The following is a 115,343-nucleotide window of genomic DNA, read 5'->3' on the forward strand; positions in this document are numbered from 1 at the left end:
TGATTATATTTCTTCAAACATGCTCCGGAACAAGTTTGAAAAGCGTTCATCTGACGCTTGTCCAAGTAACTTGGTACACCTTTATTATAACAAAGAACGATTATTTTGCAAGCGCTTTCTTTCTTAAACTGAATAAAAAAGGACTAAGCCGATCATGACTCAGTCCAAATCGATTTTTTTAATTGTTCTTAAACGATAAATACGTGACGAAGTAAGAGATGAACTCCGAGTTTTTCGGGCTTCGCTCACGCTCCGGTCGTCCTTCAAACATTTCATGGTCCTGCATCCCGTTACCCCAGGCCGTCTTAATCGCGTGACGCATAGCCCGCTCCACACGCGACGAAGTCGTCTCATGTTCTTTCGCAACCATTGGATATAACTCTTTCGTGATTAGACCGAGCAAGTCTTGACGCTCCCTCACATAGATGACCGCTTGACGGATGTACTTGAATCCTTTGATTCGTGGAGAAATGCCCATTTGTTGCAGTAAGAGTGAAATCTCGATCTCTTCGGGTGTCATCCCTTCAAACTCCCGATTCGTCCCATCCGACAATTCTCGAATCTTCGTTAACAACTGTTGGATATTGAATGGCTTGACGAGAAAATAAGAGGCACCGAGTTGAACCGCTTGTTTCGTCACTTCATCTTTCCCGAACGCACTGAGCATGATCACTTCCGGCTTCTCGTCACCGAACTCTTCATTAAGACGTTGCAATACTCCAATTCCATCCAAATGCGGCATGATAATATCGAGTAAGAGTACATCCGGTTGGTGTGTCTTGACGACATCCAAGCACGTTTCACCATCGTGCGCCGTTCCCACGACACGAAGATCAGGCTCAGATTCTAGTTGTCGGCTCAACAAATCGACGATTTCTCGATTGTCGTCCGCAATACATAATGTAATCACTTATGACACTCCTTTGATGAACTTCTGTTTTACTTGCTGTGACATCTCAAGTAACTCTTCAACGTGTTGTTTCGTCAAGTTCGTCATTTGAGCTCCAGCAATCATTCGACCCAATTCGTCGATTCGGCTCTCATGATTGAGAGAGTCGACATTCGTTTTCGTTCGGTCATCCGTTTCTGTTTTCGTAATGTAAAGGTGTTGATCTGCCATCGCGGCGACTTGTGCCAAGTGAGTGATACACAGCACCTGTGACCCGACAGATAGACGGAAAATCTTCTCCCCCATCGCTTGGGCGACACGGCCGGATACACCAGTATCGACTTCATCAAAAATAATCGAGGCCACTCCGACGGTTCTCGAAAAGATGGACTTGAGTGCGAGCATGACGCGGGAAAGCTCACCGCCTGAAGCGACTTTCGCAAGCGGTTTAAACGGTTCACCGATATTTGTCATCATGTAAAACTCTACATCATCTAATCCGTCTTGTTTTAGAGACGTTGAGCGGAAACGAACTTCAAATGCTGTTTTTTCCATGTACAGTTCTTTTAATTCACGATGTATCGCCTGCTCCAGCGACTTTGCTGCAACTTTGCGGGCTGTAGATAGTTTTATTCCAGTCTCTTTTGCAGCCTTCTCTAATCGAACAAGCTCATCTGACAACGTCTGCAAATGTTCTTCTCGATTCGTCATCGATTTAAGTTCCTCGGAAACTCGTTCCCCATATGCGATGACTTCTTCGATTGTCGTTCCATACTTTCGTTTTAGCTGCTGGAAAAGGGCTAATCTCGACTCGATCTCATCCAATCGAATCGGATCAAACTCTAGCGAATCTAATTGATCGCGCAATTGAAATTTCGCGTCTTCTAGCAGATAGTATGCGTTGGAGATTGTCTCGGATACAGAAGCAAGAGAGGTGGAAAGCTGTGATGCCTCGCCCATTTCACGCATCGCAACGCCAATTTGGTCAAGTCCGTTCGAGTCCTCGGCAACCGCCTCATAAGAAAGACGGATATGTTGATGGATGCGCTCAAAGTTGGCTAATTCATCACGCTCTTCCGTCAGCGCCTGTTCTTCACCCGGCTTTAATTCTGCCGCCTCGATCTCTTTTGTTTGGAACGACAACAAATCCATCCGCTGCGCGAGTTCTTGCTCACTTTGGCTGAGGCGCTTCAGTTCATCGGCGATTTTTTTCCAAGCTGCATATGCTGCTTGATATTCCTCTAATAGAGGGCCTACTTCCTTCTCGGCAAAGTGATCGAGAATTCCTAAGTGAAATTCCGCTTCCATCAGATGTTGATGCTCATGTTGCCCATGAATATCGACGAGAAGTCGCCCGAATTCACGCAACGTCGAGAGCGTCATCATTTTCCCGTTCACCCGACAGACACTTTTTCCACTACTATGTAAGTCTCGACGTAGTATGACAGTCCCGTCCTCAACATCAATTCCATATTGATTGGCCGCTTCAATGACGGGATGATTTGGTTCAATCATGAACAACCCTTCGATTTCGGCCTTGTCCTGACCGTAGCGAACAAACTCACTCGAGCCTCGTCCTCCAACAAGCAACCCAATCGCATCTAACAAAATTGATTTACCGGCACCCGTTTCACCCGTGAGAACGGTCATACCTCGATTAAACGTAATGTTTAACTCGTCGATAATCGCAAACTGTTTGATTGATAGTTCTGCTAACATACGTACTTTCACCTCATAACATTCCGATTAATCGATCGATAATCTGCTTCGCTTTATCTTCATCGCGCGCAATCATTAAAATCGTATCGTCGCCACAAACCGTCCCAATCAATTCATCCCATGACAAATGGTCGATTAAGACGCCGATTGCATCAGCATTTCCCGGAAGCACTTTCATGACGACCAAATTTTGAGCAGAATCGACCGAGACGAAGCTGTCGCTAAGGATTCGCTTCATTTTACCGTATGGGTTAAAGCGCTGATCCGCAGGCAAGCTGTATTTATATCGTCCGTCGTTTAACGGCACTTTGACTAAATGTAACTCCTTAATATCCCGAGACACAGTTGCCTGTGTGACCGGATATCCGGAGCGACGTAGTTCATCTACCAGTTCATCTTGCGTTTCGATTTCACGATTCGTCACGATGTCTCGAATTTTAATCAATCGCTGTCCTTTGTTCATAAGCGCTGACACCTCATTTTTCGTTTCACATACACATTATCATTCTAAAGTATTGTCGAAAAAAGGTCTAGCATTCCAGTGGGTATTTCCACCATTCCCCATCTCTTCTTCATCGATAAGAAAAAGCTACAGACAAATCTGTCTGTAGCCATTGCTTATCCCTTTAGTTTGGTATGTGCCGCATCCACCACGTCTTCGACTCGTAGGGATGGTTCGACTCCACCTATCCCCGTATAACGGGCGAATAAGAGGAATTCAATATTTCCGTCTCCACCTGTGATTGGGGAGTAATCCAATCCTTCGACGAAGAACCCTTCCGATGCAAAATAGCGAACCATATCGCTCGCCACACGCTCATGTACGCCACGGTCTCGTACAATCCCTTTTTTCCCGACGTCGGCTTTACCGGCTTCAAATTGAGGTTTAACGAGTGCCATAACGACGCCGTCCTGCTTTAAAATAGTTTTGAGCGGCGGCACCATAAGGCGTAGTGAGATGAACGAGACATCAATCGTCGCAAAGTCTGGTTTGATCGGGAATTGATCGGCCGTCGCATGACGAAAATTCATCCGTTCCATGACGACAACGCGATCATCGCTCCGAAGTTTCCAGGCAAGCTGGTTGTACCCGACATCGACCGCATACATTTGGCTCGCACCGTTTTGAAGCGCACAGTCAGTAAACCCTCCCGTTGAAGACCCGATGTCGATTCCGACACGTCCGTTTACGTCAAGCGGGAATACTTCGAGCGCTTTCTCGAGCTTCAAGCCCCCCCGGCCGACATACGGTAGGGCTTGTCCCTTCACTTCGAGAGGGATATCATCAAACACTTTATCGCCCGCCTTGTCTAGGCGTTCGGTCCCACTATAGACGAGACCGGCCATGACAGACCGCTTCGCCTTTTCTCGTGTTTCAGCGAGTCCACGTTCGACGAGCAATACATCTAATCTAGTTTTCGTTCTTTTTTCCATAATCCCTCACACATTCTGTCGATTTGTTTCCATGACGAATCGTTCAATCGATTCCGCCATTTGGGTAGGTCGAAGTCCAATCTCTTCTAAGAGTTGGTTGACCCCTCCATGTTCGATATAGCGATCCGGAATACCGAGACGTTGAATCCGCGGGAAAGTTCCAGCTTCATTCGCATGCTCTAACACACTACTTCCAAAACCACCGGCAAGTGCCGCTTCTTCGAGTGTCACGAGCGGGATACCTTCTGCATATAATGAAGCAAGCATGGCCTCATCGAGCGGTTTAATCGTACGGCAGTTGATGACCCGAACGCTGAGCGTGCCTTCTAACAAAGACCGTACTTCAAGAGCGTCTTGAACTTGTGGACCGAACGTCAAAATCGCGACATCCGTTCCTTCCGCCTCGACTTCCCAATCATCAAGTGAAATCTCCTGAAGCGTGTCACTCATCGGAACACCGATTCCTTCACCACGTGGGAACCGAATCGCAATCGGCCCGCCATCGTAACGAAGAGCAGAATAAACGAGTCGTTGCAACTCTTCTTCGTCTTTCGCCATCAAGATGCGAATGTTTGGGACATGACGCATAAAGGCGATGTCAAACACACCTTGGTGCGTCTCTCCATCCGCCCCTACGAGTCCGGACCGGTCAATCGTGAACACGACGTTCAGGTTTTGACGACAAATGTCATGGACGAGTTGGTCATACGCACGTTGGAAGAACGTCGAATAAATCGAGACGACGGGTTTTAATCCTTGTGTCGCTTGTCCACCAGCGAGCGTGACCGCGTGCTGCTCAGCGATCCCGACATCAAACATGCGTTCCGGGAATTTTTTCGTGAAGCAGTCAAGTTTTGATCCGACGCTCATTGCCGGCGTGATCAACGTGACCCGTTCATCAGACTCCGCAACTTTCGTAATCGTTTCAGCGACCACTTTCGAATAACTTGGTCCTTTCGGCTTCCCTTTGATGACTTCACCAGACTCAATTTTATATGGCCCAAGCCCGTGCCACGTTCCGATACCATCTAGTTCTGCCGGACGGTAACCTTTGCCTTTTTTCGTGATGACATGAACGAGAACCGGACCGTCGATCTTCTTCGCATACTCGAGCGTCTCGAGCAAATCTTTCAAATCGTGTCCGTCTGTCGGGCCGAAGTAAGTAAACCCAAGTTCTTCAAAGAAAGTGCCCGGAATAAGTGCAGACTTCAATAAATCTTTCACCCGTTCCCCACTTCGTTCAAGCGAGTTGCCAACGAGAGGAATGTGCTTAATGATGGATTCCATTTCTTCACGCGCATGCTTCAGTTTTCGTGATGCACGAATACGTCCGAGCATGTTGTGCATGGCACCGACGTTCGGTGCAATCGACATCTCATTATCGTTCAGGATGACGATGACATTTTGCTTTTCGGCACCAATATGATTCAGCGCTTCAAGTGCCATTCCCCCAGTCAGCGCACCATCCCCGATGATGGCAATGGCACGATCGTTTGCGCGACCTTTCAACTCGTTTGCGATTGCAATCCCCATCGCTGCCGAAAGTGATGTCGAACTATGGCCTGTTTCCCAAACGTCATGTTCGCTCTCACAACGTTTCGGGAAACCGCATAATCCATTGTACTGTCGCAGGGTATCAAACTGATCCGTACGTCCTGTCAAAATTTTATGAACGTACGCCTGATGACCGACGTCCCATACAAGTTGGTCTTTCGGACTGTCAAATACACGGTGCAAGGCAAGCGTCAACTCTACAACACCTAAGTTTGGCGCCAAATGCCCTCCCGTCACTGCCAATTTTTCAATCAAGAACCGTCTAATGTCAGAACCGAGTGATTCGAGTTCGGTTACAGACAACCTTTTCAGGAATGACGGGTCTTGAATGGATGTCAAGTCCATAATGACCATCCTTTCTCCTCACATTTTACTGATTCGTACCTTACATTTTACAAGAATGTGACGGTAGATGCCACACATTCCCCAAAACAAAGGTGACACGATGTGCTCATCGTGTCACCGAGGTCAATAATTTCGTTTCACTACAAACGTCAACAGGTCAACAAGTAACGGTGCTTGAACCGAAAGTGACTGGATTGCAAAGGTCGCCGCATCTACCTCTGCATCAAGTGCACGCTTCGCCCCATCTAGTCCGAGTAATTTCGGATAAGTCGTTTTTTCATTCTCTTCATCCGAGCCGACGCGTTTCCCGATTGCCTGTTCGTCCCCGATGACATCTAAAATATCATCTTGAATCTGAAAGGCAATACCTAGATGGCGGCCGAACTGTTTGAGTTGAAGCCGGTCTTCTTTAGACACACCTGCAAGAATACTACCTGCTTCAAGCGCATAGACGAGCAGTGCTCCCGTCTTCCGTTCATGAATCGACTGAAGTTCCTGAAGGGTGACATCATCCCGCTTTTCAGCGAGCATATCATCTAATTGTCCACCGACCATGCCCGTACTTCCGGCGGCAAGTCCGAAAGCGCGAATAATCTCGACGATTGCTTCCGCAGGGAGGTTCGCTTCCGAAAGGATGCGAAACGCATCGGTTAATAGCGCGTCCCCCGCCAAAATGGCAGTCGCCTCATCAAACTGACGATGGTTCGTCAGACGGCCGCGCCGAAGGTCGTCATCATCCATTGCTGGCAAGTCGTCATGAATGAGTGAGTATGTATGAACCATCTCGAGTGTCGAAGCGACTTCCCGCCCGCGCTCGATTGCAATGCCATACGTTTCAAGAACTGCATAAACGAGCGCAGGACGGATTCGCTTCCCTCCCGCCTCTAATGAATACGACATCGCATCACGGAGTCTAGTCGGCATGTCACTTGATTCGATAAGTTCCTGCATCGTTTCTTCAACAGCCAACTTCCACTTCTTCAAATCATCGGTACGATTCATGAGGGGCCTCCTTTTTCACGAAGGGTACCATCGAGTTCCAGGATTTCGTCCATCTTTTTCTCGGCTGCCGAGAGTTTTGTCTGACACAAAGCAGACAAGCGGACACCTTCTTCATAGAGCGTCATGGCTTCCTCTAGCGGCACATCACCGGTTTCGAGCTGAGCGACGATCTGTTCGAGTCGCTCTAGCGCGGCTTCAAACGTCTGTTCTTTTTTTGTCACCGACAACCCTCTCCTTCACTTCAGCGACTGCATGACCGTCCCGAAAACGAATCGAGATGTCTCCATCGCGTAATTGTTTCACATTTTGCACATATGCACCGTCTTGCTCAATGAACGCATAGCCACGTGATAAGACAGCAAGCGGACTGACCGAATGCAATCGCCCCACCTGTTGAGCAAACTGTTGTTTTGGCTGTTCTAATGGTTTTGTACGACGGAGTCGAGCGGTCATTTGATTGACCTCTTCACCCTGCTGTGTCAACGTTTTTGAAAACCGTTTCAAATCAAGCTGTTGTGAGACTTGATGAAGTTGATGCGTGGCTTGGGTTAGATGACGTCTCATCCCTTGTTCGAGTCGGATTTCAGATTGCGCGAATCGTTCACGTTTTTGTGAAATGGTATAACGCGGCGATCTTAACCCATAGCTGTTGACCATTCGATTGACTCTGCTCCGCAGATCATCGAGTTGGTTCGAAACCGATTTGTGCAAATGCACGTGAAGGCGCTCCACATCTTTACGTTGCGCATCAATCATTGCTGTAGCGAGTTCTGCTGCAGCCGTTGGAGTAGCTGCTCTTACATCTGCGACAAAGTCGGAAAGTGTATAGTCCGTTTCATGACCGACAGCAGAAATGATCGGAATGGTGGACGAATAAATCGCCTCCACCACAACATCCTCATTAAATGCCCACAGTTCTTCGATGGAACCGCCACCTCGTCCGACAATCAGTACATCACAATCAGTGCGCTCATTCATCCATTGAATGGCAGATGCAACTTGCGGGGCTGCCATCTCACCTTGCACGGCAACCGGGGCGAACGTAATGGCCACATGAGGCGCACGACGTCGAAGGGTTGTCGCGATATCGTGGAGTGCTGCACCTTTAGGAGACGTCACAATCCCGATTCGTTCTGGAAATGTGGGTAGTGCTTGCTTGCTTTCCGAATCGAACCAACCCTTTTCCTCGAGTTCACGCTTTCTCGCCTCATACCGCTCAAACAACAGACCAACGCCATCTTGACGCATCAATTCGACATACAGCTGAACATCACCCGTCGCCTCATACATTGTCACTCTCGAGACAGCGATGACTTTCATCCCGTCTTTCGGTTCAAATTGAAGTTGTTTGGCATCGCGAGAAAATATGACGGCTTTCATACGAGACGCGTCATCCTTCAACGTGAAATAACAATGACCCGAGGAATATCGTTTGAAATTTGAGATTTCACCGATGACTGCGACTTGTCGAAGCAGTATATCATCATCGAGTTGTCGCTTCACATACCGAACGACCTCTGAAACCGGAAGGGGGTTAGCCACGTGATGCAACCTCGATCGTATTATGCATGAGCATCGTAATGGTCATCGGGCCGACACCACCCGGAACAGGCGTGATCGCACTCGCCTTTTCTTTCACGGCCGCGTAATCCACGTCCCCGACGAGGCGACCTTCCACCCGGTTGACACCGACATCGATGACGACTGCCCCTGGTTTGACCATATCTGCAGTGACGAGACTTGCGCGCCCTACCGCGACAATCAAAATATCGGCCTGCCGCGTCATCGCACCGAGATCAGCCGTTTTTGAATGACAATACGTGACCGTAGCAGATTCATTCAAGAACAACATCCCGACCGGTTTGCCGACGATTTGACTGCGACCTACGACGACAACGTGTTTTCCGGAAATCTCGGTTTGTGTCTTCGCGAGATGTAAGATGCCGTGAGGCGTACATGGGAGCAATGTGTCTAGACCGAGCATCATCTTCCCGACGTTCTCGGGATGGAATCCGTCTACATCCTTTTTAGGAGAGATGCGCATGATGACTCGCGACTCGTCGATGTGTTTCGGTAAAGGGAGCTGCACGAGAATACCATGGACTTCCTCATCCTCATTCATCAAGTCAATCAAGTCGAGCAATTCTGTTTCGCTAATTGTTTCATCAAAACGGAGCACTTGAGAATCGATTCCGATTTCCTCTGCCGCCCGTTCCTTCCCGCGTACATAGCTATGACTTGCTGGGTCATCCCCAATCAACACTACTTTCAATTTCGGTACGATGCCGCGTGCACGAAGTTCCGTTACACGCTCTTTTAACGTTGCTCGATATGATGCTGCCACTTGTTTCCCGTCGATCACTACTGCCATCTCTCTCATCCCCCGTTGTCTTTAGGTTTTTCTGTAGTTGGTCTGGTGTCTTATCTCTATTTTTTAGTCTTCTTTAATGATATTGCCGAGTACGCCATTCACAAGTTTACCGGCCTCTTCATCCGCGAACGATTTCGCGAGTTCGACCGCTTCGTTAATTGTGACGTTCTCTGGAATCGTTTCGACATATAACAATTCATACGTTGCCATTCGTAGAATCGTACGCTCGACGTTACCGAGGCGATCTAAGCGCCAGTTTTTTAAGTTCTCAACGAGCAATACGTCGATATCTTCAATATGTTCTAGCGTCCCTGTGACGAGTTGTTCGTAAAACGGATCAGATTCTTCTCCATCTAATGCGAATTCGATTGCTTCATCTACCTCTAATTTTGATACTTCGATTTGAAAAAGCGTTTGAATCGCTTTCTCTCGTGCTTCATGACGTTTCATTCAGTTACTCTCCTTTTACATGCTTTCATTGTGATAGTTTAGCATAAAGCACTCATAAATTCAGTACAAAAAACCAGGAAGCCGAAATAATGTTCGGGCTTCCTGGTTGTTGTTATTTCGCCAATGACATTTCTTTTTCGACAAATTTCGTATCAAATGTACCGATTCGGAATTGTTCATGGGCCATGACTTGCTGATGGAACGGAATCGTCGTTTTGACCCCTGAAACCGTGAACTCATCCAATGCACGCAACATCTTCAAAATTGCCTCGTCACGTGTTGGCGCATGAACAATTAATTTAGCTACCATCGAGTCGTAGAATGGCGGGATCATCGCACCAGCGTATAGCCCGCTATCGACACGGACACCCATGCCTCCCGGGACGATGTATTGGTCAATCTTCCCTGCCATCGGACGGAAGTCCATAAACGGATCTTCTGCATTGATTCGGCATTCGATTGAATGTCCTGAGAAGGTGATGTCTTCTTGGGAGATGGCTAACGGATGTCCGAGCGCCACTTCTAGTTGCGCTTGGACGAGGTCGAATCCTGTAATCATCTCCGTGACCGGGTGCTCGACTTGAATCCGTGTGTTCATCTCCATGAAGTAGAACTCGTTCGATTCAGGGACATAGATGAACTCGATTGTTCCCGCTCCTGAATACTGAATGGCTTTTGCCGCTTTGACGGCCGCATCTCCCATCATTTGCCGGGTCGTTTCATCAATCGCAGGTGATGGTGCCTCTTCGACTAGTTTTTGCATACGTCGTTGAATCGTACAGTCGCGTTCACCTAAGTGGATGACGTTACCGAATTGGTCGGCAAGGACTTGCACTTCAACATGACGGAACGACTCGATGAACTTCTCGAGATAAACGTCTCCGTTACCGAAAGCCTGCTTCGCTTCTTTACGTGTCGCAATCAACCCTTGAGTCAGTTCTTCTTCGTCACGGGCGACACGAATACCGCGTCCCCCTCCACCTGCCGTCGCTTTGATAATGACCGGATAGCCCATCTCACTTGCGAGTTCGGTGGCTTCTTCGTCGGTGACGACACCACTCGAACCTGGAACGACCGGGACACCGGACTCGATCATTGTTCGTTTTGCCTCGTCTTTGATCCCCATCTTCCGAATCGCATAGCTACTCGGTCCAACGAATTGAATGCCACACGCCTCACACATCTCGGCGAACTCTGCATTTTCAGCTAAAAAACCGTATCCCGGGTGCACCATCGTCGCATCAACAGCACATGCGACAGATAAAATATTCGGGATGTTCAAATAGGAGTCCTTCGAAGGATTCGGACCGATACAATAGGCTTCATCGGCCAAATGAACATGTAATGCCTCACGATCCGCCTCAGAAAAGACGGCGACCGTCGGGATATTCAATTCTTTTGCAGCACGTATGATTCGAACCGCGATTTCACCACGGTTAGCGATTAATAATTTCATAACGACCTCACTTCACGCTGAAGAGCGGTTGACCGAACTCGACGAGATCGCCATCGGTGACTAGCACTTCTACGATTTCGCCACTGATTTCCGCTTCGACATCGTTAAACAATTTCATCGCTTCTAAAATACAGACAACTTGCCCAGACTCTATGCGTTCTCCAACGTTGACAAAAGCCTCTTTATCCGGGGCCGGACGCGAATAAAATGTTCCGACCATCGGTGATGTGATTGTACGATAAGACGCTTTTTCTGGCGCCAATTGTTCTATATTTTCTTCTACTTGAGGCGCAGGTGATGCAATTGCTTGTGTCTGCATGACTGGCACGCTTCCAGTTTGTTGCGTTTCTTTCTTCAATGACAGTTTGAAATCAGATGTCTCAAGCTCCATTTCATGGACAGATGATTGATCTAATAATTGAATGAGCTCTTTAATTTGATCGATTTGCATCTTTCTTACCCCCTGTTTATACCTGGTACTAATCTCTACTTCACTATAACTGGTCAGACCAATGAATGCAACGAGAAAAAAGAGCGTTCATTCATTCGAATGAACACTCTCTTTGATTAACCGTTGTAACGACCCATGAAATCTCCAGTACGTGTATCAACCGTTACTTTTTCACCTGGTTCGATGAAAAGTGGTACTTGGATCACATGTCCTGTTTCCACTGTCGCATTTTTCTTCACGTTTGATGCCGTGTCCCCTTTAACGCCCGGGTCCGCTTCGACAATTGTCAAGACGACGCTTGTAGGAAGTTCGATTCCAAGAATCTCACCCTCATAGTCTGCGATGCTAACTTCCATGTTTTCAAGCATGTAAGGAAGAGCCGCTTTAACTTGTTCGCTTGTCAATTCAAGTTGCTCGTATGATTCGTTGTCCATGAATACATACGTGTCACCCATTGGATAGAGATATTGCATACGTTTACGTTCGATATGCGCTCGTTCGATTTTTTCTCCACCACGGAACGTTGTTTCCTGAATCGCACCGTTACGCAAGTTGCGCATCTTCGTACGTACGAACGCCGCACCTTTGCCCGGTTTTACATGTTGGAATTCGATGACTTGCCAAATCGAACCGTCAGACGTTTTGACTGTCAATCCTGTTTTTAAATCGTTAACTGATACCATGTTAATTTCCTCCTAAATTCAGACGAGACTCACGCCTCAATCGTAATTAACTCTTTTGGCGACTGCGTTAGACGGTAGCATCCATCTTCCGTAATGACGACATCGTCTTCAATTCGGCAACCGCCGACACCGTTAATGTAAATACCCGGTTCGATTGTGACGACCATCCCAGGTTCTAGCACCGTTTCAGAACGGAATGATAATCCTGGTGCCTCGTGCACTTCCATGCCGAGACCATGGCCCGTCGAGTGACCGAAGTATTCACCGTATCCAGCTTCTTTAATGATGTCTCGTGTCAACGCGTCAGCTTCAATACCTGTGATACCGGCACGAGTACCTTCTACACCAGCGAGTTGAGCGCGAAGAACCGTATCGTAAATTTGATGTAATTCATCTGAGATTTCTCCGACCGCGAGTGTACGCGTGATATCAGAGCAGTACCCTTTATAGTATGCTCCAAAATCAAGTGTGACAAGTTCACCTGATTCGATGACTTTATCGCTTGCGACTCCGTGCGGAAGTGCCGAACGGAGACCTGAAGCGACAATCATATCAAATGATGACGAGTCAGCGCCTTTTGAACGCATAAACATCTCGAGTTCGTTCGCAACTTCTCTTTCGGTACGACCAGGACGGATGAACGTCTGGATATGGGCATAAGCTGCATCAGCGATTGCCGCAGCTTCCTTCATAATCTTAATCTCTGATTCATCCTTAATCAAGCGCAGTTTTTCTACGATTCCTGCCGTCTCGATGAGATGTGCATCTACTTCTTTTTCATATGTCCGATACTGACCGATCGTCATTGCGTCTTGCTCGATTCCAAGACGTGTGATCGAGTCACGTGATACAACGTCAGCGACCGATTTAATAAGCGATGTATCCAATTCAACGATGTCGTATCCTTTTACTTGATCGTTCGCTTGTTCCGTATATCGGAAATCCGTGATAAAGCTTGCGGTTTTCGACGTGATGACGATAACGCCACTCGATCCGGTGAAACCAGATAAGTAGCGAATGTTTTCACGTTTTGTGACGAGCAATGCGTCAATCTCGTTTGCTTCTAACTGTGCTTGCAGTTTGTTTACGCGTTCAATCATGTCGATTCCTCCAATGTTCGATTAGTGCATGCAATGCTAACGTATAGCTAGTGAGCCCAAATCCGGTGATTACTCCTAAGCAAACGCCTGCGAGTTTTGACTCGTGACGAAACACATCACGGGCATGCACGTTCGAGATATGTACTTCAACGACCGGGGCAGCGATAGCGGAGATGGCATCTCGAATCGCGATTGACGTATGCGTGTAGGCTCCCGCATTCAATACAACACCTTCGAAATCGTAGGCGTCGTGAAGGGCGTCAATCAACTCTCCCTCGTGATTCGATTGTTTGAACGTGAGTTCGACGCCCTCCGGTGCGACGAGCATTAATTCGGCAGCTAAGCCTTTTAACGACACGTTCCCATACACGTCTGGTTCACGGCGACCTAACAAGTTTAAATTTGGCCCATTCAACACTAAAATTCGCAATCTTCTTCCCCCTCGTTCGTCAAGTCTTATCTATTGTAACAAATTTATCGAAAGAACGTGAATCGAGCCTTCTACCCTTTCGTTTTTTTGATAAATCACGGTATAATTCAAGTACAACACTGTAAGAATCGAGGAAAGTGAATGAATTCTAAACAAACTATCCCTGTCGGGGGACAGGCACTTGTGGAAGGGGTCATGTTTCAAGGCCGTTCCGAGAGCGCATCTGCCATTCGACGAAAAGATGGGTCCATCGAAACGTTCGAGCAAGCACGCATCCTCGTCCCATGGGTTCAGTCCTTAAAAAAAGTACCGTTTCTAAGAGGAATCGTCGCACTCTATGAGTCGTTAAAGAATGGGTCTGCCCATATGAATTTTGCGAGTGATCGGTATGACGTTGACCCAAGTGAAGACGCGAGCCCGAACGATGAACAAAAGCAGAGCATTTGGATGATTGCCTTCGTCGCCATCATCGGCGTCATTTCATACGTCTTCGGCAAGTTGATTTTTAACGTGACACCAGCACTGCTCGCCGCAATGTTTCAAGACGTACCGATATTTTCTGGACACGTGATTCAAAACCTCCTTGAAGGGGGAATAAAATTAGTATTGTTGCTTAGTTACCTCTACTTGATTTCATTGACGCCACTCATCAAACGTGTCTTTCAATATCATGGGGCTGAGCATAAGGTCATCAACTGTTATGAGTCCGGACGACAGGTCACAGTCGAACATGTTCGTCAAAGCTCACGTCTTCATTATCGCTGTGGATCAAGCTTTATTTTGTTCACTGTCTTCGTGGGGATTGGCGTGTATATGATTGTGCCAATCGATCCGCTTTGGCTGCGACTCGTCAGCCGAATCGCACTCTTGCCAGTCGTCATCGGAATCTCGTTTGAAGTCCTTCAATTCACCAATCGCTTCCGCGATCATCGCTTTTTGTCATTCCTCGGAAAACCAGGTCTTTCGCTTCAGTTATTGACGACCCGGGAACCAAATGATGAACAGATTCAAGTTGCGATTGAAGCATTCGAAACGTGGGAACGAAAAGAGTTAGGAGAATCGGTCGTTCAGAGAGAGGGATAAGAGGAGGAAGCACCATGATCAGACAAAGAATTGGTTCGACCGCAGCAACCATCGTGTTTATCCTTGGCTTCATCGGGGTCGGACATATGCTCGCCACCGATCCAGGTCGCTTGTTTAGACAGTTGTTGTTCATCGGAATATTCGGGTTAGTCTTTTATGTGATCTATCGTTTCTTCATCGGTCGACGTATGTCTCCAGAGGATATGCGTTACCGTAAAACCGCACAAGCCTCTAAGAAACGGATGCAAGGAAACCGCGGCCCTCAAGTCAAACCTTCCGCATCTGCAAAAATCAAAAAAAGCAAAAAACCAGGTTCGAACGTTACAAAGTTGTCGAAACGCCCGAACGTACATCGAAGCAATCCTCCACATTTGACGGTAATCGAAGGGAAGAAAGGCAAGAAGAAAAAGAAAGCGAACATGTAAAAGGAGCGCCGCGGCGCTCCTTTTTAGGTTGTTTCTACATACCCGATATAAGGTAAGTTGCGATACTGCTCCGCATAATCGATGCCATAACCGATGACAAATTCATCCGGAATCTCAAAGCCAACATAGTCTGCGTCTAATTGCACGAGACGGCGAGCCGGTTTATCGAGAAGCGTACAGATTTTCAACTGTTTCGGTTGATGGAGTTCCATATGTTTGCACAGAAATTTCAACGTCTGCCCCGTATCGATGATATCTTCGATGATGACGACATACTTTCCTTCGACATCTAAATCAAGATCTTTCCGAAGTTGTACACTGCCACTCGAAACGGTCTTTTTCCCGTATGAAGATGTTGCGACTGTATCGAGTTGCACACTGCCTTTCATGTAGCGCATCAAATCGGCAGCAAAGACCATCGACCCTTTCAACACGGCAACGATGACAATCGGTGTCCCATTGGCATCTTTCTCAATTTCTTCTGCCAATTCTTTTACCCGGTCTCGAATTTGTTGTTCGTCAAATAACTTCCCTTTAATTTGAATCTCCATAACATCAGCGAATGTTCGCCGCCACCCCCTCAATATTCAATCCACGATTTATCTTAACATATTCCTAACCAAAATATATACATTCATTCGCAACTAACAATAATTCGTTCGTGTTTTGAAGAAACGAAGCGATAAAAAAACGCCAATCGATTAAAATTGGCGTTTTTTTAAATTATTCTTCCGCAGCCCTCTCTTGTTCACGAAACTCTTTAAATTGATTCATGAGCTCCGGTTTATCCTCAAAGAATTCCACAAACTGAGTCATGCAATCGAGTGTATTTGAACTGAGGTGGTGTTCGATTCCTTCAACATCTTCATAGACGTCTGCCTCATCCACTCCGATGAGACGTAAAAAAGACTCGAGCATCGCATGACGCTCGACCAATCGCTTCCCTACTTTTTGACCTTTTTTCGTAAGCATAAGTCCACGATATTTTTCGTATACGAGATACTCTTCACGATCCAACTTTTGAACCATTTTCGTGACAGAGGAGGGATGTACTCCTAAATGTTCGGCAATGTCAGATACTCGCGCATATCCTTTTTCTGACATCAATAAGTAAATACGTTCTAAATAATCTTCCATACTCGGTGTCGGCATGGGCACGACCTCCCCTAATGTTCCGGTTTCCACTTTTTATTTTATCCTAACTAGAATGAAATCGAAAGGGAAAGCATTGATTGATTGAGTCAATCATTGTCTCATGACCTCAAATTCATTATAATGAGAGATGGTAACTTTGAAAGAGAAGGGAAGAACATCTATGGGACTCGAAACAATCCTCGTCATCCTCCTATGGGTTGCCTTGATCGCCTACATCGTATGGCGCTTCATGCCAGCTCGCGGGTTGAAAAAAATGAAACAAGAAGAATTCCGCGCTTCACTCCGTAAAGGACAATTGATCGACGTACGTGAACCGAAAGAATATAAAGCTGGTCATATCGTCGGCGCACGAAACATCCCGGTCGGACAAATGAAAATGCGTATGAAAGAATTGCGTAAAGATCAACCGATCCTTATTTATTGTCAAGGAAGCTCACGGTCTAACCAAGCAGCCAAGCTTCTCATGAAGAACGGATACAACAACATCTACATGCTCGAAGGTGGATTCAAAAACTGGAAAGGCAAAATTAAAAAAGCATAAAAATGAGCGGGACGACTGAGTCGACCCGCTCATTTTTATTTAACTGACGATGCTTCGCGACGTTCGTATTTTAAAATCGGTTTCCGAGCAGCGAGCGTCTCATCCATACGTTTGACGACCGTCGTATGCGGAGCCGTCTGAACGATTTCCGGATTTTCTTCCGCTTCTTTTGCAATTTGAAGCATCGCATCACAGAAAGCATCGAGTGTCTCTTTTGATTCGGTTTCAGTCGGTTCCACCATGATACACTCTTCGACATTCAACGGGAAATAGATGGTTGGTGGGTGATAGCCGAAATCAAGAAGACGTTTTGCGATATCGAGCGTACGAACTCCGAGTGCTTTTTGTCGTTTACCTGACAAAACGAACTCGTGTTTGCAATACGTATCGTACGGTACGTCAAACGCATCTTTTAATCGAGCGAACATATAGTTGGCGTTGAGTACAGCTTCTCGCGAAACACGCGTCAACCCTTCGGCACCCATCGTCTTGATATAGCTGTAAGCCCGAACATTGATTCCAAAGTTCCCATAGAACGGTTTGATTCGACCGATCGATTGTGGACGGTCGTAATCTAGACCATATCCATTTTCCGTCTTAGTTACGATCGGGGTTGGCAAGAATGGAATCAAATCGCGTTTGACACCGACAGGACCTGAACCTGGTCCACCTCCACCGTGTGGACCTGTGAACGTCTTATGCAAGTTTAAGTGGACGACGTCAAAGCCCATGTCTCCCGGACGCGCGATACCTAGGATTGCGTTCGAGTTCGCGCCGTCATAATACAATTTTCCACCAGCTTCATGGACCACTTTTGAAATCTCAAGGATGTCTGCTTCAAATAGTCCAAGTGTGTTCGGATTCGTAAGCATGAGCGCCGCTGTATCCGCTCCGACCTTCGCTTTTAAATCATCCAAATCAACGAGTCCACGATTGTCCGATTTGACCGTCACTGTCTCGAATCCAGCAACTACTGCAGAGGCCGGATTCGTTCCATGGGCAGAATCTGGGACGAGAACTTTCGTACGAGCCGTATCCCCGTTGCGCTCGTGGAATGCTTTAATCAACATGAGACCCGTCCATTCACCATGCGCTCCAGCTGCGGGTTGCAACGTGACCTCGTCCATACCTGTGATTTCAGCGAGTTGCTCCTGTAAGTCCACCATGAGTTCAAGTGCACCTTGAATCGTTTCCGCCGGTTGTAACGGATGAATATGCGCAAATCCAGGAAGACGAGCCATATCTTCGTTCACCTTTGGATTATATTTCATCGTACACGAACCGAGCGGGTAAAACCCTGAATCTACCCCGTGGTTTCGTGTCGAGAGCGCTGTGTAGTGACGGACGACATCAAGCTCAGACACTTCCGGAAGTTCCGCTGCCTCTTTTCGAATCATCGTAGCCGGTAACAGTGTCTCGAGGTCAACCTCAGGGACAGTTGGTGTCGGTAAGTTATATCCTGTCCGTCCTTCACGTGACACTTCAAAAATTAGCGTTTGTTCGTGTTGCATCATTTCATCCCCCTAACCACTTCGACAAACTGATCAATCTCTTCTTTTGTACGTAATTCCGTCGCGCAAACCAACATTTGTGTCTGACGTTCCGCTTCGTACGTACCAAGCGGTAGACCGCCAATCATTCCATGTTCGAGAAGATGACGTGACACTTCCTCCGCGTCATGTCCGAAGTCAACAACAAACTCATTGAACATTGGACCTTCATCAACGATTTTGAATCCAGAAGCTTTTAATGCTTCTTTCATGTAATGGGCTGTTTGGATGTTTCGAACGGCCATGTCACGAATTCCGTATTTTCCTAAAGCCGACATTGTGATCGAAGCAGCTAATGCATTGAGCGCTTGGTTCGAACAGATGTTTGACGTTGCCTTATCTCGCCGAATGTGCTGTTCGCGTGCCTGTAACGTTAAGACAAATCCACGTTTTCCATCCTCGTCCACTGTTTGTCCAACAAGTCGACCAGGTAGTTTACGCATCAACGATTTTTTCACCGCGAAGTAACCACATGACGGACCACCAAAACTTTGCGGAATCCCGAACGGTTGTGCATCTCCGACTGTAATATCCGCACCAAGTGCACCTGGTGACTCTAAAATCCCAAGGGCAAGCGGGTTACTTGATACGACAAAGAGTGCGCCGGCGTCATGCGCTTGTTTCGCCAATTGCTCCAGGTCTTCAATTCGACCGTAGAAGTTTGGGTATTGCACGACGAGACATGACGCATCCGTCAAATCGAAATCAGATAGATCCGTTACACCATTCACTACGTCTGTGTATTCAACTGAAAGACCAGGCCCATCAGCGTACGTGCGAATAACATCTTTGGCTTCAGGATGAACTGCTCCTGAAACGACGACACGTTTTTTCTTCGTTTGAGCACTAGCTAAATACGTAGCCTCGGCAAGCGCAGTGATTCCGTCATACATCGATGAGTTTGCGACATCCATACCTGTCAATTCACAAATCATCGTCTGAAACTCAAACATTGCTTGCAGTTCACCTTGTGAAATCTCAGGTTGGTATGGTGTATATGCCGTATAGAATTCAGAACGCAAAAGCATATGGTTCATTACGGTCGGCGAAAGGTGATCATACATCCCTGCTCCAAGGAAGCTCGGGTATGATTTCGTATGCTTGTTTTTGTCAGCCAATTTCGTCATATGACGTACGAGATCAACCTCGGGAAGTGGTGAGCCGATTGCCGCAAGTGATGCTTTTTCACGAAGCGATTCTGGGATATCTGCGAGTAGCCCCTCAATCGAATCCACTCCGATTGTCTGCAACATGTCTCGCTCGTCTTGTTCAGTCATCGGTAAATAACGAAATTCCATTCTATTCATTCTGAATCCCCCTGTTTCATTTCGTCCGTTTATAGAAAGGTGTCGGTACGCGTTCCGCTTCAATCTTTTTGCCCCGAATGTCGATGACGAATCGTTCTTCATCTTTATAGCGTGCATCGACTCGTGCCCAAGCAATGGATTCATTAACCGTCGGAGGCATCGTACCGGTCGTGACGACACCTACCACATCACCATCGACTTCGACTTGCGCTCCTTGACGAGCGATCCCTCGCCCGAGTAATCTCAAGCCTACTAATCGAGTCGGAATGTTCTCTTTTTGAGAGACAAGCGCATCTTTCCCGATAAAATCCGTGTCTAACTTAACAGCAAAGTTGAGATTCGCCTCAAACGGTGTAACCGACTCATCTAGCTCATGTCCATAGAGCGGTAAGCACGCCTCAAAACGAAGTGTATCTCGTGAACCTAGTCCACAAGGGATAACGCCTTCTGATTCAAGAGCTTCCCAAACGGCAGAGATTCCTTCAGCCCGAGCATAGATTTCGAAACCATCCTCCCCTGTATATCCACTACGTGAGATAACAGACGGGACGCCTGCCACATCACCGTTTATAAACTTGAAGAACCCGATTTCCTTGAGTGTTACATTTGTGATTTTTTGAAGAATTGTTTCTGCGTTCGGTCCTTGGATGGCAATTTGACCGTACTCGTCAGACTCATTTGTCACAGTCACGTCACCATTGACGTACCTGCGAATATGCGCTTCATCTTTTTCGATATTCGAGGCGTTGACGACGAGCCAATAGGCGTCCTCATCTAAGCGATAGACAAGCAAATCATCCACCACTCCACCATCTTCAAGGCACAGAAGGTTGTACTGAGCTTGACCAACTTTAATTTTCGAGACGTCATTCGTCACGAGGTTCTGTACTTGTTCAAGTGCGTCTGGTCCCTCAATCCGAATCTCTCCCATGTGAGATACATCAAACATCCCCACGTTTTGACGCACAGCCAGATGTTCTTCTTTAATCGAAGAGAACAAAATCGGCATTTCGAATCCCGCAAAATCAACCATCTTCGCCTTCGGTTCAATCAATTCAAATAAAGGCGTACGTTTCAAAGTAACCCTTTCCATAATATCCCCCAATCCCGAACATAAATGATATTTTATTTGAAATCTTTCGCTTTCCATTTCACTTTAACAATTTTTAATCTTTCTGCATAGTTAAAAAAGAGAAAAAGAAAAAGGATGAAAAACGAAAACGTTTTCATCCTCATTATTTCATATTTTTGTCTCGGTGGAAACGTCAGAGCGTTCGATTCCCGCCGTTCGTTTGATTTCATGCGTCAGCCCAACCGCCGCCTGCTTCAACTCGATTGATTCGTCTTTTGCCTTAACTCCGAAGTCCTTTATTTGAGTAATAGATCGGTTGACCGCATCCACATGTCCTTTAATCTCATTGACTTGCTGTCCGATCACGTCTGCTCGAATGTTAAACCGTTCCGTCAATCGATTCAACCGACCGATTTCTGACTTCATCTGCTTTTTGAACAAGAGATAACCATAGATGCCAAGACCGATTAATGACAGTACAATAATTGCGAGATTGATCCAAATCATGCCTTTCCCTCCTTCAAACGGATAATGTGTTCAGCGATGTCTTGAGGTGTACGTGACGCATCGACCGACTCGTCCGCTTCCCGATACAACGCGTCACGTCGTTTATATAATGATTGAACTTCTACTTGTCCTTTTTTCACGAGTGGTCGATTAGAATCCTTGATGCGTTCCCAGCAGTCTTCAAACGGCAGATTCAAATGAATAATCGTGCCACGTTCGCGCATCCAACTTATGTTTTCAGGACGTTCAACTACTCCGCCACCTGTCAAAACGTAATCAGCATCAACTCGTTGCAGTGCCTCTGTTTCGACATCACGAAACGCCTTCTCACCATATCGGTCAAAATATGTAGCGATGTCCATCCCAGTCATGGCTTCGATTACCGAATCAAGGTCCGCCACTTCACCAGATTCTTTGAAAAAAGAAAGCAAGGTAGACTTACCTGTACCCATAAACCCTACAATGTAAAACGGTTTGTCATTCATAAGCCATCACCTCTTTATGCCGTTCACCAGATGTCAACACCATCTCCACTTCCGTTCGATTCGGTGCAATCGGACGACATGTCACCGTCCCCGTCGGTTTAGTGAGTGTTACTGGTTGATTGCCACAACGTTCTTTTGCCAACAACAAGTGGGATTCAAAACGTATGGCCAATATCTCATCTGAGATTCGTCTCGTCGTTCGTTCAATATCAGTATACCAAAATAACGCGGCCCCAAGTAGCCATACAACGATTGTCAAGGTGACAATGAGGAAGAATCCCCGTTCATACACATCACGTGCCGCTCTCTTTTGAACGACGAATCGGTCCATGAAATTCGAAATCCTTTTCCAATCGATTCGACATGGTACTGATTGATTCCTCTTAAAAATAGCAAGTTCCCCCCTCCGTCTCCAACCATGACCAAATTCCCATTCAACTGTTTAATCGTCCATGGCCATACCTCATCATCCGACTTAACAAATTCTCCTCGTAAGCGACCGGCGTCTACACGGCAATTTTCACTGTTTATCAAACGTCGTACAATCAGTTGCGGTGTCGTATGATGATTCCATTTAGGCTGTTCGTAGAGCTTTTGACCAAGCAGCATCAATTCCGCTAACAATAAGATAAATATCGGAAGAATCAGCAATACTGCCGTCATCTCAATCATAGTAAACCCTTGTTCACAACGTCGGCAAACAGAATCCTTTTTCACACACTTGCTCGCGACCAGACGGTTCAGCAGCTTCAAGTAGCACCTCTCCTTGTAAACGTTCATAGGTGAACAACGTTTCACTCATTCGGTCGATCCGCTCGTTCCCCTGCACGACAAATGATGTCAAAATGAAGACCCATCCCATTATCACTGCTAGACTTACACTCAATTCCCATAAAGAAAAACCCGCTTCATTCCTCCTCACGAATAATCACCTCCGGCTCATACGTTCCGATTCGAAATTTGAGCGTCACAGACGTCTTTCCACTTACAAACTTCCATTGCCCTGCATAGGAAGCCGTTGCTTGTGAAAATGTCAAAGTATTATACGTCGGGAGATATAGAGTTATTCCCGATGGTACGTCTACCTCTCTAATTAACGTCAGACCACACACGATCAGATAGGTTTGCTGTTGGGATATCCAAATCAACTTCGGAACACAACTCCCATTTTCAGAAATATAGGGGTACTGCCCCGCTTCTTGAATATTGGCAACTAAGGAATCTGTGAAATCATAGAGCTCTAGTCGCTCAAACGGTTTTGCTACCGGGATACTGATTAGTAGGAGAAACGATAATATAACAAGGACCCATGTTATTTCGACGAGTGTATATCCTTTCATCGCTTTATGAGAGAACCATCAAGAGGTGAATATGTATACTCTGACGATTGACAGCTGTATACGAGTGGGTCTGTTGAGGAGTCGCGTTTTATCACTTCTAATGTTGCAGGGTAAGATTTATGCTCGGCATAGTATAAGTTGATTTCTGACTCGACGATACGTACACTGCCTTCACAACTAACTTGGTCTGCCCGCGATTTCCCTTCTGTTAGGGATGGGACGAGTAATAAGAGCAGAACCGATATAATCAAAAGGACAGCCGCCATCTCAACTAGTGTGAATCCATGTTCTTCCTTCATTTCCTTTTCCCCCTTCATAATTGAGCCATGATGAGCTTGACCGGTAAATACAATGTATAAAATAAAACTGCAATCATCATACTAATTACGCCATACAATATCGGCTCCACTTTTTCAATCAAACTACGACTGTACAGTTCCATTTCTTCGAATACAAGTTCTCGGTGAAGCGACATGAGTTCACCAAGTTCACCACTCATCGCTCCTACCCCTAACAGACCGACGACCTCATAATCAATAAACGGCTCACATTTCACGGCGGCTTCAAGACCTTCTCCATCTGACATGCGACAATGGATTCGTTTAGCCATCTTAGCCATCTCCCCATCTTCATCTGCTAGACGACTGATGATCTGCCTGATGTTCGTTTCAGTATTTTGGAGTAGTGATAACTCACTAACAAATACATACGTCAAATACAGCGTCTTTCCATGGTTCCATGTGTAAAAGGGAAGCTCAATCCCTCGTCGATACATTCCGAACATTAGTGCCCCAGACGTTAAAACTACACAAAATAGTGTTGGGAAGAACCACCGTGACAATAGAATCGAAGCTACACCATTTTGCAACGAGACATCGACCATTCCCATCAGTTTCGGAAAAATATATAGCGCGTAAATCATCCCTAGAGAAAGGAGAATAAAAAAAATGATCAATGGATAGCGAATCAATCTTTTTAATTCTTCTTTCAGTCGTTGACGCATCTCCAACACTAAGACGACTTGATGTAACCCATCAATAAACCGACCACTTCGCTCTGCCGTGTTCAAAATCTCTCGCATTTGCGGATTAGTGATGATTACCGAGAACACTTCAGCCAAATTCGTACCTGTTTCAAGTAACGCCCTCATATCCCGAACCTTGTCTTTTTTCGCTCCTTTTTCATGGTATTCGAGTGTTTCCATCGTCACTTTCAGTGACACACCTCGGGATTGCAATCGCAGAAAGCGGTGAATCAATTGAATCGGAGGATTCATTGATGAGTTGCCCATTCACAAGTCACCCCCTGATTCCGGGTCAGCACACACCAATGTCTCTGGATGGAAGTCTTCCCAAGTAATTGTTCAATTCTTCTCTCTCCATCTTGAATGGACGCTGTATGAAAAGTGGTGATTGTCAAATGTCCACTTAGTGCCGCATCGTATGCGACAGTCAACTCTTCAACGGTTCGTACTTCCCCAATCACGATAATGTCCGGATCCGCCCTCAATGTTTCTTTCAATAATTGTCGATGGCTTAGTCCTGCTTTAGTATTCACTTCCAATTGAATCACGCCGTCGACCATTTGTTCAGGAGGGTTTTCAATGGTAACAATCCGTTCTTGTTTTAAATAATTTAACAATGCATACATCACTGTCGTCTTACCCGCTCCTGTAGAGCCACCAATAAATAAAAGTCCGTTTCGTTCTCGTGAAGCAGTCATTTTTTGTAAACGTTCCACATCTTGTGATTGCAATAATTGAGGGAGATTGAACGTCTGATGTGGAATCCTCCATGACATCAACGTTTGCTCAAATGAAGGAAGAAAAGTCACACGAATTACTTCTTGATTTAATTCGTATACGCCTGACTGAGGAAGCCGTTGATTCGTTTCAGGTAATGAACACCAATAGCGCATATGCCACGTGAGTCGATTGTATTGACCTAAGTCCATTGACTGAAATTCGACTAATCTCATGGCCGATCGGACTTGAACCTTCACCCGATGAGCATCCGGTAAAAAATGAAGATCGGTCGCACCGGCTTGCCGGGCTGCGACCATCAGTTCTTCAATGAATTCTTTCATCTCGTTCACCTCGGTTCAAGCATAAAAAAAAACCCACTATGTCGAAAGTGGGCTTGTCTTAAGAAACTTGAACCGAAACCGTATTATGGCGACGCGCATATGTTTCGATTGAAACCTTGTCATATCCGACAATCACTTCTTTTCCATCCGTTAGAATCGGACGTTTCAACAATTTCGGATTTTCGCTCATCAATTTGAGTAGCTCGCTTAACTTCAAATCTTCTACATCAACGTCGAGTTGCTTGAAGGCTTGACTTCTCGTCGCTAAGAGGGAATCAACACCTTCTTCACTAATTGCAAGTAATTGTAACAACTCATCAACAGTCGGTGCATCTCTGAAAATATGACGTTCACTCACTTGAAGCTCTTGATCCTGTAAAAACGCTTTCGTTTTTCTACAAGAAGTACAGCTTGGATACGTATAAAACATTAGTTCTGATGACATTTTTATAATCCTCCCTCATTCAACTTTTTACTTCGTTCAGTTTGTATAAGTTGATTATACACTTATACACCCACTTTGTATATGTTTTGTACAACTTTATTAAAAATTTGTACAACTTTTTTATCAGAATGATTTCACATATTTTTCACGATTATTTTGCGCAATTCTCACGTTTCCATAGCATTTTTTCGAATGTGTTGGTAAAATAGTGAATGAGAATGGAATAATGCACGCATGGGGGGATTAACATGGCAAGAATGTTTCGTGTCCTAGGCTTTTGGACTGGGCTAGTGGCGGCACTTGCTTTCGTAGGCGCACTAGGCGGCGACCAAAGTAGTAGTGAACATACTGGTGACTTTATCGTTATGGGACTTGTCTTCTTAGCACAAACGATTTTCTTTGTCGCTCTAGGTTACTTAAAGTTAACTGAAAAAACGTATGTATATGTCTTTGGGGCGTATTTGACAATTTTCTTCGTTGTCTTTACGTATTGGAGCAACTTCCAAATGTAAAAAAAGATTGTCTCACCGGAGACAATCTTTTTTTACTGTTTGAAGAAAGGGTTTGTCCGCTTCTCATCTTCTAACGTTGTCCGAGGACCATGTCCAGAGTAGAGAACTGTCGAATCAGGAAGCAATTGCTTCATCCGATCGATTGATCCCATTAACGCCTTTTGATCCCCCCCGAACAAGTCGGTTCGTCCAACAGACTGTTTAAATATCAAATCACCACAAAATGCAACTTCTTCATCCTTCATGTACAAGACAACACTTCCCGGGGAGTGACCCGGCGTATGATAGAGCCGGAATGCGATGCTCCCAACGACCAGCATATCGCCTTCGTATGTCTTTTCTGCCGGTTTCATTGCCGGAACTGGTAGATTGAATGCGGCCGCCCCATTCTTTTCTCCATCCGTCAACCAACTTGTTTCAAAACGGTGCACGTATACGGGTATTTGATAGCGCTCACGAAGTGCATCAATTCCACCGATATGATCAAAATGCGCATGAGTTAATAAAATCGCAGAAGGTTTACCGAAATGTTCGATCACTTCAAAATACCTTGGATCATCTGTTCCTGGATCGATTACAACGACAGTTCCGTCTTTTTCAAGAACATATCCATTCTCTTGTGCTAAGCCAGACGTAATCTTCTTAATTTGCATTTGATTCATCCCCTTCTTGTTCAAAACAATATTGTGGCAAAATTGTATCGATGTCAACCTTTGCTCGACAGCGCCCCAATAATCGGATAAAATAATAATGATATTTCAGTGAAATTTTTATGAATTTCATGACGTATAATTAAAGGGGGAACTCGTCATGCATTTGTATGAACCGTTCGGATGGATTTCCGTCATCGTCGCCATTGTGGCTGTATGGGGAATGCTTCGTTCATTCCAAAAACGCCAATTCTTTCCGCTCGTATTTGCAGCTTTAACTGTACTCGTATTCGGATTCTTTGGGATCGCCACATTGATTTACGGCGGAATTCCAGGTTAATGATTTGCAGCAAGAAATCAGCAAGCGACTTCGGTCGCTTTTTTTGTGTCAAAAATCAACCTGATGTACAGTTTTCGATTGACTCACCTGATTCATTTTTAAGAAAAGGATAGAAACACTGTCCTCTACAAAAAAAGAACCAAATCACATAAAGTGATTCGGTTCTTCATCAACTAATCGCTTATTCTTTCGTCTGCTCTTTAAAACGGAGTAAGTCAGAATAGATTAAATCATCGTTCATCTGTAATATCTTTTCCGCTTCCTCTGTGATCGGACCACATAGTGACGTGTCTTCTACAACTTCACCAGATGTAGCATTATAACATGTCGATTGTGTCCAGACATATTCATCCGTCACGACCGTACCATCACGGAAGATTGCACGACTGTTTCGGTTTTCTGAGAATAAATCATTCCCGAAACCGATTGTGTCCGACGTATCGATTCCAAGTAAATGCAAGATTGTCGGTTTCATGTCAACATGACTTCCGATTGTTTCATGCACTTCACCATTCTTCTGATCCGGTAAATGAATAGCGAATGGTACTTGTTGTAATTTCGCAACATCGAAAGGTGTTAATTCTTCTTTTCCAAGCAACTCTGCCATTGCACTATTGTGGTTTGTTGAGATTCCATAATGATCACCATAGACGACAAAAATCGTGTCATCCCACATATCGTTCTCTTTTAATTGTTCAATAAAGAGACCGAGTGCATAATCTTGGTACGCAAGTGCTTGCGGGAAATTATTCAATGTTGTCGAACTTGTTTCAAACTTTGGAACGAGCTCATAGTCTTCACTTGGCATCGTATATGGGAAGTGGTTCGTTAATGTGATGAACTTCGCATAATACGGCTCTGGTAGTTCTTGGAGCATTGGAATAGATTGCTCGAAGAAACTATCATCCAAAAGACCCCATTCTGTCATATTTTCTGGATTCCCAAGGTCATAACTCTTCTCATCAAAGAACTGATCGACCCCGACGTTTTTATACATTTGATCACGGTTCCAGAACGATTTATTGTTCGCGTGGAACACAGCTGAATAATAATTATCTTCTTTGATCATCTCAGAAAGTGCTTGGTATTCATTATCGGCATTTGTAAAGTATACGGCACCACGTGGAAGACCGTATAGCGAGTTATCGAGTGCAAACTCAGCGTCCGAAGTCTTCCCTTGACCAACTGTGTGGTAATAGTTCGGCCAGTAGTGAGACTCCTCAATCAGTTTGTTTAAGTTTGGGGTGATATACTCTCCGTTTGGCGCCTTCATGTTATGTGTGAAGTTCTGTGCCGATTCGAACGAAACGACAATGACATTCTTCCCTTTATACTTACCGAACAAATCTGGATTCGGTGCAGCATAATTTTGACGTGTGAACTGTTCAATCGTCGCAAGCTCTGATTCATCAGCCATCGCTTTTTGAGCCGATGTTTTCGTTTGGAGCATCGCATCGTATACGTGGAAGTTGAAAGTACCGATGTTTTTCACGAGTAGTTCACGGTCAAATGAACGAGTCAACAATTCAGGACGTTCTGTTTCTGCGAGCGAAAGGTTGAACAAGAATACTGACACAGCTACAACGAATGTGACGAGCGCACGTCGGTGTGAGGCAGTGTTCTCTTTCATGTTCATCCGCCATAAGATGAATGGTAAGACGAACACATCACCAAGAACGATTAAATCTTTCCATTCAAGAAGTGAAGTGAACGAAGTCGATAACGTTTCCATGTTCGACGGTTGCATAATGACAGGCATCGTCAAGTAGTCCGTGAATTCCCGATAATACACGGCATCTGCAAACAAGATAAACGATGCAATTGCGTAAAGCGTGTAAAGCACCCATTTTTGTTTGTTCCCTTTAAAAAAGAAGTGGAAGGCAAACAAGAATAGTGTCGAACTGATTGGGCTAATCAGTAAGATAAAAGCTTGTGCAGTGTTTTCGATCGGAATGTTGAAGAAAAATTGATAGACGATATACGTCTTCGTCCAAAGCAATAACGTAAAAATCCAAAATAGACGATATTCTTGAAACGAAGCGCGGACCGTGTCGTTCAGTCTCGTTGATAGCTTCGAGAAGCGTTGAGATGAATTCATCTGACGGTCTCCTCCTCTTTTCAGTTTTCGGCATGGGTTTATTTAGCCATTATTTTTTATATTTGTTTACATATTGTACAATTCGGATTGAATAGTACAGATCCAGTATCAAGTTCAAATCTTACTCCTTTTTTAATAAAAAATCAACTGTGGCGTTACAAATTTTACAATTTACCATACCCTTTTCCATAATAAAACACGCCTGCAAAGTGCAGACGTGCTCGTGTTATACGCGTGTTGGAAGGAAGTGTTTCCGTGCTAGCCAAGCACATCCGATCACACCGGCATCATTTTCAAGTTCTGCAATTTTAAACGACGTCGACTCGTATACGCGTTCGAGCGCGAAACGTTTGAATTGAGCATCAAGTGGTTCGAGTAACGCGTGACCCGCTTTAGAAACGCCACCACCGATGACAATCATTTTCGGGTTGAGTGTGTTTGCGATATTTGAGATGGTCAATCCGAGATATTCGGTCATCTCATCGATTACTTCTGTCGCAATCGAGTCACCGGCTTTATATGCCTCAAACACGTCACGCGCTGTTACGTCTTTCAATTCATTCAACGTGGTGTCTTGATTTTTTCGCTTCTGTAGGGCTAAACGTGAAATACCGGTCGCAGAGGCAATCGTTTCAATACATCCAAGACGACCACAACCACACTTAACAGCCTTATTTTCATCTCGCTCCACTGTAATATGTCCGATTTCTCCAGCCATGCCCGCTGTTCCGTGAACAATATTTCCATTTGTGATTACGCCACCACCGACACCCGTTCCGAGCGTGATTGCCAATAGTTCAGATGCACCTTCACCGGCACCTTTCCACATTTCACCGAGGGCTGCTGCGTTTGCATCGTTTTCGAGAACAGCCGGAAGTCCAACCGCTTGTTCGAACTCACTGACAAGGGCGAAATCTTTCCACCCGATGTTCGGCGAGTATTCGACAACTCCTTCCGAGAAGTTAATGAATCCAGGCGCTCCAATCCCCGCACCCGCGAAATCCTCTTTTTTCTTCCCGGATGTCTCAAGATATGTTTCAAAAGACGTTGCGATGTCCTTTGGAATATGTACACCATTCTCCCGAATATCCGTTTTGACTTCCCACTTATCAGAAATGATGCCGTTCATGTCTAAAACAGCCATCTTCACCGTTGTACCACCGATGTCGATACCTAATAACCATTTCATACCGTTCACTCCTCATCTCAACTAAATCGCTTTCATTGACTAGTGTACACTATTATCCCCTTAGTGCAACCCTTTGCACTAAGGGGATTTCTGTCAATCTATTGAATTTTTCAATTCGTGAGTCAAAATGATTTTGGCCGTATCATAAACGCGTTGTTCGATGATGCCCCCTTCATACATTTCGTCTAGTTCCATCATCATGAGTGAGATTTCAGCATCCCGCTCCCCAATATAAATAATGGTCCCGAACGATTTTAAAAACTGTTGGACATCATAAAAATTTTTCATGCTTCTTCCTCCATCGTTGTCAATACATAACGATACAACAAATCACGTGTCGCTTCCATTGATGACGTGTGTGTCCGTTCATAACTATGACTTGATTCGATCCCCGGGCCAATCAATGCATGTTTCACATCATAGCCTGCACGAATAGCAGCGGACGCATCTGAGCCGTAGTACGGATAAATATCTACTTTATAAGCGATTTCATGTTTTTTACAGAGAGACGTAAATGTTCTTCGAAGTTCGATATCGTATGGTCCCGAAGAGTCTTTGGCACAAATCGAGACAGTATACTCATCTGAATGTTGTCCATCCCCAAGCGCACCCATATCAACGGCAATGTATTCTACGACGTCTTCCGGGATGCCCGCGTTGCCTCCAAACCCGACTTCTTCATAATTGGAAATCAAGAAGTGTACGGTGTGCGGTAAGTCATAACGGACCAGGTCTTTTGCGAGATCCAATAAAATGGCGACAGATGCTTTATCATCCAAATGGCGTGATTTCACGTATCCTGAAGACGTCACCTTGAAGCGGGGGTCAAACGAGACAAAGTCACCCACTTCGACTCCGAGTGCTGTCACGTCTTCCCGCGAATGCACCTTTTCATCCAATCGAACTTCAATATTCGAAGCAGAACGTTCAGCTGAGTTCGTGTCCTTATAAACATGTACACTCGACTGATGGATGAGGATCGTTCCCTCAATCGCATCGCCTTCTTCTCGATGAATGAGACAATTCTCACCTTCAATCGCTGTCCAAGCGTATCCTCCAACTTGCGTCAAACGCAAGCGTCCACTCGGCAAGATATCTTTAACCATCGCACCTAACGTATCAACGTGCGCCGTCAAGAGCCGCGCCTCTTTTGAACGCCCAGGAAATGTTGCAAGTAATGCCCCTTTATGTAGCCGAGACGTGCTGACATTGAGTGCTTGTAATTCTCGCTCTGCGAATCGAATGGCCTCTTCCGTCATCCCAGACGGACTCGGAATGTTTACTAATGTTTTTAGTGTATCAATCATTGAAATCTCTCCTCACCAAGATCCGTACCCGTATAGTAGACCAAATAAAATGATCGTGAGCACGGAAAATATAATTCGTTGTGCGCGATTATCTTCATCTGGTAATCCTACGACTCCAGAGACGACAAATCCACCAACTAGTCCACCAGCGTGCGCAAAATGATCCAAACTTGCCCCTAAAACAAACGCTAGTCCCACATTTAATCCTAACATAATAAAGAGCGGAGGTCCGAGCGTCTTCATAAAGAGAGAACGATCTCGTAGTCCAAAATAAAGTAAAGCACCGACAAGCCCAAATAACGCACCCGAGGCACCCGCAGAAATTGATTCACTGAATGCATATGATGCTGTCGTCGCCAAAACCCCACCAATCACATAGATAATCAGGAACCGAATCGAACCATACATTCGTTCGACGAGTGGACCGAGTGACCAAAGGGCAAACATATTGATCGAAAAGTGGAACCATCCGATATGCAGAAACATCGGTGTGATCAAGCGCCACCATTCTCCCTGCTCAATGAGTGGATTCACTTTTGCACCGAATGCGATCAACGTATTCGGGTCAAGAGTTGAGCCGACAGATTCAGCTAACCACATGACTAAAAATGTGATAAACATTAGACCGTATACTACTTGCGGTTTACCAAATGAGAACCGCTTTTTTAACTCAGACTTTTTTTCGCGGTCAAGGGAGACAGCAAGCATTCGAAACCGTTCTTCTTCCATAGTGGGCGTGCAGATAGATCGAGATATTGTTACTTTTGCCGGGATTGGAAATGTTAGTGAATCAATCCTCTCCTCATCTACGAGACGTTCGCCATACAAATGAATCGTCAATCGCTTCCGTCCGATCCGAGATAGGCGAAATGCGTTTAGGATAGCATGAATATCGGTCCCGACATGATTTGCCCATGCTTTTTCGGACTGAATGTACAGATCATAGCTATCTCCCGCTTTCGTGTCGAACAAAATGACCGCGCGTGAAGGCTCTAATATCCCTTCAATTCGCCCGCCGCTTTCAACCGCCCGATAGATATCTTCCCAAAAACAAGTCGTAGCCAATGGAACTCCCTCCTCTCTCAAGTATTCTCTCCATTCTATTGTAAATCACTGAGCACCTCACGACAAAATCGGGACTTGTTCTGGATGCACAAATACCCGTAACCAGATGGTTACGGGTCATCACTATATAGAGGTTACAAGACAGGTTCCATTGTTTTCATGAGCACGTTCGCAGAGTGTTGCATTTTTTGATGCTCTTCTTCTGACAATTCGATCTCAACGACTTCCCGCACTCCTTGACGATTGATGATGGCTGGTACACCGATATGGATATCATGTAGGCCATATTCCCCGTCGAGATGAGCACCGACTGTCAACAATGTGTTTTCGTTACGAAGGACGGCTTTGACCAAACGAAGTAATCCGAGACCAATCGCGTAGTATGTCGCACCTTTACGCTCAATGATATGATATGCCGCGTCACGAACGTTCACATAAATATCTTCGAGATCTTGCCAGTTATATTCGTCATGCTCTTCAAGCAATTGCTCGACCGATTTTCCGTAAATCCGGGCGTTGCTCCAAGCAGCGAATTCTGTATCTCCATGTTCGCCCATGATGTATGCGTGGCAGTTGCGCGGATCTACATTAAAGTAGTCACCAAGCATATAACGTAAGCGAGATGTATCTAGTACTGTACCTGAACCAAAGACTCGATGTTTCGGAAGACCCGAATATTTCCATGCGAGATGTGTCATGATGTCAACCGGGTTTGAGGCAATAATAATGATTCCATCAAAACCAGAGTCCATAATCTCTGAAATCATAGATTTCATAATCTTCGCATTTTTTTCGACGAGGTCAAGACGTGTTTCGCCTGGACGTTGTGGCGCACCGGCAGTGATGACGACAATATCAGCTACTCCACAATCCGTGTAATCCCCTGCCCAGACACGCATTGGTGATGAAGCAAATGAGACGCCATGGTTCAAGTCCATCGCTTCCCCTTCTGCTTTTGCTTTATTGATATCAATAATGACGAGTTCTTCACATAGACTTGCTGTTGTTAATTGATAAGCGAAGCTCGCACCTACCGCACCTGCACCCACGAGTGCGACACGTGTTACTTTAGCATGATTTAATGTTTCCATATTGATTCTCCACCCTTCGAACAATCTGTTTCATGTTTTTGTTATCTCTGTTACATCATGATTGTAACATCATTCACAAACCCTAACTACAATAGAAACCGTTTTCACTTTGGCGATATTGTGACAATATTCACATTCAAATGGAACATCTTCATTTCCTGTACTACCCTCATCCGAGCACAAAAAAACAAATCAAAGTCGCTCCGAATATAGAGATGAAATTGACCGCATCGTTACCGAGCAGGCGCCATCCAGACACGTATGTCGTCGAGACCTGGTGATGAACTTTTTTTTCAGTCAATTTGCCACAGACAGTACAACGAAACTTGCGTTGCAGAGTCGCTCCAAGTAACGTGTCGATGACGCTACCGCTTAGCCCGATCCCCCATAACATAAGGAGCAGTGCCACATCCATTTGGACAAATAAGATAGAAGAGATCACGATTACGAAAGCCCCTATAATCGACATGAATGTGCCGAATGTGGAAACTGCACCGCTTGTCCCCGGTTCGACTCGCTTAAACGTGAACATGAATCGCGGCTTATTTTTTGAGAGCACACCAAACTCCGACCCCCACGTATCGCTTGTCGCCGCGGCAATAGACACAATGTACATATAAACGTAGACAAAATTTTCTGTGAGCAGATACCCGAGTGCACAAAGAATACCGACTCCACCGTTGGCCAATACCTGTATGGCGTCGCGAGCGCCTGTTTTTTCGACGATATCATCCACTCCTTCTTTATCGCGTGAACGATATTTCGAGGCGAGCGAGGAGGTCGAGAAAAACACACCTAGCAAATATAGCCCAAACCACCCAAACGATAGTCCAATCAACGTCCCTGTCAGCACTGTCAAGATGGCTCCTAAAAACGTTAATGACTGCAACCGATAACCGAGATAGGCGACGATACAAGTTACAACAAATATGGCGAACATTGGATCATCTCCTTTTCTGTCACGATCCATTCAACAGGCAGATCATGTGGTTCAGTCGGCACATGACTTACAAGCTGATTCGTGTAAGCCAAAGCAATTGTTGTTCCTTTATATGTTTTTAGAAAACGGTCATAATATCCTCCACCCCAGCCAATTCGATATCCCGCCCGATCAAATACCCTTCCTGGCACAACACAGAGGTCGATTGGCCTCGTCGTCGGTAGAGTCGTCGGCTCTAAAATATTCATGACTCCCGCCTCGAGATCATCGACCGAATGAATGATGTGAAATGTAAGTCCTTGCCTCGTTACTTTCGGGACACAAACCGTTTTTCCTGCTTCAAATGCCTCGTGAATGATTGGAGAAGTATCAATTTCAAGCGGAAGTGAAGATGTCACTGCGATTGTCTGACTTTCTTTCCATATATAGGATGAAAACAGTCGTTGGTGTATCGCTCGATCGACGAGTTGCCGATTCGTCATTTGCTTGATGGATTGATGCACGATGCGTCTTAATGTTGCTTTTTCTTCCACAACTCGTCCCTCCTTATAAAAAAAGCCGCCACATATGTGACGGCCGGTCTCTCATTATTTCACTTCGCGGTAAAGCGTGTGACGACGGAGACGTGGGTTGTATTTGCGCAACTCGAGGCGCTCAGGGTTGTTACGTTTGTTTTTCTTCGTGATGTACGTGCGATCGCCTGTTTCTGTGCAAGCTAATGTAATTTTAACGCGCATTTCTTTCACTCCCATCTCAATGATGTTGTATCAAGTGCTTTTGCTTTACAGTCTAAGCATACTCAATTATCCTACCAAGTTTCTTTTGAAAAAGCAAGGTTATTTCACGTTCTTTTTCATTGGTTTCTGTCCATACGGAGAAGATTCAAGAGGCAGGCAAGTATTGACATTCTCACTCACCTTGTACCATTGCTTCAAGTCATGGATTGAAATCTCTTCACCGACATAAACGCACTCCGCTTCAGGGAACACACTGTTCTCAATGCGATGAATCGCATCGAATAAACCACCATGCCCGTGTGGATTGCGTGTCGCTTCGAAGGACAACATAGTTGAGTATAACGGAAGCGAAAGGGATTGCGCAAGTTCTCTTGCCGCAGGAATCGTCATCCAATCAAAGTGATGAACCACTTTGAAAGAGATCCGTTTCGCCAATTCATGAACTAGTTTGACATACGCAATATTTTGCGTGGCCACCTGATTCATGACATGTTCTAAAAATGTACTAGTCGGGCTCACTCGATACACATGTATGTTCCCATGCCGCTCATACGCTGGTAACTCATCGTGGTATGGTGTCAACACGTAGACGATTTCACCTTCGTTCGCTCTCGCTTCGACCTCATCAACGACCCGCTTTCCAAGTCCTCCGACGATATGACCGTGATATTCGGGAGTAAGCAGCAGGATTGCCGGCTTCTCTTGTTCACGCTCTGTCGTCACGTAATAATCATGGGGTGACAAGAATGAGTCGATGTCGATATCACCGTCTTGAAGGAACGGGTAGGCCGCGAAGTGTTCATTTAGCAATTGATCCGAGAGCTCATCCTGATAGAGCGCCGTTTCAAGTTCGGCAAACAGTCGTGTATGTTCTCGGAAGCGTTCAGCAGCGTACTGTGCCGTCGTTTGTCCATCTAAAATAAATGCCCAGTCACTCGACACAGCCAACACATAATGGCGAATCAATTGTTTCAATGCACGATTTGTTAAATCAGATTTTCCGCGATAATCAGCCACATCTTTTACGAGTTGCATCTCCATCATATGAAGGTGGCGAAGCATCCATTCATTTCGTTCATTGATCCACACTTCACCGTATCCTTTGCGCCCCCACGTATTCATCGAGACGTGAACCGTCTGTAAATCTTTGAAGTGACGTTCGAGGAACATCGCCGGTGTGATGGTCTCAATCCCAAATTCCACAAGGCGCTCTGCCACTTTCCCTAGAAATTCCGGTCCTTCGAACCACCAATGACCGAACAACTCCGCATCGAACGGTGCTGTCACTAAAAATGGTGGGAACGTTTGAGCACCATGGGCTTCAAGATGTGATTCGAGTGTTTTCGCAAAATCCATCGCATGATTCTCAATTTGATGTTCCGCCCAGTCGCGGACATAAAAATCTTTTTGATCCGTGTCGCCCGTGATTCGATGCATTTTTAATCCCGTATCAAACCGAATACCTTCAGGGTGCATGAATGATTGAATATAGTCCCAATCTCGATCATAGGCCAAATCACGATAAAATTCACGATAGTCCGGATGACCCGGGTATCCAATCATCGAACTCCAAATTTTGCCCGAGATGATTTGATCTCGTGGGAACAATGCGACCCCATGCGGAGAATAAACAGGCGCGCCAATCCCTTTGTCAGGAGTCGGATCAGCCTCTAATAAGGCATGCTCATCGACGAACGTGTACCGCACCCCTTCTTCATATAGAATCCGGTCTACTCCTGGTGTATAGGCACACTCCGGCAACCAAATACCTGTAGGGCGGAACCCATAATGACGTTCGAAACAATTAAGGCCAGTCCGGATTTCTGCTCGGGCAGCCTGCTCCGTAAACAGATGCGGGTTGAATCCATGAGTCGCTGTACACGTGACCATATCAATATAGCCCGCCTCACGATATGTACGGAACGCCTCATTCAAGTTTTTATTCCAATGAAGGAACGTGTTTTTCAAGTCTTGATAACGTTGTCTATAAAACTGAAGCGTTGCCGTCTCTGCATCCGTTCTTCCTTCTGAGAGCTCTAAAGCAATCAAATCAAGCATTTCATCCAAATGCTCGGCGTAGCGGTCTTGAATGAGTGGGTCAGCAAGCATTTCTACCACAGGCGGTGAAATACTAACTGTCCAATGTAACGGACGCTTCAATCGATCGACTTGCCAAAGGATTGGGATATAAGTCTCTGATATGGCCTCGTACACCCATCTTTCCTCTAAACGGTGTTTTTCTTCATGCCTAACGTACGGTAAATGAGCATGAAGGACGAGTGAAAAGTATCCTGGTTTCATGTATAGAGTCCTCCTTAACGTACGAAACGGTATGCCGCATATTTTGGTAATGTATCCAATAACTCTGGAGAATCAACTTCTCCGTATTGCCAACGCCTTACTGGTTCTGCGAATCGTCCAACACCGGCTGGTTCTGCCCGTGGCGTATCAAGCGGTGTCGATGCCGCAATCGGTAAAAACTCCCCTTCCATCGTGCGGATTCCAAATTCGAACACATATGTCGTATTTGGATCGAGAGGACGAACGAACCAACTATTCGTCATCTCAGGGAGGTCAAACGTGTAGGACCGGTTCGTGTGCCCGCTAGCGTAATCAAGCAACGTCACATCTAATATACGGAACGCTTTCGGCAATTCTTCCCATCGTCTCATGAACTGAAGCTCTAACGTTTTTTTCACCAAATCAGATACTTCCCAGCACACATATACTGAGTTCGGAGACTGGACGACCGCATGTAAAAAGTCTACATTATATCGGTCTGGTAACTGCCAGTATCCTTCAGGACCTTTCTCAAGGAGTGGTGAAGCCTTCACATCAACCGATTCTTTCGCTGATGCTACTTGTTTGTGTGATGCCGTTACGGACGTCTTTTCTTTTTTCTTGTCGCTTTTTTGTTTCACAGGGATAACGTCCTCCGATTCTTGGTGCTGATTTCTCCATTTTCGCCATGCGTATTGGACTTTGCCAATGGGGACGTCTAGTTCTGCCGCAATCTGTTTTAACGTAAAACCTTGTTGTTTCAAGGATACGATTTTCTCTTCCATCTCTGTTAGGCTCCCTTCATGTAAAAATCCATGTAGACTATTATTCGCTTTTTGGATTGCTTTTCCTGCCCAAAAAAATAAAGAACAACAGTCTTGTTGTTCTTTACCACTAATCTTATTGGTTCAAATCATAATGTTTCCCTTTTTCAAGGAAAATCAAATGCTCTCCGAAGTTTGTCACATGATCGCCCATGCGTTCGAGGTATCGAGCGATGTTCGAGAATTCATACACATCATTCGTACCGACCGTCATAGCCGGAAGAGAACCGATGTATTGTTTGATCACCGTCAAATTGATTTCGTCAATCACACGGTCCATTTCATTGAGTTCACGAACACGACTCACTTCACCCTTCCGATATGCACGAGTCGCAAGTTCAAGCATGTCGATCAACTGTTCAGCCATCTGCTTAAGCGGTTGGATGTCATGAACATACGGAACATGCTCGATTCGTGTCACTGCTTTAGCAATATTCGTCGCATAATCCGCAATTCGCTCCAAATCAGTGGCTGACTTCATCGTTACAATTAGACGGCGTAAGTCAGTTGCAACTGGTTGTTGCTTTGCAATCAATAGAATCGCTTCGTCGTTGATTGCTAACTCTAAATCGTCTAGCTCGTTATCATTGTCGATTACGGTTTTTGCCAATTCAAGATCATGTTTTTCTAACACTTCGATTGCCGTTGCCGTTTGGCGCATCGTCAAGTTCGCCAAATGAACTACTTTATCTTCTAACTCTGTTAACTTTATATCAAAAAATGTACGATTTTGTGCCATCAATCTAGTCTCCTCCTTAACCGAAACGGCCAGAAATATAGTCTTCCGTCCGTTTGTCAGATGGATTCGAGAAAATCTTATCTGTTATATCGAACTCGACAACTTCTCCATTCAAGAAGAATGCCGTTTTATCTGAAACACGGGCAGCTTGTTGCATGTTATGCGTCACGATAATGATGGAATATTGCTCTTTTAACTCCTGAACTAACTCTTCTACTTTTAACGTAGAGATCGGATCAAGGGCTGACGTTGGCTCGTCCATCAAAATAACGTCAGGCTCAATCGCCAACGTACGAGCAATACAGAGACGTTGCTGTTGTCCACCAGAAAGACCGTACGCATTCTCGTTCAAACGGTCTTTTACTTCATCCCAAATGGCAGCACCGCGAAGCGAACGTTCGACAATTTCATCTAGCACTTTCTTATTTTTAATTCCGTGCGTACGGGGACCATATGCCACGTTGTCATAAACGGATTTTGGGAACGGGTTCGGTTGTTGAAACACCATCCCGACAGATGTACGCAAATCTTCCACTCTGTAGCCGCGGTCAAAAATGTTTTTCCCGTGATACAGAATCTCACCATTTGTTCGAACCGACGGGACGAGCTCGACCATACGGTTCAACGTTTTAATGAATGTCGATTTCCCACATCCAGACGGTCCGATGATTGCCGTAACTTCATTCTGTTTAATGTCGAGGTTGACGTCAATCAATGCTTGGTCTTCTCCGTACCACAAGTTCAAATTGTTGACGACATAAGCGCTATCTTTTTTCATCTCAGTCATTGTCGGTTCTGTCGTAGTTGTGTTCACGTTTTGATCTCCTTTATTGAGCTCTTGTTGTTTCATCATCTCGAGCTTCCTCCTCATTCATCTGCAAAAACGACTCAATGTCGATTCGTATATTTGTTTCGGATATAAATTGCAACCGAGTTCATCGCAATGAGCATTGTCATCAGTACGATGATTCCAGCTGCGGCCAAGTTTTGGAATTCCGCTTGCGGTCGGCTCGTCCAGTTATAAATCTGAATCGGTAACGCTGTGAAGTCAGAGAAAATGCCACTAGGTGTTGTTGAAATAAACGTGGCAGCACCGACCATGATCAATGGTGCCGTCTCACCAATCGCACGAGATACAGCTAGGATAATCCCTGTAATGATTCCTGGTAGCGCCGATGGTAAGACGACATTGAACGTCGTCTGCCATTTTGATGCTCCAAGTGCTAAAGAAGCGTGGCGTAACTCCATTTTGACTGATCGAAGCGCTTCCTGTGATGCCACGATGACGATTGGCAAACTCATGAGACCTAGGGTAAGGGCACCAGCGATAACAGAGTTACCCAATTCCATGACGCGGACGAAAATCGTCAAACCGAGCAATCCGAAGACGATCGAAGGTACACCAGCCAGATTCGAGATGTTGACTTCAATAAATGAAGTCATACGATTTTTTGGTGCGTACTCTTCGAGGTAGATGGCTGCACCGACACCGATAACGAACACCATCGGTACGATGAGAAGCATCAACCATAATGAGCCAATCAATGCGGGGTATAGCCCAGCCTGTTCGGGACGACGTGACGGGAAGTTACGTAAGAAGTCGAGGTCGACCCACCCCGCCCCTTTCGAAACGATGTCATAAATCAAAGTCGACAGAACGACTAACGCAAAGACGAGCCCTGCCAAAAAGATATACTTAAATATTTCATTCAGTTGTAAACGACGCTTGATTCGCTCAGACACCGTTTCACGATTCATCAGGTTTTTTTTATTCTTGAACTCACTATTCGGTAAAGCCATCTTAATACTCCTCTCTGAAGCGGCGCGTCACCCAGTTTGCGAGCAAGTTCATCAAGAGAGTGAAGACGAACAACAACGCACCGACCGCATAGATACTGTAATATTCAATTGTGCCGTACCCTGCATCACCTTTAGCGATTTGAACGATGTAAGCTGTCATCGTTTGAATCGCATTGAGCGGATTGAACTCAAAGTTTGGCTGCGAACCACCAGCAATGGTCACAATCATCGTCTCACCAATCGCACGACTCATTCCAAGAACGATCGAGGCAATGATTCCTGACGTCGCTGCAGGCATGACGACTTTCGTCGCCACTTCAAGACGTGTCGCACCTAAACCGAGCGCACCATCTCGAATTTTCTTCGGAACAGCACTCATCGCATCTTCAGAGATGGAAGCAATCATCGGAATAATCATGATTCCGACTACAATCCCCGGGCTTAGAGCGTTGTAAATTTGAAGTCCTGGAATAAGTGATTGCAAAATTGGTGTGATGAATGATAAGGCGAAGAAGCCGAAGACGATGGTCGGTACACCGGCCAACACTTCTAAAATCGGCTTTAACACCCGGCGTGCTCGCTCTGAGGCGTACTCACTTAAATAAATCGCTGACGCCAATCCGAGCGGGACCGCAACAAGCATCGCAATTACAGTAATTTGGAGTGTCCCCATCACAAGTGCCCATACCCCGAAGCGCTGATCTGCACTAAGCGGGTACCACTCTGTCGTCCCTAAAAATTCAGCGACAGGCACTCGTTCAAAGAACTTGAACAGTTCAAAACCAAGCGTGAACGCTATACCGATTGTCGTGACGACTGATACGAATGCGCTCAAGAATAATAAGAACGGCATGATTTTATCAAACACGTTCGTCGTACTGAATTTCTTTTGTTTATTTTGTTGTATCATCTCTCGAATCGAGAGCTCTTTGTTTTGTTCGTTCATCTCGTGTATCGCTCCCTACCTCTTCATACTAGAAAGCATGGCGAGAAGGCGAGAGTAGCTCTCACCTTCTGCCATCTGTCAATATCATTCACCAGCAATCTCATCAATCATTTTCATGTTTTCATCGTAACGTTCTTGCTCCATTTTCACGTAACCAACTTCTTCAGATAGATCAGCAGCGTTTTCGTTCATGAAGCGTGCGAAATCAGCCACTTGCTCTTTATCTTTCAATGATGCGTTGTTGACGTACGTGAAGATTTCACGTGAGAGCGGGTATGACAAATCGTTGATTGTATCGTGTGTCGGTTCTACACCTTCAACTTTCAATGCACGGAGTGTATCTTGGTTTTCAAGGTAGTAAGCGAATCCGAAGAATCCGATTGCACCTTCCGTCCCTGCGACACCCGTTACGAGTACGTTGTCATCTTCCGACAATTGTGCGTCTTGGCGAATATCGACTTCATCAAGAACTTTTTCGTCGAAGAAATCATACGTACCTGAATCCTTACCTGGTGCGAAGAATGAAATCTCTTCATCTGGCCAGTCAGAGCGAACATCTTTCCACGTTTTCACGCTTGTGTCTGTCCACATTTTTTTCAATTCTTCAATCGTGATATCTTGTGCCCAGTCGTTTGCCGGGTTTACAACGAGTGATAGACCATCAAGCGCGACTGAAAGTTGTGTGAATTCCACACCATTTTTCTCAGCTTCAGCTGCTTCTTCATCTTTGATTTCACGTGATGCGTTTGAGAAGTCTGTCTCTCCCGTCACGAAACGTTTGAAGCCCCCACCTGTACCAGAGACACCGACCGTCACTTCAACTTCCGGTTGTTCGGCTGAATATTCTTCTGCGACTGCTTCCATGATTGGGAATACAGTTGACGATCCGTCCATGACGACTTTTCCTGAGAGCGCATCGCCTTCAGCAGCTCCACCTTCTTCATTATTCCCACAGGCAGCACCTACGAGTGCGACCGAAGTGATTGAAGCGAGTACAGCTGATTTTTTCATCCAAGACATTTGTGACGTCCTCCTTGAGTTTGCTTTGATTTTTGTTGTGGATCTGTTGTTATGTCCTACAATTAATATCCTAATGAACTTCTATTAACGAGAAATAAACGGAACGTAAAAGAATTGTAAAGACAAAAAAAGAAGTCACCGAAGTGACCCCTTTCATTGAAGCATTGCATTCACATCTTCTAAATCAAAGTAAGCTTTCATGATGTCATGAGCGACACGCGTGTTGATTCCCTCTGCCTCAAGTCCAGGCATGATGATGGCCCAAGCAATTTCTGGGTCATCAAACGGTGCCCAACCAACATGGTTGGAGTTCAGCGTCTTAATCGGCTCCCCGCTGGCGTTTCGTTTCGCCTGACCGTCTTCACCTTCAGCGATGGCCTGGGCTGTACCTGTTTTACCTGCAGCCGTCATCCCTGTCTGCTGCAAGATACGAGATGAACCTGATGAAGATTCAACACCTTGACGAAATCCTTCGCGAACTCGCTGAATGTACTCATCTTGAATATCGACTTTATTTAACGCATTTGGTTGGAACGTGCTGACGACTTGCTTGTTATTTTCATCAAGCGAACCAGGCTCAATGATTTCTTTAAGCAAGTGCGGTTGTACACGATAACCACCATTTGCTAGAGCGGACGTATACTGTGCCAATTGAATCGGCGTGTAGGAAATATACTGCCCGATCGACATATCCATAAGAAGTGTGACACGGTCCGGGATGCTACGGAATCCGGTAGATTCAAACGGTAAGTCAATTCCAGTCTCGACTCCGAGGCCAAACTGTTTATAATAATGTTCCATCGTTTCAAATGCTTGTGTGACATTTTCTCCGACGATTTGACCTGTCGAGTAATAGTCAGCCAAACGTAATGCTATTTGGAACATATAGATGTTCGATGACATTGCGAGTGCATCTAAGTCGTTGATGTTCCCCATGTTCCGATATGAGGCTTTGACGGACGACCCGATTCGAATCGGAGCATCATAAATATATTCACCTGGTTTGACGACACCTTCTTCAAATCCATAGGCGACTGTCGCCCCTTTAATAGTTGACCCAATTTGGCTGGCACGCAGCACCGTTCCGGTCGAAACGTCCTTAAATTCGTTCGTCTCTAAATCAAGTTCCTGTCCTGACAATGCAAGAAGCTCCCCCGTTTGAGGATTCATGACAACAGCAAAAGCCCGATCAAAGTGAGGACTTCCAGAACGTCCTGCTCGAATAGCCTTCTTCAAAATCTCGTCGATTTCTTTTTGGAATTCGATGTCCGTTGATAACACGATATCTTTGCCTGGGTTTCCGCTGACTCGTGTCGGTTCCCCGACTGGTTCCCCTTTGTAAGTCGTGAACACATCGTATGCTGGCGTTCCACGAAGGACGTCTTCATATTGTTGTTCCAAATAAGATGTTCCGACCCGATCATTCAACCCATAACCTTTTGCTTGGTAGGAAGCACGTTGCTCAGCCGGTATTTGACGGTAACTTCCTAAAAAGCTCTTGAACGTCTCATCGAACGGATAGTCACGTTGATAATATGGCTCAACGCTAACACCTGGCAATCGTTCTAGGTTTTCTTCGATGACCGCCATCTCTTTCGGACTTGCTCCGATTTTGATGACCTGTGGGTCTAATGCATAGCCGCTTTCCATATTGTGCTTGATGGCGATGATTTCTTCTGTCGCATCATCAAACGTGATCTCTTCTTCTGTGATCGAGTCAAGCAAAAGGCGATCCACGTCTTGGTTAGACAATGCCGCCCGTTCCTCTTCCGATAACGCCTCCAACAAGGATTGAGTGCGCTCTTGCGCTAACTCCGGATTCGTTGCAATCCAGTAGTCTTTGCGGTCACGCTCGGTCATTTTACGATCTTCTTTCGGAATATCGACAATCTCTGCCAATTTTTTTGCAACATCTAACCGTTCATCCGTTTTCGTCACTTGCGAGCGGCGATACATGACCGAGTAATTCGAAATCGTATCCGCAAGCACTTGACCGTTACGGTCGTAAATCTTTCCTCGCGGTACCTCATACTTGATTTTACTCGACTCCGTTTTCTGTACTTCTCGAGCAATCAATTCCCCGTTCACGATTTGAACGACCCCTAACCGAAAAATAAGAGTCGCAAATAGAATGAAGACGATAAAAAATAGTAAATTCAAGCGTAACGGTAAGTGGTTTCGCCGTTTCTTCAGCACTTTCACACGATTTTTAGCCAAGTCCGTTAACTCCTTCCACAATCGATTCCTTCTATATTATATAGAACAGCATAACCTGTCATTTTATCCGATTTTCACTATATCATAATTTGTTTACAAAATAATGAAAAGCACAAAAAAACCCGGGACTCATGTAAGAGTCCCAGGTAAGAACGACTTATTTAGCGTCAGCGTACAATTTCGCAACGTAATCCCAGTCGATGACATGGAAGAATGCATTGATGTAGTCAGGACGACGGTTTTGATAGTTCAAGTAGTAAGCGTGTTCCCAAACGTCAAGGCCAAGAATTGGCGAGACGCCTTCCATGATCGGTGAGTCTTGGTTAGGTGTAGACGTCACTTCAAGTTTCCCGTTTTTCACGACGAGCCATGCCCAGCCTGAACCGAAGCGAGTTGTTGCAGCTTTTGTGAACTCGTCTTTGAATGCGTCAAAGCTACCGAACGACTCGTCGATTGCAGAAGCCAGGTCTCCAGACGGCGTACCATTCTCATTTTTCTTCAAGAGCTTCCAGAAGAATGAATGGTTCCAATGACCGCCACCGTTGTTACGGACAGCAGTTTGAATGTCAGCAGGAAGTGAATCGATTTTTTGGAGTAAGTCTTCGAGTGAAGAGTACTCTACATCTTTCCCTTCGAGTGCATTGTTTACGTTTGTGACGTAAGTGTTGTGATGTTTTGTGTGGTGGATTTCCATCGTGCGAGCATCAATGTGTGGTTCGAGTGCATCATATGCGTAATCAAGTTTTGGTAATTCAAATTTAGCCATTACTAAAATCCCCCTTAAAAGTGTTTTGAACAACGTTCGTCTTAAATGTAACAGATATGTGACGGTCTACTCAATTCTAATGCTTCACTCGACATCTTCTTCCGGTAACGCCCAGACAGAAATAGACCCCGCCGCCACTTTAAATACCCCAAATCCTTCATCATCAATCTCAATTTTGTCCTCTAAGGTATTCGTCAAATCGACCCATGTTTCTCCAGAGCGCTCTTCACCAACGAACATTCTCTTTTCAGCCTCATCGGAATTTGAAATAAGAACGGCGCATCCTGAACGTTCGATCTCTTCTGCCCCATGGCGAACCCATCCAATGACATTCGACTCATCGAAGTAATCGTCCTGATCGCCGTAAGCTTTTTCACGACGAGCATATAGGAGCGTGTCAATCGCAAGTTTCATGCCATCAGTCGGGTGTGGTCCGTCAATACCGTAGTAATCTCCATAGAAGACACAAGGATATCCATCTTTACGAAGCAAGACGAGACCATAAGCGATTTGTTTAAACCATTCTTCTACCCACGATTCAAGCGCCTCCTCAGGCTGGGAATCGTGATTATCCACGAATGTCACCGCATGAAGGGGGTGTGACTGAACGAGTGTGTCATCAAAAATCGTTCGCATATCAAATGAAGCCCCTTCTTGCGATGCGCGATGCAAATTGTAATGAAGGGGAACATCGAACAAGTCGACGTGATAATCGATGTTATCAAGGAATGCTCGACACGCATCGAGGTCTGATTTCCAAAACTCCCCGACTAAATAGAATTCATCCCCCTTCTCTTCTCGCATCGTTTGGCTGAACTCTTTCACAAAATCATAGTTGATATGCTTAATTGCGTCCAAACGGAATCCGTCACATTTTGTTTCCTCGATGAACCATTTACCCCAGTTCAACACTTCCTCACGCACATCTGGGTGGTGATAATCGATATTTGCGAACATGAGATAATCATAAACACCGAATTCGTCATCAACGTTATCATTCCACCGCTTATTCTCTCCAACGATGAAGTAAATACCAGAACGGTCAGTCGCCGCATCATAATCAGTTCCGTTAAAATGAGTGTAGTCCCATTTGAAATTCGAATATTTCCCGTCTCGGGCTTCATAATCAAACTTCGTCCAACCTTCAATTTCAAACGGCTCATCTGACAATACTTTTGTTCGGTCATTCGGATCGACTTCTAATACTTCAAAGTTCTCGGTTGCATCCGCGCCTGCTTTATGGTTCATGACCACATCCATATAAATTTGCATACCTAACTCTTGTTGACAATACGCTGTTGCTTCGAGTAGTTCTTGTTTCGTTCCATATTTCGTGGCGATTGACCCTTTTTGATTAAATTCTCCTAAATCGTATAAGTCATAAACACCATAACCAGTGTCCTCGCCACTTTGTCCCTTCGTAACAGGTGGTAACCAAAGGGCCGTGATTCCAGCTTTATTTAAGTCTTCTGCTCTCTCTTTTAATCGCTTCCAATGTTTTTGGTCTGCCTCAACATGCCATTCAAAAAACTGCATCATGGTGTGATTTCGTTCCATTTTGTTCGCCTCATTTCATATTTTTCAAAAAACAAAATGCTAACGAGTATTTACCCACGATTTTTAGATTGAAAACAAAAAAACAACTTTCACAAAATGAAAGTTGTCGGAAAATGGACCCTGTAGGACTTGAACCTACGACCGGACGGTTATGAGCCGTCTGCTCTAACCAGCTGAGCTAAGGGTCCTTATAAATAGCGGCGGAGGGAGTCGAACCCACGACCTCACGGGTATGAACCGTACGCTCTAGCCAGCTGAGCTACACCGCCATGTTGTTATACAGTAATAATATACTGAATATATTTTAGAGTGTCAAGGGAAATTCCTTACCGAACAGAAAAAAGCACTCCAAAAATTCATTTGGAGTGCCCAGTTCTTATACGGTTACTTCGTTTGCATCTTCTAGTGTGATTTCTGTGATATTCATCGCATGGTCACCGATTCGCTCAAGGTTTGAGAGCATATCAACGAAGAACATACCTGCTTGTCCATCACAAGTCCCTTTGTTCAAGCGGACGACGTGGTTCTTACGGAATTGACGCTCGAGCATATCAAGCTTCGCTTCCATTTCAATGACTTTACGTGCCTCGACCATATCACTGCTCGCCAACGTTTGAAGTGATTTCTCTAACGTTTCACGTGTAAGGTCATACATTTCAGTCAATTCTTTTTGAGCATCAGCCGACAGTGTGACTTTCGTAGCTGTCTTATAATCGATTAACTCAATGATGTTTTCAACATGATCACCAATGCGTTCGATGTCGTTGATTGCATGCATGAGTGTCTTGTGCTCTTGTGATTCTTGTTCTGTCAAATCAACTGCGGCCAATTTCACGAGATAATCAGTAATTTTGGCATTTAACGAATTTAACGCTTCTTCGATATGAGCTGACTTTTCAGAGTGTTTTTTGTCGCCTGTAGTCAAATAGTTACGCGCTTCATCAAGACCAAGTTTTGCGAAATCTCCCATGCGGATGACTTCATATTTTGCTTGTTCTACGGCAATCGATGGTGACTGTTGAATGAAGATTGGATCTAAGTGTTGCGCTTTCGTGTCAACGATTGAATCTTCGCCAGGAACCATTTTCGTCACAAGCCAAGCAATCGAACCAATGAACCAGAACTGAATGAATGTATTGGCAAAGTTGAACGTACCGTGTGCGAATGCAATTTGCATCTTGTCTTCAATTGCTAAGAAGTCTGTAATCCAATAAATATAATTTGTAAAAGGAATTAACAAAATCATGAAGATTGTCGTACCAATCAAGTTGAAGATGACGTGCGCTGCTGCTGCACGTCGTGCGGCAACTGACGCACCGATTGATGCGAGAATCGCTGTGATTGTTGTTCCGATGTTATCACCGAACAATACTGGAAGTGCAGCGTCTAAGTCGATTGACCCTCCAGCATATAGCTCTTGTAAGATACCAATTGTTGCGGAAGATGATTGTACAATGAAAGTAAATACTGTACCGACGATGACTCCGAGGAACGGATTGTCACTCATAGATTGTGTCAAGTCGATGAAATACTCACTTGAACGAAGTGGACGCATCCCGTCTCCCATCAACTCAAGACCGTAGAAAAGTGCCCCAAGACCAAAGATGACTTGTCCAAGGTGTTGAAAACGTTCTTTCTTAAAAAAGAAGAGCAGGACTGCACCGATTGCAATCATCGGAAGCGAATATTCACCGACATCGAATCCGATAATGAATGCCGTGACCGTTGTACCGATGTTTGCACCCATGATGACTCCAATTGCTTGACGAAGCGTCATGAAGCCAGCACTGACCAGCCCGACCGTAATAACGGTAGTACCTGAAGAAGATTGAATCAATACTGTAACGATAATCCCGGCGAGTACACCGAGGAAAGGATTCGTTGTATACTTATCAAGGATGTCTCGCAGGCGATTCCCTGCAGACTTTTGGAGTCCGTCTCCCATCGATTTGATCCCGAAGAGGAAGATCCCTAGACCTCCAAAAAACATGAATAACATTTCTTGCAAATTGTATTCCACGATTTTTGTACTCCTTTTAATTAAGAATTGGTTGGATTTGCTTGGTTTTTAATGCCCTACTCATTATGCCTTCATCGGCAACTTCATGTAAACACGTTTTATGTAAAAGTTTTATTAAAACGCTGTACCAAAATTGTCTATTTATGAGTCTTTGTAATATAACAGATTGGAGTTTTTATATGTTATCCACGATTTTCACGTTTCTCCGCTCAAGTCTAGTCCCTTCAAAACAAGTGTTACGACTTCGTCTTGCGCCACTACATGCTTATATGGGCGCAGCTTTTATTCTGACGCTTGTCATCACTACGTTAGATTTTTTAGTAATTCGTCCTGACTTTTTTATTCCGATGTGGCTATTTTTACACGGCTTCGCAATCTTCTTTTTCTATTTGATTTGGGTATCCATCACTGCTTTATTCGTCCAATTGTTTACGAAAATCTATTCAAAAAATATGTTACCCTATCGTCAATCTTGGCCATATGCCGTGTCGACGACTCTTGTGCCGACTGTTCTGTTAGTCACGTTGTATCATATCAATTCAAATTTCATAGTTATTGGTTTGATTATTGGATTAGGGTATGTTATCTATCCTCTGACGAAAGTGCCACAAAAAAAACAACGTCGGGCGTCCTCTTGAACGCTCGACGTTGTTTATGTCGGTGACAATTCCTCAGGTGTTTGATTCAGCGCCTCACTTTGGTCTCTTAAGTTCGTGCCAGCATCTTGTAGTGAGCGTTGAACATTCGACCAACGATCTACCCCTTCATTTAAATCACTCAATTTCCGCTCAAGCAATGAACTGATTTCTCGTAACTTCTCATTCGATTCCATCAATTGAACGAGCCGCTCCCCTGTACTAGAGGTATGAACAGTAATTTCCTGAAACTCGTCTAGCTGAACTTTAATCTCGTAATCAATCGTCTCGATACCAGTCTCGACACGATCGACCGCATCTTTTAGAAGGTGAATCTCCCCAATGAAGTCATTGACTTCAGATAGCAAGTCTGTTCGTTCTATGTTCAGCGCTTCAATGGCACTGACCGCTAGAAGCGTTGCCTCATTTGTCATTTTGGCCAAGTTGCCCACTTCATTCGCAACGACAGCAAATCCTTTGCCGTGTTCTCCAGCTCGTGCCGCCTCGATTGATGCGTTTAATGACAGCATTTTTGTCGCTGTCGAGACGGAGAGGATACTCTTTAGCGCTTCATCTGCCTTTGAAGAGTTCACTTCACTTTCCATAAGCTTTTGCTGAATAGACTCAACTTGACGCTCGACATAGGCACTGACTTCTTTCACTGCAGAGAATGTTTCAAGCTCTTCATGTAAAATTGATTTTAATCGATTCCCTCGTTCATCCACACTTGTAATTTGTTGTTCGAGCACTTCAATTTGTTGTGTCACTTCTCTCATTTTAGATGAAGACCCGCTCGTCACACATTGATAAGAGTGACTCGTAGACTCTACAGTGGCTGCGACTTCTCTAAACTGTTCCACTTGATGGTGACTGTTCAATAGCTCTTGTTTGAAGACTGGCAAGCTCTTATTAAATGCTATTGCAGTTTTCCCCATCATTGTCATCGATTGATTCCACAGATGAATGAACGCATTGAATTCCGTTTCTAACATATGTATTTCCTTTGACTTTGCTCCAAGCATTACATCGTCGAATCGGCGCGACTCGACAGCGCGACGTAACGAATTGGCTAGAACACTTAATGACTTTACTTCACGGTGAATGAACCGTGTAAACATAAAGGTCATCCCAATCATCGCAATCAATAAGATGTAAACGATATGCCTCCGTAACTCACTCATCGAACCGAGAACAGATTCTTTCGTGACGACAAGAACGTAATCTGCTTTCAGTTCAGGAATCGGTACGGAAGCAATTAATAATCGCTCTGTTTCTATCACTTCCGATTTAGAATTCTCAAAGATATCTTCTATAGAACTGTCTGCCGTTATTCCTTTCTTCCCTGTCAATTGCACGACCGACTGCTCATTCACTAAAAATTGAGCCGCATCCATCTCATCTCCCGATAAGATCGATGCTTGTTGCATATAGGTAGACTTCAGTGAACGATTCAATTGTTTCTCGTTAGCGACATAGGCACTGTATGAGGTCTTAATTGATTCTCGCATAACCGTGACTTCTCGCAGGAGACGTTGCTCAATCTCCGCTGACAACAGTTGTTCAGATTTTAGTGCGAACCAACTAAATGTGAGTATGAAGATAAGAAGGACGATTGGCATCAGTGTCCATTGAAGACGGTGTGCCATTTTTAGACGTTTATTTTTCTTGGTTTCATTTCTGGCTTTTTTGATTAGATGTCGTTTGAAATTCCACTTCACGTGTGCCACCTCTTTTTATAATCTCGCCTATATATCGGTCTTGAGACGGTGGAAAATTATGAAGTAGATGTTAAGATAACGTTATAGTTTGTAAAGAGCACACATCCGTTACGCATCCTAGATGCTTTTTCACATTCTTTTCGTTATGATAATGAAGAAACCTTATCATCTTAAATCGATTGGATTCTTTCCAAAAGAAGGAGATTACGTATATGTCAGAAATTTTGCATCGTTCATTAACACGTCCGATTCGTGTCGGTAACTTGATTATCGGGGGATCTAACGAAGTCATTATCCAATCTATGACCACAACGAAAACACATGACGTCGAGGCGACAGTCGCCGAAATCAAACGTCTTGAAGAAGCTGGTTGCCAAGTCGTTCGCGTGGCATGTCCAGACGAACGTGCAGCTGACGCATTAGCTGAAATCAAGAGCCGCATCAACATCCCGCTCGTCGTCGATATTCACTTCGATTACAAGCTTGCCTTAAAAGCGATTGAAAGTGGCGTCGATAAAATTCGCATCAACCCGGGTAACATTGGTCGCCGTGAGAAAGTAGAAGCTGTCGTAAACGCAGCAAAAGCAAAAGGGATTCCAATTCGGATTGGTGTCAACGCTGGCTCATTAGAAAAACAATTCCTTGAAAAGTATGGTTATCCGACTGCCCAAGGAATGGTTGAAAGTGCCATGCACCACGTCAAGATTCTCGAGGACCTCGGATTCTACAACACGATCATCTCGCTCAAAGCGTCTGACGTGAATCTCGCACTCGAAGCGTACACGCTCGCTGCGAAGACATTCGACTATCCACTCCATGTCGGAATCACAGAGTCTGGCCCGCTCTTCTCTGGCTCACTCAAATCAGCGGCCGGACTCGGCGCTATCCTCTCACTCGGTATCGGCTCAACTGTTCGGGTCTCGCTTTCAGATGATCCAGTAGAAGAGGTAAAAGTTGCAAAAGAAGTACTCAAGTCGTTCGGGCTTGCAGCGAATGCCGCGACTCTAATTTCTTGCCCAACGTGTGGGCGAATTGAAATCGATTTGATTTCGATTGCAAAAGAAGTAGAAGATTACATTCAAAATATTAACGTCAATATTAAAGTGGCCGTTCTCGGATGTGCGGTAAACGGTCCGGGTGAGGCTCGTGAAGCCGATATCGGAATCGCTGGCGCACGTAACGAAGGTCTCCTCTTCCGTCACGGAAAGATTATCCGTAAAGTGCCTGAAGCGACGATGGTCGAAGAATTGAAAAAAGAAATCGATGCCATCGCCGCTGAAAAAATGGCTGAACGTGAGCGCGAAGAACAGGAACTCGCAAATCAATCAAATTAACAAATCTCATTCCCGTACGGTTGCAACCGTACGGGTTTTTGATAGAATAGAGGGCATGTGAGGAGGAGTGATGAGATGCGAATCGGCATTGATTTGGACGGAACCGTTACAGATCCTAAAAGTTGTTTCCTATATATGAATGAATCACTCGGTTATTCGATTGATTATCATCGTGCGACCGAGTACGAGTTGCATACGTATACAACGATGGAGCAACATGAATTTTGGAAGTTTATGATTGAAGAGGGGCATGAGGAAGCGATTTACCGCCGTTCCCTTCCGCACTCCGATGTGCTTAATGTGTTATGGGAGCTAAAGCGACAACATCATCTGCATTACGTCACTGCCAGAAGTGAGGCCGTGCGACCGGTTACGGAAGAATGGATCAAACAGCATCGCCTTCCGCTCGATTCGTTGGTCATGACCGGTTCCCATGATAAAATCAATGTCGTCAAAGACTTGTCACTCGAACTGTTTATGGAAGATCGATATGAGAACGCAATCTCGATTCATGAAGAAACATCAATCCCGGTACTCCTATTCGATGCACCTTATAATCGTAAGACGTTACCAGAGGGCGTGACCCGCATTTCGACATGGCGCGAGGCGCACCATCATGTCGCACAAATAGAGAAACAAATCGTTCTACAGCAACGTTAAAAGGCAATCCCGACGCAATCGGGATTGCCTTTTTAAATTCGTCCGAGCTCTTCGATTACATCGCTTGCTAGTACACTTGCGGGGTGTATCGTTCGACTAATCGATTTGGCGGCGAGCGCATGCCACAATACAGCTTGCTCACTAGGAGATTGAAGCTCACCTTTTCTTGACCAGAGCGCAAGTAAGATTCCCGTCAATATGTCTCCGCTCCCACCTTTCGCTAAAGCAGACGCTTCTACGGTATTGACGGCACCTTTCCCATCAGGTGTGACGATGAGGGTATACGTGCCTTTTAAAATCAAATGAACTCGATGTTGTTTCGCGAACTCGCTGGCCACAGCGAAACGGTCCCCTTCGATTTCTTCAACCGATTGATTGGTCAGTCTGGAAAATTCGCCAGGATGAGGCGTTAAGATGAGCGGACCTCGTGTTTCGAAACGTCTCGTCGAGAGCGCTCCCGCATCGACAATAATGGGACAAGACTGGTGCTTCACTTGTTGCCAGATGGTATCCATCCCCTCACCTTCCACCATACCGGGACCAATTGCAATCGCATCATATGATTGCTCTAGAACATCCGTATGTTGATTGTACATCGCTTCAGGCAATGTGGAAATGAACGGGCTTGCTTCTCGTGGGACGGAGAGATTTAATAAACCAATCCCCGAACGAATCGCAGCACGACCTCCTAAAAATGGTGCGCCTAACAAATGACGACTTCCACCGATAAGTATACCGTGTCCATAGTCTGTTTTATGACTAAATCGGTCCCGCTCCAATAATGACCGATTGAAATCAGATTCGGTCAACACGCTCCAATTCGATGTATGCGGTAATCCAATATCAATTCGTTCAATCTGTCCGTAATATGGCGACGTACGATTTAAAAACGCAGTACGTTTGTATCCGTGCAAACAATATGTGCGTGTTGCCTGAATCGCCAGACCATCAAACTCACGTGCATGGTCACTCGGTATTCCTGAAGGAAGATCAATCGATAAGACGGTTGCCATTTGTTGATTCACCCATTCAATCACGTCCCTTGCTTTTCCAGTCACGGGACCAGACAGTCCGACTCCGAAAAGAGCATCAATGACAATATCCGTTGCTACAGGTTGTTCAATCACACGAACGAGCGAAGACGCATATGCCGCGTGTGTCGAAGCTGCCTCTGATTTACTATCACCAAGTGGTAACCATACACTCACCTCATGTCCTTTTACGGCGAGCTCTCTTGCGACGACCCAGCCATCCCCTCCATTGTTTCCGGTACCACACACCACCAAAATGGTTGAATGCGATTCGATTGGAAGTTTAGGCACGATTGCCGAGGCCGCCCGTTCCATCAATACCGACTCAGGCATCCCGTTTTGAGTAGCGGTTTGATCAATCTGTTTGATTTCTGCAGCTGTATAAATCATTTGAAGCCCCCCCTTTCGATACAAAAAAGGAATTGAATCAATTCAATCCCTTTTGCTTACATTCTTTACAATACCCATATATCTCAAACTTATGGTCGACCACTTCAAATTCAGGATCGAGCGTTTCTACGAATCTCATTGGACACAAATCGAGTAGCTTCGTCTTCCCACAATTTCGACAAATCAAATGATGATGGTGGTGGTTCGCACTACACGTGACACGGAACGACTTTTCCCCGTCTAGCTCTGTCGCTTCGAGTAAACCTTCTTCAGCAAACGATTTGAGATTCCGATAGACTGTATCAAAACTCATCGTCGGATGCTTATCCCGCATATATTCAAGCACTTCCTTCGCACTGATATAGCGGTCTTCTTCAGAGAGATAGGCATACATTTCCAGACGTTTCGGTGTGACTTTTAAAGAGGACGAACGAAGTCGGTCCAGTCTTTCTGTCTCATTCATGATATACCTCCTTTTTCCTGAAACTCATCACTTTTTCAAGTAACATAACGATGGCAAGAATGCTGACAGCAATCAACACGATTACCCCACCTGGTGCGACATCGAGGTCATAGGCAAGGACAAGTCCACCGATTGTCGCGACCTCTCCAAAGATGACGGACCAAAGAATCGTCTGTTTGAAGCTTGAGGTGAAACGTAACGCAGCTGCGACCGGTAGGGTAATCAAGCTAGAGACGAGGAGCGTACCGACAATTCGCATGCTCACAGCAATGACAAGCGCAACGATGAACATGAACAGCGTGTGGAGCATCGTACTTGGCAGTCCAGAGACTTTTGCTTGCTCTTCATCAAATGACAAGAACAACAGTTGCTTATAAAAGATGATAATGACAACTAGGGTCACAACTGCTACACCAACAATCAATGATATATCAGACTGGCTCACTGCAGAAATCGATCCGAATAAGAGTGATGATAAATCAATAGAGAAGCCTCTAGAGAGCGATATGAAGATTGCACTGAGTCCCATCCCTGCAGACATCATAATTGGAATAGACAGTTCTTGAAAGTGAATATATTTCCCGCGCAACCAATTGAGCCCAAGTGCCGCTAGCACCGAAATTAACGTACCCATATAAAGCGGGTTTAGCCCAGCAAACAAGGCAATATATTGTCCAAGAAATAAGCTAAATGAAATACCGGCAAGGGTTATGTGTGACAGTGCATCGGCAATCAAGCTCATTCGTCTGACCACAACAAATGAACCAATTAAAGGAGCAGTGAAGCCGATGACAAGTGCCGCGATGAACGCATAACGTAAAAAACTATATGTCCAGAGATCTGCAATCATCTTGTACCCTCGTGAATGAGAACTTTGACAGGATATGGTTTGATGGATGATGCCAGTTCACCGAGCTCACTATATTCCCTTAAACCACAATTGCACGCCAATTTTCCATGATCAAGATGGACGACTTTCGTGACGAGGTCCGTCACAACGTTCAAATCGTGTGTGACGAGTACGAATGTACACGTCGTATGTTCTCTGAGCATATGCAATACTTCATAAAAATCCTGTAGATGCTTTTGGTCGACACCAACGGTCGGTTCATCGAGAATCAATAGATCGGGCTGGTTAACCATCGCCCGTGCGATGAAGACCCGTTGTTGCTGCCCACCTGATAATTCTCCAATTTTACGATGGCGAAACTGCCACATATTTACCGTTTCAAGAGCATTTTGAATCGCTGCTTGATCTTCTATTTTGAGACGTTTGAATAAACCAAGGCGACCATATCTTCCCATTGCTACGACCTCTTCCACCGTAACCGGGAATCCCGAGTTAAACGAGGCCGCTTTTTGGGAAACGTAACTGATACGAGACTTGTCTTTAAACTGCGAGATTGGCTTGTCAAAAAGTTCGACAGACCCTTGTTGTGGGTTTAGTAAACCAAGAATGGTTCGAATCAAGGTCGACTTCCCAGAACCGTTTTCTCCAACGATTGCGACAAAGTCCCCTTGTCGAATATCAATCGATACGTGTTGTAAGGCCGGTGTCCCATCATAGAAATAAGACACATCGTTTAATTTGACGACGGATTTTGTCATCTAATCCCTTCTCTCATTTGATAAATCGTAATCATTTCTACTTCCTAGGCGTTTGTATTATACAAAATATTAGACATGTCTTCAAGCAAGACCGGTTTCCCCCTCAGCGAAATGTTAAAATTCACGTAAATCATATGTTCGTTCAAAAGCTTGTCGATTACACTATTAGTATGAAGGGGATGGTTTTATGGAAAAGAAACTTGCAGTCATTGATATCGGGTCCAACTCGATCCGGAACGTCATTTTTGAAGTCAACGAGGAAGGACAATACTTTGAGCGTTTGAACGTGAAAGAGGTCGCTCGTTTATCCAGTCATATTAATGATTCGAATGAAATGACAGATGAAGGAATCGCTGCGCTCATCGATACATTACGTCATTTTAAGGAATTAAACGATTATCACACCGTTACCGATGTAGTCCCTGTGGCGACGGCTGCCATTCGGAACGCTAATAATTCGGATGAAATTTTACAACAAGTAAAGCTATCTACTGACATGACCATCCGTTTGTTAAGTGATTATGAAGAAGCGTATTACGGATACTCAGCCATTGTCAATTCGACCTATGTTGAAGATGGCTACTCGGTCGATATTGGCGGGGGATCAATGGAAGTCACCTATTTTCAGAACCGAGAGCTCGTCTTTTATCACAGCTTCCCGTTCGGTGCCGTCACATTGACAAAAGAGTTTATGAAAGACGATACAATGACGAAAGACGAACGTAAGGCATTGATTTCATACTTGAAGAAAGCATTCAAAGAAATTGAATGGTTGGAACCTCATGGCGTCCCACTTGTCGGTGTTGGTGGGACAGCTCGAAACTTAGTTCGTGTTGAACAGACCCTATCTAACTTTCCACTTGAAGGAATTCATCAATATACAATCTCTGCTGATCAACTTGAGGAAGTTGTAGACGAGCTCGTCGGAATGTCGAGTAAGCAACTCGGACGCTTGGACGGACTCTCTAAAGACCGCGTCGACATCATCGCACCTGCTGTCACAGCAATCGGAGAACTAGCAAAATATTTGAAAGTTCCTGAATTTACGATGAGTAACAATGGGCTTCGTGAAGGCCTCTTCTACGAAAACTATTTACATGAGCACGACAAAGTCCGTTTCGCCGACGTCAAAGAAGAGAGCTTCCGACATTTTGAAAAACAATATGATGTGAACCCCACCCGCCATCAACACTTGATTCGCTTGGCCCGTCAGTTGTATACCGGATTGATTGAAGAAAAAGTGATTAAACCGAAACCGTTCGAACCAGGGCTTCTTGAAGGGGCCTGTCGCCTCGCTTATGTCGGAGAGTATATCGATCATAACAACAAGAGCGACCACACGTTCCATTTAATCACTACAAACGATTTTAAAGGGCTAAACAACGAAGACCGTCTCGCCCTTGCTCTCGTCACATCATTTAAATCAAAACGAGTATTAGAACAACATATCGAAGCATTTCCGAAGTGGTTTGATCAAAAGTTGTTAAAGAGTCTTGAATTGCTCGGTTCCATTGTAAAGCTCGTCGATGCCTTCGATTTGACCGAACGCCAAATCGTCACCGATCTACATGTTTCTAGGTCAAAAGACGGACTTATACTCTCTCTTGAGACGAATGGGTCTGCTCGTTTTGAGTTGCAACGAAGTACACGACATAAAAAGCATTTAGAACGCGCAATCGACCAATCGATTGAGATCGTTATAAGTGAGGAGGAATAAACATGTCCGACTATACGTATGACCATTTCAACAACCGTGAACTCAGCTGGCTCGATTTCAATGAACGTGTTCTAGAAGAGGCGATGGACGAGCGAAATCCGCTAATGGAGCGTTTAAAATTTTTAGCAATCTTCAGCTCAAATCTTGACGAATTTTATATGGTGCGTGTCGGTGGATTAAAGGATGAGGTACTCGCCGGGTTTAACCGTCCAGAAGATAAGACGGGACTAACTCCGAAACAACAAATTAAGTCGATTTCGATGCGAGCACAGGAACTCGTCGAGACCCAATATGCGACCTATAAAAAAATCACGAAACAGCTATCTAACCAGAATGTCCGCTTTTTACGCACGAAACATTTGAACAAGACACAGCAGGACTTTGTGAAAGAGTATTTTCGCACACATGTTTTTCCGGTCCTCACTCCGATTGCAATTGATGCCTATCGGCCGTTTCCAATGCTTTTATCAAAATCGTTGAATATCGCCGTCGAAATCGCTTCAAACAGCGAAGGAAAGAAACGACTCGCCCTCGTTCAAGTTCCATCTGTTCTTCCTCGTTATCTGGAACTGCCTACCGATGATGAGGAACATACAGATTTGGTTTTACTAGAAGATTTAATCATTCAATTTATCGACTCGCTCTTCAAAGGATTCGTCGTCGAATCAACGATGCCATTCCGAATTACCCGTAATGCTGATATGCCGTTTCATGAGGAAGACAGTCGCGACGTCTTGAAACAAATCGAAAAAGAACTGAAAAAACGACGTTACGGGGTTGGCATCCGACTCGAAGTGCAACAACGTTCATTACGAAAAGAATTGTTGTTCATGCTACAAGATGTCCTCGATTTACACGACCGTGACATTTTCATCGTCGATGGTCCAATCGACCTGACCTTTTTATTCGGTATATACAGCCAAATCGGGATGGAATACGATGATATGATCAATGAGACATTGATTCCCTTTATCCCCGAAGGTCTAGAATCCGGAAAAGATTTATTCCAAAACATCGCCAAACAGGATTATCTGCTTCATCACCCGTATCACTCGTTTGATCCGATCGTCCGATTTATCGCTCAAGCTGCAAAAGACCCGAATGTGTTAGCCATCAAACAGACACTATACCGAGTCTCAGGGGACTCCCCAATCATCAAAGCGTTGACCGATGCTGCAGAAAGCGGGAAGCAAGTGACCGTTCTCGTTGAATTGAAGGCGCGCTTCGATGAAGAGAAAAATATTCAATGGGCGAAGCAACTTGAAAAAGCCGGGGCTCACGTGATTTACGGTTATAAAGAACTCAAAACGCATTCTAAAATCACACTCGTCGTTCGAATCTTAGAAGGAGGAGTATTGCAGCGCTTCGTCCACCTCGGAACAGGTAACTATAATGACTCTACAGCAAAATTGTATACCGATGTTGGGCTCCTCACGACAAATGAGGAACTCGCTGAGGATGCCACAAACTTTTTCAACTGGTTGTCCGGTTATGGAGAAAGACCGTCCTGGCATCAATTTGAGACATCTCCCGATGATATGAAAGATTTTTTCCTCAATAAGATTGAAGAAGAGATTAAATTACATGAGAAGTATGGCAATGGACGAATTGTCGCCAAGATGAATTCGATAACAGATCGAGCTATCATCACTAAACTATATGATGCTTCCTCTGCAGGAGTAAAAATCGATTTGATTATACGTGGAATTTGTTGCTTGCGGCCAGGAATCAAAGGTGTCTCTGAAAACATTCGAGTCATTTCCATTATCGATCGCTATCTCGAACACTCACGAATCTTTTATTTCTATCAAAATGGCAAAGAAGACTTGTACTGTTCTTCAGCTGACTGGATGACCCGTAATATGAAGAAGCGGATTGAGATTCTCTTCCCTATCCTGAATACATCGCACAAGACGTATATTAAAGACATGATGGCTCTTCAACTCGTTGATAACGTTAAGGCAAGAAGACAGCGTTCTGACGGACGATATGTATATGTGAAAGGAGAGGCCAAAGAAGAAGAGATCCAGTCACAAATCATCATTCATCAATATACAGGTGGTCGTTGGAATAACATTCCAAGCGTCTTTGAGCGGGAACCTTCAAATTGGGCCGAACGTGAAGTCCTCCGTCTGCGATCTGAAAATGAGAAAATGACAGATGACTGATGTTAGACTTCTCAAAAGAGGAAAGTCATTGTATAATGAATTCGGTTACGTCATTATAAAGCGCTTTCAATAAAAGAGACGGAGGAATTATACATGCAAGAAATTTTACTATCATTACTCGCTGGTTTGATTTGCGGTGCTATTTTTACAGCACTCAAACTGCCACTTCCGGCACCACCGGTATTACCAGGAGTTGTCGGCATCTTCGGGGTCTTCCTTGGAATGAAAGTCTATCAATTCGCTATGGCAAACTGGCCATTCTAAAAAAGATGTCCCTCAAAAAGGGACATCTTTTTTAGTACAGTGTATGGATTGCTTTATGACAGGTCGGACATATCCATATACCATGCTCATCTGAAAGGTGATACTCCATCAATTTTGTCGCATCACTCCCGTAACGCACTGCGAGGTCAGTTTGACAAATCGAGCACATGGTCGATTGAGGCAACGGTGCGAATAGCTTTTCTCGAAATATATGCGCTTCATAAGTCTCTTTCGTCCATTTAGACGACGGTACGTGATAGCCGTCATTCCACTTTTTCCGCATCGACTCGTACGGTTCATCCACCTGATACATGCCAATCTTTAATAGCGGATGATGAAAGTGAAGTTGTAGCAGATCCACCAAGCTATACGTTGCCAAGCCTTCTACCCCATCACCGAGCCAATATGGATCATCCGGTCGCATAATCTTTTCTTCTAACAAAATCTCCGCTTCCGCCACAATCCCATGTCCAATCACTTCGATAAACGCTGTCGGAGTCGTTACTTTCCCTTTTACATAAACCGGACTTTGCTCAAGGAAATAAGTCGGGAATGCGTTCCAGACGTCGTATCGATTCGGGTCGACCTGAAGGACGTTCATCACTTATTGATGAGCTAGCGTGAATTGATCACGCCATTCAGAATCAAATTGATTCGCACGGAACATCTCAATTTCTTGTTTGTATGGAGCAATTTTCGTTTTTTCACTGATTGGGATATATGGTGTCTCTAAAATTTTTGGTAGATGTGCGAATGCCTCATGATGAACAATACGATTTAATGTATCAAATCCAATCTCGCCATATCCGATGTTTTCATGACGGTCTTTTTTCGCACCGCGAACGTTCTTCGAATCATTCACATGAAGTACGCCGAGACGATCGATTCCAACGATGCGATCGAATTCTTCGATTACACCGTCTAAATCACCGACTAAATCATACCCAGCGTCATGAACGTGACACGTATCAAAGCAAACGGACAGACGATCATTATGTGTTACGCCGTCGATGATAGTCGCAAGCTCTTCAAACGTCTTTCCGAGTTCGCTCCCTTTTCCTGCCATCGTCTCAAGCGCGATTTTCACTTGTTCGTCACCCGTCAGTACCTCATTTAGTCCTTCAATGATTCGGGCGAGACCGACTTCTTCTCCTGCGCCGACATGTGCTCCAGGGTGGAGGACAACGTGACGAGCTGCTTGTAGTGCTTCAGCCCGTTTTAATTCCTGTGTCAAAAAGGAAACGGCCAACTCGAACGTCTCTGGCTTTGTCGTATTTCCGAGATTGATGATATACGGGGCATGTACGACAATCTCCTCGATGTCGTGTGCCGACATATGCTTCAGGGCCGCCTCGATGTTCAAATCTTCAATCGGTTTACGTCGTGTATTTTGGGGGGCACCTGTATACACCATCATCGTATTCGCCCCGTACGACACGGCCTCTTCACTACCTGCAAGTAACATCTTTTTACCTGATACCGAAACGTGTGAACCTATTTTTAACATCATCATCTTCCCTTCATATGCTTCTTTCTTTAGTTTACACAAAAAGAAGAACCGACTCCAAGAAGTCGATTCTTCAAATGATTAACGTTTGTTTTTTTTGCGTGCAGCCCGACGATCCGTGCGCTGTTGTTGCATATGCTCGCGTGATGCGGTCTCTTTTAACTTATACTTAAATTTCTTCTTATAGCCAGGCTTCACTTTTTTCTTCGCCTTTTTAATTTCACCAGCCATACGGCTATGTGCCGTATGCGAAACTTTCATTTTCCGGTCTGTTTGGCGACGACGACGTGTTTTAATCGGTTGAATCGAACCGTTACGCAAATCGACGTGTGTGAATTCGAACCCACGCTCTTCGAGACGATTGATCGGCCCATTTTCATGGTCCTCGTATAGAGTATATGCCTCACCTGATGCGCCCGCACGACCAGTACGACCGACACGGTGCGTGTAGAAATCAAGATCTTTCGGGATGCCGTGGTTGATGACGTGAGAAACTCCTGAAATATCAATTCCGCGAGCCGCCAAATCAGTCGCAATAACATATTGATACTTGGCATCATTAATATCTTTGATGGCTTGTTTACGGCGACGGGCTTGCATGTCTCCATGTAACGTACCTACATTTAATCCTGCTTCACGGAACGATGTTTCCAATTCATCCGCTTCTTGTTTCGTATTTGTGAATACAAGACAAACAAAAGGATTAATTGCTTTTGCAATTTCAACAGTCAAGTCTTTGCGGTCACGGTGACGGACCGGAATGACATGGTGTTTGATTTTTGGTGCGACACGATCTTCAGGGCTTGCTTCAGCAAAGCGCGGATCGTGCAAATATTTCTTCAAGAACGGCTCAAGTTTCTCAGGGATTGTCGCTGAGAAGACCATCGTTTGAAGTTTTTCCGGGAGTGACTGCGCGATGCGGTCAACTTCCGGTAAGAACCCCATATCGAGCATTTGGTCGGCTTCATCGACGACAAAATGCGTAACTTTGTGCGAGAACAAAGCCTGCACTTTCATCAAGTCAAGGATTCGTCCAGGCGTCCCGACGATGAGTTGTGGTGGATTTTTCATCTTATCGATTTGACGTTCGCGGTCTGTTCCTCCGACAATCAAACTTGATTTGATATAATCCGGATTTTTAATAAGAATCGATTTCAATTCTTCATGAATCTGCCAAGCGAGTTCACGTGTCGGGGCGACTACGATAGCTTGAACTGATGCTTCTTCTGGGTTGATCGCTTCGACGATCGGTAACAAGAACGCAAGTGTTTTACCCGTTCCTGTCTGTGATTTTCCAATAATATCTCGACCATTTAATGCAGCCGGAATAATCCGTGCTTGTATATCGGTCGGTTTTGTGATGCGCTTTTCTGTTAAGGCATCAATCATAAACGGTAGCAATTTGAACTGTTGGAAGCTGTTCAATCGATACACCTCCTGTTTCTTTCCACTTTTCCTAGCATAGCGGAATCAAATGATTTGTCAATCAATCTTTTGCCACACCTTCGTATAAATAACTTGCTGAATAATAGTGTTTGGCAATTTTCTTTCCATTTAAATGTAGTTCGAGCGCTTTGAATCCGACTTCCATCATCTCATTCGGTGACTGCACGACAGTCGCATTGACTTTCCCATTTTGAATGAGGGGATAGATATCTGAGATGCCGTCCACCGATACGATGGTCTTGTCCGTCAAACCGTGACTTTCTAAAGCTCGGATGACACCGAACGTATTATCGTCATTGTGCGAAAAGACGGCATCAAAAGGGATATCTTCTTCTAGCCAACGAGACATCTCAATTTCTGCTTGAAACGTATCGTAATTCCCAGTGATCGATGCGATGATTTGAAAATGATCGGCATTTGCCTTCTCATATTCGCGAATCCCGAGGCTGCGGTCCATCGTGGAGCGGACTTTCGGGGTTCCCCTTACCTCTACCACGCGAATCGGTCGTTCGAGATCACTATACTTCGCAGCAATCTGTTCTGCTGCCATTCGTCCGATATCGACATTGTCAGATACGACCGATGTCAAGACACTCGAATGATCAATCATACGATCAATTGCAATAATTGGAATGTTTTCACGTTTAGCGCGTTCTAATGAAGGTTGAATAAACGTATCATCTAGCGTCGTTAAAAAGATTGCCTCGACACCTCGGTCAATCAAAGAATCTAGCTTTTCTTTTTCAAGGACACGTGAGTCCTCACTCGTCGTCGGAATCGGAGTAAACCCTTTTTGATTGGCCGTATGCACAAATGAGTCTAATAATTTGTTCGCATGTTCATGCTTATCACTGACAAACACAAACCCAACTTCTTTTTCCCTTATTTTTTTCTCCGGTAACTGTATCGATGTAATGAGAAGAATAGTCATCGCCCAAATAATCGGCAACCAGAGCCAATAATGTTTAAGTCCCTTCATGATGGTTGTCTCCTTGGGATTTTGATTAAAATCGCCGTCCCCTTGCCTAACGAACTATCAATCTCCATCATACCGTTCACACTTTTCAAGTACTCTTGAATCATGTAAATGCCAAGACCGTTCCCACTCTCTTTCGTTGTATGGAAAGCGGAACCGAACATCTTAAGTTGTTCCTCACTCATGCCAACCCCATTGTCTTCAATTAAGAAACGATACTCCTGTTCCGTAAAGAGAATCGTAACAACCACACTTCCCTTTGCACCCTCCGTTTCCACGGCATCAACAGCGTTTTTGAATAGGTTATAAATGATTTGAACGAGCATATCAAATGACGCATAAAATGGTGGCATGTCGTTCGGTACAAGTAATTCCCATTTAGTCGGGCGCTTATAACATTCAGCATCCATTAAAAATTCGAGACGCTTCGTAAAGTCTATCATATTAATCCATTCTTCATACTTCCCCGCCTGATCTGGCTTAGCGAGCGTCAACATCGTCGAAATTAAACTGTTTGCCCGCTCTAACTCCTTAATGGCAACGTCGACCATATCCTTGCTGCCCTGTCCTTCTCGTACCATTTGTAACGTGATGTGCACTGGGGTCAAAGGGTTTCGAATTTCATGCGCAATCCCCGCGGCCAGTTGACCAAGTGAAGCTAATTTTTCTTGATGTAAGATTAGCTGTTGCTGGCTCAACTGTTCACGTCGAGATGTTTCCATCCGCTGCGCATAATCGTTATATGTGTCGAGTAACGTTTCCACTTCTTTTGAACCAGTTCGTTCCAATGAGATCGTTCCGAGGGATTGTTGCTTTTTGATGCGATTGACCAGCTCGACAAGGGGGTTTGTCAATGTACGGGAGAGTAACAACCCAACGAGAATACTCAAGAAAAATGTGACGAGTGCGATCATCAAGTATTGCCAACGCGTATCATACACTGTCTCGTACACCGAATCATTCTGATGTTTTGCGAGCATGCTCCATCCACTGACACGGGCATCTGGTTCATACATCAACGTGTCTTCATCCGTACTTAGAATGGTCCGCGTGTTTCGTCCTAACGTTTCGTCAATGACTTCACGCGAAACACGACGCTCCGAATCTGTGACCAGATTGAATGAGGTAGTCAATACTTCGCCTTGATTGTCTAACAAGTATAAGATCATATCATCATTAGCAGATTCTAACGAACGACGATACAAATCAGAGTTCAAGACACTGATACTCCCGCCAAAGATTCCGACCGGTCGATTGTCTTCGATGACAGGAACATATAAGAAAGTTCCCATATCTCCACTGATCATGATGGGGTCACTCATATATAATTCTCTTCCACTAGCAGTCAACACTTCCATGAATTTAGGATCGCGTTTAATAATAGATGAAGAGACCTGCCGTTCGGAGTACCATTTAAACGAATCTTGCCTAGCATCATAATAAAAGATTGATGTAAAACTCGTCCGTTGATTCAAATAACCTGTTCGGATTCGTTCTTCAATCCATGGTTCGTTTCCTACATAAGCACCAAGGTAAACTAAATCTTCATACAATTTTCCGATTCGGGACTCAATATTTTCAATACTGTCATCAATCGCATAATCAAATTGTTCTTTTGCAAGTTCTTCTGCTCGAGACACCGTGACGCGATCAGCAGAAAAGGCAAGCGATGAAATGACAAGTGCTAAAATAATGATAATAATGAACGTGATTTGGAAAAAGTAAGATTTTCTAAGCTCATGCAATTGTTTCATGCGATTCACGGCGTCCCTCCTTTCTAACCTAAAAATTATAGCATGAATACACGCAAATCTTTTCGTATTTTCGAAACAATGTTAGACTAATACGTATGAAAGCACTTCGAAAGGAGCCTTCGTCTTCATATGAAAGTTAAAAAAATTAGTCCACGCGGATATTGCTATGGTGTCGTCGATGCCATGAAACTCGCAAATGAGGCGGTCGCAAATCCAGATTTGCCACGCCCGATTCATATACTTGGAATGATTGTTCATAATCGTCACGTCACACAGGCATTTGAGGATCTCGGTGTCAAAACGGTCGATGGTGATGATCGGATGCAGGCACTCGAAACAATTGATTGTGGTACGGTCGTCTTCACGGCACACGGAATTTCACCACTCGTTCGCAAACGGGCCATCGAGAAAGGGTTGACGATTGTTGATGCCTCGTGTCCAGACGTACTTGTCACACACGATTTGATTCGTGAAAAAACAGCAGAAGGATATGATGTCATTTACATCGGAAAACATGGACATCCAGAACCGGAAGGCGCAATCGGGGTTGCACCTGACCATGTTCACTTGATTCAATACGAACATGAAATCGATCAGTTACCGAGTCGATTGTTTGAACGAAAAATTCTTGTGACAAACCAGACGACGATGAGTCAATGGGACGTTTCCACATTGATTGAAAAAATTCAGGCACGTTATCCGCATATTGAAGTGCATAACGAAATTTGTAACGCGACACAAGTACGTCAGGAAGCCGTTGCTGAACAGGCTGGTGACTGCGATTTACTAATTGTCGTCGGAGATCCTAAATCAAATAACTCGAATCGCTTGGCACAAGTATCAAAAGAAATCGCCGGTACGAATGCGTATCGCATCGGTGACTTGAGCGAACTGGATATGGATTGGCTCGAAGGTGTGGAGACCGTTGCCGTGACGTCCGGTGCCTCTACACCTACTCCAATTACTAAAAAAGTGATCGACTTCTTGTCACAGTACGAACCTGAAGATTTGAGCACGCACGATAAAACGCCGTATCTCGAGCTTCGAAGTATCTTACCAAAAGTTAAAGCATTGCGGAAGTGAAGGAATCCCCCATTCTCTTATATGAGGATGGGGGATTTTAGGTTATCTAAACTTAAACGGGTTCGTGTTTACTTCGGAAATCATCAAGTCGACATCAATTTTTGCCTTCAAAAATTTCTCGCTAAGCATATCGACGACTCCTCGTTTCATGACACTCTCGACATGATGACCTGGATCTACTACCGCAAGCCCTAAAGCCATCGCATCATGGGCCACATGGAAGTATAAGTCACCTGTCACATATGCATCCGCTCCTCTAAAATGAGCTGCTGATACATATTTATTCCCATCCCCACCTAATACGGCTACTTTTTCAATTGACCGCTCTAAATCACCAACGACTCGCACGCCTTCTACGCCAAAGCTTGTCTTTACATGATCAGCGAACTTTTCGAGTGTCAGCGCTCGTTCGAGTCGTCCGATTCGTCCTAGACCATACACATGTCCGTCAATCTCATCACGGACCAAGTCATACGCGACTTCTTCATAAGGATGTGCATCTTTCATCGCTTTCAAGACACGCTTTTTCTGACTTTCGCGAACGACTGTTTCAATTTTCATCTCATTCACTTGCTCGGTTTCATGCGGACGCCCAATGAACGGGGTCGTTTCATCAAGCGGAGTAAATTGTCCTGTCCCAGAAACCTGAAACTGACAATCCGCATAGTCTCCGATATGTCCTGCCCCTGCCTTTCCTAGGGCACGGGAGACGTCCTGGGCGTGTGTTTCTGGCACGAATACAGATAGTTTATAGACCGGCTCTTCATACGTCGGAACGAGCACTTTCGTGTCACGCAACCCGATTGCTTCACTCATCCAGTCATTGACACCACCGACACACACGTCTAAGTTCGTATGTGCGACGTAGACCGCAATGTTATGTTGAATGCACTTCATCGTAATTTTTCCTGCCGTGGAGCGATCATTAACTTGAGATAACGGGCTAAAAATCGGGGGGTGGTGCGCAATAATCAAATCGATTTCGTTCTCAATCGCTTCGTCAACGACCGATTCGAGAACATCGAGTGTCACCATAACCCGCTTAACCTCTTTATTTAGCGTACCGATTTGCAAACCAATTTTATCACCTTCGACTGCCAGATGTTTCGGTGCAAACTCTTCAAATAATTGAATCACTTGATTGCCATTCGCCATTACTGACTCACCTCTCTCATCTTGTCACGCATTTTCTTAAATTCGACTTGTTTTTGAATCAGTGCCTCTGACTGAATCCCGTCTGCCATTTGACCGAGAACGTACTCCAACTTATCTGCTTCTCGACTCCATTTGAGCTTGAATGGTTCTGGTCGTTCCTGAATGAGAAAGGGACCGAATAACAATTGCCAATTCCGTTCATTCACTTCTTCACTGTAAATCGTTTCTATCCCTTTTTCGCCCACAAGAATCTCATATACCTTATCGTTCTCTTCCACAATCGCCTCTTCGACGAGGACATAGCCATTCTCAAGCAACCAGCTTCGAACGTGCTGCCCGTCGACGTTAGGTTGAAGAATGAGACGTTCGACCGCACCCAATTTCTCTTTACCTGCTTCAAGGATGGAACGAATCAAACTCCCTCCCATCCCGCAAATCGAGATACAAGTTGCCTCATCCTCTTTCAATACTGCGAGACCATCACCAAGTCGCACATCGATTGCATCAAGGGATTCAATCAGGTCCACTTGTGCTCTTGCAGCCTCCATCGGACCTACATTCACTTCTCCTGCGATTCCTTTTGAAATGATTCCTTGTTGAAGGGCATAACATGGTACGTATGCATGATCCGACCCGATATCGGCAAGCACACTTCCTTTAGGGATATAATCGACAACCTGCTTCAAGCGGCGGTCTAAGATGATACGTTCTTGCATTCAAGACAACTCCTTTGTTCTACTTCTTCTTTAGCGTATCGAATTCTCCGCACTTCGACAACAAAAAACGCACCCCATTATGGAGTGCGCAACCTCTTATTGTTCAATCAACCAGTTCGCAAGCACTTCTGCTTCTTCAGCCGATGCAAGACCTGCTGGCATCGATCCTTGTCCATTGACGATGATGTTTGCGATTTCTTCTGGTGAAAGGCGATCACCTACTCCAGTAAGCGCTGGACCTACGCCACCTTCAAGGTTTCCGCCGTGGCAACCTGTGCAACCCTTCGCTGCGTATAACTCTTCTGGGTTCATTTCAGTGACTGCTGGACCTTCAGCCGCTTGTTGCGCCTGATTCACACCAAAATACGATAATGATACCATGGCAATAATTGCGACGATTGCGATTGCCGCAAACGGTAACAATGGATTACGCATTGTAGTTCCCCCTCATGTTCATTCCAAATTTCTATCCAACACTATTTTACTCAAAAAATAATAAAGAAGGAAGGAAAATCACTCATTTTCCTTCCTTTCTTCTAAAACTTCACACTTTATACAAATATGAAATTAATCGAGGAAGTCTTTCAAGCGTTTGGAACGACTAGGGTGACGTAATTTACGAAGAGCTTTCGCTTCGATTTGACGAATCCGCTCACGTGTGACGCCGAATACTTTTCCGACTTCTTCAAGTGTACGTGTGCGACCATCATCTAACCCGAAACGAAGGCGAAGGACATTTTCTTCCCGGTCTGTCAACGTATCGAGGACATCTTCTAATTGCTCTTTCAACAATTCATATGCAGCTGCATCTTGTGGTGCCATCGCGTCCTGGTCTTCAATGAAGTCCCCGAGATGTGAATCGTCCTCTTCCCCAATCGGTGTTTCAAGTGAAACTGGTTCTTGAGCAATTTTTAAAATCTCACGAACTTTTTCAGGTGTGAGCTCCATCTCTTTGGCAATTTCTTCTGGAGCTGGTTCACGACCGAGATCTTGAAGCAATTGACGTTGAACACGAATCAACTTGTTGATTGTCTCGACCATGTGTACCGGAATACGGATCGTCCGGGCTTGGTCAGCAATCGCACGGGTAATGGCTTGACGAATCCACCACGTTGCGTACGTCGAGAACTTGAACCCTTTCATATAGTCGAACTTTTCGACTGCTTTAATGAGTCCCATGTTTCCTTCTTGAATCAAATCAAGGAAGAGCATCCCACGACCGACGTAGCGTTTCGCAATCGATACGACAAGGCGTAAGTTTGCTTCTGCGAGACGTTTCTTCGCCTCTTCGTCTCCTTGTTCGATTCGCTTAGCAAGCTCTGTCTCATCTTTCGCGCTCAGAAGATCGACACGACCGATTTCTTTCAGATACATGCGAACCGGATCGTTGATTTTAATCCCAGGTGGTACTGACAAATCGTTTAAATCAACTTCCTCATCCTCTTTTTTCGCAGGGGTTTCTTCTGCGTCAGCTGCATCTTCTGTGACACGGATATCTTTCGCTTCTAAATCTTCGATGAAGTTATCGATGAAATCCGAATCCACCTCAAAATGACTGAGGCGATCTTGAATCGCTTGCATTGAGACGACGCCCTTTTTCTTTCCTAACTTTTCAAGCTCTTCTATGGCGTTAAATAAATCCTCTTTCTTCTTCTCTGCCATCTAGCAGTTCAACTCCTTCCAAACTTCATCCACGATCATCGTTCTCGAAGACGACGACTACGGGCAATCAATTCTTGTAGCTTGGACGCCTGGTCTACTATACTTTCGGCGTCTTGAGCGATTTCCCTTTTTGCACGCTCGATTTGACGTTGCTCCTCATAACTGTTTATGACCCGAATGTATTCGTCTAAAACCTCTTCAGACAGTTCATCCGGTCCAGCCATCAGGCGAATTTCCGCAAAGCGCATCGCATAATCGGGGCGTTGATCACAATAACGCTCCATAAAAGGAAGCGTAACTTGATCAAATTCATCTTGTGTCATCGTTTCGGATACAACTTCATACAATGCAGAGCCAAGCATACGATGGATTTCATCTTGATAACGAAGCCCTAAGCGGTCACGTACGAAACGAACCTGCTCCGGTCCCGTCAACATCGCGCGCAACAAGTTCTTTTCAGCTTTCATCCAACGAGGCTCACCTGTTTTACTCGAACGTTTTCGTATCGGTTCCACAGCGTCAACTGTGCGAGTTGGATTTGATTCGCTTGACGTCGGATGAGGAATTCTCGAACGAAGCGTCTCTAGCGGAATTTCAAACTCATCCGACAGCTTTTTCACATACATATCTCTTCGAATCGAATCATTCGTCTTACCAATCTCTTCAAGCATAGATTCAATAAAGCGAATCCGTTCTCCTTCTCGATTCAAGTTTTTCCCTCGCCTGAGCATCCGATTCATAAAATCAAGAACACTCAATTGTTCAGTTTCGACAAACTGTTGCCAGTGAGTTGCCCCATGTTGACGGATATAATCGTCCGGATCGGTCTTTTCTGGTAGCGGCAAAACTTGTACATCAAGTGGAGACGTTTCTAATAGGCGAATGACTTTTTGAGTCGCTTCTTGTCCCGCGTGGTCCCCATCATAACAGATGACCACTTCTTCCACGATACGAGACAGGGCTCTTGCATGTTGTGGAGAAAATGCGGTACCGAGTGATGCCACGACTTCTTTTGTCCCCGCTTGTGCCACTTGCAAAACGTCAACGTTTCCTTCGACGAGGAAGACACGTTTTTTCTTTCGCATCAATGCCCTCGCCTGGGAGAAACCGAATAACAGTTCACTTTTATTGAATAACGGTGTTTCAGCCGTATTCACGTACTTTGGCTGTCGATCATCAATCGCACGGCCACTGAAGCCCACGATGGTGCCGTCTCGATCCGCAATCGGAAAGACGACCCGTCCTTCAAATCGGTCAAAATATTCACCGGATTTAGACTTCGAAATCAAACCTGCTTCAACCATCACTTCTAAATCGAACCCTCGTCGCTCCAACAACTCGACAGTAAAGCGTCGTTGATCTGGGGCAAAACCAATCTTATATTGCGCAATCGTCTCTTCGTTTAACTCGCGATTTCGCAAATATGACAATCCCACTTCGCCAGCTTCCGTTTTCATCAATACTTCATGATACAAGTCAGCAACGAGTCGATGCGCATCCCGCATCTGTTTGCGCCATACTTGTTCACGTGTCAATTCTTCGTCACCTTGGATGCCGTCTACTGAAATGCTCGCGCGCGTTGCTAGGCGCTCGACCGTTTCGGGAAAGGATAACCCTTCGGTCTCCATCACAAATGTAAATACATTTCCTCCGGCACCACAACCGAAGCAGTGATACATCCCTTTTTCGGGCGAAACGGAGAAGGACGGAGAGTTCTCGGAATGGAAGGGACATAATCCGACCAATCGATGTCCCTGTTTCTTTAATTCGACACGTTCGCCAATCAACTCCACGATATCGGTTGCCTGTTTCACTTCTGCGATAACTTCATCTGGTATCCGTGGCATCTTGACCACTCCCTGTTTCCAATCTCGCAACGAAACGGAACGCTCATCACGTTCCGTTTCACTGTACTGTCAATACTCTATTATACCCTCTCGAAGCAACGAATACTAATTGAAACACTTATTTACTTCAGACGTCTTTAGATTGTTCGAGGTGACGCAGAATGATTCCCGCAGTCTCTTCGACAGCCTTGTTTGTCACGTCGATGACTTCACAACCGACTCGTTCATAAATCCCGCGTGCATACTCGAGCTCACGATTGATTCGCTCGAGTTGTGCATAATCCGCTTCCGGCTTCAACCCGAGTGACTTTAGGCGTTCCATTCGAATTGAAATCAACTTTTCTGGCGAGATGATCAATCCGATACATCGTTCTGCAGGTAAATCAAACAATTCCTCAGGTGGTCGTGATTCCGGGACGAGAGGCACGTTTGCGACTTTATATCGTTTGAGTGCTAAATATTGAGATAACGGTGTCTTTGACGTCCGGGAAACCCCGACAAGCACGATATCGGCTTTTTTCAGCCCGCGTGGATCCCGACCGTCATCATACTTGACGGCAAATTCCATCGCTTCGATTTTTCGGAAGTAGTCGTCATCTAACCGATAGATGAGCCCCGGTTTCTCTCGCGGGGCTTCTTTCAATTGTCCTGATAATACGTCGAGTAAATCACCGAGCAAGTCGACCGTCTTTACTTGATGCTCTTTTCCGAGTCTCATGAGAAGAGCCCTGTGTTCCTCATTGACGAGCGTATACGCGATAATCGCCTGTTGAGCCCTCGCTTGTGTGACCACATCGATGATTGTCTGTTCATCTTCAACGAACGGGATGCGAAGTGTCTCAATTGCATTCTCGTGAAATTGGATACTCGCTGCTCGGACGACGAGTTCACATGTTTCTCCGACCGAGTCACTTACAACGAACACGAGTTGTTTCATAGTCAAATCGATTTCCTCCTCAGATTGACTCATCGTTCGCTAACGCAATGAGCACCTTCGTCATGTTAGTTTTCGTCATTCGACCGAGAACAATCAATTTTCCATCCTTCTCTTCAACGACAGGCATGGCATCAATTTGTTTTTCAATCAATTTCATACCTGCCCGAATTAACGTTTCACCCTTCTCACATACTGTAATATTCGGCATACGCGTCATGATGACGTTGACCGGTAATTGGTCCAAATCCTGATTTCCAATCGCAGCACGGAGAAGGTCTTTACGAGATAATACACCGACCAACTCTCGATCACGTCCAACTACGAACAAGGACCCAACATCTTCCAAAAATAGTGTGACAATTGCATCATATACTGTCATTTCATCCCGAACGACTTTTGCAGATGACATGAAGTCCCCTACAGTCAAGGAATCTAGCTTTTCTCGGAGCATTGACGAGTTTCGTTTGCCAACGAACGTGTAGCCGACACGAGGTCTAGCTTCAAGTATTCCTGTCATCGTCAAGATGGCGAGGTCGGGTCGCAGGGTTGCGCGCGTCAATGACAATTCTTGCGCGATTTGTTCCCCTGTAATCGGTCCGTTCTCCTTCACAATCTCAGCAATCTTTTGTTGGCGTTCATTCAGTTGCATAGCCAACCCCCTCTAGTTTGTTTAGAGTACGAGCGCGTTGAAGTCTGCGACACTCTTAATCGTCGTAGCAAGTCGGTTCATTTCATGGAGACGGTTTTGGCGTACTGCCTCGTCCTCACTCATGACCATTGTATGTTCAAAGTACATCATAATTGGTGATTCAAGCATTTGAAGGAGCTCTAACGCTTTTTGATAATCTCCCGCCTGAACAGCGTTGTTCGTTTCAGGAGCTATTCGTTCAATCGCTTCATGTAAGGCAATCTCTTCATCATTTTCAAACAATGAAGGGTCGACATCTCCTGGCTCACCTTTTTTCGAAATGTTGACGACGCGCGACAATTGCTCAATCAAAGATTTTGCATTCGTCGATACGAAGTGTTGAATTGCTTGTGCACGAGCATCAAGGCGATTGATCGTCAATGTCGTCGTCAATACCGCGTCAATCACATCGTAGCGGACCTTCTGTTCTTGTAGACGGTATTTCAACCGGAGTTTGAAGAAGTCCACCAGCTGATCCTTGACTTGTTCTTTATCGGCTTCAAAGAGTCCTGCCTTCAGCTGTAATTCGACAATTTTTGAAAGCAGCTTGTCGAGTGAGAGATCAATTTTCCAATCTCCAAGAATTTGAACGACCCCTTGAGCTTGACGACGTAGGGCGAACGGGTCTTGCGAACCACTTGGAATCATGCCGATTCCGAAGAATGCTACAATCGAATCAAGCTTGTCCGCTAGAGCAAGTACAGCACCTGTTGCCGTCTCCGGGGACTGATCTCCTGCGAAGCGTGGCATATAATGCTCACGAACAGCTGCCGCCACTTCCTGATCCTCACCTTGCTGAAGCGCGTACTTCTCACCCATGATTCCTTGAAGCTCAGTGAACTCGTATACCATCTGACTCACCAGGTCGAATTTATGAATTGCACCGGCACGGCTGACTTTTTCGATATCTGCGTCAAATAAAGGTGCGAGCATCTGCGCAATTTCAGTCACGCGACGTGCTTTCGCTCCAGTCGTCCCCAATTTTTCATGGAATACGATGCGATCGAGACGAGCGAGTTGGTCATCAATCTTTGTCTTTTTGTCCTCCTCATAGAAGAAGACGGCATCTGCAAGACGAGCACGGATGACTTTTTCATTCCCGCGCGCCACGTTTTCTAGGTGCTCTGCATTTCCATTTCGGACCGTGACAAAGTAGTTTTTCAACGTTTCGTCGATATAAACTGGGAAGTAACGTTGATGCTCTTTCATCGTTGTGATGAGTACTTCCTCAGGGAGGTCGAGATACGCCTCCTCAAATTCTCCGAAGAGGGCAGTCGGCCATTCGACTAAGTTTGTGACCTCTTCGAGTAAGTCAGCATCAAGCGGAACTGTCCATCCTTGTTTTGTGGCAAGTTCCTTAATTTGACGTTCGATTTCAGCTTTACGAGTCTCGTAGTTTGCCATGACAAACGCAGACTCTAATGTCTCTACATACGCTGCTGGTGATTCGACGACAACGTCTCCTTTACTGAGGAAGCGATGACCACGCGTCACGTTGCCGGTTTTCACGCCTTCGATTGTAAAATCGATGATGTCCTTACCAAATAGAGCAATCAACCAACGAATCGGACGCATGTAGCGTAAACTACTCGTTCCCCACTTCATGTTTTTTGGGAACGTCAGGCTACGAACGACGTCTTCGAGACCGTTTAACAATGAGCTTGTTTCCTGACCTTCTTCATGACGTTCTGCGAAGACATACTCGACCCCTTTTTCTTCTGCGAAGTACAGGTCCTCGACTGTCAATCCACGACCGCGAGCAAATCCTTGCGCCGCTTTTGACCAGTTCCCTTCCGCGTCCTGAGCAATCTTCTTAGCAGGTCCACGGAGTGTTTCTTTCAAATCCTGTTGCGTTTCGGCTACATCACGAACGATGACGGACAAGCGACGCGGTGTAGAATAAACCTCAATCGACCCAAATTCAACACGAGCTTCTTTTAAAAACGCATCAACACGTTCTGCCAATTGTTTCTCTGAACGCAAGACGTATTGAGCCGGTAGCTCTTCTAATCCAATCTCTAGTAAAAGGTCACGCATTCAAGTCACCTGCTTTCTCTTGTTTCAAAAGTGGGAAACCAAGGCGTTCCCGTTCTTCAATAAATTTAGCAGCACATGTACGTGACATGTTACGTACGCGTTGAATGAATCCGGTACGTTCCGTCACCGAAATGGCGCCTTTTGCATCCAACAAATTGAATGTGTGCGAACATTTCAGAATGTAATCGTACGCAGGGAAGACGAGATTCTCTTCAAGAGCACGTTTCGCTTCTTTCTCATATGTGTCGAATAACGTGAACAGCATGTCGACATCCGATAATTCAAACGTATATTTTGAGTGTTCGAATTCAGGTTGGTAGAAAATATCACCGTATTTGAAGCCGTCTGTCCATACGAGATCGAATACACTCTCCACTTCTTGAATGTAAGAGGCGAGACGTTCGAGTCCGTACGTGATTTCTACGGCAATCGGGTCACACTCGATTCCACCGACTTGTTGGAAATACGTGAATTGCGTGATTTCCATCCCGTTTAGCCAGACTTCCCAACCGAGACCAGCTGCTCCGAATGTCGGGTTTTCCCAATTATCTTCAACGAAACGAATGTCGTGCTCAAGCGGATTGATTCCAATCAACTCGAGACTTTCTAAGTAAAGTTCTTGAATGTTGCTTGGAGAAGGTTTCATGATCACCTGGAACTGATGGTGTTGATACAGACGGTTAGGGTTCTCACCATAACGTCCATCAGCCGGACGGCGTGATGGTTCTGTGTAACAAACGTTCCAAGGTTCTGGACCTAGAGTTCTTAACGTAGTCATTGGGTTCAGCGTTCCTGCCCCTTTTTCAACATCGTACGCTTGCATCGTCAAACAACCTTTTGATGCCCAAAAGTTTTGTAGCGTGAGAATGATTTCTTGCATAGTCATATGCTTCATAAATGACACCTCCAATAGTATTGAAACGACAAAAAACGCCCCTATGTGCCTAGCACATAGGGACGGGATTGATTCCCGCGGTTCCACCCTACTTGCCCCAACATCGGGGCCACTCTTAAAGATGTGGGCGCTCTGGAATCGCCGTTCACCCTTCTCATGACGTTCGGCTCACACTATCCCGAACTCGCTTAACTCATGACAGGAAGAGTTACTTTTTTCCTTCATCGCGCACGCTATTTCATTTGTCTAATCGTAACTCATCGTATCGAATTCACTATAAAAAGTCAATCCTCATTCAGATGAAGTCGAATCATTTGGTCGAGTACACGCTTTGTCTTCAATCGCAACCCACTATACGATTCCATATATGCATCAAATAGCTGACGTAAAAGAATTCTTGACTCGTCTGATAGCGGTACGTTTCGAAATTCTGATAGATTGTGCTTACTCATCAAATAGAGAAGTTTCGCCAGTCGTTCCGACAGCCGAATCGTTCCTTCTTCTTGATGTCTTGCACATAAAAAGCCACCAGATGCAACAGAGAAGTACATCGGGTCCGTTACGTCCCCGCATCGCACACAACCCGTTAATACAGGGGAAACACCTAACAGATGTAAAATGCGTAATTCAATATGATGGGTGATTACGTCTGCATCCATCCCCGCATTCAACGCTTGGAGAGCATCTTGTAAAATTCGAAACAGTGGACGATTCTGCACCCGATCTTCCACAGAGCGGTCGACAAGCTCTAACCAATACATCGCATACGACATCCGCACAACATCTTTTCGAATCTCCGGGTAGGAGGTGACGACATCGGACGATTTTAACTGAGCCAGTCCCCGGCTAGACGGAAAAATATATATACCTTCTACGAACGGCTGACTCGAAGCGTGAAATCGGCTGCCCGGTTTCTTTGCGCCTCGTGCCATAATCGCAACTTTGCCGAGTTCTTCTGTAAACAATGTCACGACTTTATTCGATTCACCATAATTGACGGTACGAATGACGACTCCCGTGACTTTTTGTAACATGGCTTAATACTCGTCGTCGCGGAAACCGAGGTCACGTAGCTGACCCATCTTGTTACGCCAGTCTTTCTGAACTTTGACCCAAAGGTTCAAATACACTTTCGTACCGAGAAGAGCCTCGATATCGTGGCGGGCATCTGTTCCGATTTCGCGAAGCATCGTCCCTTTTTTCCCGATAATGATCCCTTTTTGAGAATCCCGTTCCACCATGATCACGGCTTCGACGTCGATCATCTCGGAGTTTTCACGTTTCTTAATCGATTCGATGGCCACAGCGATTGAGTGTGGCACTTCATCGCGTGTCTTATGCAACACTTTCTCACGAATCATCTCAGAGATAATAAAACGCTCCGGATGGTCGGTCACTTGATCGGCAGGATAATACATCGGTCCTTCCGGCAATAACTTTTTGATTTCACCTAAGAGCGGTTCGACGTTATTGCCTTGTAGCGCCGAAATCGGGACGTACGCTGCAAAATCCAGTTCATTCGTATACTGTTCAATCACCTTTGGTAGTTCGTCGGGATGAATTAAATCAATCTTGTTCATAACCAAGATGATTGGTGTATCGAGCCCTTTAAGCTTCTCAATGATAAAATCGTCCCCGGCACCACGAGGTTCAGTCACATTCACCATGAAAAGAATCGCATCGACTTCGCGAAGGGCATTCGTCGCTACTTTCATCATGAAGTCACCGAGACGATGTTTCGGTTTATGGATTCCCGGAGTATCGATGAATATGATTTGTGAATCATCCGTCGTGTATACGCCTTGTACTTTATTTCGTGTCGTTTGCGGTTTATCCGACATGATGGCAATCTTTTGACCAATCACGTGGTTGAGGAATGTTGATTTTCCGACGTTCGGTCGGCCAATGATCGACACGAATCCAGATTTAAAATCTTCTTGATACATAGTGCACCTGCTTTCTCAATTTCAGAACTCTTAGTATAGCACGTTCCATAGCCTTGGACCGAATATAATGAGTGCCGTTACGGCAGCACCTATAGAGGCGACTAGTACGGCTCCTGCGGCAACATCTTTCGCTTGCTTCGCGAGCGGATGGACATCTTTCGTGACGAGATCGACCGCACGCTCGATGGATGTATTCATCAGCTCTAAACTAATGACTGCGACCACCCAACCGAGCAGAATCAAATTTTCACGCACCGACGTTTGTAGCCATATCGCAAAGGTGAATACGAGTAGGGCCGATATGAGATGAAGACGCATATTCCGTTCTGCGCGAACGGCATGCAGAATTCCTTCGCACGCCACTCGGAACGGTCTCACACGTTGCCCCGCTTCAATTCGAAGTGAGTGAGGACTGCCTCTTGCCTTGCAGTCATCTCCGCTTCATCCTCCGGTGTCATATGATCGTAACCTAATAGATGAAGGAATCCATGGATAGCCAAGAAGCCTAGCTCTCGCTCGAACGAATGACCATAGTCAGCGGCTTGCTCCCGGCAACGTTCTACCGAGATGACCAAATCACCAAGGAGGTGCGGCTCGTCTTCGTCGAGTGTGAAGTCCAACTCATCTTCGCCCATCTCATCAAAGGCAAAGCTAATGACGTCGGTCGGGGCATCTTTCCCTCTCCATTCCCGGTTCACCTCATGAATTTCCGCATTTGTTAAGTAAGTGACCGATAATTCGCTCGGCTCTTCCACCTCTTCTAATTGAGCGGCATGTTGTAAAATCGATTCAACGAGCTCAATTTGAGATGTTGTTAACAGTTCATGTTCATCGTTCGAGATGATTTGCATGTAGTTCTCCCTCTTTCTTTAATTCTGGATATTCAATTCGTTCATGGAACAAACCGGTCAATGTCTCACACGCACTTTCTCCGACAAACCAAATCTCCTTTGTCGTTAACTCGCATTCTTCAAATTGTCCATCCGCTAACTTATCACGGATGATGGATCGGACGAGCATCCGAATTTTCTCCGGTGTCGGCTGTTTTTGCGAACGGACGGCTGCCTCAATCGAGTCGACAATCATGACGACTGCCGCTTCACGAGTTTGAGGTTTCGGACCAGGGTAACGGAAGCGAGACTCCGAAACGTCCTTCTCTTGATCTTCTTTCGCCTTCACATAGAAGTATTTCAATAAAGATGTTCCATGATGCTGTTCAGCAATATCGATAATTTCTTTCGGTAACTTATAGCGCCGCAACAAATCGGCCCCATCGTAAGGGTGAGCCATGATGATATCCGCAGATTCTTCAGGTGTCAGCCGGTCATGCGGATTTCCTCCACCTTGCTGGTTTTCAATGAAGTGAAGCGGTCGCTCCGTCTTCCCGAGGTCGTGATAATAACTTGCGACCCTCGCGAGCAAGCCATCTGCTCCAATTGCTTCACAGGCAGATTCCGCCAAGTTCGCCACCATCATACTATGATGATACGTGCCCGGTGCTTCCATTAATAATTTTCGTAATAATGGATGCGTCGGGCTCATCAACTCGATGAGTCGACCAGACGATAAGACCCCAAACCACGGCTCTAGAAAAGGTAAGAACCCGAACGTCAAGACAATGGATAAAAGGGCGCTGATTACGGCAAATCCCGATAGATACATCGCCATTTCCCATGAGATTTGCACGTTCCGCAACAAGAGCAAGGCAATCACCATGATGATGTTCACGAGACCGAGCAACACACCTGACAAGAACAAACGCTTCCGCTGAATTTTAGGTTCGACCAAAAAGACAGCTAAGAAACTTCCTGTCGCAATGTACACCAAGGTCATGAAATTCGTACTTTGTCCAAAAGTGACAACGATACTCCCGGCAATCATCGTTATAAATGCCGATGCGAGCGCCACTCGTTCATCGATGAGAATCCGCAACAATAATACGACGAACGCGGTCGGTGCCAAGATATATGCGTATGTCGTATAGTCGACCCCGATGTATCCGACACCAAAGAAAATGCCGAGTTGTAAGAGTAATAGCCCATACACCGTTACTAAGATTTTTGGACTCAGCAATAGATCTTTAATCTTTGAACGGATGAGCATAAACAAAAATCCACCGGTCAACAACGCACTGAGTAAGAATGACCCAAATAACGGTGCAAGCGAACGGTTCGGATCAATCGCTCCAGAGAGTTCAAGCTTTCGATACACCTCTCGCGTAACGACTTCTCCTTGGTTTACGAGAAGTTGCCCTTCCTGAATGATGACTGGATCGACCGCATCGACGGCTTCCTGTTCCTTTTGACGGGTCGCCTCGGAATCGAATACATAGTTTGGCACGATGAGTTCATCGCTTAATGTTTTTGAGATGGCCCGGAATTCAAACGAGAGCGGCGATTGATCGATAATCGCAGCCGCTCGGTCCCGAGCCTCGGCAACCGCCTCGGAACTCGTTTCAATCCGATCGTCCATCACTTGCTGTAGTGCGGTCACCGTCACATCCTCGACCGTTTGACGGGTATTTTTGTCGGCTTCAAGAAGCGAATTTAATTCTTCATCAGCGAGAGCCCCATTTGCCTCAGTAGAATTCAGACGATTCTTAATATCTGCAAGTTCCGTCTCGTCATCGGTTTTGTCAAAAGCTGCGAACAATTGCTCGACTTTTGCAATTTGTTGATCAGCGAATTCCCGTCTCAGCGAGAACTGGCTCCCCACACCGTTCGTCACTTCCTGCTTCAACCGTTCGGTCGCCACTCGATCCTCGACAGTGATAGGAGACCGAATATCTTGTTCGGCAATCCCTAGCGGTTCCACACTGATGATGGATGGTCGCACTGTGAAATAAAGAATGGCACCTAATAGTAGGAAGAAAATAAGCGAGATGGTCGCGACGGTCCAGTTTTTAGCTTGCTGCATTCGTGCCCCCCCTTTCACGATTTATGACCTCTTTTGTCTGCTTATGTGATATCTGTACTATAAGCATTGATAATTTTCTTGACGAGTGGATGGCGAACTACGTCCGAGGCACTGAAGTGTTCGAAATGAATCCCGTCCACGCCTTCTAAGAGGTGTAGTGCTTCTTGTAATCCCGACGCCTTCCCTTTTGGTAAATCGACTTGTGTCAAATCCCCTGTGACCACCATTTTTGATCCAAAACCAAGTCGTGTCAAAAACATCTTCATTTGTTCTTTTGTCGTATTCTGAGCCTCATCTAAGATAACGAACGCATCTTCTAGCGTCCGTCCACGCATATAAGCGAGAGGAGCCACTTCAATCGTTCCTCGTTCTAACAGACGGTTCGTCTGTTCAACCCCGTATACATCAAATAAGGCATCATATAATGGACGAAGATATGGATCTACTTTTTCTTTTAAGTCTCCTGGTAAAAAACCTAGGTTTTCACCAGCTTCAACGGCAGGGCGTGTCAGGATGATTCGTTTGACTTGGCCTTCTTTTAACGCTCGAGCGGCTAGAACGACCGCCAAATACGTTTTCCCTGTCCCGGCAGGTCCGATTCCAAAAACGAGGTCCCGTCGTTCAATCGCACGAACATACCGACTTTGCCCAACAGTTTTAGCACGAATTGGTTTCCCTTTGTTCGTCGTGAAGACGACCCGCTCATAATGTTCGAGCAGTTCATCCCCTTTTCCGACTTGGATATGTTGGATGACACTAATGGCGTCACTTTCATTTAGACGCGCACCTTTTTTCACCAATTTTTGCAAAGTAAGAATAACTTGTTTCGTCACCTCTAACGCTTCACTCGAATCGGCTTGGATAATCAACTCCTCACCTCTAGGGATGAGCGCTACTTTTAATTCTGTTTCAACCGCCTGGAACACTTCATCTTTTGGTCCGAGTAAAGCTTGCGCTTCATTCGCTTGTTCCATTACGAATGGTATTTTATCAGTCATAATCAATGGATGCATTGCCCCCTCATAAAATCAGATATTCCTCTTTTACTTTAGCACTATCACGCCTATCGTGAAAGAAAGACCGCGTAATTTCCACATGCAAAAGGCAGTAACATCACGTCACTGCCTTCCTGTTACTTTTTTCGTTTCGAGACTGGAGGTTGTAAAACCTCACTCCAAATGACAGCTTCCCGCATCCGTTTTTTCGAAATTTTCGTTTTTCTCGGTTTTATTTCCTGTGGAATCGGTGGAATTTTAACCGCTTGCTCGAACTGAGCACTCACTTTCGGCATCTCGACTTGACGTTCACGAGGAAGTTGTCGCTCTTCCGTTCGCGCCACTCGTCGTCTCACCTTTTGTGATACAGGCTTCTTCTCTGATTCGGAGTCATCAAACGACGATTCAATTTCTTTCATCACGTCCCCGACCGAATCCAAGTAGCGTTTCAGTTCACTGCTTTGAGGACGGTCGTCAGAGGACGATGACTTTTCAAGCCGCTTCATCACTGCCGAGGCAATACCGAAGGCGGCTAACAAAAGTACCCAAAGTCCATCCATATCAATCACTCGCTATCTGATTCAGAATCGACAGGTGATCCAATCGCTTTTCGCATTTCTGTATCCGCTTGAACGTTCAAGTAATTCACGTAATCCATGACACCTAGCTTTCCGTGACGCAATGCTTCGGCCATCGCGAGCGGGACTTCCGCTTCCGCACTGACGACCTTCGCGCGCATCTCTTCAACAGAAGATTTCATTTCCTGTTCGCGGGCAATCGCCATCGCACGGCGTTCTTCCGCCTTCGCTTGCGCAATCTTTTTGTCCGCTTCGGCTTGGTCAGTTTGTAAAACCGCACCGATATTCTTACCGATGTCGATGTCTGCAATGTCAATCGATAGTATTTCAAACGCTGTCCCCGAATCTAATCCTTTTGTAAGAACGGTACGCGAAATCAAATCTGGATTCTCTAATACATGTTTATGATTGTTTTGAGAACCAATCGTCGATACGACACCTTCTCCGACACGGGCGATAATCGTTTCTTCCCCTGCACCACCGACGAGACGGTCGATGTTGGCCCGTACCGTAATGCGTGCTTTTGCCTTCACTTCAATCCCGTCCATCGCTACACCTGCGATAAATGGTGTTTCAATGACTTTTGGGTTAACCGACATTTGTACGGCTTCAAGTACGTTCCGACCTGCCAAATCGATGGCTGCAGCGCGCTCAAATGATAATTCGATATTTGCACGGTGTGCGGCAATCAACGCGTTCACTACGCGGTCGACGTTACCACCTGCCAAGAAGTGACTCTCTAGCTGATTTGTGTTTAACTCGATTCCCGCCTTGACCGCTTTAATCAACGGGTTGACAATCTTTGATGGAACGACGCGACGAAGGCGCATCCCAATCAATGTGAAGATTGAGACATGAACGCCTGCAGCAAACGAACTGATCCATAATCCAACTGGTACGAACGTGAAGAATATGGCAAGTGCAATTAATCCTCCACCTGTAATGAGTAACGTCGTCAGTAATTCTGGTGTCATTCTGTTACATCCTCCTTCGGTTCTACAAAGTTTCGAACGACAATTCGCCCTGAGTCCACTTTATATACCTGAATTTTTGTCTGCTGATCGAGATAGCTACCTTCTGTCACGACGTCGATTCGTTCTCCGTCAATCTCAGCAGTACCTGCTGGGCGAAGTGGGGTCAAGGTGACACCCACCTTTCCGAGAAGTTGTTTTCGGTCTTCATGGGACAGGTAACCTTTTTCGGTAGATGTCGAATCGGTTAAGATCAACCCTTTATAAATGAGCGGACGATTCGTACTCAAGCGGCGATACGCCCAAAATCCAAGTCCTGTGAGCACCGCTGCCGCCAGACCAACCGAAAGCCACAGCTGACCAATTGTCGCACCAGCCATAATCAAACTGGCAACAACCGCCCCAATACCAAGCAAACCGAACAATCCAAAGCCTGCTACGAACACTTCAATTCCAAGAAGGACGACTCCGACGAAAAAGACTGTCAGAATCACTCCGAGACCAAATGTCATCGTCTTGCTACCCCCTTCCAAATTCAAAGCTATCTCCTATCTCTAGTGTATACGAAACAAGATTGAATGTGGTTTCAGAATACGCAAAAAAAGCAGAAACTTTCGGTTTCCCAAAAAGTTTCTGCTTTTTCATCAATTCGTCAACTGTTGTTTGACGATTCGGTTCACAAGACCACCGTCTGCCTTGCCTTTTACTTGCGGCATGACGACGCCCATCACCTTACCCATATCCGATGGAGCAGATGCGTTCGTTTGAGCAATTGCTGCTTGGACGATCTTAGTCACTTCATCTTCTGAGAGTTGTTCAGGCATATAGGCTTCTAGGACGACAATTTCTTCTGCTACTTTGGAAGCAAGGTCTTCACGACCAGCGCTTTCGAATTCTCGGAGGGAGTCTCTGCGCTGTTTCATCTCTCGGTTGAGCACCGTGAGTTCCTCTTCCTCGGTAAGATCTTGACGGCCTAGTTTGATAGCCTCATTTTGGAGCGACGCTTTCACCATTCGGATCGTCGTAAGACGATCTTTTTGTTTAGCGCGCATGGCTTGCTTCATGTCGTCCGTCAAGCGTTCTTGAAGACTCATGAGCCAACACCCTCTCTACAAATGAAACTGGAATCAGAATTTCTTACGCTTACGCGCAGCTTCTGATTTCAATTTACGTTTTACGCTTGGCTTTTCGTAGTGACGACGTTTACGAACTTCGGCAAGTGTGCCATCTTTCGAAACACCGCGTTTGAAACGACGAAGAGCGTCTTCAAGCGATTCGTTTTTACGGACACGAGTTTCCACTAGTTTTCCCTCCCTCCGAATTACACGACTAAGGAAACGTGTTTCACACGTCATATCATATTATAGTGAAATTAAGTCGTGTGGTCAACCACTTATTAATAGTCGCTGTCTGAACGTCCACCAGTGACAATCGCAATACCTGCTGATGCACCGATTCGTGTAGCTCCAGCATCAATCATCGCCTTTGCACCTTCGAAGTCACGAACACCACCTGAAGCTTTTACGCCGAGGTCTGGTCCAACTGTTTCGCGCATGAGGCGAATGTCTTCGACAGTTGCTCCACCAGTTGAGAAACCAGTTGATGTTTTCACGAAATCTGCTCCAGCCTTAACTGAAAGTTCAGCAGCTTTCTTGATTTCTTCTTTAGTAAGCATGCATGTTTCAAAGATGACTTTGACAAGTGTACCGTTTGCCGCTTCAACAACCGCACGGATGTCACGCTCTACGAGATCGTAGTCGCCGTCTTTGAGTGCTGCGATGTTGATGACCATGTCAACCTCATCTGCACCATTTGCGATCGCGTCTTTTGTTTCGAACGCTTTCACCTCAGGTGTGTTCGCTCCAAGCGGAAAACCGATGACCGTGCATACTTTGACGTCATCATCTGATTTGAGCTCTTGCGCAGCATACTTGACCCAAGTCGGGTTGACACAAACACTCGCGAATTTGTACTCGAGCGCCTCTGCACATAGTTTTGTAACCTGGTCTTTTGTTGTTTCAGCTTTCAATGCTGTGTGATCGATATAACGGGCTAATTCCATTATTCATTTCCTCCTCTGACATATAAGTCTGACATCTAACATATTACCATGTTTTTTTGAGATGTAACAGCTTTCAAATTCAAATTAACTGACGACGTTTACGGGCAACGACCCAACTGTTCCAACTGAAGAAGAAAATAGCGAGCCAAATGCAGGTGAAGGCAAAGATATGATACGACGTAAACGGTTCATGGTACATGACGACCCCGATAATCAAGCTAAGTGTCGGTGCGATAAATTGAAGAAACCCGACGAGAGTGAATGGAATCTGTTGTGCCCCATACCCGAACAAAAGAAGTGGTAACGCCGTGACTACGCCCGTCCCGAGGAGCGCAACCCAAATCACAGGAGACACATCAAAAGCGATGTTGTCGGTGACGACTTGATTCCCGAGGAAGAGCAGCGCCACAGGGACGACTGCTAACGTTTCAATCCCTAGGCTGACTGTCGAGGCAAGGGGGCGTCGTTTTTTCACCATCCCATAAAATCCGAACGTACTCGCTAAAACGAATGAGATCCAAGGGAACGAGCCGTATCCTAACGTCAATACGAGTACCCCAACCGAGGCAATTCCGACAGCTATCCATTGGACTCGGTTTAATGATTCCCGAAATACGAGCACCCCTAACACCATACTGACAAGTGGATTTATGTAATACCCAAGAGACGCTTCGATAATATATCCGTGATTGACTGCCCATATGTACACAAACCAGTTTGCGCTAACGATGAATCCGTTTAACATGAATGCGTTTCGCGTAGCACGATGTCGAAGGGCGTAACCGAACTCTTTCCACTGATTTGTCCATCTCAGGACGAGTAAGATAAATAAAAATGACCAAACGATTCGATGCGCCAAAATTTGACCGCTCGGCACTTCTTGTAAAAATTTCCAATAAATCGGAAGGACGCCCCACATGACGTAGGCCCCGATTGTCGTCAACACTCCCTTATTCACACGTTCACCCGCTCTCTTTCAAGTTAAAAACAGTTTAGTCGATGAAAGACTTCCGATACAAGACTTTTTTCTCATGAAAAAAGGACGCGAAAACGCGCCCTGACTGTTTATTGCTTCACTTGCTCGATCGCCGACAAAGCTTGCGCCAAATCTTCCATCAAGTCATCAATGTCTTCGAGTCCGACCGAAATACGGACGAGCCCATCGGTGATTCCGAGTTCCGCTCGACGTTCAGCCGGAATCGACGCATGTGTCATGCGGGCCGGAACACTGATCAAGCTCTCTACTGCACCTAAGCTCTCAGCAAGCGTAAAGTATTTCGTCTTCGCGACCATCATTTCCGCCGCTTCCGCTGAACCAACATCGAATGCAATCATCCCACCGAACCCGCGCGCTTGAGATAAATGTATACGTTTCGCTTCTTCACTTGAAACACTTGGGTGGAGCACACGGGACACGCTCTTTTTAGATTGTAAAAATTCGACCAATGCACGAGCATTTGATTCAATTTCCTCCATCCGGACGGCCAGCGTCTTGATGCCTCGAACAACAAGGAAGCTGTCTTGTGGTCCGAGTACTGCCCCAACAGAGTTTTGAAGGAAGGCCAAAGCCTCGCCTTGTTCTTCCGTACGAGCGACAACTAGTCCCGCCACGACGTCACTATGTCCACCCAAGTACTTCGTTGCACTGTGGAGGACATAGTCTGCTCCAAAATCGATTGGATTTTGGAAATAAGGCGTCATGAACGTGTTATCCACGACGAGTATGACGTCTGCCTCATCTGCAATCGTGCGCATCGCGCGAATGTCCGTCACATTTAGAAGCGGGTTGGTCGGTGTTTCGACATAAATCATTTTCGTGTTCGTTTGAAGCGCATTCCGAACCGCTGTTTCATCGGATGTATCGACAAAAGTTGCTTCCAAGCCTCGTGACTGAAATACTCGATTGAATACACGGTATGTTCCTCCATACACGTCAGATCCGACGATGACGTGGTCTCCTGATTTTAGTAGCATGAGCACCGTCGAGATGGCTGCCATCCCAGAACCAAATGCAAAGCCTTGTACACCGCCTTCAATGTCGGCAATGAGTGTCTCGAGCGCTGTTCGCGTCGGGTTTGCCGACCGAGAATACTCGTATCCTTCTCGTAAGTTCCCGATCCCGTCTTGCTTGTATGTGCTCGTTTGATAAATCGGTGGTGTGACGGCTCCTGTCAATGGATCCGTCGTCTTACCGCCGTGAATGAGTGCTGTCTTTGTACGCATGTTCTGCCTCCTTGACAATTCCTTGACTTAAATATCGCTCTGCACTGTCCGGCAAGATTGTCACAATCGTGCCTTCCGTCAATTGATTTGCTTCCTTTACACACGCTGCGATGGCGGCACCTGATGAACTACCGATGAGCAGTCCTTCCTGTTTCGCCAAATGTGCCACATAGTAGAACGCTTCTTCATCCGTGATCGTATGGATCGCATCCACATAAGACCGCTCCAAAAATGGTGGCCATTTCTCAACGCCGATTCCTTCCGTTTTATGAGGGCCCGGTTCACCACCGTTTAAAACCGATCCGACCGGCTCCACAACGACAGTTTTCGTACCGAGAGGTTTCAGCGTTTGCGCGACACCAGTGAACGTTCCTCCCGAACCAGCTCCGGCTATGAACACGTCAATCCGAGGCAGGTCGTTTAGAAGTTCACGAGATAGAATGTCAACGTATGCGTCCGGGTTGTCCCGGTTTGAGAACTGTTCCGGGACATAGGCGTCATGCTCTTTCGCCAATTCGACCGCGTGATGGATTGCGCCTTTCATCCCAAGTTCTGTCGGCGTGTTGACGACCGTGGCCCCCAAGAGTCGCATGAGCGCTTGTTTCTCTTGACTAAACTTTTCAGGGGTTACGGTAAAAAGACGAATCCCGAACCGTTGGCAAGCAAGGGCGAGACCAATCCCGGTGTTCCCGGCTGTCGGTTCGATCACCGTGCCACCTGGTGCGACATCTCCGCGCTCAATTGCTCGTTCAATCAAATTCATGCCGAGTCGGTCTTTCACACTTCCACCCGGATTCATCATCTCGAGCTTTCCGTACACTTTGACATTTGCGGGTACGGGAAGTGAATGGAGTTCAATGAGCGGTGTATCCCCGATGAGCTCGTAGACGTCACGGACAATCATCTTACGCTTCGTCCTTAAAGATAATATGCCACTCGTCTCGCTTTGCGAGCATATCTGAAGCTAACTTCTTTGCTCCTTCAAAATCATGATGGTTTGCGCTTCCACATTGTACGGGGTTTTGTGCCGGCAATTCCTCTGCGTTCATCGCATCGCGTAAAGTGGCTTCCACCAAATCGAGCATTCGGTCATAATCCCCGTCATTCAACATCGTCCAATAGAATCCTGTCTGGCATCCCATAGGTGAAACATCAACGATATCATTTGAATGATTACGACTGTTTTCCGCAATCAAATGTTCGAGTGAGTGAACCGCACGCATTGGCATGAGGCTTTCGTTCGGTTGAATGAAACGAATATCATATTTATAGATCGTGTCAGCTGACCCCTCTTTCACGCCAGCCAGACGAACATACGGAGCCTGAACTTTCGTATGATCTAAGTTAAAACTTTCAACGTTATATGTTTCCATGTGTAATTCCTCCTCGATATTTAGTGGCTACTACGAGCCATACGAACTTATTTTTTTGCGTCATCATCACATTATAACCATTCGCTTCTAACATAGAACGAATCGTTGTCGTATATGGATAGTATTCACGATTCAAGTCTTCAACTAGGTCTGAGTAATTGTTAGCCTTCGCCCAATCGATGATGTCCTGACGGGATGCCGGAGATTCAAACATCGTGTCGAGCAACACGAACTTCGGATGTACCCATTCTCCGACATATTGACGAATCGCCGTCTCCTTTTCAGAATCCTTCAAATGATGAAAAGCATACGACGACACGACCGTATCGACTTGTGAAAAGTCTGGATATCGGAGAAAATCGCCTTCCTGAACTTCAATACCTAATTTGTCAATCGCAATCTGTCGCATCTCCGGAGACGGTTCAATCGCGATCAACGGATGTCCTTTTAGAATGCGACTACTCAGGTTACCCGTCCCTACACCGAACTCAAGCACCGTTCCTTCAACATGTAGCGCAACTTCATCCAACATTTGTTCATACTCAACAAACACCTCATGATATTGCTCGTCATGACCTTCGACAGCCGTATCGTAATCTTTTGCCCAATCTTTAAAGATGTCCATGAATGGTAAGTTCATAGCGCCACCCCAATCTTTATTCTTACTAATTTGATATGTATTATCGGCATTTAACATTAACGCTAGATTACCAGGTTTTTTTACTCGTATCAAGTCATTAGCTAGATTTTTTTTTCTATCTATAAAGGATATAGGTCTTATGTGTTAGGTCTTTAGTAATTGTCAGAACATTAAAATTTGTGCAAAAACACTCCCCTATTTTACAAAAAAATCCACTGCTATTATGTTAAATAGCGTTATGATAGTCTTCAATGTTAGGAATCGCTTTTTTTACAGATAATAACAAATCACAGGGGGCTAACACGTTGTCACGTAAAAAAATCTATCTGAACGCATCACTCGCCACATGTATCGCATTATCACCAGCACTGATTCAAGCTGGTACATCATCTGTTTCAGCAGAAGCATCCGTAAAACCAAAACTTGTGCTCGAAAAGAAGCAGAAAAAAGTAAGGGTCGTGGTTGAACTCGTAGGAGACCCAGCGATTGCAGAAGCTGCTCAAAAAGGAAAAAAATTTAATGAATTAACAAAATCGGAACAAAACAAGGCTCAAGAATCTGTGGAGTCCGAACAAAAACGGGCCAAGTCTGCTCTCAAGAAACAAGGGGTGACCGCTTCTCCGATTGAAGAGTTCACAACTGTCTTTAACGGCTTCTCAACGTTCCTGTCAACAAGTGAAATTGCTAAAGTCGAAGCGTTACCTGAAGTCTCGACCGTTCACATCGTCAACGAATATGAGCGTCCAGAAGTGAAGCCAGATATGATCACGAGTAACGGGATGGTCCAAGCCGAGCAAACATGGGGCGATTATGGATTTGCAGGCGAAGGGACAGTCGTCGCTGTCATCGACTCAGGAATTGACGCTGAGCATCGTGACTACCGAATCACAGACGCAAAAACGGCAGAATTGACGAAATCAGAAGTCAATCAGGCAATTGCATCATTCGATTTACCTGGAGCTTTTGTGAACGAGAAAGTTCCATACGCTTATAACTATTACGATGAGAACGATGATATTAAGGATGATTCTCCAGGCGCATCGATGCACGGTCAACACGTCTCAGGAACGGTTGCCGCGAATGGTGACTTGGAAAATGGAGGCATCAAAGGTGTCGCTCCAGAAGCACAAATCTTAGGTTTGAAAGTATTCAGTAACGATCCAAATTACGCATCTACATATGGTGATATTTATATTAAAGCGATTGATGATGCAATCAAGCTCGGAGCGGACGTCATCAACATGAGCCTCGGTTCTACCGCTGGATTTGTGAATGCTGATTCTCCAGAGCAACAAGCCGTTCAACGCGCCGTCGACAACGGAATCTTCATGTCGATTTCCGCAGGGAACTCCGCATACTTCGGTCACGGATTCGACTTGCCGACCGCTTCAAACCCAGATACGGGCGTCGTTGGGGCACCAAGTGTCAGTCAAGCGTCAACATCGGTTGCGTCTCTTGAGAACGATCAAATTCAATTGGATGCATTTGGCGTCGGGAATGAAAAAATCGGATGGAAGAAGCAAGACGGTCCTGCTTTCAAGGAAGGTACATATGACATCGTATATGTCGGAGACGGACAATCGGAAAATTATGAAGGGAAAGACGTAAAAGGAAAACTCGTCCTCGCCGTGCGTGACGGCGGATACTTCTATTCGAAGATTCAAAAAACTGCTGAGGAACAAGGCGCAGCAGGTGTCATCGTTCGAGGCGCTGTCTCACATGGTGATTATGTATCGATGGCACTCGATCAACCTCAAATCCCAATGGCTTCACTCAGCATTCAGGATGGGAATGAACTTAAAGACAAATTAGCCGAAGGTCCACTTCAAGTGACGTTTGCCGGTGACCGGATCAGTGTCAACAACCGTTCAGCCGGTGCGATGTCTGATTTCACCTCATGGGGTGTCACACCAAACCTTGACTTCAAGCCAGAACTTTCTGCACCAGGCGGTCAAATTTTCTCTACGTTCAACGACAACCAATATGGGTTGATGAGTGGAACATCAATGGCAGCACCGCACGTTGCCGGAGGGGCAGCCCTCGTTCTTGAGCGTGTGGACCGCGACTTCAAGTTGAGTGGAAAAAATCGTGTCACGATGGCAAAGAACTTGTTACTCAACACATCAAAGCCTGTCACGGATATCGGACCATATAACCAGGAATTGAAACAGTCTCTTCCGTACTCACCACGTCGTGCCGGAGCCGGTCTCATGCAACTTCATGCGGCCGTCACGTCCCCAGCTGTCGCGTATGAGAAGAAGACGAAAGAAGCAAAAGTTGCTTTAAAAGAATTATCGAAGAGTAAAGCCTCATTCAAAATCGTCGTTGAGAATATGTCAAACGAATCATTGACGTATGATGTGGCAGCATCTCTGCAAACTGATCTCGCTGTCAAAAACAAAGACGGGGTCATCCAAAATGCAATGGAAGCCCAGGCTCTTCAACAAGCGATCATTAAAATCAACGGTGCCAACACGAGTAAAGTCACGTTGAAAGCAAAACAGAAGAAAGAGATTACAGTCTCAATCGATGTATCGAAAGCAAAAGTACTCAACCCTGAAACATTGGACGGAGCCGTATCTGCTAAATCCGTCTTTGAGAACGGCTATTTCGTTGATGGATTCCTTCGTTTGACAGACCCACGTGGGACAGACGGTCATCCATCACTCGTCGTTCCGTTCGTTGGATTCGAAGGAGACTGGGGAAAAGCACCGATCTTTGACGAGACGATTTATGGAGAAGGCGCATTCTACGGCGTCTCTGGATTGGTCGATGCAGAAGGAAACTACTTAGGTGAAAAACTAGATGAATCTGTGGCTGGTGAAGCGGTTGCCATCTCACCAGATGGAGACGAATCGAAAGACACTGCAACTCCAGTCTTCTCGCTATTACGTAATGCGAAAGACATCAAATATCGGGTCGTAGATGAGAAAGGGAACGTCCTTCGCACCCTCAAGATGGAAGACGAATTGAGAAAGAATTACTTCGACGGTGGAAGTGGCGATTATTACTATTACGCAGCGGATAACGCTTGGGATGGAAAATTGAATGGAAAGATGGCGCCAAAAGGCACATATTACTATGAGATTGAAGCAAGCATTGATTACATGAAGAAACAAGCTCAAACATTGCGCATCCCTGTCAAAGTGGATTACACAGACCCACGCTTCACCCTTCGTTGGGACGATAACGTAGCAAGCGTAAAAGCATCGGATGACTTTGCGGGAATCAATGGGATTGAATTCCTTCTTAACGGTGAAGTCGTTGAGAAAGAAGCGGACGATACAGCTACCTTCACACTCGATACTCCAATCGAATCAACAGACCAACTCGCTGTTCGTGTATCGGATAATGCTGGAAATGTGATCACTCGAAATGTTTCTACAGAAAATGATGCGGCCAAACCTGGAGTCTTTGTCGATGCACCACTCGCCTTGTCTCCATATGGTACATCAATTGTACCGTTAATCGGTCAAATCAAGGATGCCTCTGAAATCGCCTCGTTTACAGTAGACGGAGTCAAAGTGCCACTCAAATATGATGCGACATCAGAACAGTACACGTTCAATACGACTCGAACATATAAAGATGGATTCCATAAAGTTCGCTTCATCGCAGAAGATACTGCAGGAAACATGACAAACTTCGTCCGTCCAATCTTTGTCGATTCGACGAAAGCAAAATTATCCGTGACAAACGTGCCGAAGAACGTTTCGGCTAAGCAGAACTCTGTAAAAGTCAAAGTCAAAGTGACTGACAATTTTGATGAAATTAAACTTCGTGTCAATGGTGACTTGCAATGGAGCCAATCCATGAAAGAACCATATGCGATGAGAGCTTCCTCACGAACTGGAACAATCACACTCCCTGTGACAACAAAAGGAACAAATACCTTCACATTTGAAGTGACCGACCTTGGTGGGAACGTCACGAAGAAAGTGATTACGATCAACAAAAAATAAGCGACACCAAAAAACGGATGACCCGATTGAGGTCATCCGTTTTAGTGTCATTTATTTAGTTCAAGCGCGAAAGAGATTGCAGACAACGCATAGAGCGGCGCCGTTTCAGACCGAAGAATGCGTGGACCGAAAGCACAGGCTGTCGCTCCCGCATCAATCAATTGCTTGATTTCTGTCACATCGAATCCACCTTCAGGTCCCGTGATGACGAGAAGGCGTTGTTTCGGTTTCAGTTGATTTAATAATTGCGCGAACGCAGACTGTTCACCTTCTTTTGCCGACTCTTCATACGCGATGATGACGACATCATAGCCATCGATTTTCTGATTAAGCTCTTTAGGAGAGATGTACGCGCAAGTCGGTACCACGGCACGATATGATTGTTCAGCCGCCTCTTGCATAATCTTTTGAATCCGTTCCACTTTTTTCGGAGCTTTTTTCCCGTCCCACTTGGCGACAGAACGGGTCGATTCGAACAACAAAAGATGGTGAACGCCAAGTTCGGTCGCTTTTTGAGCGACAAGTTCGACCTTATCACCTTTAGGAAGCGCGTAGGCGAGCGTAACCTCAATTGGTAACTCAGTCGTCGCCTGTCGTGTCGATAGAACCTTCGCTTCTCCAGATTTCCCCTCAAGCGATGTCACGACACACGCATATTCATTCCCCGCACCGTCCAAAAGGACCATCTCATATCCGGGACCTTGCCTTAGGACGGTACCGATATGATGAACCACATCTGGAGGAAGCCTCACCGTTTCACCTGCAAATGATTCTCGTGTCAAAAAGTAACGTTGCATGATTTACCCCTTCTTAGCGATAATCGCGACCCAATCTTCCATCACGCGTGTCTCTTCAATCTCAAAGCCTGCAGCGACCAAGGCGTTCGTTACTTCAGCTCGTTTCTCTCCGATAATTCCAGAAGTGATGAAGTGCCCACCAGATTTCGTACGCGCGTAAGCATCTTCGATGAAGAGAAGGATGACGTCGGCGAGAATATTCGCAACGACCAAATCGTACTCTCCTTCTACACCTTTTAATAGATCTCCCGTCGTCACTTGAACGAGCTGTTCGGCACCGTTCGTCTCTACATTTTGTCGAGCCGCTTCTACTGCGACTGAATCTAAGTCGAGCGCCTTTACACTCGTTGCTCCAAGTTTAGCAGCCGCAATCGACAATACTCCTGAACCTGTTCCAACATCGATGACATGGTCACCCTCTTGGATATAGTTCTCGATTGCCTGGATGCAGAGCATTGTCGTCGGATGTGTTCCAGTTCCAAACGCCATTCCCGGATCGAGGAGAATCACGTTCTCTTCCGGTTGCGGTGTATACTCTTCCCATAGAGGGACGATCGTCAACTGTTGTGAAATCTTGACTGGCTTATAGTATTGTTTCCAAGAGTGCGCCCAGTCCTCTTCGTCGATTTCAGCGACCGTGACTTCACCCGAACCAATATCAAGCATACTGCGAAGTCGTTCGATTTCTTTTCTCAAGTTCGAAAGCACATCTTGAAAATCACTTGAAGCTGGCACATATGCTTTGACGTGTACACCAGAAGTAGGATATGTTTCACGATCTGAAACGTCCCAAATCTCTCCGAAATGGTCTTCGGCCATCATTCGGTCAAAATCTTCGACGTCCTCGATGACGACACCTTGTGCCCCCACTTCGTGTAGTAAATTTGATACGGCTTCTACCGCAAGTTGTGTCGTGTGGACACAAATTTCAGACCATTTCATCGATTGCACACTCCTTTTTTAGTGACTAAAGAACTTTTTCATTTTTTGGAACATACCATGTTCCTCTTCTACCCCAGACTCACCGCTAATTTCTTCAAATTCACGAAGCAATTCCTTTTGACGATCTGTCATATGTTTCGGTGTCATCACGATGACACTGACAAATTGGTCACCGTTTGCGCCTCCGCGTAGGCTCGGCATCCCTTTTCCACGTAAACGGAATTTTGAACCGGTTTGTGTTCCCGCAGGTACTTTCAAACTCACGTTGCCATGAACAGTCGGGACTTCGATTTCTGCACCGAGAGCCGCCTGGGCGAACGTGACCGGCATTTCCATTGAAATGTGTTGGTCGACACGGTCAAAAATTTCGTGGGCTCTTACACGAATAACAACGTATAAGTCTCCCGCTGGTCCACCGTTCACACCCGGGCCGCCTTTTCCAGATAAACGAATCTGCTGACCGTTATCGATACCAGCAGGAATTTTAACTTCAACCGATTGCTTCTTCTTCACATGACCTGAACCATGGCAAGTCGAACATTTTTCTTTAATCGTCTTACCTGTACCATGACATTGACTACAAGGACGTTGATTGACCATACGACCAAGAACCGTATTTTGTTCGACTGTTTCGACTCCACTGCCGCCACATCGGTTACACGTTTCTGGTTTTGTTCCGGGTTTTGCCCCACTTCCCATACACGTATCACATTCGACTTCGATTTCGAGTTCAATCGTCTCAGTCTTCCCGGTCACACTCTCCATGAAATCAAGATCGACCACGTACTGATAGTCTTCTCCTCGTCGAGGTGCGTTTGGGTCTTGACGGCGTCCGCCGCCTCCGAAGAACATATCAAAAATATCTCCGAATCCGCCTTGGAAATCGCCACCGCCTCCGAATTGATTAGCTCCTTCAAAACCGAATCGGTCATATTGAGCCCGTTTCTGTTCATCAGAAAGCACCTCATACGCTTCACCGATTTCTTTGAACTTTTCAGCAGCATCTGCCTCTTGGTTGATGTCTGGATGATATTGACGGGCCAACTTACGGTATGCCCGCTTGATTTCTTGTGCTGAGGCCGACTTGTCGAGCCCTAGCACTTCATAATAATCTCGTTTCGCCACTTTTCTCGCTCCTATCCTCACTAACTTCGTATCGATTTTACCGATTCTACCTTAACATGGAAAGAGCCAAAGCAGAAACCTGCTTTGGCGCTCTCCTTTACAACGGCTGGTTATTTACGGTCGTCGAGATCCTCAAACTCTGCGTCCACGACATCATCGTCCTGTTTCGCTTCTGTTTGTGGTTCTGCACCTTCAGCACCTTGCTGTTCAGCCATTTTAGCATATACTTTTTGTGTCAACTCTTGAACGACAGCTGATAATTCGTCTTTGGCTGTCCGGATTTCCTCAAGGTCTGAACCTTCGAGAGCCGTTTTCGTTTTTTCTTTCGCAGCTTCCGCTTTTTCTTTATCTGCCTCTTCGACTTGCTCGCCAAGGTCTTTGATTGCCTTGTCAGTCGCAAAGACGAGTTGGTCTGCTTCGTTGCGGAGCTCAGCTTCTTCTTTACGTTGGTTATCAGCTTCCGCGTTCGCTTCCGCTTCTTTCACCATGCGCTCGATTTCCGCTTCATCGATACCTGAAGAGGATTGAATCGTAATCGATTGTTCTTTGTTCGTACCAAGGTCTTTTGCCGATACGTGAACAATTCCGTTAGCATCGATGTCGAATTTAACTTCGACTTGCGGCACACCGCGTGGTGCCGGCGGGATGTCCGTCAATTGGAAGCGACCGAGCGTCTTGTTATCAGGCGCCATCGGACGTTCCCCTTGAAGGACGTGGATATCAACAGCTGGTTGGTTATCCGCTGCAGTCGAGAAGACTTGTGATTTTGATGTTGGGATTGTCGTGTTACGATCAATCAATTTCGTCATCACGCCGCCCATTGTTTCAATACCGAGTGAGAGTGGCGTCACATCAAGAAGAACGACATCTTTCACGTCACCTGCAAGAACCCCACCTTGGATGGCTGCACCGAGTGCAACAACTTCATCCGGGTTAACCCCTTTGAACGGCTCTTTCTTCGTAAAGTCGTGGATTGCTTTTTGAACGGCAGGAATACGTGTCGAACCGCCGACAAGAATGATCTTGTCAAGATCAGATGGTGTGAGTCCTGAGTCCTTCAAAGCACGGCGAGTCGGTTCCATCGTGCGTTCGACAAGATCGGCCGTCAACTCTTCAAACTTCGCACGCGTGAGTGTCATCTCCAAGTGGAGGGGACCTGCTTCATCAGCTGTGATGAACGGAAGACTGATGTGCGCACTTGTGACACCTGAAAGGTCTTTCTTCGCCTTTTCAGCCGCATCTTTCAAACGCTGAAGCGCCATCTTATCTTTTCCGAGGTCGATTCCGTTCTCTTTTTTGAATTCTGCAACGAGGTAGTCGATGATTTTTTGGTCGAAGTCATCTCCACCGAGACGATTGTCACCTGCTGTTGCGACAACTTCGAATACACCGTCACCAAGTTCAAGAATTGACACGTCGAACGTACCGCCACCGAGGTCATAAATCAAAATCGTGTGATCTTCACCTTTGTCTAAACCGTATGCGAGCGCAGCCGCTGTCGGTTCGTTGATAATACGTTTTACATCGAGACCAGCGATTTTACCTGCATCTTTTGTCGCTTGGCGTTCTGCATCATTGAAGTATGCAGGAACTGTGATGACTGCTTCCGTTACCGTTTCACCGAGATAGTCTTCAGCATCTTTCTTCAACTTTTGCAAGATGATTGCTGAGATTTCTTGTGGTGTGAATTTCTTATCGTCTACGTCAACCGTGTGTGATGTTCCCATATGACGCTTGATTGATTGGATCGTGTTCGGGTTTGTGATGGCCTGACGTTTTGCGACCTCACCTACCTGGCGCTCTTCACCTTTGAACGCGACAACAGAAGGCGTCGTACGGTTCCCTTCTGCGTTTGAGATGACGACCGCTTCGCCACCTTCCATTACTGCCACACATGAGTTTGTAGTCCCTAAGTCAATACCGATAATTTTACCCATCGTTCATTCCTCCATCTCGTTAAGTAATGTTATTCTGCAACTTTTACCATACTCGGACGAATAACTCGACCGTGCATCGTGTATCCTTTTTGAAGCTCCATCGTCACGATGCCTGATTCATACTTATCACTAGGCTCTTGCATGACTGCTTGATGGTAGTTTGGGTCGAACGGCTGTCCGACCGCCTCGATTGCTTCGACTTGCTCAACGTTCAAGACGTCGAGTAATTGACGATGAACCATGTCAACGCCCGCTTGAAGTTGCTTCGCATCTTCTGAAGTTGCCTCTACTTGAAGTGCTCGCTCAAAGTTATCAATAAGCGGAATCAATTTTTCAATGACAGACTGTGAAGCAAATTTGACGCGCTTGGCGTTCTCTTCGTTCGTCCGACGACGGAAGTTGTCAAAGTCGGCGCGAATTCGGAGCTCGCTCGCTTTCAACGCTTCGATTTCTTTTTGTAAGTCCGTCCCCTCAGAACTTTCTTCCACAATCTCAGCATTTAAAACCTCGTCTTCCGTTGATTCAGTTGACCCGTTCTCTTCTGTTTGTGTCGGGTCTACAGATTTTTCTTCAAGCACGTCTTCTTGCTCGCGCCCGTTTTGATGATCTGCTGTCATAGTAAAACTCCTTTCCGTCACTCATCTAGTTTCGTTCGTCGCAACGCTTCGATGATTTGCCCCATCATTTGGACCCCATGACGATAATCCATTCGAGTCGGACCGATCATAGCAATCGTTCCGAATGTTTTTCCGTCGAGTGTGTAATCCGAAGTGATGACACTGCAATTCTGAAGGGCGACAATTCCATTCTCGCTCCCAATGCTCACATAAATCTCGCGATTTGGCAACGATTCGAGCCAGTGGGTCAGCCGTTCCTGCTCATCTATCCATTCCAGAAACGGTCGTAACGTGTCAATGGTTTGGAATTCAGGCTGGTTAAAGATATTCTTTTTGCCTCCGAGATAAAGCGAGGACGGCGTTTGAATACCGACGGTTGATTGAATCAGTTGCATCATATTTTCGTATTGTTGTCGCTGAGCGAGTTGCAATTTCGCAACTTCTTCCCCGATTCGGACTTTCAATTGTCCAATCGACGTTCCGACGAGACGATCATTTAATAATCGAATCGTTTCCTCGATGACTTCAGGAGCTACACGTGATTCAAATATGACCGTTCGATGTTCGACATGGCCTTGGTCCGTGACAATGAGAACGACACCTCGTCGCTCATCTAATGGCATAAAGTCCACACGTGCCAACCTCTCCATTTGGCTATTTGGACCGAGGGCGACCGTTGTGTAACTGGTCAAATCAGAAAGGAGGTCTGCAGCTTGGCGAATCAGAATCTCAGACTCTTTTGAAGATTGTTTTAAACGTTCTTCTAAACGACCAGTCTCCCGCTCGTCGATAATCCGCTTCTCAACAAGATGGTCCACATAATATCGATATCCGACTTCAGACGGGATACGACCTGCAGAAGTATGCGGTTTTTCAATCAACCCCATGTCTTCCAAATCGGCCATATCGTTCCGAATCGTCGCTGAGCTAAACGTTAAGTCGTCTCGTTTCGACAATGTACGTGAACCGACTGGTTGAGCCGTCTGAATGTAATCGTCAATAATTGCTCGAAGAATGAGCAATTGGCGATCTGTCAGCACAACATCACTCCTCTCTGATAAAAGTTACCTCGATTTATTAGCACTCATATTTAACGAGTGCTAATCACACTTCAAATATTATCATGTTCTCACTATTTGTCAATTCATACACTCCGATTTTTTCACTTTTTTCTGGACTGCAAACCTGAAAAAGAAGAACCGTTTCGTTATGATAGAATATGAGGTGATAAAATGTTTACAACAAAACAATTTGAAGTATTTAAGCGTGAAGGACTCGATTCGAGGATGTCAGGAATTCGTTCTGATATTCAACCGCTTTTCCACAGGATTTATGACGAGGTCGGGCCAGAGCTTGAGGCGGATATCGGTATCCCTCTTTATTTGCATGTCGCAAAACATGCGCGCAGGACTGTGAATCCACCAAAAGATACATGGATGGCAATCTGCCATGATAAGCGCGGCTACAAGAAGCATCCTCACCTACAAGTCGGCCTCTTCGACGATCGTGTGTTCATCTGGCTCGCGTTTATCTATGAGATGCCGAATAAAAACGCGATTGCGAAGCGATTACAGCAGGTTGATTTCAAATCAACTTTCCCCGATTTCCACATCGCGGGAGACCATATGAAAAAAGAGGCGTTCCTCGTTGAAGATACGTCAAATGAAGACGTTCAAGCATTACTAGAACGATTCGGAAACGTCAAAAAGGCTGATTTCTTAATCGGGCGACAACTACCGGCCGATGCATCGATTCTTCAAAATGAGGATGCATTTCTTGCGTTGGTCGAAGATACGTTCGGTCGACTCACACCGCTCTATCGCGACCTTGTCTTATAATTCTACAATAAAATGGACAAGTTCCTCTTAAATAAGGGACTTGTCCATTTTTTATGAAGTGGCGTGATCGAGTTTCGCTTCCCCGATAAAGGCAGCGAATGCCTCATTGGCGAGCGGGAGACCAGACGCCGTCAAACGGATGTGTGAATCCGTACGCTCAATCAGTGCTTTATTCACTAAATCATCGATTACGTGACCAAACACATCATCGAGTGTTCGACCATATTTCTCGGCGAACGTCTGAAGCGAGACTCCAGAGCGCATGCGTAGTCCAAGAAATAGTTCTTCTTCCATTTTTTCCACTTCTTCAAGCTCATTCGCCCGCTTCACCGGGATTCCCTCTGCTTTAATATAGTGAGGGATCGGGGCAATATTGGCACGCCGCGTCCCGTTCAAGTAGCTGTGCGCGCCTGCACCGAATCCGTAGTACTCTTCGTTTCGCCAATAGACCTGGTTGTGACGGCTCTCCCGATCAGGCAGACTATAATTCGAAATCTCATACTGCTTGAGCCCATGACGCTCAAGCGTCTCCATCACCTTTAGATACATCTCTACTTCGACGTCTTCCCCCGGTAAACGGAGCTTGCCTTTTCGGTCTTGTATCGCAAACACGGTATGTGGCTCGAGAATCAAAGAATAAGAGGATACATGTTGAATCGGCAGTTGAAGGGCTAACGTCAAATCGCGGTCAATCTGCTCGAGCGTCTGTTCCGGTAAGCCGAACATGAGGTCAATCGAGATATTCTCAAAGCGTTTCGCCGCCTCGTTCACGGTTTCAAACACATCTTCCGCCCGATGTGTTCGACCGATTCGTTCTAGTCCACCATCATCGAATGTTTGCACCCCGAAGCTAAGCCGATTGACTCCCCCGGCTTTCATCGCATCAAGTTTTTCCGCGCTTACGAAATTCGGGTTCGCTTCCACCGAATATTCAAGGTCATCCGACGCGAGCGGTAGCAGGTGTCGACGGACCATGTCCATGAGCCGGACCATCTGCGCTTCGTTAAGTGCGGTCGGTGTCCCGCCTCCGATGAAAATCGTATCGATTCGCTCTGTCGGAAACGCTTCAAGTGTTAACATCATTTCTCGTTCTAATGCATCTAAATATTCCTCAACAGGTTGGTTTTTCAAAAACACCTTGTTGAAATCACAGTAATAACAAATATGTTCACAAAATGGAATGTGAAGATATACGGCTTTAGCCAATACGGCCACCCCTTTCTTCTCATTCCATTTATAACGCTTTTCGTTCATTCTTTCCAGCCTGCACCATCAATCGAATCGGTGAATGAACAGACCGCTCTTCAATTTCGGTTCGAACCAAGTCGATTTTGGAGGCATCTGTCCCCCGTCATCAGCCACACGCATCAGCTGAGACATCGTCGTTTCATGACACGTAAGGAGTAAGCGATCTGGTGACTTCACCAATTGCTCCAGCTCTGTTATCGATTGGTTCCCCCCAACGAAGTCGACTCTGGCATCAGTACGAATATCTGCGACGTTGAAATATGGAGTGAGGATATCACGCTGTAAGATTGCGACATCGAGAGCCGCATCCTCTTTTCGTTTCGTTATCCTGTAAAATTTCCCTCGATATGCAGCTCCAAATACTCCGTGTTCCTTTGGAAGGACAAGGCTATCCTCGGGCTTCACCTCGTAAGAAAATGACAGTCCTTCTAGCATATGCTCTACTTCTTCTGGGGCAATATGCGACAACAGTCGATGATAAGGCAAAATCATCAACTCATCGCTCGGAAACAGCACACCCAAGAAATGCGACCGCTCGTTTTTTTGCGCATCGTCTTTATTTATCCCCGCCACGACTGCCGCTGCTTTCGCACGATGATGTCCATCTGCAATATAGACGGACGGAATCGTCGCTCCAATCATCATGACTCGTGCAAGTTCGCGGTTCGGAATCATGAAGCCTTCGTGTTTTACACCACGCTCATCCGTAAATGAAAAGAGCGGGGGACCCTCTGTCGCACCATGTAAAATCTGTTTCAGGCTCGCGTGAGAGGGATGGCTGAGTAAAATTGGTCCAGTGTGTGCTTTTGTCGTCTGGACATGCTCGATTCGTTCCCGCTCCTTCGTCTCACGGGTATGTTCATGAATCTTGATTCGACCCGCTTCGTAGTCCATCACTGAAAACGTGGCGACCAACCCGGTCTGTTGATGCTGCTCTGATGTCAGCCGATACACATAAAATCCGTTTGGGTGATCTGTTAATTCGTGTTCATACAAGCGTTCTAACTCTTCTCGTGCAAGTTTTCCCCATTCATCAAGTGGAAGGTCTGACTGGAGTGCTTCCGGCTTATCGACAGCTAAAAATGAGTCACGGTTTTTTGAAAGGATTGCTTGTGCCTCTTCCACCGATACGACATCATACGGGTCTGCGGCGACATTTTCTGGATGTTTTGGCATGTATGGGCTGAACGGTTTAAATACGACCATAGTTTCCTCCTTAAAATTCTCGGACGCGAATGACGCCCTTGATTTCGTACAGTGCGTGAATCGATAACGGTTCATGTTCGAAGTTGTCTAAATCGATTAACGTATATGCCATTTCCCCACGGCTGCGATTGACCATATTATCAATATTCACTCCGTGTGATGCGAGCTCACCTGTGATTTGACCGACCATATTCGGGACATTCCGGTGTAAAATTCCAAGGCGACGTTTTCCAGTATACGGAAGTTCAACGTTCGGGAAATTGGCAGATGATCGAATGTTCCCTGTCTCAAGATACAATTTTAGCGTTTCGGCGGCTTGAATTGCACAGTTAACTTCTGATTCCCTTGTCGATGCGCCAAGATGAGGCAGTGCCATCACTTGCGGATGACCGATGAGCGCATGACGCGGGAAGTCGGTCACATACAATCCGACATGGTGATGAAACGCCTTTAGTAGATCATCATCTTTCACGAGCTCACCACGCGCAAAGTTTAAGACGGTCATGCCTGGTTTCATCCGTTCAAACCAACTTAAATCAATGCTGTACCGCGTCTCCTCTGTCAATGGCATATGAATCGATAACAAGTCGACCGCTCCGAGCACCTCACTCAAATGTTTGGCACGTGTTACATGTTTTGAGATATTCCAAGCGGCATCGACCGAGAGATGGGGATCGTATCCGATGACATCGACCCCAAGTTGGAGAAGATCGTTGGCAAGTGACGCACCGATAGCTCCGAGACCGATGATGCCTACTTTTTTCCCCCTCAACTCTGCTCCGAGGAACTGTCGCTTTTGTCGTTCCATCGCTTCCTCTAATTGAGATTGCGACTCTGATACTTGTTCGTTCACCCAAGTAAATCCCTTAAGAATGGGACGTACTGAGAGAACCATGCTAGCAAGGACGAGTTCCTTCACGGCATTCGCATTCGCTCCTGGTGTATGAAAAGCGACGATGCCTTGTTTTGCGAGTCGGTCGAGTGGAAGATTGTTCACACCTGCCCCGGCCCTTGCGATGGCAAGCAAGTGAGGTGGAATGGTTTCATCGTGTACATTATGACTTCTCAACACCCAGGCATCTGCTTGGTCTGATGCGTTGATGACATACTCACTCGACTCAAAACGCTTCAGACCGGCAGCAGCGATTTGGTTAAATGTTTTGATGTGATACATACGTCTCCTCCTCAAAAGCTTTCATGACTTCGACAAGGCGATCTACACCTTCGATTGGCATCGCGTTATATAAACTCGCGCGCAGTCCACCGACGGAACGGTGCCCACCCAGTTCATGCAATCCACGTTCCCGTGCAAATTGCTCGAAACGTCGATCACTTTCACTGTCACTTGTCGTGAACGGGACGTTCGTCAACGAACGACGCTTCCCCGACACAAGAGAAGAAAACAGATTCGATTGCTCAAGGAACGTATAGAGCGTCTCGCTTTTTTTACGGTTCAATCGTTCCATCGCTTCAACGCCTCCACAGTCCTCTATCCACTTCAACACACGTTCGGCCACATACATACTGAACGTCGACGGTGTATTAAATAACGTATCGACATGCGACGCATAATGAAGATAGCTTGGTAATTCAGCGGATTGAATCAAATCTCGACGTATAATAACGACCGTCAGTCCTGCAGGTCCGATATTCTTCTGGGCTCCGGCATATATGATGCCAAAACGTTCGACGTCGATCTGTTCGGCGAGAATATTGGATGACGCATCTGCGATGAGCGGGACGTTCGTTTCCGGAATGTCGGTGAACCGGGTTCCTTCAATCGTATTATTGAGTGTCACATGAAGATAATCCACCTCTTGAACCAGACTTTGGTCAAATGACATCTCACCCGTTTCGTCTATACGTGGATAGAGGAGATCGACCTGTCCGAAGAGTCGAGCATCTTTAATCGCTTTTTTAGACCAGATGCCTGTATCGACATAGGCAAATCGATTTCGCTTCCGCAAGTTCATCGGAATCATTGAAAACTGAAGGGTCGCCCCACCTTGAAGCCATAAGACCGCATAATTCTCAGGAATTTTCATGACTCTTCTGAGTCTCTCTTCAAGCGAGTCGACTATTTGTTGAAATGACTCGGAGCGATGACTCGTTTCAATAATCGAAATTCCTTCGTGCTCAAACGTCAGTAGATGTTGTTGCACCTCTTGCATCACTTCTTTTGGTAGCATGCCTGGGCCCGCGGAATATGTATACGTCGACACAGTGTTACCTCCTCTATAGACTGTCTAAGGGTGTAACCTTCCTTAAATGAAGTGCTATTTCCTGCCTAAAACAAAAAAACGCCCTGATCCGGAGATCAAGGCGACTGGCTATAATCATTCTTCGTCCATGGAAAGTACAGACATGAACGCTTCTTGTGGGACTTCGACCGACCCGACCATCTTCATGCGTTTCTTACCTTCTTTTTGCTTCTCGAGGAGTTTCCGCTTACGCGAGATATCTCCTCCGTAACATTTAGCCAAAACGTTTTTACGAAGGGCTTTAATCGTAGAACGGGCCACGATTTTTGTACCGACGGCAGCTTGAACCGGAACTTCGAACTGCATCCGCGGGATAAGTGCCTTGAGCTTCTCAACGATGACCTTCCCACGCTCATAAGCGAAGTCGCGGTGAACGATGAAGCTGAGGGCATCGACAACTTCGTTATTGAGCAAGATGTCCATCTTCACGAGACGCGATTGACGATAGCCAATCAATTCATAATCGAGAGACGCATAGCCTTTCGTGCTAGATTTCAACTGATCGAAGAAGTCATAAACGATTTCACTAAGTGGAATCTCATAAGTGATTTTAACACGTGTCGTATCGATGTATTGCATATCGATGAACGTCCCGCGTTTCTTCTGACAAAGCTCCATGATGGCACCAACATAGTCATTCGGTGTCATGACCGCTGCCTTGACGTATGGTTCTTCAATCGATTCAACTTTTTGTTGTTCCGGCATTTTTGATGGGTTATCGACATGGATGACTTCGCCTGAAGTCGTCGTCACGTGATAGATAACCGATGGTGCCGTCGTAATCAAGTCAATTCCAAATTCACGTTCAATCCGTTCCTGAATGATTTCCATGTGGAGCATTCCGAGGAACCCACAACGGAAACCGAATCCGAGCGCTTGTGACGTCTCAGGCTCAAACTCGAGGGCCGCATCGGAAAGTTGAAGCTTTTCGAGCGCCTCACGTAGGTCGTTGTAGTTGGCTGCATCAATCGGATACAATCCGCAGTACACCATCGGATTCATCTTACGGTAACCAGGAAGTTGTTCGGTTGACGGGTTCTTCGCCAATGTAATCGTATCTCCGACCCGAACATCCCCGACCGTTTTGATGGATGCAGAGAGCGTACCAACATCACCGACATTCAATTCTTTGACCGAGACCGGCTTAGGCGTCGACACACCGAGGTCAGTCACTTCGAACGTTTTCCCTGTCGCCATCATTTGAACTTTATCCCCTACTTTGACTGAGCCGTTGACGATTCGAATCGAAGCGACAACACCACGGTAGGCATCATAGTATGAGTCGAAGATCAATGCTTGTAACGGTTCTGACGGGTCACCCGTTGGAGGTGGGACAAGTTCGACGATTTGTTCAAGGATTTCTTCGATTCCGATTCCTGCTTTTGCAGAAGCCGGGACGGCATCACTCGCGTCAAGTCCGATAACATCTTCAATTTCTTGACGAACGCGCTCCACATCCGCTGATGGCAAGTCGATTTTATTGATGACCGGAATGATTTCAAGGTCGTTATCGAGTGCTAGGTAAACGTTCGCAAGTGTTTGTGCTTCAATACCTTGTGCAGCATCGACGACGAGAATCGCACCTTCACATGCCGCAAGCGAACGTGACACTTCATACGTGAAGTCGACGTGTCCTGGCGTGTCAATCAAATGAAGGATATACTCTTCTCCATCTTTTGCGGTATAGTTCAATTTGACGGCGTTCAGTTTAATCGTAATACCTCGCTCGCGCTCTAAATCCATTGCGTCGAGTGTCTGCTCTTTCATCTCACGAGCTGTGAGTGCACCAGTTTTCTCAAGAATACGGTCAGCGAGTGTCGACTTTCCATGATCGATGTGCGCGATGATGGAAAAGTTACGAATCTTCTTCTGACGATTCTCTAATTCTTGTTTGTTCATATATGGGTTCACCTATCCTTCTCATACATACCGTGTCATTATATCAAAATCCTAAAGTAATGTGTACGACCTACTACAACAATACCACAGATAGTTTTCAGAATAATCATCAAGTGGTTGCTTTTCATATAACCGTTTGCTACAATTGTGCTTGTTCTGTTGAATGATTACTTGAAGTAATAAGAACATACACTTTCTTGTTTCAGGAGGTGACAAACAATGGCAAACATCAAATCAGCAATCAAACGTGCAAAAACTTCTGAAAAGCGTCGTGTTGCAAACTCACATGAGAAAGCGGCAATGCGTACAGCAGTAAAACGTGTTGATGCTCTCGTACTCGAAGGAAACAAAGAAGCTGCTCAAGAAGCTTTCGTCCTCGCTACGAAGAAGCTCGACAAGGCTGCATCAAAAGGCCTTATCCACAAAAACAAAGCAGGTCGTGATAAATCACGCCTCGCAGCTCGTATCGCTGCTCTCTAATTAGAGACCACACGAAACAGCCGCCTCCTATCCGGAGCCGGCTGTTTTTTTGTACACCATGACGTAATGTGTACCGATTCCAGGGATGTCGAACGCCTCTCCGATTCGCACAAGACCGTTCCGCTCATAAAAACGAACGGCCACTTCACGGGCGTTACACCACCATGAGTCATCTAACTCTTCATGCAAAGCGTGTAAAAAACGAGAGCCAATGCCTTGCCCTGCCAGACACGGATCTGTCGCCATTCCGCGAAGCTGGAGCGGCACCGATTCGCCATCAATTTGTCTCGGTGACGTCATGACAGTCGCAACAGACTGTACATGCCCTTCGACCACCCAAGCAAAATGTCGAGTCGTCGAAGCTTCATCCCCTTCAAAATAACAAGCCTCAATCCCTTTACCTGGTCTGAGCACAACATGCCGAAGCGGAATCACATCCTCAATGGCTACTTGTTTGAATCCCATCTTCTCACCTCACAATAAAGCCAACTGACAAACAAGCGTATCGAACACGATTTGCTTGTCGCCGCGACCCGTCTTCATCGCTTCGTCCGCATCTGCGATCAAGGTCAAGGCTTGGGCGAGTTGCGCTTCAGAAAAGCCGCGGCTCGCTTGTGTCGCCAGTTTGATGGTGTACGGGTGAGCACCGATTTTTGATGCGATCTGTTTCTCTCCGTACCCCGCTTCCGTCAACTGCTTCGCCAAGTACATGTTTCGATATTGTCTTGCCAACAAGCCGAGAAGTCCAATCAACTCTTGCCCTTGCTTCTCTAAGTCACGTACTAACCGAAGTGCTGCATCGGCACGACGTTTGACGAGAAGCTCCGATAACTGAAACACGTTATCCTCTAGCGTTCTTGGCACCAAATCATTCACGATATCAATCGGAATCATGGCTCCTGGCCCTGCATACAATTGTAGCTTCTCTAATTCTCGGACTAATTTTCCCCAGTCATCCTGACATAAAAATAAAAGTCGCTCCATTGTCGCGCGCTCCATTTTTTGTTGTTCACGACTCAAAGCATCGTTCACGTATCGCATCAATTCAGCTTGGCTCGGCTTTTTCGCTTCTAATACGATGGCACGTTCTTTCAGACGCTTCACGATTTTCTTCCGTTCATCGAGTTTTTCCGACTCGATGATCAAGACAAGAACTGAGTAGGTCGCCGGTTGCACAACATATTCCGCCAGCCGATCAACATTTTGCTTTTGCTTCTCTTTCGTACCCGTCAAGAACTGGGCATTTTTCACGATAACCGTGCGATATTCACTAAAGAAAGGGACCGTCTCCGCTTCATCAAGTGCCGTATCGAGTGACGTCTCTTGAAGATCTAATTGCATGACATCAAATTGATCACCGGATGGGTTGGCTGCCTTCATGATTTCACGTTCCCACGTCTCTAACAAATATTTTTCGGTGCCATGGAGAACATAGACGCTCGCCAGTTTTCCATTATGTAACCACGGTTCATTCAAAACACACACCACTTTCACAATTTATTCTCATCTAAACATAGATTATCTTCCCATGATTCGCTATACTTATAAAGGAAGTATGATAAGGAGGGACCTAATATGCAAATTAACTCAGTTCGCCCACCGAGTGAAAACCCGTTTGAAAATGACGTTCAATGCAAACGTAACGACGCCATCGACTCTGCGATCGGCTTCATCGTCCCGTTTGGATTTTTCTTTACGATTTTCTTCATCGGTGTCATCATCAAATTCTTAAGCCTATAAGTTTTCAAACGATTGCCCCGGGGGAGCAATCGTTTTTTAGTGTATCACATTTAATCACATGCTACTCGATGATCCCCCGACACATCTTTTTTTCACAGACGATCATCCCATTTGTGTCAGTTCGTAATAAACGTCGCCCCGCAAGCCTTTGTAACGTCTCCTCATGTGGATGGCCATAGCGATTGTTTGCTCCGACGCTCGCGATTACCCATTCCGGATTGGTGCGTGCAAGCAACGCTTCGCCTGAAGACGTATTCGACCCATGATGCCCTAACTTAAATACATCGACGTCGAGTTTTGGTAGTGCTTCCTCTTCCTCAATCGGCAAATCACCTGTCAATAGATATTTCATGCCTCCTACGTTCATATAAAGGCTGATCGAATGACTGTTTTCGTCTTCATGTGGTTTATCCGGTGCAACAATCCACATCCAAGACATTGGTCGATCTCCTGCCTCGAGATAGCGGATGGACGATCCATAGTTTGCCGCTAACCGAAGAATCTCTTCACGTTTCTCTGCATTCACCACTTCTTTCGATAACCATATTTCCTTAACATGGACGAACTTTAATAACCCCTCTAAACCACCGATGTGATCATGGTCTGCATGGGTAAGCATGACGAAATCGAGTGACCGCTCTCCTCGCTTCCATATATAAGGAGCTACAACGTCTGCCCCTGGGTCATATACCGTTCGCTTTTGCTCATTCGGGTCTTGGAATACTCCACCGACATCAATTACACCGATTGTTTCCCCTGATTCTACAACAATCGCATCGCCTTGACCGACATCTAAAAATGTCACCCGTGGAGACTCTGACCAGTCGGACCATCCAGCGACTAATCCACACGTCATAATCGCCACTATCCATCCAATGCATCGTTTTTGTTCGATGATAATGAAGCTTATCCATATCCCAACCCATAAAACGACTTGGTACGGGAATGTGAGTTCGTGCAACGGCGTCCACAGTCGACCAGCATTGTGGATTGAGAAAATCCCGTTTATCGCATCCAAAACACTCATGAACAAAGGGGCGGTCTTCGGAACCAACCAGCTGACGAGAGCCAGAGGTATCATTACCCATGATATACAAAAAGCCATCACGATATTTAATAACGGTGCAACGATAGATAAAATCGGTTGAACTTGCCAGAGGACCAATAAACCAAACAACTGCGCGAATACAGACAATTCCAACAACCCAGTCCAGATTTTTCTCGTGACTAATAAGAAAAAAGTCATGCCTACCGTTAATTGAAACCCTAAGTTTGAGAGAAGGTGTGGTTGAAAGGCAAGCATGGCGGTCGCGCACCAACTTAGCAGGCGGATTGGGTCCCTTACCGATACACCAAATAAAGAAAGGATTAGCAACACATCTGCCACGAGGACAGCTCTTGCGACCGGTGGTGAGAAGCCTGTCAGCCATCCGAACGCCGTAATCGTCAATAGAGTCAACATCGTCTTCGTCTCTCGTCGAATCGGGATTGGTCGAAACATTGTTTGAAGGGCAACAATCAGCAGGGCAATGTGTGAACCTGAAATGACGAGAAGATGCAGGAGACCCGTCACTCGATATGAAAAAGAGGTTTGTTCATCAAGCATCCGACTCTCACCGAACAATAAGGCCTCTATGTATAGCGCGACATCACCGCGATATTGTTGTTCAATCTGTTGGAGACGTCTTTCTTTCCACCTCAGCATCCAACCGTCCATCCCTGCTGTCGGACGGCACTCGTCGATTCGCTTGATCTTTCCTTTAAAGGATAAGTTCGCGCTTGCCGCCAATTTCTGTTCGTCAAATCCTCCGATGTTCCGTAGCGGCTGAAACGGTTCGTGTTCAATTTCTACGAGACAAGTCTCACCAGGTCTACCAATAGAGAGATCTCTCCCCCGCAACACACCTTGATGAGTTGCCACGTTCCCATATAATCGGGTCGTTTTCCCGTTCTCTTTACGACTTTCAATCGAAAACACCACTTTGTCTGTCGGTGTCCATTCCGCTGTATCGGCGTGCAACCATGCAATCAGGACGAAGAGAATAACACCGAGTTTCGCGTACAGATGTTGTCCGCCTCGTGACGCAACGTATAACACACCGGAGACGATTGTGACGATGTAGACTCCTTCAGTCAATCCGATCACCATCAATACCGCAAATAGTGGAAATAACGGCATCTCATGGTACCAATAAGTAAGGTTTCATACTTTCTAATGTCTTCTCTCCAAATCCTTTCACATTACCTAAGTCCTCGTATGATTTAAATGGACCATTCTCTTTCAGGTGGTTCAGAATCGCGTCTGCTTTAGCAGGACCAATTCCAGGGACCGACATTAACTCGTCTTTCGTGGCACTATTCACGTGTACCCCATTTGGTTCCAGCTCTGTGCTTGGTACCTCTTGCGCAACAGGGGCATCCCCTTTTTTCGGTACGATGATTTTCACCCCGTCCACGAGTAGTTGCGCCAAGTTTAACTGTTCCGGGTCAGCTTCATCTGTTAATACTGCCAATGAGAGAACATCCCCGACTCTTGCGCCTTCTGGCACGGTATAGACGTTCGGAGACTCGACCGCGCCTGTGACATAGACGACGATTTCTAATCGCTCTACTGTCTCAGACGGAACCACTTCTTCTGATTCTACAACGAATTCATCGACGACACGTTCTTCTGATTCTTTATTATAAAATAAATAACCAACACCTAAAAACAGGACGACGACAACACCGATGATGACCTGCTTCCACTTTTCCAAGACGATTCTCCCCCTGTTTCGACTATTGAATCTAGTATGCCGAATCCAGAGTGACTACACTTTTCCCGTTCTCGATATTAATCTATTCTCAACAAAGTCGTTTGACTGCCTGCTATGTACCCGACCTTCATACAATCTGAAAGATAATCATCCATTTTCTTAC

At 45.7% G+C, this 115,343-nt stretch carries 117 protein-coding genes and 2 tRNA genes; 16 read left to right on the plus strand and 103 right to left on the minus strand.

The genetic code is table 11. From position 1 onward, the window contains the following. Positions 1-178: 178 nt before the first annotated feature. From spo0A to aroQ, 15 genes are all read right to left on the minus strand, one after another. Positions 179-910: a sporulation transcription factor Spo0A gene (gene spo0A, locus KNO95_RS05075; protein ID WP_026825750.1), complete on the minus strand. Its 732-nt coding sequence runs from the start codon at positions 908-910 to the stop codon at positions 179-181. Next, on the minus strand, positions 911-2,608 hold the full coding sequence (recN, locus tag KNO95_RS05080; protein WP_214701873.1) for a DNA repair protein RecN: 1,698 nt from the start codon (positions 2,606-2,608) through the stop codon (positions 911-913). 13 nt (positions 2,609-2,621) lie between these two features. Then, positions 2,622-3,071, minus strand: a complete 450-nt coding sequence (ahrC, locus tag KNO95_RS05085; RefSeq protein ID WP_026825748.1) for a transcriptional regulator AhrC/ArgR — start codon at positions 3,069-3,071, stop codon at positions 2,622-2,624. 155 nt (positions 3,072-3,226) lie between these two features. Beyond that, positions 3,227-4,042 (minus strand): TlyA family RNA methyltransferase, encoded by an 816-nt coding sequence (locus KNO95_RS05090; protein WP_214878419.1) that lies wholly within the window; start codon positions 4,040-4,042, stop codon positions 3,227-3,229. Between the two features lie 6 nt (positions 4,043-4,048). Beyond that, a complete protein-coding gene (gene dxs, locus KNO95_RS05095; protein WP_026825746.1) occupies positions 4,049-5,941 on the minus strand; it encodes a 1-deoxy-D-xylulose-5-phosphate synthase in 1,893 nt (630 codons plus the stop codon). A 123-nt stretch (positions 5,942-6,064) separates the two neighbouring features. Next, positions 6,065-6,943, minus strand: coding sequence for a polyprenyl synthetase family protein (locus KNO95_RS05100; protein WP_214878420.1), 879 nt, complete (start codon positions 6,941-6,943; stop codon positions 6,065-6,067). Continuing rightward, entirely contained in the window at positions 6,940-7,164 is a 225-nt protein-coding gene (xseB, locus tag KNO95_RS05105; protein ID WP_026825744.1) for an exodeoxyribonuclease VII small subunit, read from the minus strand. Before xseB ends, KNO95_RS05100 begins: the two co-directional genes overlap by 4 nt. Then, positions 7,139-8,485 (minus strand): exodeoxyribonuclease VII large subunit, encoded by a 1,347-nt coding sequence (gene xseA, locus KNO95_RS05110; protein ID WP_214701868.1) that lies wholly within the window; start codon positions 8,483-8,485, stop codon positions 7,139-7,141. The genes xseB and xseA overlap by 26 nt, the downstream gene beginning before the upstream one ends. After that, entirely contained in the window at positions 8,478-9,314 is an 837-nt protein-coding gene (gene folD / locus KNO95_RS05115) for a bifunctional methylenetetrahydrofolate dehydrogenase/methenyltetrahydrofolate cyclohydrolase FolD (RefSeq protein WP_026825742.1), read from the minus strand. Before folD ends, xseA begins: the two co-directional genes overlap by 8 nt. A 63-nt stretch (positions 9,315-9,377) precedes the next feature. After that, positions 9,378-9,764 carry a transcription antitermination factor NusB gene (gene nusB / locus KNO95_RS05120; protein ID WP_026825741.1) on the minus strand — a complete coding sequence of 129 codons (387 nt, stop codon included), beginning with the start codon at positions 9,762-9,764 and terminating at the stop codon, positions 9,378-9,380. Between the two features lie 112 nt (positions 9,765-9,876). Then, on the minus strand, positions 9,877-11,220 hold the full coding sequence (gene accC, locus KNO95_RS05125; protein WP_214701867.1) for an acetyl-CoA carboxylase biotin carboxylase subunit: 1,344 nt from the start codon (positions 11,218-11,220) through the stop codon (positions 9,877-9,879). Positions 11,221-11,227: 7 nt separating this feature from the next. Beyond that, positions 11,228-11,671 (minus strand): acetyl-CoA carboxylase biotin carboxyl carrier protein, encoded by a 444-nt coding sequence (accB, locus tag KNO95_RS05130; RefSeq protein ID WP_026825739.1) that lies wholly within the window; start codon positions 11,669-11,671, stop codon positions 11,228-11,230. 116 nt (positions 11,672-11,787) lie between these two features. Then, on the minus strand, positions 11,788-12,354 hold the full coding sequence (gene efp / locus KNO95_RS05135; protein WP_026825738.1) for an elongation factor P: 567 nt from the start codon (positions 12,352-12,354) through the stop codon (positions 11,788-11,790). A gap of 29 nt (positions 12,355-12,383) precedes the next feature. Further along, positions 12,384-13,451, minus strand: a complete 1,068-nt coding sequence (locus KNO95_RS05140) for a M24 family metallopeptidase (RefSeq protein WP_026825737.1) — start codon at positions 13,449-13,451, stop codon at positions 12,384-12,386. Beyond that, a complete protein-coding gene (gene aroQ, locus KNO95_RS05145) occupies positions 13,447-13,884 on the minus strand; it encodes a type II 3-dehydroquinate dehydratase (RefSeq protein ID WP_214701866.1) in 438 nt (145 codons plus the stop codon). Before aroQ ends, KNO95_RS05140 begins: the two co-directional genes overlap by 5 nt. A 141-nt stretch (positions 13,885-14,025) precedes the next feature. Here aroQ and KNO95_RS05150 point away from each other — a divergent pair, with 141 nt between their 5' ends. Both KNO95_RS05150 and KNO95_RS05155 read left to right on the plus strand, forming a co-directional pair. Continuing rightward, positions 14,026-14,967 carry a DUF1385 domain-containing protein gene (locus KNO95_RS05150; RefSeq protein ID WP_214701865.1) on the plus strand — a complete coding sequence of 314 codons (942 nt, stop codon included), beginning with the start codon at positions 14,026-14,028 and terminating at the stop codon, positions 14,965-14,967. 14 nt (positions 14,968-14,981) lie between these two features. Further along, positions 14,982-15,392, plus strand: a complete 411-nt coding sequence (locus tag KNO95_RS05155; protein ID WP_026825734.1) for an SA1362 family protein — start codon at positions 14,982-14,984, stop codon at positions 15,390-15,392. A gap of 23 nt (positions 15,393-15,415) precedes the next feature. Here KNO95_RS05155 and hpt read toward each other — a convergent pair whose 3' ends face one another. Both hpt and mntR read right to left on the minus strand, forming a co-directional pair. Continuing rightward, positions 15,416-15,943: a hypoxanthine phosphoribosyltransferase gene (gene hpt / locus KNO95_RS05160; RefSeq protein ID WP_026825733.1), complete on the minus strand. Its 528-nt coding sequence runs from the start codon at positions 15,941-15,943 to the stop codon at positions 15,416-15,418. Between the two features lie 172 nt (positions 15,944-16,115). After that, complete coding sequence (mntR, locus tag KNO95_RS05165) at positions 16,116-16,544, minus strand: transcriptional regulator MntR (RefSeq protein WP_026825732.1); 429 nt, start codon at positions 16,542-16,544, stop codon at positions 16,116-16,118. A gap of 163 nt (positions 16,545-16,707) precedes the next feature. Here mntR and KNO95_RS05170 point away from each other — a divergent pair, with 163 nt between their 5' ends. After that, entirely contained in the window at positions 16,708-17,088 is a 381-nt protein-coding gene (locus tag KNO95_RS05170; RefSeq protein ID WP_026825731.1) for a rhodanese-like domain-containing protein, read from the plus strand. 35 nt (positions 17,089-17,123) lie between these two features. Here KNO95_RS05170 and gcvPB read toward each other — a convergent pair whose 3' ends face one another. The 12 genes from gcvPB to KNO95_RS05230 all read right to left on the minus strand — a co-directional run bounded on the left by gcvPB (position 17,124) and on the right by KNO95_RS05230 (position 25,879). Next, positions 17,124-18,599, minus strand: coding sequence for an aminomethyl-transferring glycine dehydrogenase subunit GcvPB (gcvPB, locus tag KNO95_RS05175; RefSeq protein ID WP_483297732.1), 1,476 nt, complete (start codon positions 18,597-18,599; stop codon positions 17,124-17,126). Further along, positions 18,599-19,936, minus strand: coding sequence for an aminomethyl-transferring glycine dehydrogenase subunit GcvPA (gene gcvPA / locus KNO95_RS05180; protein ID WP_026825729.1), 1,338 nt, complete (start codon positions 19,934-19,936; stop codon positions 18,599-18,601). Before gcvPA ends, gcvPB begins: the two co-directional genes overlap by 1 nt. Positions 19,937-19,961: 25 nt before the next feature. After that, positions 19,962-21,038 carry a glycine cleavage system aminomethyltransferase GcvT gene (gcvT, locus tag KNO95_RS05185; RefSeq protein WP_214701863.1) on the minus strand — a complete coding sequence of 359 codons (1,077 nt, stop codon included), beginning with the start codon at positions 21,036-21,038 and terminating at the stop codon, positions 19,962-19,964. Positions 21,039-21,185: 147 nt separating this feature from the next. Beyond that, positions 21,186-21,524 (minus strand): hypothetical protein, encoded by a 339-nt coding sequence (locus tag KNO95_RS05190; protein WP_214698977.1) that lies wholly within the window; start codon positions 21,522-21,524, stop codon positions 21,186-21,188. Next, positions 21,521-22,009, minus strand: a complete 489-nt coding sequence (locus KNO95_RS05195; protein ID WP_214878424.1) for a shikimate kinase — start codon at positions 22,007-22,009, stop codon at positions 21,521-21,523. The genes KNO95_RS05190 and KNO95_RS05195 overlap by 4 nt, the downstream gene beginning before the upstream one ends. Beyond that, complete coding sequence (locus tag KNO95_RS05200; RefSeq protein ID WP_084483586.1) at positions 22,002-22,301, minus strand: hypothetical protein; 300 nt, start codon at positions 22,299-22,301, stop codon at positions 22,002-22,004. Before KNO95_RS05200 ends, KNO95_RS05195 begins: the two co-directional genes overlap by 8 nt. Beyond that, entirely contained in the window at positions 22,265-22,726 is a 462-nt protein-coding gene (locus tag KNO95_RS05205) for a prepilin-type N-terminal cleavage/methylation domain-containing protein (protein ID WP_353048129.1), read from the minus strand. Before KNO95_RS05205 ends, KNO95_RS05200 begins: the two co-directional genes overlap by 37 nt. Continuing rightward, positions 22,695-22,853 (minus strand): hypothetical protein, encoded by a 159-nt coding sequence (locus tag KNO95_RS05210; protein WP_251125032.1) that lies wholly within the window; start codon positions 22,851-22,853, stop codon positions 22,695-22,697. Before KNO95_RS05210 ends, KNO95_RS05205 begins: the two co-directional genes overlap by 32 nt. A gap of 492 nt (positions 22,854-23,345) precedes the next feature. Then, entirely contained in the window at positions 23,346-23,648 is a 303-nt protein-coding gene (locus tag KNO95_RS05215) for a prepilin-type N-terminal cleavage/methylation domain-containing protein (protein ID WP_034770995.1), read from the minus strand. A gap of 14 nt (positions 23,649-23,662) precedes the next feature. Continuing rightward, positions 23,663-24,640 (minus strand): type II secretion system F family protein, encoded by a 978-nt coding sequence (locus KNO95_RS05220; RefSeq protein WP_026825721.1) that lies wholly within the window; start codon positions 24,638-24,640, stop codon positions 23,663-23,665. Beyond that, a complete protein-coding gene (locus tag KNO95_RS05225; RefSeq protein ID WP_026825720.1) occupies positions 24,622-25,434 on the minus strand; it encodes an ATPase, T2SS/T4P/T4SS family in 813 nt (270 codons plus the stop codon). Before KNO95_RS05225 ends, KNO95_RS05220 begins: the two co-directional genes overlap by 19 nt. 58 nt (positions 25,435-25,492) lie before the next feature. Then, positions 25,493-25,879: a Spx/MgsR family RNA polymerase-binding regulatory protein gene (locus KNO95_RS05230; RefSeq protein WP_034770992.1), complete on the minus strand. Its 387-nt coding sequence runs from the start codon at positions 25,877-25,879 to the stop codon at positions 25,493-25,495. A 248-nt stretch (positions 25,880-26,127) separates the two neighbouring features. On the opposite strand from KNO95_RS05230, the gene KNO95_RS05235 reads away from it, so the two are divergent. Further along, the gene (locus KNO95_RS05235; protein ID WP_012726597.1) at positions 26,128-26,391 is read left to right on the plus strand and encodes a DUF2626 domain-containing protein; all 264 of its coding nucleotides are present in this window, start codon (positions 26,128-26,130) and stop codon (positions 26,389-26,391) included. Between the two features lie 32 nt (positions 26,392-26,423). On the opposite strand, the gene KNO95_RS05240 is transcribed toward KNO95_RS05235, so the two are convergent. Further along, positions 26,424-27,044 (minus strand): MBL fold metallo-hydrolase, encoded by a 621-nt coding sequence (locus KNO95_RS05240; protein ID WP_214701857.1) that lies wholly within the window; start codon positions 27,042-27,044, stop codon positions 26,424-26,426. Positions 27,045-27,201: 157 nt separating this feature from the next. Here KNO95_RS05240 and KNO95_RS05245 point away from each other — a divergent pair, with 157 nt between their 5' ends. After that, complete coding sequence (locus tag KNO95_RS05245; RefSeq protein ID WP_026825717.1) at positions 27,202-27,381, plus strand: DUF2759 domain-containing protein; 180 nt, start codon at positions 27,202-27,204, stop codon at positions 27,379-27,381. Positions 27,382-27,562: 181 nt separating this feature from the next. Here KNO95_RS05245 and KNO95_RS05250 read toward each other — a convergent pair whose 3' ends face one another. The 22 genes from KNO95_RS05250 to KNO95_RS05355 form a co-directional block, all read right to left on the minus strand. After that, the gene (locus KNO95_RS05250) at positions 27,563-29,479 is read right to left on the minus strand and encodes an LTA synthase family protein (RefSeq protein WP_214878427.1); all 1,917 of its coding nucleotides are present in this window, start codon (positions 29,477-29,479) and stop codon (positions 27,563-27,565) included. Positions 29,480-29,705: 226 nt separating this feature from the next. Beyond that, on the minus strand, positions 29,706-30,668 hold the full coding sequence (locus tag KNO95_RS05255) for an ROK family glucokinase (RefSeq protein WP_026825715.1): 963 nt from the start codon (positions 30,666-30,668) through the stop codon (positions 29,706-29,708). 93 nt (positions 30,669-30,761) lie between these two features. After that, positions 30,762-30,956: a YqgQ family protein gene (locus KNO95_RS05260; RefSeq protein WP_026825714.1), complete on the minus strand. Its 195-nt coding sequence runs from the start codon at positions 30,954-30,956 to the stop codon at positions 30,762-30,764. Then, positions 30,953-31,975 (minus strand): M42 family metallopeptidase, encoded by a 1,023-nt coding sequence (locus tag KNO95_RS05265; protein WP_214699000.1) that lies wholly within the window; start codon positions 31,973-31,975, stop codon positions 30,953-30,955. Before KNO95_RS05265 ends, KNO95_RS05260 begins: the two co-directional genes overlap by 4 nt. A gap of 12 nt (positions 31,976-31,987) precedes the next feature. Continuing rightward, on the minus strand, positions 31,988-33,040 hold the full coding sequence (locus tag KNO95_RS05270; RefSeq protein ID WP_214699002.1) for a rhomboid family intramembrane serine protease: 1,053 nt from the start codon (positions 33,038-33,040) through the stop codon (positions 31,988-31,990). A gap of 134 nt (positions 33,041-33,174) precedes the next feature. Continuing rightward, a complete protein-coding gene (locus KNO95_RS05275; protein WP_026825711.1) occupies positions 33,175-34,131 on the minus strand; it encodes an L-lactate dehydrogenase in 957 nt (318 codons plus the stop codon). A gap of 169 nt (positions 34,132-34,300) precedes the next feature. Continuing rightward, positions 34,301-35,071, minus strand: a complete 771-nt coding sequence (locus tag KNO95_RS05280; protein WP_026825710.1) for a DUF92 domain-containing protein — start codon at positions 35,069-35,071, stop codon at positions 34,301-34,303. Beyond that, positions 35,050-35,604 carry a 5-formyltetrahydrofolate cyclo-ligase gene (locus KNO95_RS05285; protein ID WP_026825709.1) on the minus strand — a complete coding sequence of 185 codons (555 nt, stop codon included), beginning with the start codon at positions 35,602-35,604 and terminating at the stop codon, positions 35,050-35,052. Before KNO95_RS05285 ends, KNO95_RS05280 begins: the two co-directional genes overlap by 22 nt. Before the next feature lie 54 nt (positions 35,605-35,658). After that, a complete protein-coding gene (rpmG, locus tag KNO95_RS05290; RefSeq protein ID WP_255313299.1) occupies positions 35,659-35,823 on the minus strand; it encodes a 50S ribosomal protein L33 in 165 nt (54 codons plus the stop codon). 84 nt (positions 35,824-35,907) lie between these two features. Next, positions 35,908-38,109 carry a 1,4-alpha-glucan branching protein domain-containing protein gene (locus KNO95_RS05295; RefSeq protein ID WP_214701851.1) on the minus strand — a complete coding sequence of 734 codons (2,202 nt, stop codon included), beginning with the start codon at positions 38,107-38,109 and terminating at the stop codon, positions 35,908-35,910. Between the two features lie 14 nt (positions 38,110-38,123). Then, on the minus strand, positions 38,124-38,873 hold the full coding sequence (locus tag KNO95_RS05300; protein WP_026825707.1) for a DUF4912 domain-containing protein: 750 nt from the start codon (positions 38,871-38,873) through the stop codon (positions 38,124-38,126). A gap of 115 nt (positions 38,874-38,988) precedes the next feature. Then, positions 38,989-39,651: a phosphate signaling complex protein PhoU gene (gene phoU / locus KNO95_RS05305; RefSeq protein ID WP_034770988.1), complete on the minus strand. Its 663-nt coding sequence runs from the start codon at positions 39,649-39,651 to the stop codon at positions 38,989-38,991. A 16-nt stretch (positions 39,652-39,667) separates the two neighbouring features. Then, positions 39,668-40,438 carry a phosphate ABC transporter ATP-binding protein PstB gene (gene pstB / locus KNO95_RS05310; RefSeq protein WP_235181876.1) on the minus strand — a complete coding sequence of 257 codons (771 nt, stop codon included), beginning with the start codon at positions 40,436-40,438 and terminating at the stop codon, positions 39,668-39,670. Between the two features lie 101 nt (positions 40,439-40,539). After that, positions 40,540-41,451, minus strand: coding sequence for a phosphate ABC transporter permease PstA (pstA, locus tag KNO95_RS05315; RefSeq protein WP_214878429.1), 912 nt, complete (start codon positions 41,449-41,451; stop codon positions 40,540-40,542). Between the two features lies 1 nt (position 41,452). Further along, positions 41,453-42,397, minus strand: coding sequence for a phosphate ABC transporter permease subunit PstC (pstC, locus tag KNO95_RS05320; protein WP_214699012.1), 945 nt, complete (start codon positions 42,395-42,397; stop codon positions 41,453-41,455). Positions 42,398-42,481: 84 nt separating this feature from the next. Then, positions 42,482-43,417 carry a PstS family phosphate ABC transporter substrate-binding protein gene (locus KNO95_RS05325; protein WP_034770981.1) on the minus strand — a complete coding sequence of 312 codons (936 nt, stop codon included), beginning with the start codon at positions 43,415-43,417 and terminating at the stop codon, positions 42,482-42,484. Between the two features lie 153 nt (positions 43,418-43,570). Next, positions 43,571-45,634: a peptidoglycan D,D-transpeptidase FtsI family protein gene (locus KNO95_RS05330; protein WP_214701850.1), complete on the minus strand. Its 2,064-nt coding sequence runs from the start codon at positions 45,632-45,634 to the stop codon at positions 43,571-43,573. A 157-nt stretch (positions 45,635-45,791) separates the two neighbouring features. Next, positions 45,792-46,400, minus strand: coding sequence for a superoxide dismutase (locus KNO95_RS05335; protein ID WP_026825700.1), 609 nt, complete (start codon positions 46,398-46,400; stop codon positions 45,792-45,794). A gap of 84 nt (positions 46,401-46,484) precedes the next feature. Beyond that, on the minus strand, positions 46,485-47,957 hold the full coding sequence (locus KNO95_RS05340) for an alpha-amylase (RefSeq protein WP_026825699.1): 1,473 nt from the start codon (positions 47,955-47,957) through the stop codon (positions 46,485-46,487). A gap of 114 nt (positions 47,958-48,071) precedes the next feature. Then, positions 48,072-48,145: transfer RNA gene (locus KNO95_RS05345), tRNA-Ile, on the minus strand. 7 nt (positions 48,146-48,152) lie between these two features. Continuing rightward, positions 48,153-48,226, minus strand: a tRNA-Met gene (locus tag KNO95_RS05350). A gap of 107 nt (positions 48,227-48,333) precedes the next feature. Continuing rightward, positions 48,334-49,977, minus strand: coding sequence for a Na/Pi cotransporter family protein (locus tag KNO95_RS05355; protein ID WP_214701844.1), 1,644 nt, complete (start codon positions 49,975-49,977; stop codon positions 48,334-48,336). Positions 49,978-50,156: 179 nt separating this feature from the next. On the opposite strand from KNO95_RS05355, the gene KNO95_RS05360 reads away from it, so the two are divergent. Continuing rightward, positions 50,157-50,615 (plus strand): hypothetical protein, encoded by a 459-nt coding sequence (locus KNO95_RS05360; protein WP_214701842.1) that lies wholly within the window; start codon positions 50,157-50,159, stop codon positions 50,613-50,615. 14 nt (positions 50,616-50,629) lie between these two features. Here the strand turns inward: KNO95_RS05360 and KNO95_RS05365 are convergent, their stop codons facing one another. Continuing rightward, the gene (locus KNO95_RS05365) at positions 50,630-52,330 is read right to left on the minus strand and encodes a methyl-accepting chemotaxis protein (RefSeq protein ID WP_214701840.1); all 1,701 of its coding nucleotides are present in this window, start codon (positions 52,328-52,330) and stop codon (positions 50,630-50,632) included. 212 nt (positions 52,331-52,542) lie between these two features. On the opposite strand from KNO95_RS05365, the gene ispG reads away from it, so the two are divergent. Further along, on the plus strand, positions 52,543-53,664 hold the full coding sequence (gene ispG / locus KNO95_RS05370) for a flavodoxin-dependent (E)-4-hydroxy-3-methylbut-2-enyl-diphosphate synthase (RefSeq protein WP_026825695.1): 1,122 nt from the start codon (positions 52,543-52,545) through the stop codon (positions 53,662-53,664). A 75-nt stretch (positions 53,665-53,739) separates the two neighbouring features. Continuing rightward, positions 53,740-54,324 (plus strand): hypothetical protein, encoded by a 585-nt coding sequence (locus KNO95_RS05375; RefSeq protein ID WP_026825694.1) that lies wholly within the window; start codon positions 53,740-53,742, stop codon positions 54,322-54,324. Positions 54,325-54,356: 32 nt separating this feature from the next. Here the strand turns inward: KNO95_RS05375 and KNO95_RS05380 are convergent, their stop codons facing one another. From KNO95_RS05380 to KNO95_RS05395, 4 genes are read right to left on the minus strand one after another with little or no spacing between them, the layout of a single operon-like run. After that, positions 54,357-55,745 (minus strand): NAD(P)H-hydrate dehydratase, encoded by a 1,389-nt coding sequence (locus KNO95_RS05380; protein ID WP_214878431.1) that lies wholly within the window; start codon positions 55,743-55,745, stop codon positions 54,357-54,359. A 37-nt stretch (positions 55,746-55,782) separates the two neighbouring features. Next, on the minus strand, positions 55,783-56,208 hold the full coding sequence (locus KNO95_RS05385) for a Fur family transcriptional regulator (RefSeq protein ID WP_026825692.1): 426 nt from the start codon (positions 56,206-56,208) through the stop codon (positions 55,783-55,785). Further along, complete coding sequence (locus KNO95_RS05390) at positions 56,201-57,058, minus strand: metal ABC transporter permease (RefSeq protein ID WP_026825691.1); 858 nt, start codon at positions 57,056-57,058, stop codon at positions 56,201-56,203. Before KNO95_RS05390 ends, KNO95_RS05385 begins: the two co-directional genes overlap by 8 nt. Next, positions 57,055-57,816, minus strand: coding sequence for a metal ABC transporter ATP-binding protein (locus tag KNO95_RS05395; RefSeq protein ID WP_214701835.1), 762 nt, complete (start codon positions 57,814-57,816; stop codon positions 57,055-57,057). Before KNO95_RS05395 ends, KNO95_RS05390 begins: the two co-directional genes overlap by 4 nt. A gap of 187 nt (positions 57,817-58,003) precedes the next feature. Between KNO95_RS05395 and KNO95_RS05400 the strand changes: the two genes are divergently transcribed. From KNO95_RS05400 to KNO95_RS05410, 3 genes are all read left to right on the plus strand, one after another. After that, the gene (locus KNO95_RS05400) at positions 58,004-59,533 is read left to right on the plus strand and encodes a Ppx/GppA family phosphatase (protein WP_214701834.1); all 1,530 of its coding nucleotides are present in this window, start codon (positions 58,004-58,006) and stop codon (positions 59,531-59,533) included. A gap of 2 nt (positions 59,534-59,535) precedes the next feature. Further along, entirely contained in the window at positions 59,536-61,701 is a 2,166-nt protein-coding gene (locus tag KNO95_RS05405; RefSeq protein WP_214878433.1) for an RNA degradosome polyphosphate kinase, read from the plus strand. Positions 61,702-61,794: 93 nt separating this feature from the next. Then, positions 61,795-61,965 carry a DUF1427 family protein gene (locus tag KNO95_RS05410; RefSeq protein WP_034770979.1) on the plus strand — a complete coding sequence of 57 codons (171 nt, stop codon included), beginning with the start codon at positions 61,795-61,797 and terminating at the stop codon, positions 61,963-61,965. Positions 61,966-61,996: 31 nt separating this feature from the next. On the opposite strand, the gene KNO95_RS05415 is transcribed toward KNO95_RS05410, so the two are convergent. From KNO95_RS05415 to KNO95_RS05435, 5 genes are all read right to left on the minus strand, one after another. Beyond that, on the minus strand, positions 61,997-62,566 hold the full coding sequence (locus KNO95_RS05415) for a hypothetical protein (protein ID WP_214878435.1): 570 nt from the start codon (positions 62,564-62,566) through the stop codon (positions 61,997-61,999). A gap of 3 nt (positions 62,567-62,569) precedes the next feature. After that, complete coding sequence (locus KNO95_RS05420; protein ID WP_026825686.1) at positions 62,570-63,472, minus strand: deoxyribonuclease IV; 903 nt, start codon at positions 63,470-63,472, stop codon at positions 62,570-62,572. A gap of 81 nt (positions 63,473-63,553) precedes the next feature. Next, a complete protein-coding gene (locus KNO95_RS05425; RefSeq protein WP_034770978.1) occupies positions 63,554-64,897 on the minus strand; it encodes a DEAD/DEAH box helicase in 1,344 nt (447 codons plus the stop codon). Between the two features lie 61 nt (positions 64,898-64,958). Further along, entirely contained in the window at positions 64,959-65,897 is a 939-nt protein-coding gene (locus tag KNO95_RS05430; protein WP_214878438.1) for a sugar ABC transporter substrate-binding protein, read from the minus strand. After that, a complete protein-coding gene (locus KNO95_RS05435; protein WP_251129371.1) occupies positions 65,894-67,648 on the minus strand; it encodes a sensor histidine kinase in 1,755 nt (584 codons plus the stop codon). Before KNO95_RS05435 ends, KNO95_RS05430 begins: the two co-directional genes overlap by 4 nt. A 129-nt stretch (positions 67,649-67,777) precedes the next feature. Here KNO95_RS05435 and KNO95_RS05440 point away from each other — a divergent pair, with 129 nt between their 5' ends. Next, positions 67,778-68,731: a 4-hydroxy-3-methylbut-2-enyl diphosphate reductase gene (locus tag KNO95_RS05440; protein ID WP_026825682.1), complete on the plus strand. Its 954-nt coding sequence runs from the start codon at positions 67,778-67,780 to the stop codon at positions 68,729-68,731. A 42-nt stretch (positions 68,732-68,773) separates the two neighbouring features. On the opposite strand, the gene KNO95_RS05445 is transcribed toward KNO95_RS05440, so the two are convergent. The 26 genes from KNO95_RS05445 to KNO95_RS05570 all read right to left on the minus strand — a co-directional run bounded on the left by KNO95_RS05445 (position 68,774) and on the right by KNO95_RS05570 (position 92,372). Further along, a complete protein-coding gene (locus tag KNO95_RS05445) occupies positions 68,774-69,886 on the minus strand; it encodes a Nif3-like dinuclear metal center hexameric protein (protein ID WP_214701832.1) in 1,113 nt (370 codons plus the stop codon). Beyond that, a complete protein-coding gene (locus KNO95_RS05450) occupies positions 69,886-70,602 on the minus strand; it encodes a tRNA (adenine(22)-N(1))-methyltransferase (RefSeq protein ID WP_026825680.1) in 717 nt (238 codons plus the stop codon). The genes KNO95_RS05445 and KNO95_RS05450 overlap by 1 nt, the downstream gene beginning before the upstream one ends. Positions 70,603-70,698: 96 nt before the next feature. Continuing rightward, complete coding sequence (gene cccA / locus KNO95_RS05455; protein WP_026825679.1) at positions 70,699-71,037, minus strand: cytochrome c550; 339 nt, start codon at positions 71,035-71,037, stop codon at positions 70,699-70,701. A 132-nt stretch (positions 71,038-71,169) separates the two neighbouring features. Then, on the minus strand, positions 71,170-72,264 hold the full coding sequence (rpoD, locus tag KNO95_RS05460) for an RNA polymerase sigma factor RpoD (protein ID WP_026825678.1): 1,095 nt from the start codon (positions 72,262-72,264) through the stop codon (positions 71,170-71,172). Between the two features lie 35 nt (positions 72,265-72,299). Beyond that, complete coding sequence (gene dnaG, locus KNO95_RS05465) at positions 72,300-74,111, minus strand: DNA primase (RefSeq protein ID WP_026825677.1); 1,812 nt, start codon at positions 74,109-74,111, stop codon at positions 72,300-72,302. A gap of 127 nt (positions 74,112-74,238) precedes the next feature. After that, the gene (locus KNO95_RS05470) at positions 74,239-75,048 is read right to left on the minus strand and encodes a pyruvate, water dikinase regulatory protein (protein WP_034770974.1); all 810 of its coding nucleotides are present in this window, start codon (positions 75,046-75,048) and stop codon (positions 74,239-74,241) included. A gap of 19 nt (positions 75,049-75,067) precedes the next feature. Beyond that, complete coding sequence (ccpN, locus tag KNO95_RS05475; RefSeq protein ID WP_026825675.1) at positions 75,068-75,697, minus strand: transcriptional regulator CcpN; 630 nt, start codon at positions 75,695-75,697, stop codon at positions 75,068-75,070. Between the two features lie 21 nt (positions 75,698-75,718). Continuing rightward, positions 75,719-77,773: a glycine--tRNA ligase subunit beta gene (gene glyS, locus KNO95_RS05480; RefSeq protein WP_026825674.1), complete on the minus strand. Its 2,055-nt coding sequence runs from the start codon at positions 77,771-77,773 to the stop codon at positions 75,719-75,721. Continuing rightward, positions 77,766-78,659, minus strand: coding sequence for a glycine--tRNA ligase subunit alpha (glyQ, locus tag KNO95_RS05485; protein ID WP_200868294.1), 894 nt, complete (start codon positions 78,657-78,659; stop codon positions 77,766-77,768). The genes glyS and glyQ overlap by 8 nt, the downstream gene beginning before the upstream one ends. 293 nt (positions 78,660-78,952) lie before the next feature. Next, positions 78,953-79,702: a DNA repair protein RecO gene (recO, locus tag KNO95_RS05490; protein ID WP_026825672.1), complete on the minus strand. Its 750-nt coding sequence runs from the start codon at positions 79,700-79,702 to the stop codon at positions 78,953-78,955. A 3-nt stretch (positions 79,703-79,705) separates the two neighbouring features. After that, on the minus strand, positions 79,706-80,614 hold the full coding sequence (era, locus tag KNO95_RS05495) for a GTPase Era (RefSeq protein WP_026825671.1): 909 nt from the start codon (positions 80,612-80,614) through the stop codon (positions 79,706-79,708). A gap of 30 nt (positions 80,615-80,644) precedes the next feature. After that, complete coding sequence (locus tag KNO95_RS05500) at positions 80,645-80,992, minus strand: diacylglycerol kinase family protein (RefSeq protein ID WP_084483583.1); 348 nt, start codon at positions 80,990-80,992, stop codon at positions 80,645-80,647. Beyond that, on the minus strand, positions 80,989-81,465 hold the full coding sequence (gene ybeY / locus KNO95_RS05505; RefSeq protein WP_026825669.1) for an rRNA maturation RNase YbeY: 477 nt from the start codon (positions 81,463-81,465) through the stop codon (positions 80,989-80,991). Before ybeY ends, KNO95_RS05500 begins: the two co-directional genes overlap by 4 nt. Beyond that, positions 81,443-83,530 (minus strand): HD family phosphohydrolase, encoded by a 2,088-nt coding sequence (locus KNO95_RS05510; protein WP_214878442.1) that lies wholly within the window; start codon positions 83,528-83,530, stop codon positions 81,443-81,445. Before KNO95_RS05510 ends, ybeY begins: the two co-directional genes overlap by 23 nt. Before the next feature lie 41 nt (positions 83,531-83,571). Further along, positions 83,572-84,543 carry a PhoH family protein gene (locus KNO95_RS05515; protein WP_026825667.1) on the minus strand — a complete coding sequence of 324 codons (972 nt, stop codon included), beginning with the start codon at positions 84,541-84,543 and terminating at the stop codon, positions 83,572-83,574. A gap of 119 nt (positions 84,544-84,662) precedes the next feature. Then, on the minus strand, positions 84,663-85,085 hold the full coding sequence (locus KNO95_RS05520) for a hypothetical protein (RefSeq protein WP_026825666.1): 423 nt from the start codon (positions 85,083-85,085) through the stop codon (positions 84,663-84,665). A 5-nt stretch (positions 85,086-85,090) separates the two neighbouring features. Then, positions 85,091-86,077: a flotillin-like protein FloA gene (floA, locus tag KNO95_RS05525; RefSeq protein ID WP_026825665.1), complete on the minus strand. Its 987-nt coding sequence runs from the start codon at positions 86,075-86,077 to the stop codon at positions 85,091-85,093. Further along, entirely contained in the window at positions 86,074-86,586 is a 513-nt protein-coding gene (locus KNO95_RS05530; RefSeq protein ID WP_034770967.1) for an NfeD family protein, read from the minus strand. The genes floA and KNO95_RS05530 overlap by 4 nt, the downstream gene beginning before the upstream one ends. A gap of 132 nt (positions 86,587-86,718) precedes the next feature. Then, on the minus strand, positions 86,719-87,168 hold the full coding sequence (locus KNO95_RS05535; RefSeq protein WP_026825663.1) for a GatB/YqeY domain-containing protein: 450 nt from the start codon (positions 87,166-87,168) through the stop codon (positions 86,719-86,721). 33 nt (positions 87,169-87,201) lie between these two features. Next, on the minus strand, positions 87,202-87,396 hold the full coding sequence (gene rpsU / locus KNO95_RS05540) for a 30S ribosomal protein S21 (RefSeq protein WP_029334745.1): 195 nt from the start codon (positions 87,394-87,396) through the stop codon (positions 87,202-87,204). A gap of 74 nt (positions 87,397-87,470) precedes the next feature. Beyond that, positions 87,471-88,136 carry a deoxyribose-phosphate aldolase gene (deoC, locus tag KNO95_RS05545; protein WP_026825662.1) on the minus strand — a complete coding sequence of 222 codons (666 nt, stop codon included), beginning with the start codon at positions 88,134-88,136 and terminating at the stop codon, positions 87,471-87,473. 79 nt (positions 88,137-88,215) lie between these two features. Continuing rightward, a complete protein-coding gene (rarD, locus tag KNO95_RS05550; RefSeq protein WP_026825661.1) occupies positions 88,216-89,094 on the minus strand; it encodes an EamA family transporter RarD in 879 nt (292 codons plus the stop codon). A gap of 107 nt (positions 89,095-89,201) precedes the next feature. Beyond that, on the minus strand, positions 89,202-90,359 hold the full coding sequence (locus tag KNO95_RS05555) for a bifunctional cystathionine gamma-lyase/homocysteine desulfhydrase (RefSeq protein ID WP_214878444.1): 1,158 nt from the start codon (positions 90,357-90,359) through the stop codon (positions 89,202-89,204). Then, on the minus strand, positions 90,325-91,263 hold the full coding sequence (locus tag KNO95_RS05560) for a PLP-dependent cysteine synthase family protein (protein ID WP_026825659.1): 939 nt from the start codon (positions 91,261-91,263) through the stop codon (positions 90,325-90,327). Before KNO95_RS05560 ends, KNO95_RS05555 begins: the two co-directional genes overlap by 35 nt. Position 91,264: 1 nt before the next feature. Then, on the minus strand, positions 91,265-91,732 hold the full coding sequence (locus tag KNO95_RS05565) for an S-ribosylhomocysteine lyase (protein ID WP_214701822.1): 468 nt from the start codon (positions 91,730-91,732) through the stop codon (positions 91,265-91,267). Further along, positions 91,719-92,372 carry a class I SAM-dependent methyltransferase gene (locus KNO95_RS05570; protein ID WP_214701820.1) on the minus strand — a complete coding sequence of 218 codons (654 nt, stop codon included), beginning with the start codon at positions 92,370-92,372 and terminating at the stop codon, positions 91,719-91,721. Before KNO95_RS05570 ends, KNO95_RS05565 begins: the two co-directional genes overlap by 14 nt. 305 nt (positions 92,373-92,677) lie before the next feature. Here KNO95_RS05570 and KNO95_RS05575 point away from each other — a divergent pair, with 305 nt between their 5' ends. Then, a complete protein-coding gene (locus tag KNO95_RS05575) occupies positions 92,678-96,334 on the plus strand; it encodes a S8 family serine peptidase (protein WP_214878446.1) in 3,657 nt (1,218 codons plus the stop codon). A 47-nt stretch (positions 96,335-96,381) separates the two neighbouring features. Here the strand turns inward: KNO95_RS05575 and KNO95_RS05580 are convergent, their stop codons facing one another. The 6 genes from KNO95_RS05580 to hrcA form a co-directional block, all read right to left on the minus strand. Beyond that, the gene (locus KNO95_RS05580; RefSeq protein WP_026825655.1) at positions 96,382-97,131 is read right to left on the minus strand and encodes a 16S rRNA (uracil(1498)-N(3))-methyltransferase; all 750 of its coding nucleotides are present in this window, start codon (positions 97,129-97,131) and stop codon (positions 96,382-96,384) included. Between the two features lie 3 nt (positions 97,132-97,134). Then, complete coding sequence (prmA, locus tag KNO95_RS05585; protein WP_026825654.1) at positions 97,135-98,073, minus strand: 50S ribosomal protein L11 methyltransferase; 939 nt, start codon at positions 98,071-98,073, stop codon at positions 97,135-97,137. A gap of 18 nt (positions 98,074-98,091) precedes the next feature. Next, positions 98,092-99,198, minus strand: coding sequence for a molecular chaperone DnaJ (dnaJ, locus tag KNO95_RS05590; protein WP_026825653.1), 1,107 nt, complete (start codon positions 99,196-99,198; stop codon positions 98,092-98,094). A 110-nt stretch (positions 99,199-99,308) separates the two neighbouring features. Further along, positions 99,309-101,135 (minus strand): molecular chaperone DnaK, encoded by a 1,827-nt coding sequence (dnaK, locus tag KNO95_RS05595; RefSeq protein WP_214878448.1) that lies wholly within the window; start codon positions 101,133-101,135, stop codon positions 99,309-99,311. 29 nt (positions 101,136-101,164) lie between these two features. Beyond that, the gene (gene grpE / locus KNO95_RS05600; protein ID WP_026825651.1) at positions 101,165-101,752 is read right to left on the minus strand and encodes a nucleotide exchange factor GrpE; all 588 of its coding nucleotides are present in this window, start codon (positions 101,750-101,752) and stop codon (positions 101,165-101,167) included. Between the two features lie 17 nt (positions 101,753-101,769). Then, positions 101,770-102,792, minus strand: a complete 1,023-nt coding sequence (gene hrcA / locus KNO95_RS05605; protein ID WP_026825650.1) for a heat-inducible transcriptional repressor HrcA — start codon at positions 102,790-102,792, stop codon at positions 101,770-101,772. 192 nt (positions 102,793-102,984) lie between these two features. Between hrcA and KNO95_RS05610 the strand changes: the two genes are divergently transcribed. Further along, positions 102,985-103,590, plus strand: a complete 606-nt coding sequence (locus KNO95_RS05610; RefSeq protein ID WP_214701814.1) for a DUF1054 domain-containing protein — start codon at positions 102,985-102,987, stop codon at positions 103,588-103,590. A gap of 51 nt (positions 103,591-103,641) precedes the next feature. Here KNO95_RS05610 and hemW read toward each other — a convergent pair whose 3' ends face one another. From hemW to lepA, 5 genes are all read right to left on the minus strand, one after another. After that, on the minus strand, positions 103,642-104,844 hold the full coding sequence (hemW, locus tag KNO95_RS05615) for a radical SAM family heme chaperone HemW (RefSeq protein WP_051545966.1): 1,203 nt from the start codon (positions 104,842-104,844) through the stop codon (positions 103,642-103,644). A gap of 18 nt (positions 104,845-104,862) precedes the next feature. Then, entirely contained in the window at positions 104,863-106,044 is a 1,182-nt protein-coding gene (locus KNO95_RS05620) for a DUF1015 domain-containing protein (protein WP_214701812.1), read from the minus strand. A gap of 10 nt (positions 106,045-106,054) precedes the next feature. After that, positions 106,055-107,218: a phosphoglycerate dehydrogenase gene (locus KNO95_RS05625; RefSeq protein WP_214878450.1), complete on the minus strand. Its 1,164-nt coding sequence runs from the start codon at positions 107,216-107,218 to the stop codon at positions 106,055-106,057. Then, positions 107,196-108,233 (minus strand): 3-phosphoserine/phosphohydroxythreonine transaminase, encoded by a 1,038-nt coding sequence (gene serC, locus KNO95_RS05630; protein ID WP_051546015.1) that lies wholly within the window; start codon positions 108,231-108,233, stop codon positions 107,196-107,198. The genes KNO95_RS05625 and serC overlap by 23 nt, the downstream gene beginning before the upstream one ends. A 147-nt stretch (positions 108,234-108,380) precedes the next feature. Continuing rightward, the gene (gene lepA, locus KNO95_RS05635) at positions 108,381-110,204 is read right to left on the minus strand and encodes a translation elongation factor 4 (protein WP_214701810.1); all 1,824 of its coding nucleotides are present in this window, start codon (positions 110,202-110,204) and stop codon (positions 108,381-108,383) included. A 219-nt stretch (positions 110,205-110,423) separates the two neighbouring features. Here lepA and rpsT point away from each other — a divergent pair, with 219 nt between their 5' ends. Further along, on the plus strand, positions 110,424-110,684 hold the full coding sequence (rpsT, locus tag KNO95_RS05640; RefSeq protein ID WP_026825643.1) for a 30S ribosomal protein S20: 261 nt from the start codon (positions 110,424-110,426) through the stop codon (positions 110,682-110,684). 27 nt (positions 110,685-110,711) lie between these two features. On the opposite strand, the gene KNO95_RS05645 is transcribed toward rpsT, so the two are convergent. Beyond that, the gene (locus KNO95_RS05645) at positions 110,712-111,149 is read right to left on the minus strand and encodes a GNAT family N-acetyltransferase (RefSeq protein ID WP_026825642.1); all 438 of its coding nucleotides are present in this window, start codon (positions 111,147-111,149) and stop codon (positions 110,712-110,714) included. A gap of 9 nt (positions 111,150-111,158) precedes the next feature. After that, a complete protein-coding gene (holA, locus tag KNO95_RS05650; protein WP_353047583.1) occupies positions 111,159-112,169 on the minus strand; it encodes a DNA polymerase III subunit delta in 1,011 nt (336 codons plus the stop codon). 90 nt (positions 112,170-112,259) lie between these two features. Here holA and KNO95_RS05655 point away from each other — a divergent pair, with 90 nt between their 5' ends. After that, positions 112,260-112,424: a YqzM family protein gene (locus KNO95_RS05655; protein ID WP_012726678.1), complete on the plus strand. Its 165-nt coding sequence runs from the start codon at positions 112,260-112,262 to the stop codon at positions 112,422-112,424. A 61-nt stretch (positions 112,425-112,485) separates the two neighbouring features. On the opposite strand, the gene KNO95_RS05660 is transcribed toward KNO95_RS05655, so the two are convergent. Continuing rightward, positions 112,486-114,603 carry a DNA internalization-related competence protein ComEC/Rec2 gene (locus KNO95_RS05660; RefSeq protein WP_214701806.1) on the minus strand — a complete coding sequence of 706 codons (2,118 nt, stop codon included), beginning with the start codon at positions 114,601-114,603 and terminating at the stop codon, positions 112,486-112,488. A gap of 1 nt (position 114,604) precedes the next feature. Further along, on the minus strand, positions 114,605-115,180 hold the full coding sequence (locus KNO95_RS05665) for a helix-hairpin-helix domain-containing protein (protein WP_214699093.1): 576 nt from the start codon (positions 115,178-115,180) through the stop codon (positions 114,605-114,607). Positions 115,181-115,343: the final 163 nt, after the last annotated feature.

Origin of the sequence: Exiguobacterium sp. ERU653 (assembly GCF_018617775.1) — a bacterium.
GTDB lineage: Bacteria > Bacillota > Bacilli > Exiguobacteriales > Exiguobacteriaceae > Exiguobacterium > Exiguobacterium marinum.

Coding starts and splice junctions, on each gene's coding strand:
- rpsT (WP_026825643.1), top strand. CDS start 110,424: ATGGCAAACATCAAATCAGCAATCAAACGTGCAAAAACTTCTGAAAAG.
- KNO95_RS05555 (WP_214878444.1), bottom strand. CDS start 90,359: ATGCGTACAAAGACAGCACTCATTCACGGCGGTAAGACGACGGATCCA.
- KNO95_RS05340 (WP_026825699.1), bottom strand. CDS start 47,957: ATGGAACGAAATCACACCATGATGCAGTTTTTTGAATGGCATGTTGAG.
- floA (WP_026825665.1), bottom strand. CDS start 86,077: ATGACACCAGAATTACTGACGACGTTACTCATTACAGGTGGAGGATTA.
- pstC (WP_214699012.1), bottom strand. CDS start 42,397: ATGAACGAACAAAACAAAGAGCTCTCGATTCGAGAGATGATACAACAA.
- KNO95_RS05530 (WP_034770967.1), bottom strand. CDS start 86,586: ATGACATTTGGTCTCGGAGTGATTCTGACAGTCTTTTTCGTCGGAGTC.
- KNO95_RS05100 (WP_214878420.1), bottom strand. CDS start 6,943: ATGAATCGTACCGATGATTTGAAGAAGTGGAAGTTGGCTGTTGAAGAA.
- KNO95_RS05390 (WP_026825691.1), bottom strand. CDS start 57,058: ATGATTGCAGATCTCTGGACATATAGTTTTTTACGTTATGCGTTCATC.
- era (WP_026825671.1), bottom strand. CDS start 80,614: ATGTATCAAGAAGATTTTAAATCTGGATTCGTGTCGATCATTGGCCGA.
- KNO95_RS05535 (WP_026825663.1), bottom strand. CDS start 87,168: ATGAGTCTTCAAGAACGCTTGACGGACGACATGAAGCAAGCCATGCGC.
- KNO95_RS05560 (WP_026825659.1), bottom strand. CDS start 91,263: ATGATTGTCCGTGACGTCTACGAGCTCATCGGGGATACACCGCTCATT.
- mntR (WP_026825732.1), bottom strand. CDS start 16,544: ATGCCGACACCGAGTATGGAAGATTATTTAGAACGTATTTACTTATTG.
- KNO95_RS05090 (WP_214878419.1), bottom strand. CDS start 4,042: ATGGAAAAAAGAACGAAAACTAGATTAGATGTATTGCTCGTCGAACGT.
- KNO95_RS05655 (WP_012726678.1), top strand. CDS start 112,260: ATGCAAATTAACTCAGTTCGCCCACCGAGTGAAAACCCGTTTGAAAAT.
- KNO95_RS05515 (WP_026825667.1), bottom strand. CDS start 84,543: ATGCATCCATTGATTATGACTGATAAAATACCATTCGTAATGGAACAA.
- KNO95_RS05360 (WP_214701842.1), top strand. CDS start 50,157: ATGTTATCCACGATTTTCACGTTTCTCCGCTCAAGTCTAGTCCCTTCA.
- KNO95_RS05470 (WP_034770974.1), bottom strand. CDS start 75,048: ATGAAACAACTCGTGTTCGTTGTAAGTGACTCGGTCGGAGAAACATGT.
- KNO95_RS05190 (WP_214698977.1), bottom strand. CDS start 21,524: ATGATTTGGATCAATCTCGCAATTATTGTACTGTCATTAATCGGTCTT.
- hpt (WP_026825733.1), bottom strand. CDS start 15,943: ATGGAGATTCAAATTAAAGGGAAGTTATTTGACGAACAACAAATTCGA.
- KNO95_RS05420 (WP_026825686.1), bottom strand. CDS start 63,472: ATGTTAAAAATAGGTTCACACGTTTCGGTATCAGGTAAAAAGATGTTA.
- glyQ (WP_200868294.1), bottom strand. CDS start 78,659: ATGACTATGCAAGAAATCATTCTCACGCTACAAAACTTTTGGGCATCA.
- KNO95_RS05415 (WP_214878435.1), bottom strand. CDS start 62,566: ATGAACGTCCTTCAGGTCGACCCGAATCGATACGACGTCTGGAACGCA.
- dxs (WP_026825746.1), bottom strand. CDS start 5,941: ATGGACTTGACATCCATTCAAGACCCGTCATTCCTGAAAAGGTTGTCT.
- KNO95_RS05195 (WP_214878424.1), bottom strand. CDS start 22,009: ATGAATGACAAACCGTTTTACATTGTAGGGTTTATGGGTACAGGTAAG.
- KNO95_RS05275 (WP_026825711.1), bottom strand. CDS start 34,131: ATGGAAACATTAAATCATGCTAAAGTAACACGTGTCGCACTCGTGGGT.
- dnaG (WP_026825677.1), bottom strand. CDS start 74,111: ATGCCACGGATACCAGATGAAGTTATCGCAGAAGTGAAACAGGCAACC.
- KNO95_RS05580 (WP_026825655.1), bottom strand. CDS start 97,131: ATGCAACGTTACTTTTTGACACGAGAATCATTTGCAGGTGAAACGGTG.
- KNO95_RS05300 (WP_026825707.1), bottom strand. CDS start 38,873: ATGGAAGAGAAAATCGTATCCTTGAAACAACAAGGTTTTACGTTAAAA.
- KNO95_RS05250 (WP_214878427.1), bottom strand. CDS start 29,479: ATGAATTCATCTCAACGCTTCTCGAAGCTATCAACGAGACTGAACGAC.
- KNO95_RS05225 (WP_026825720.1), bottom strand. CDS start 25,434: ATGAAAGAATTCATTGAAGAACTGATGGTCGCAGCCCGGCAAGCCGGT.
- ybeY (WP_026825669.1), bottom strand. CDS start 81,465: ATGCAAATCATCTCGAACGATGAACATGAACTGTTAACAACATCTCAA.
- gcvPB (WP_483297732.1), bottom strand. CDS start 18,599: ATGCAACACGAACAAACGCTAATTTTTGAAGTGTCACGTGAAGGACGG.
- KNO95_RS05385 (WP_026825692.1), bottom strand. CDS start 56,208: ATGAATGAGACAGAAAGACTGGACCGACTTCGTTCGTCCTCTTTAAAA.
- KNO95_RS05405 (WP_214878433.1), top strand. CDS start 59,536: ATGTCCGACTATACGTATGACCATTTCAACAACCGTGAACTCAGCTGG.
- KNO95_RS05260 (WP_026825714.1), bottom strand. CDS start 30,956: ATGAAAAATTTTTATGATGTCCAACAGTTTTTAAAATCGTTCGGGACC.
- KNO95_RS05510 (WP_214878442.1), bottom strand. CDS start 83,530: ATGCAGCAAGCTAAAAACTGGACCGTCGCGACCATCTCGCTTATTTTC.
- ccpN (WP_026825675.1), bottom strand. CDS start 75,697: ATGCAACTGAATGAACGCCAACAAAAGATTGCTGAGATTGTGAAGGAG.
- KNO95_RS05245 (WP_026825717.1), top strand. CDS start 27,202: ATGCATTTGTATGAACCGTTCGGATGGATTTCCGTCATCGTCGCCATT.
- gcvPA (WP_026825729.1), bottom strand. CDS start 19,936: ATGGAATTTCGTTATTTACCGATGACTGAACAAGACGAGCGAGACATG.
- KNO95_RS05325 (WP_034770981.1), bottom strand. CDS start 43,417: ATGTCTTGGATGAAAAAATCAGCTGTACTCGCTTCAATCACTTCGGTC.
- glyS (WP_026825674.1), bottom strand. CDS start 77,773: ATGCGTGACCTTTTACTAGAGATTGGATTAGAAGAGCTACCGGCTCAA.
- accB (WP_026825739.1), bottom strand. CDS start 11,671: ATGCAAATCGATCAAATTAAAGAGCTCATTCAATTATTAGATCAATCA.
- pstA (WP_214878429.1), bottom strand. CDS start 41,451: ATGGCTTTACCGAATAGTGAGTTCAAGAATAAAAAAAACCTGATGAAT.
- KNO95_RS05240 (WP_214701857.1), bottom strand. CDS start 27,044: ATGCAAATTAAGAAGATTACGTCTGGCTTAGCACAAGAGAATGGATAT.
- gcvT (WP_214701863.1), bottom strand. CDS start 21,038: ATGGAAAGGGTTACTTTGAAACGTACGCCTTTATTTGAATTGATTGAA.
- folD (WP_026825742.1), bottom strand. CDS start 9,314: ATGGCAGTAGTGATCGACGGGAAACAAGTGGCAGCATCATATCGAGCA.
- hemW (WP_051545966.1), bottom strand. CDS start 104,844: ATGAACGAAAAGCGTTATAAATGGAATGAGAAGAAAGGGGTGGCCGTA.
- KNO95_RS05520 (WP_026825666.1), bottom strand. CDS start 85,085: ATGGATGGACTTTGGGTACTTTTGTTAGCCGCCTTCGGTATTGCCTCG.
- deoC (WP_026825662.1), bottom strand. CDS start 88,136: ATGGAATTAGCCCGTTATATCGATCACACAGCATTGAAAGCTGAAACA.
- recN (WP_214701873.1), bottom strand. CDS start 2,608: ATGTTAGCAGAACTATCAATCAAACAGTTTGCGATTATCGACGAGTTA.
- KNO95_RS05435 (WP_251129371.1), bottom strand. CDS start 67,648: ATGAAACAATTGCATGAGCTTAGAAAATCTTACTTTTTCCAAATCACG.
- nusB (WP_026825741.1), bottom strand. CDS start 9,764: ATGAAACGTCATGAAGCACGAGAGAAAGCGATTCAAACGCTTTTTCAA.
- recO (WP_026825672.1), bottom strand. CDS start 79,702: ATGTTACAAAAAGTCACGGGAGTCGTCATTCGTACCGTCAATTATGGT.
- KNO95_RS05660 (WP_214701806.1), bottom strand. CDS start 114,603: ATGCCGTTATTTCCACTATTTGCGGTATTGATGGTGATCGGATTGACT.
- cccA (WP_026825679.1), bottom strand. CDS start 71,037: ATGCGTAATCCATTGTTACCGTTTGCGGCAATCGCAATCGTCGCAATT.
- KNO95_RS05155 (WP_026825734.1), top strand. CDS start 14,982: ATGATCAGACAAAGAATTGGTTCGACCGCAGCAACCATCGTGTTTATC.
- KNO95_RS05430 (WP_214878438.1), bottom strand. CDS start 65,897: ATGAAGGGACTTAAACATTATTGGCTCTGGTTGCCGATTATTTGGGCG.
- serC (WP_051546015.1), bottom strand. CDS start 108,233: ATGCTACCAAAAGAAGTGATGCAAGAGGTGCAACAACATCTACTGACG.
- KNO95_RS05610 (WP_214701814.1), top strand. CDS start 102,985: ATGTTTACAACAAAACAATTTGAAGTATTTAAGCGTGAAGGACTCGAT.
- KNO95_RS05445 (WP_214701832.1), bottom strand. CDS start 69,886: ATGGCGAATGGCAATCAAGTGATTCAATTATTTGAAGAGTTTGCACCG.
- KNO95_RS05450 (WP_026825680.1), bottom strand. CDS start 70,602: ATGCAAGAACGTATCATCTTAGACCGCCGCTTGAAGCAGGTTGTCGAT.
- rpoD (WP_026825678.1), bottom strand. CDS start 72,264: ATGGCAGAGAAGAAGAAAGAGGATTTATTTAACGCCATAGAAGAGCTT.
- KNO95_RS05570 (WP_214701820.1), bottom strand. CDS start 92,372: ATGAACTTACCATTCATGGACATCTTTAAAGATTGGGCAAAAGATTAC.
- KNO95_RS05265 (WP_214699000.1), bottom strand. CDS start 31,975: ATGATTGATACACTAAAAACATTAGTAAACATTCCGAGTCCGTCTGGG.
- KNO95_RS05335 (WP_026825700.1), bottom strand. CDS start 46,400: ATGGCTAAATTTGAATTACCAAAACTTGATTACGCATATGATGCACTC.
- prmA (WP_026825654.1), bottom strand. CDS start 98,073: ATGAAATGGTCTGAAATTTGTGTCCACACGACACAACTTGCGGTAGAA.
- KNO95_RS05215 (WP_034770995.1), bottom strand. CDS start 23,648: ATGAAGGAAGAACATGGATTCACACTAGTTGAGATGGCGGCTGTCCTT.
- KNO95_RS05410 (WP_034770979.1), top strand. CDS start 61,795: ATGCAAGAAATTTTACTATCATTACTCGCTGGTTTGATTTGCGGTGCT.
- KNO95_RS05620 (WP_214701812.1), bottom strand. CDS start 106,044: ATGGTCGTATTTAAACCGTTCAGCCCATACATGCCAAAACATCCAGAA.
- pstB (WP_235181876.1), bottom strand. CDS start 40,438: ATGACTGAGATGAAAAAAGATAGCGCTTATGTCGTCAACAATTTGAAC.
- KNO95_RS05625 (WP_214878450.1), bottom strand. CDS start 107,218: ATGTATCACATCAAAACATTTAACCAAATCGCTGCTGCCGGTCTGAAG.
- ispG (WP_026825695.1), top strand. CDS start 52,543: ATGTCAGAAATTTTGCATCGTTCATTAACACGTCCGATTCGTGTCGGT.
- KNO95_RS05280 (WP_026825710.1), bottom strand. CDS start 35,071: ATGTTCGCCATATTTGTTGTAACTTGTATCGTCGCCTATCTCGGTTAT.
- KNO95_RS05400 (WP_214701834.1), top strand. CDS start 58,004: ATGGAAAAGAAACTTGCAGTCATTGATATCGGGTCCAACTCGATCCGG.
- KNO95_RS05395 (WP_214701835.1), bottom strand. CDS start 57,816: ATGACAAAATCCGTCGTCAAATTAAACGATGTGTCTTATTTCTATGAT.
- KNO95_RS05565 (WP_214701822.1), bottom strand. CDS start 91,732: ATGGAAACATATAACGTTGAAAGTTTTAACTTAGATCATACGAAAGTT.
- accC (WP_214701867.1), bottom strand. CDS start 11,220: ATGAAATTATTAATCGCTAACCGTGGTGAAATCGCGGTTCGAATCATA.
- KNO95_RS05440 (WP_026825682.1), top strand. CDS start 67,778: ATGAAAGTTAAAAAAATTAGTCCACGCGGATATTGCTATGGTGTCGTC.
- KNO95_RS05150 (WP_214701865.1), top strand. CDS start 14,026: ATGAATTCTAAACAAACTATCCCTGTCGGGGGACAGGCACTTGTGGAA.
- KNO95_RS05380 (WP_214878431.1), bottom strand. CDS start 55,745: ATGATTTATACAGCTGCAGAAATCAAACAGATTGATCAAACCGCTACT.
- phoU (WP_034770988.1), bottom strand. CDS start 39,651: ATGGCACAAAATCGTACATTTTTTGATATAAAGTTAACAGAGTTAGAA.
- KNO95_RS05295 (WP_214701851.1), bottom strand. CDS start 38,109: ATGAAACCAGGATACTTTTCACTCGTCCTTCATGCTCATTTACCGTAC.
- ahrC (WP_026825748.1), bottom strand. CDS start 3,071: ATGAACAAAGGACAGCGATTGATTAAAATTCGAGACATCGTGACGAAT.
- KNO95_RS05220 (WP_026825721.1), bottom strand. CDS start 24,640: ATGGGCAACTCATCAATGAATCCTCCGATTCAATTGATTCACCGCTTT.
- KNO95_RS05230 (WP_034770992.1), bottom strand. CDS start 25,879: ATGTCATCAGAACTAATGTTTTATACGTATCCAAGCTGTACTTCTTGT.
- KNO95_RS05375 (WP_026825694.1), top strand. CDS start 53,740: ATGCGAATCGGCATTGATTTGGACGGAACCGTTACAGATCCTAAAAGT.
- efp (WP_026825738.1), bottom strand. CDS start 12,354: ATGGTATCAGTTAACGATTTAAAAACAGGATTGACAGTCAAAACGTCT.
- KNO95_RS05645 (WP_026825642.1), bottom strand. CDS start 111,149: ATGGGATTCAAACAAGTAGCCATTGAGGATGTGATTCCGCTTCGGCAT.
- lepA (WP_214701810.1), bottom strand. CDS start 110,204: ATGAACAAACAAGAATTAGAGAATCGTCAGAAGAAGATTCGTAACTTT.
- KNO95_RS05235 (WP_012726597.1), top strand. CDS start 26,128: ATGGCAAGAATGTTTCGTGTCCTAGGCTTTTGGACTGGGCTAGTGGCG.
- rpmG (WP_255313299.1), bottom strand. CDS start 35,823: ATGGGAGTGAAAGAAATGCGCGTTAAAATTACATTAGCTTGCACAGAA.
- dnaK (WP_214878448.1), bottom strand. CDS start 101,135: ATGGGTAAAATTATCGGTATTGACTTAGGGACTACAAACTCATGTGTG.
- KNO95_RS05170 (WP_026825731.1), top strand. CDS start 16,708: ATGGGACTCGAAACAATCCTCGTCATCCTCCTATGGGTTGCCTTGATC.
- KNO95_RS05255 (WP_026825715.1), bottom strand. CDS start 30,668: ATGAAATGGTTATTAGGTATCGACATCGGTGGTACAACGGTGAAGATG.
- grpE (WP_026825651.1), bottom strand. CDS start 101,752: ATGACAGCAGATCATCAAAACGGGCGCGAGCAAGAAGACGTGCTTGAA.